Genomic DNA, 110,003 nt, shown 5'->3' on the forward strand with positions numbered 1-110,003 from the left:
ACGCCGCCTTGAGCGCGGCCTCCTCCATCACCCGCTCCCCCGCCTTGTCCCAGATGACGGCGTCGCGCGCGTTCGTCACCTCCGGCGCTGAGTACTCCGGGTGCGCGTGGTCGACGTACAGCCGCGCGCCGTTGGTCAGGATGACGTTCGCCGCGCCGAGGTCCTCGACGTCCGGGTCGTGCCCCGGCCCGCCGGGCCCGGTCAGGTCGAACCCGCGCGCGTCGCGCAGCGGCGACTCCACCTCGTAGTCCCACCGCGCCCGCCGGGCGCGCGGGATGTCGGCCGCGGCCGCGTAGGCCAGCACGACCTGGGTCGAGGTGAGTACCGGGTTCGCCGTCGCGTCGCCCGGCACGGAGATGCCGTACTCGACTTCGGTTCCCATGATCCGCCGCATGTCCACCACCCTACGGGGTCGTCCTAGTGGAACGATGCACCCATGCCAGGCAGTGACGAACTCGTTGCGCTCTATGACCAGGCCGGCTCGGTCGTCGGCACGACCACCCGCTCGCGGGTCCGCGCGGAGGCGCTGTGGCACGCCGCCGGCGTCGTGCTGGTCCGTTCGGGTGACGGAAAGGCCGTCTACGTGCACCTGCGCACCGCGGTGAAGGACGTGTGGCCCTCGACCTGGGACTGCTGGGCCGGCGGCGTGGTCGCCGCGGGCGAAACCCCGGCCGAGTGCGCCAGTCGCGAACTGGCCGAAGAGCTCGGCGTCCAGGGGGTGGAACCCGTCCCGCTGTTCACCAAGGTCTACGACGACGGCCGCAACCGCTGCCACAACTTCGCGTTCGAAGTCCGCTGGGACGGCCCGATCCGCCACCAGGCCGAAGAGATCGTCGAAGGCCGTTGGATCCCGCTGGAGGACCTCCGCGCCTGGGTCGAGGACCCGGCACCCGAGCTGCCCTTCATCCCCGACGGCCGCGAAGGCGTCCAGGAGTGGTTCCGCCGCTACGGCTGAGCGGTCAGCTTCGCCGCCATCGCGGGCAGCAGGCGCTTGGCCGCGTCCACCGCGCGGGCCCCGGTGCTCGCCGCGACCGTCAGCTCGGACACGAGCATCCCCTTGGCCAGCAGCACCGTGCAGGTCTTGCCGTCGCTCCAGGCCTGCTGCCGCTCGACGCCGGGCTGGACGGGGACGCTCACCGTCTTGCCCGCGCACTCGTTTTCCGCGACGGCCCGGGCGGCAGACCGGTCCGGGAACACCACGACGCGGTGGCTCAGCTCCGACCCGCTGGGGTAGCGCCAGGACGCGGTCCAGCTGCCCGCTGACGGCCCGTCCGCCAGGCAGCCCGAAGCCTCACCCGGGCCCGGCTGCACGCCTTCCCCGGCCACGTCCGCGTCGGAAAGCAGCGCCCGCTGCGCGAGCCCGCCGAGATCGGGCTGCGCCGGGGTCGCCTTGGCCGGGCTCACCGGGACTTCCGACGTCTTCGGTGCCGCGGGTGCGGCCGAGGACGTGGGGACCGGATCGTCGTAGTACGTCTCCAGGTTGTTCGGATCGGGCCCGTCGCAGCCCGTGAGACCCACCAACGCCACCGCGGTCAACGCGATCGCCTGCCGATGACGCACCTGCTCCGGCCTCCTGTCGTCCGTGGCGTGCCAGCGAAGGGTAGTGCAGCCGTTCAGTCCCACGCCAAGGAGGACCGGTGTCGCCAGTAGGCACCGGGGTCCTCGGCGAGCCCGGCCAGCGCGTCCCGGTCGGCGGCGCCCAGCTCCAGCGTCGTGGCGCGCAGGTTCGCTTCCAGCTGACCCGGGCTGGCGGGGCCGATGACGGCGGTGTCCACCCAGTCCTGGGCGAGCACCGCGGCGACCGCGACGGCGTCCGGGCCGCTCCCGTGCGCGGACGCGATGTCGAGCACGGTCTTCGGCGCCTGCACGGCGAGCCTGCCGTTGGCGAGGGTTTCCTTGACCAGCACGCGTTTTCCGGCCGCGTGCGCCGCGGCGAGGGCCGGGCCGGCCGACTGCTCGAGGACGTTCCACGTCGACTGCACCGCGGAAAACACCGGCCGCCCGGCCACTTCCAGCGCGAACGCCCGCTCGATCGCGGCCGCCTGCGCCGGCCCGGACGTCGAGAACCCGACCGCGACGCCGTTCGCGGAAAGCTCGGCCAGCGCCTCGATCAGCGGCTCGTCGGTGAACAGCGGACTGTCCACAGTGAGCGAATGGACCTGGTAGAGACCGACCCGATCCCCCAGCAGCGTCAGGGTTTCCGCCCACTGCGTCGCGAACCGCGCCGCCGAGTGCTCCTTGACCTCGTGCACGTCGGCGTCGAGCCGCCAGTCCCCGACGTAGGCGTAGCCCCACTTGCTGGACACCTCGACGTCGGCGTGCCCGCGTTCGGCGAGCCAGCCGGCCAGGAACTCCTCCGAGCGCCCGTACGACCGGGCGACGTCGACGTGCCGCACGCCCGCGGCGTAGGCGTCGTCGAGGACCGCGAACGTCGCGGCCCGCATGGAATCCACGTCCCGCACCGGCGGGAGGGCGCCGTCGCGGCCGAGGTTGATGTAGGCGGGACGGCCCAGCGCCGCCAGGCCGAGCGCGATGCGGTCCACGGGTGCCCTCACGCCGTCTGCTTGTGCCGGAGGATGGCCAGCCACTGGTCGGAGTTCTGCGCCTGCCGGTGCAGCTTCTCCAGGCGCGCGGCCGGGGCCCGGACGTAGCCCTTGCCGAAGACCGGCGCGATCTGGCGCAGGCTCGCGCCGCCCTCGCGCGCGGCGAGCAGTGCCCAGTCGGAGGCGTCGGCGCAGGCCGCCGAGGCGCGGCGGAGCTCGCCGAGGATGTCGATGAGCTCCTGGGCACCCACCTCCCCCGCCTGGACGGCGGCCGCCGTCGTCTCCAGCCAGGCCAGGACGTCGGACTCGGTGATGGGCGCGCGGGGCCGGTGCGTTTCTTCGCTCACGGCCAGTGAGTATAGGTCGTTATACGCGAACCTGGCCGCGGCGACACGCCTCCACCCCTGACCGGGTTGACTCAAATCGTTGTTCTGCGATACTTCGATCCATGACCACCATCGAGGGGATGCGGCTCGGCCGCTACGGGATCTGGACGTTCGACTTCGAGAGCCGGCCGGCGAGCCTGATCCGGGAATCCGCACGGGAACTGGAAGAACTCGGCTGGCCGGCGCTCTGGATCCCGGAGACCGACGGCCGCGAAGCGCTCACCCACGCCGGTTTCCTGCTGGCGGCCACGGAGAACCTGACCGTCGTCAACGGCATCGCGCAGATCGGGTCGCGGGAGCCGCGCTGGACGCGGGGCGCGGCCCTGCTGCTCGCCGACGCCTACCCGGACCGCCACCTGCTCGGCCTCGGCTTCGGCGGGGTCCCCGGCCCGAAGCCCCGGCAAGCGGTGCGCGACTACCTCGACGCCATGGACGCCGTCACGAACGCCAACCCCGCGCCGCGGTCCCCCATGCGGCGGCTGCTGGCCGCGTACGGCCCCAAGATGCTGGAACTGGCCCGCGACCACGCGGCGGGCGCGCACACCTACCACGTCACGCCCGAGCACACGGCCCAGGCGCGGGAGATCCTCGGCGACGGCCCGTTCCTCGGCGTCGAGCACGCGGTGCTGTTCGAGACCGACCCGGCCAAGGCGCGCGAGACCGCCCGCGAGCACCTGCACCCGTACCTCACGCAGCCGTACAACATCGCGAAGTTCCGGCGGCTCGGCTACACCCAGGAGGAGATCGACGGCGCGGCCGACCGGATCGTCGACGACCTGGTGTTCTGGGGCGACCTCGAGACGATCACCGCGAAGCTGGGCGCGCACCTCGACGCGGGCGCCGACCACGTGGGCATCCAGGTCATCGGCATCGAGCCGGGCGGGTCGGCGATGCCGCACTGGCGCCGGCTGGCCGAGGCACTGCTACCGGTCGCCGCGTAGGCCGAACCGGGCGGTGCAGTGCCAGACGCGCTTGAGCACCTGCGGATCGTGCCGGCCGGCGCGGACGGCGTCGCCGATGACCCGGGCGTCGAGGAGGCCGTCTTCGGCGATCTCCTTGCCCGCCCGCACGACGTCCTCGCCGCGGTAGTCCGCGTGCTCGGCCAGCACCTCGACGGGCAGGCTGAACCCGTGGTGCCAGCGGGTGGGAAACGGCAGCCCGGCGGCCGCAGCCTCGACGTCGGTGCCGCGGAACGCCGGGTCCAGGACGAGCGCCTCGACGTCGGCCGCCAGCCGGAGCGGGCCGTGGACGTGGGCCTCGATGTGGTCGTCGAGCTCGTCCTGGACGTCCGCTTCGGCCAGGCGCAGCAACGGCATGTGCGCCGCGGTGCCGAAGTCCTCCGGCTCGCCGAAGCTGTCCGGGTAGCAGAACGTCGTCCGCGCCAGCACTTCCCGCTTCAGCACCAGGTGGGACGAGCCGAACCGGACCGAACCGCCCGCCGGGCGGCGGCGGTAGTTGAGCGAGCCGTACTTGGGCCGGGCGGCCGGCGGCAGGTCGTCGTAGACACCGCCGAACATGCGGCTCTCCCAGCGCCGGCGGTCTCCCCCGGCGTGCGCGGTGAGGCCGCCGTTGCTCGTGCCCGTCTCGAACTGCGACCGGTAGACGCCGTCCGTGCCGAAGTGCCGCAGCAACGGCACCTCCCCCACCAGGCGGTCCGGGTGGAAGTGGACGGTGACGTCCAGGTCTTCGGGCAGCGGCGGCCCGGTCACGCGGCTCGCGATGTGCGCGACCGCTCGCTGCCATCCGTCGTCCCCCAGCGCCATGAGCGGCATCCTACCCCGGTGCGTATAGGTCGTTATACGGATTGAGACGTCCGAAAACCGCTGGCCCCACCGCGGTCGTCCCGGCTTGACTGCGCCCATGCGGTTCGGTGCGGCGGGTTTCGGGGTCACGGTGCGGTTCGCGCTGCTGGCCGTCGTGTGGGGTGCGAGTTTCCTGTTCATCAAGGTGGGCCTGGCCGGGCTCTCCCCCGCGCAGATCGCGCTCGCGCGGGTCGCGCTGGGCGCGCTCGCGCTGGCCGTCGTGCTGGTCGCGCGCCGGCGGCCGCTCCCCCGGGATCCCGGGCTGTGGGGTCACCTCGCGGTCGTTTCGGTGCTGCTGTGCGTGGTGCCGTTCCTGCTGTTCTCGTGGGCGGAACAGTACATTTCGTCCGGTCTGGCCAGCATCTTCAACGCGACGACGCCGCTCGTCACGATGCTGCTGGCCGCCGCGGCCCTGCCCGAAGAGCGGTTCACGCCGCCGCGGGTGCTCGGCCTGTCGCTCGGGTTCCTCGGCGTGCTCACGATCGTCGGGGTGTGGCACGGCGTCGACGTCTCGCACCAGCTGACGGCGCAGCTCGCGTGCTTGGGCGCTACCACGTGTTACGGCGCGTGCTTCGTCTACATGCGCCGGTTCGTCTCTCCGCGTGGCGTGGACCCGGTCGTCGTCGCGTTCGGTCAGACCGGGTCGGCGACGGTCCTGCTCGCCCTGCTGGCGCCCGCGATCGCCACCACGCCGGTGCACCTGAACCTCGCGGTGGTGGCGAGCATGGTGGCGCTCGGCGTCTTCGGCACGGGGATCGCCTACGTCTGGAACGTCCGGATCATCGCGGCCTGGGGTGCGGCCAACGCCTCGGCGGTGACCTACCTCACACCGGTGGTCGGGGTGCTGCTCGGCGTGCTGGTCCTCGGCGAGCCGGTGAGCTGGAACCAGCCGGCCGGCGCGGTCCTCATCGTGGTCGGCATCCTCGCCGCCCACGGACGCCTGCGGCGACGCAAGCCCGAACCCGCGCTCGTGAGCCGTTAGACACGCCGATGGGGCGGCCGCCGAAGCGACCGCCCCATCGCGCGCCGGGACTACAGGTACTGACCGGTGTTCGTGGCGGTGTCGATCGCCCGCCCCGAGTCCTGGTTCTTGCCGGTGACGAGCGTGCGGATGTAGACGATCCGCTCGCCCTTCTTGCCGGAGATCCGGGCCCAGTCGTCCGGGTTGGTGGTGTTCGGGAGGTCCTCGTTCTCCGCGAACTCGTCGACGATCGCGTCGAGCAGGTGCTGCACGCGGAGACCCGGCTGCTTGGTCTCCAGCACCGACTTGATCGCCGACTTCTTCGCCCGGTCCACGATGTTCTGGATCATCGCGCCCGAGTTGAAGTCGCGGAAGTACAGGACTTCCTTGTCCCCGTTGGCGTAGGTCACCTCGAGGAACCGGTTCTCGTCGCTCTCCTCGTACATCCGCTCGACGGTGTGCTGGATCATCGCGTCGAACGTCGCCTTGGCGTCGCCGCCGAACTCGGCGAGGTCGTCCGCGTGGATCGGCAGGCCTTCGGCCAGGTACTTGGAGAAGATGTCCTTCGCGCCTTCGGCGTCCGGACGCTCGATCTTGATCTTGACGTCGAGCCGGCCCGGCCGCAGGATCGCCGGGTCGATCATGTCCTCGCGGTTGGAGGCGCCGATGACGATGACGTTCTCCAGGCCTTCGACACCGTCGATCTCCGACAGCAGCTGCGGCACGATCGTGGTCTCGACGTCGGACGAAACGCCCGACCCACGGGTCCGGAAGATCGAGTCCATCTCGTCGAAGAACACGATCACCGGGGTGCCTTCGGAGGCCTTCTCCCGCGCCCGCTGGAAGATCAGGCGGATGTGCCGCTCGGTCTCCCCGACGAACTTGTTGAGCAGCTCGGGACCCTTGATGTTCAGGAAGTAGGACTTCCCGTCCGCCGCGTCGCCCCGGGCTTCGGCCACCTTCTTGGCCAGCGAGTTCGCGACCGCCTTCGCGATGAGCGTCTTGCCGCAGCCCGGCGGGCCGTAGAGCAGGACGCCCTTGGGCGGGCGCAGCTGGTACTCCTGGTACAGGTCGGCGTGCAGGAACGGCAGTTCCACCGCGTCGCGGATCTGCTCGATCTGCCGGGTGAGGCCACCGATGTCCTCGTAGCGGACGTCGGGCACCTCCTCCAGCACCAGGTCCTCGACCTCCGCCTTCGGCACGCGCTCGTACGCGTAACCGGCCTTGGAGTCGACCAGCAGCGAGTCGCCCGGCTTGAGCGGCTGCTCGGCCAGCAGGTCGGAGAGCAGGACCACCCGCTCCTCGTCCGCGTGCCCGACCACCAGCGCGCGAAGGCTGCCGCCCTCGACGTCGGCGGCGAGCACCTCACGCAACGCGCACACCTCGCCGGTGCGTTCGAAGCCGCCGGCCTCGACCACGGTGAGCGCCTCGTTGAGCCGCAGCGCCTGGCCGCGTCGCAACGAAGAGAGCTCGACCGCGGGCGACACCGACACCCGCATCTTGCGGCCCGCCGTGAAGACGTCCACGGTGTTGTCCTCGTACGCCTCGACGAAGACGCCGTAGCCGGACGGCGGCTGGGCCAGCCGGTCGACCTCCTCACGCAGCGCGAGGAGCTGTCCTCGCGCTTCACGCAGGGTTTCGACCAGTTTGGTGTTGCGTTCGGTGAGCTGGCTCACCCTTTCCGAGGCCTCGGCGAGCCGCTGTTCGAGAACGCGGTTCTGCCGTGGCGAGTCGGTCAGTTTGCGGCGCAGCAGCGCCACTTCCTCTTCGAGAAAACGGATCTGCCGAGCCTGCTCGTCCGCCGTCGTCCCAGCTCCGGATGTTGCTGAAGGGTCGGCCTCCTCGCGCCGACCTCCGGGAAGGTCATGATGCATCGGGCACCTCCTCGGAGTGCTTTTCATTCCACGGTACCGGCGATCACCGACAAGAAAAGGCCTTTCCGGATCACAAGATCGGCGCGTCGCGGTTTCCTCACCTGGTCCAGCACGGACATTCCCGCAGCGCAAGAGGCCATTTCGGTGCCGTGGCCCCGGCGCGTCGCGGGTCTGTCCGGGCCTGGACGAACCAAGCACGTCGGGAGTACCCGGGCCCGGGACGGCCCAACCCCGCCCGGAGATGACGATTCGGGCCAGTTCCGCCCTAACCGCGCGGCGGTGTCGCGCGATGGCTAGCATCGGGCCGACGTCGGCCGCCTCGAAGGCCGGATCACCGTCGAAGGAACGCTAGGGGGCACCACCCATGACCTACCCGCCGCAGCAACCGGGCGGCTACGGGCAGCAGCCCGGCGGCTACGGGCAGCAGCCCGGGCCGTACGGCCAGCAGCCCGGCGGCTACCCCCAGAGCGGACCGCAGCCCCAGCCGGGCTACGGCGGCACCCAGCAGTTCGGCCGGCCCGATCCGTACGGGCAGCCGCAGCAGGGCGGTTACCCGCCCCAGACGGGCCCTCAGCCCCAGCAGGGCTACCCCCAGTACGGGCAGCAGCCCCAGCAGGACCAGTGGGGCCAGCCGACGCAGCAGCAGCCGGGCTTCGGCGGTTACGACCCGTACGGAGGCGGCGGCTTCGGTGACGCACCGCCGCCCAAGAAGAAGAAAACCGGACTCATCGTCGGCATCGCGGCCGCCGCGGTGGTCCTCGTCGCCGGCGGGGTGACGTGGGCCGTCCTGGCCAACGGGGACGACGGCAACACCGCGGCGCCGCCCGCCAGCAGCAGCTCCGCGGCCCCGACGTCCGCGCCGAAGACGTCCGCGTCGAAGCCCCGGGCCACGTCGCCGACCAGCCCCTCGACGAAGAGCACCAAGCCCGCGAGCGGCCCCGCGCCGTCCGGGAAGGGCAGCTCGCAGGAGCTGTTCGACACGACGATCGCCGCCTACAACGCGGGTGACGAGAAGGCGCTGGCCGACACGATCTGCCGGAGCGTGTTCGAAGGCACCACGGGCGACATCCCGAAGGTGACGGTCAAGCTGACCGGCTCGCCGCAGGACACCGGGGACAGGTCCACCGTGCGCTACTCGGCCACGGACGGCACCAAGACGAAGGTCGGCACGATGTCGGCCCAGAAGGAATCCGGCTTGTGGTGCCTGTCCAACGTGAAGGCGGACGGCTCGTGAGCCCGCGCCTTCGGTGAACCGCGCGCTCGCCGCCGGGCTCGTGCTGCTCGGCGTGGCCGGGGCGGGCGTGGTGCTCGGACTGCTGCTCGTCGCGCCGTCCGGCGCCCCGCCCGCGCCGTCCAGCCCGCCCCCGGCGCCCCGGACCACGGCCTCGGCGGCGCCGAGCGCGGTCGACACCGCCGCGGTGAACGTGCTGGCCCGCGCGATCGTGGACGCGATCAAGGCCCACGACTCGGCGGCGTTCGGCAAGCTGACGTGCCGTCCGCAGACCGCGGACGCGCTCGGGAGACTGCAGCGGATGTGGGACGCGGCCGGCCCGCTGACGGCGACCTTGAAGGAGCCACCGGAGGTCCGCGGCGAGTCAGCGACGGCAAAGGTGCACGTCGAGGCCCCGGGCGGCACGAAGGACACGCCCTTCCCGCTGCACAAGGAGTCCGGCCGCTGGTGCGTTCCTGGCTAAGAGGGCGGGGTGAACCCGGCGGGCCAGCGGGTGGTGCCGTCCGCCGTGACCCCGGTGAGGTCCGCGCCGGCCAGGTCCGCCCCGTGAGGTCGGCGCCGCGCAGATCCGCGGCCCTCAGGATCGTGCCGGTCAGCGTCGCGCCGGTGAGGTTCGCTTTCCGCAGCACCGCGCCCGCCAGGTTCGCCCCGGCGAAACAGACTTTCGGTATCGCCAAGCCGGACAGGTCGGCGTTCCGCAGGTCGACCCGCTCGAGTTCGGAAGCCGCGTCCGGCTCGATCATCCCGCCGCGGTCCAGCGCCGCGATCGCGGCCGAGACATCGTCCGCCGGACCGCCTTCGCGGTCCGCTGCCTCGGGTTCCCACGGTGCCCGGGCGCAGATGAAGGACGTCAGCAGCGCGTGGATGTGCCCGCGATAGCGGGGATCGAGGCCGGCCAGCTGCTCCAGCGCGTCGACCGCGCCTTGCCGCGTCGGCCCCTGCTCGGCCGCGCCGGCAGCTGCCGGGACGTGAGGAGCGCACCCAGGCCGACACCCGCCAGGGCGAGCAGGCCGCCCAGCGCCTGCAGCAGCGTCGCACGAACGTCGTTGACGGCCCTTCAGCCGATCCGCCGGCCCCAGCCCCGGCGAAGCGCCGACGAGCCAGGCCGGCGCGAAGAACACGCACAGCACCACCAGGACGGTCACGACGGCCGCTGCCGCCGCGAACCCGGCCTTCCGGCTCGGCGACACCCTCGCTCGCTAGCCCTTGCCCTTCGAGGGCCGCCGGGAGACGCGGGGTGAAACCGTCCCGTCCGCGAGCCGGCGGGCGGTGAGCAGGAACGCCGTGTGCGCGACCATCCGGTGGTCCGGGCGCACCGCGAGGCCCACCACGTGCCACGGCCGCATCAGCGTTTCCCACGATTCGGGCTCGGTCCAGCACTGCTGCTCGCGCAGCGACTCCGTGACGCGGGAAAGCTGCGTCACCGTCGCCACGTAGACCGTCAGCACGCCGCCCGGCACCAGGTGCGCGGCGACGTTCGGCAGCTGGTCCCACGGGGCCAGCATGTCCAGCACGACCCGGTCGACCTCGCCTTCGTGGGTCGCCAGGTCCGCCACGGTGAGCGACCAGTTCGCCGGCTTCTCGCCGAAGAACTTCACGACGTTGTGCTCGGCGTGCACGGCGTGGTCGTCGCGGATCTCGTACGAGCTCACGTGCCCTTCGGAGCCGACCGCGCGCAGCAGCGAGCACGTCAGCGCGCCCGAGCCGGCGCCGGCTTCGAGGACGCGGGCGCCCGGGAAGATGTCGCCCCACATCACGATCTGCGCGGCGTCCTTCGGGTAGATCACTTGCGCGCCGCGGGGCATCGACAGGATGTAGTCCGGCAGCAGCGGGCGCAGGGCCAGGTACGTCGACCCGCCCGCGGACACCACCACCGAGCCCTCGGGACGGCCGATGAGGTCGTCGTGGGCGAGCGCGCCGCGATGGGTGTGGTACTCCCCGCCGTCGGCCAGCGTCAAGGTGTAGTGCCGCCCCTTCGAGTCGGTCAACTGCACCCGATCACCCGCGCGAAACGGTCCGCTGACCGACAACACTTCCTCCTGTACCCCGAATGGCCGACGACAGATCTTCGCAGGCCGTCCGGGGCGCGGCCTCAGCGGGTACGGCGGTTCAGCGCGGCGCGCAGGTCGTCCCGGCGCAGCACGCCCGCCGGGCGGCCCTCGTCGTCGACGACGAGGAACTGCCACGCCGCGGTCTCGCGGACCCGCTCGACGACGTCCTCCCCCGGTTCCGAGGCCAGCAGGACGGTTTCGGCGCGGATCGGCTCCGCCGCGAGCTCGGCGGGCGCGTGCGGCGAGGTGCCCGCGAGCCGCTCCGCCGCGCCGGTGTCGAGCAGGCCGGCCGCGACGCCGTCCGCGCGGACGAGCACCACGCCCCGGCCCGCCGACGCCGCGAGCGCGTCCGACACCGGGCTTTCGGCGGGCAGCTGCAGCACCGGCCGCACCAGCTCGGCGAGGTCCAGACCTTCCGGCCAGGTACGGCGCGCCTCGGCGGTGAGCTCGGAACGCGCGCCGAGGATGACGAACCACGCCGTGACGACGCAGACGCCCAGGCGCAGCCACCGGTCCGGGCTGCCGGTCGCCAGGCCCCACAGGGCCCACACGAGCAGTCCCGCGGCCACGACCCCGCCGCCGGCGACCGCGGCGCGCGTGCCCTTGGCGCGGATCCCGGTGGCCGCCCAGACACCGGCGCGGACCAGCCGCCCGCCGTCGAGGGGCAGGCCGGGCAGCAGGTTGAACACGCCGACCGCGAGGTTCGCGACCGCGCATTCGGCCACGAGCATCCAGACCGCGCCGTCCGGCGGGACGGCGAACATCAGCAGGCCGCAGAACCCGCCCAGCAGCAGCGACACCGCCGGGCCCGCCGCGGCGACCAGGCCTTCGTGGATCGGCCGCTTCGGCGTGCGGGCCACTTCGGACAGCCCGCCGAGCAGGAACAGGCGCACCCGCCGGACCGGGATCCCCAGCCGCAGCGCGGCGACGCAGTGCCCGAGCTCGTGCGCGAGCACCGATAGGCCCAGCAGCAGCGCGAACGCGCCGGCCAGCAGCCACGACGTCAAGGTCGACGCGTCCGGGAGCAGCCGGCCGACCAGCGGTGCGTAGAGCACGACGACGATCAGCGATCCGATCCACCAGGACGGCGCCAGCAGCACGGGGACGCCGGCGACCCGGAACAGCTGGAGACCGCCGTCCGGGAGGACGGCCTGCCGGGTGCCCCCGGTGCCCTGTTCACTGGTCGCGGCCATGCCGGAGAGCCTAGAGCCCCAGGTGTGGGAAGCGGGTGATCCGGTCCCGGTGGTGTCGCGCACGGACGTGTGCCGTCCGGACGGGTCCGGGCGCCGGGCGTTGCGGTCGCCGGAACTGTCGGACCCCGGCGTTACGCTCTGCCCATGCCCGACGCCGACACCGTCACCACGGATCCCCCAGCAGCCACCGCCGTCGCCACCGAGGTGCGGCGGCGGCCCGCGCTGTCGCCGTCCCGGGCCAGCGACTTCAAGCAGTGCCCGCTGCTCTACCGATTCCGCGCGGTCGACCGGCTGCCGGAGGTCCCGACCAAGGCCCAGCTGCGCGGCACGCTCGTCCACTCGGTGCTGGAGCGGCTGTTCGCGCTGCCGGCCGCCGAGCGCGTCCCGCCGAAGGCGCGGGAGCTGCTCGGCCCGGCGTGGACGGACCTGTCCGCGGACCGTCCGGAGTGGACCGAGCTGTTCGACGGCGAGAAGCCCGACGACCACGCGGACTGGCTGCGGTCGGCGGAAAAGCTGCTGGACGCCTACTTCGACTTGGAGGACCCGCGGCGGCTCGAACCCGAGGCGTGCGAGCTGCACGTCGAGATCGAGCTCGGCTCCGGTGTTCTGCTGCGCGGCTACATCGACCGCGTCGACGTCGCGCCGACCGGCGAAATCCGGGTCGTCGACTACAAGACCGGCGCCGCCCCGCGCGAAATCGGCGAGGCGAAGGCGATGTTCCAGATGAAGTTCTACGCCGTCGTGCTGTGGCGGCTGCGTGGCGTCGTCCCGCGCCAGCTCAAGCTCATGTACCTCACCGACGGCCAGTCCCTCGCCTACACCCCGGACGAGGCCGAGCTCGTGCGCTTCGAACGCACCCTCGAAGCCATCTGGCAGGCCATCCTCAAGGCCGGCAAGACCGGCGACTTCCGGGCCAACAAGAGCAAGCTGTGCAACTGGTGCGACCACCAGGCGCACTGCCCGGAGTACGGCGGCACGCCGCCCGACTACCCCGGCTGGCCGGAGCCCGACGCGGGCGACGAGACGCCGCTGGACCGGGCCGACTGATGGCCGACGCGTTCTACGTCCCCCTCGGCGACGGCCGCTACGCCGCGACCGGGCACACGGCCGGGCCGTGGTCTTCGGACTCGCAGCACTTCGGGCCGCCGTCGGCGTTGCTGGTGCGGGCTCTCGAAAACGTCGAACCGGCGCACCCGGCCGAGCTGGCGCGGGTGACCGTCGAGATCCTCGGCCCGGCACCGGTCGCCGAGCTCATGGTGCGGGCCCGGATCGAGCGGCCGGGCCGGTCGGTCGAGCTGCTGCAGGCCGAGCTGGCGAGCGCGGACCGCGTCGTGGCGCGGGCTTCGGCCTGGCGCATCGCGACGGCCGACACGGCCGAGGCCGCCACCGACGCCGGGCCGCTGCTGCCGGCACCGGACACCGTGACCGAGTCGCCGTGGCCGGAGGGCTGGCAGGCCGGCTACCTCGATGCGGTGGAGTGGCGGGCGGTGCGCGGCGGCATGGACGTGCCCGGCCCGGCGGCCGTCTGGGCCCGCCAGCGCGTCCCGCTGGTCGACGGCGAGGAGCCGAGCGGGCTGCAGCGCCTGTTCACCGTCGCCGACTCCGGCAACGGCGTGTCGAACTTCCTCGACCCGCGCAAGTGGTGGTTCATCAACTCCGAGCTGACCGTCCACGTGCGGCGGGTGCCGGAGGGCGAGTGGATCGGCCTCGACGCGGTCACGCTGGTCGGCAAGCACGGCATCGGCACCGCGACCAGCATCCTGCACGACTCGGGCGGCCCGGTGGCCACCGGCGCGCAGGCGCTCATGGTGCGACCGCGACAGGCCGGGGGCGGATAGCCACCCACAACGGCCCCGCATCCAATAACCTTCGCGGAACGACCGACTTGAGGAGCGCTCCGGCATGCAGATCACCTCGGTGGTCAACCAGAAAGGCGGGGTCGGCAAGACCTCACTGAGCGTCGGCACCGCGGCCGCGCTGGCCGAGCGGGGCCGGCGGGTGCTGCTGGTCGACCTCGACCCGCAGGGCCACGCGACGACCGAGATGCTCGGCCTGTCCGAGGTCCGCGGGGACGCGCCGACCTTGGCGAAAGCGCTGGCCAAGACGTGGAAGGGCCCGATCGAGGAGCTCGTCGTCCCGCACCCGCGCAGCAACCTCGGCAAGGGCGGCGCGCTGGACGTCGTGCCGACGTCACCGGGGATGTTCGACCTGATCCGGCGGCTCGACTCGTTCCGCGTGCCCGGCTGGCAGCTGGCCCGGGTCATCCAGTTCGCCAACTACGACCACTGCGTCATCGACTGCCCGCCCGCGCTGGACGTGCTGACCAACAACGCGCTGGCGGCGTCGCACGGGATCCTGGTCCCGGTCCAGCCGGACAAGACGAGCATCCGCGCGCTGCGGCTGCTGGCCGACCAGGTCCGGTACGTCGAGCAGACGGTCGGGCGGCAGCCGCTGTCGTGGTTCGGCCTGGTGCCGAGCCTCTACCGGCGCCCGATCTCGCACTACGCGGCGGCGGCGCTGCAGGAGATGTACGAGTTCGGCATCCCGATGCTCTCGCACCTGCCGCTGGGCGTGGTGATGAACGAGGCGGCGGCGCACGGCGTCCCGGTGACGACCTACGCGCCGGAGACGCTGCAAGCGCTGTCATTCCGCGAGATCGCGGGCACGCTGGACAGCTACCTGGAGCAGAACCAGGCCCCCGCGGTTGTCCCGGCCGACGAGGAGTTCGTCTTCGAGGACTTCATCTCGGAGGTCGCGGTCGCCCGCAACGTCAACGACAACGGCGTGCGCAAGGGCCTCTACGACCTGCTGCCGAAGAAGCCCAACCGGCCGCGCTGAGGTTCGCGCGGCCGGCCGGGCGCCGGGTCAGAGGCGGCAGGAGCGGATGTCCGACGCCAGGATCGCCTTCGCGCCCACCTCGGCGAGCTCGTCCATGATGACGTTGACCTTCTTGCGCGGCACCATCGCGCGCACGGCCACCCAGTCTTCGTCCGCGAGCGGTGCCACCGTCGGCGACTCGAGACCCGGCGTGATGGCGATCGCGCGCTCGACCAGCGTCCGCGGGCAGTCGTAGTCCAGCATCATGTACTGCTGCGCGAACACGACCCCGCGCAGGCGCGCCGCCAGCTGGGACTTCGCCTTGTTTTCCGGAGTTCCGCGACGCTGCAGCAGCACCGCTTCCGACACGCAGATCGGGTCGCCGAACGCGACCAGGTTGTTCTGCCGCAGCGACCGGCCGGACTCGACGACGTCCGCGATCGCGTCCGCCACGCCCAGCTGGATCGAGATCTCGACTGCGCCGTCGAGGCGGATCACCTCGGCCTCGACGCCGTGGCGGGCGAGGTCGTCGCGGACCAGCCGCGGGTACGACGTCGCCAGGCGCTTGCCGTGCAGGTCGGCCGGCTTCCAGTCGCGGCCGGCCGGGGCGGCGTAGCGGAACGTCGAACCGCCGAAGCCGAGCGCCTGGACCTCGTCCACCGGCGCGCCGGAGTCGAGCGCCAGGTCCCGGCCGGTGATGCCGAGGTCGAGGTCGCCGGAGCCGACGTAGATCGCGATGTCCTTGGGGCGCAGGAAGAAGAACTCGACCTCGTTGACGTGGTCGAGCACGGTCAGGTCGCGCTGCTCATGCCGCTTCCGGTAGCCCGCCTCGCCGAGCATCTCCGTCGCCGCGGCGGCGAGGGCTCCCTTGTTCGGCACGGCAACACGCAGCATTTCGCTCTTCTCCTCGTTCTTCGGGTTCTTCGGGCGACCCGTCACAGGTAGCGGTAGATGTCCTCGGTCGACAGGCCGCGCCCGAGCATCAGCACCTGCACCCGGTACAGCAGCTGGGAGATCTCCTCGGCGAGGCGGTCGTCGGACTCGTGCTCGGCCGCGATCCACACCTCGCCGGCTTCCTCGAGCACCTTCTTGCCCTGGGCGTGCACCCCGGCGTCGAGGGCGACGACGGTGCCGGACCCGTCGGGACGGGTACGCGCGCGCTCGGCAAGCTCCGCGAACAGCTCATCGAAGGTCTTCACGGTCTGCAGATCCTTCCACCCCGCCCCCGGCGCCGCCGCCCCGCCCCGCCGCGGATGCCGCCGATCTCACACCGAAGTGGACATTGCCTCCCGAGGACTGGGACGGCGTTCGAAGTCGAGGAGGTACTGCTTCCGCTCGAGGCCGCCGCCGTACCCGGTCAGCGAACCCGTCGAACCGATGACCCGGTGGCACGGCACGATGATCGAAACCGGGTTCTTGCCGTTGGCCAAGCCCACGGCCCGCGCGGCCGCCGGCTTGCCGAGCAGCTGCGCGAGCTCGCCGTAGGACGCGGTTTCGCCGTACGGGATGTCGAGCAGCGCCGCCCACACCGACCGCTGGAACGGCGTGCCGTGGAAGGCCAGCGGGACGTCGAACTCCCGGCGTCGCCCGGCGAAGTACTCCGTCAGCTGGGTCTCGGTGCGGGCGAAGACCTCGACCGAGCCGGGCGAGCCGAACGTCGCTTCGGCGGGCCGGTGGCGCTGTTCGTGCATGTACAGCCCGCAGAGCGCGTCGCCCTCGGCGACGAGGGTCAGCGGGCCGCAGGGGCTGTCGATGACCTTGTGGGAACGCATGGGATCTCCTAGGCGGCGGGCATCCGGTTGATCGCGTGGTCACCGGTGGCCCACAGGTGCTGGGTGGCGTAGGCGCGCCACGGGCGCCACGCCTCCGACCGGGCGACGACGGCGGCCTGGCCGCCGAGGCCGAGGGTCTCGGCGGCGTACTTGATGCCGAGGTCGGTGGGCAGGAACGCGTCGGGGTCGCCGAGGGCACGCATGGCGATGCTCTCGACCGTCCACGGCCCGAAGCCGGGCAACGCGGTCAGCGCCGCCCGGGTGGCGCCCCAGTCGCTGCCCGCGCCGAGGTCGAGGCCGTCCGTCAGCGCCTCGACCAGCGCGAGCAGCGTCCGACGGCGGGACCGCGGCATCGCCAGGGTCTCCGGGTCCAGGGACGCGAGCGCGTCCGGCGACGGGAACAGATGGGTGAGGCCGCCCTCGGGGTCCTCGATCGGCTCGCCGTGGGCCACGACGAGCCGGGCCGCGTGGGTGCGCGCCGCCGCCGTCGAGACCTGCTGCCCGAGCACGGCCCGCACGGCGAACTCGGCGCCGTCGACCGTGCGCGGCACGCGGCGGCCCGGCGCGGCTTCGACCAGCGGCGCGAGCAGCGGGTCGGTGGCGAGCTGGTCGTCGACGGCGACCGGGTCCGCGTCGAGGTCCAGCAGGCGGCGGCAGCGGCTGGTCGCCGTCGGCAGGTCCCGCAGGTCGGTCAGGGTGAGCCGGCACGCGATGTGCCCATCCTCGGGGCGCAGTGCGGCGACGCCATGACCGTGCGGCAGCCGCAGGGTCCGGCGGTAGGCGCCGTCCCGCCACTCCTCGACGCCCGGTACGCCGGTGGCGACGAGGTGGCCGAACAGGTTGTCCGGGCAGAGCGGCTTCCGGTAGGGCAGCCGCAGCGGGATCGCGCCCGCGGTCGCGGACGGTTTGCCCTTCGCCCGCTGCCGCAGTTCGGTCGGCGAGAGGGCGAACACCTCGCGGACGGTGTCGTTGAACGCCCGGATGCTGCCGAACCCGGCGGCCAGGGCCAGCTCGGCCATCGGCAGGGTGGTGGTCTCGATCAGCGTCCGCGCGGTCTGCGCGCGCTGGGCCCTGGCCAGCGCCAGGGGGCCGGCGCCGACCTCGGCGAACACCTGGCGCTGGACCTGCCGGACGCTGTAGCCGAGCCGGTCGGCGAGGCCCTGGACGCCGTCGGTGTCGACGACGCCGTCGGCGATCAGCCGCATGGCGCGCGCGACCAGGTCGGCGCGCTCGTTCCACAGCGGCGACCCCGGGCTCGCGTCCGGGCGGCAGCGCTTGCAGGCGCGGAAGCCGGCCTGCTGCGCGGCCGCCGCGCTCGGGTAGAAGCTCATGTTCCGCGGCTTCGGCGGCACCACCGGGCAGCTGGGCCGGCAGTAGATCTTCGTCGTCAGGACGGCGGTGTAGAACCACCCGTCGAACCGGGCGTCCTTCGCCTGCACGGCCCGCACGCACCGCTCGAAATCTTCGTGCACGCGACCCAGCATCGCCGAGCGCGCCGGCGAGGGCTAGCGGAAATGCGACATGGGCGTGCTCAGCCCAGCAGGGCCGCCAGCGCCGGCACGTCGATGCCGACGAGGGAGTCGCGGAACACGCGCCGCTCCCCCGGCTCGACCGGGACGTCGTTCGGGATGACCAGGACCGTGCAGCCCGCCGCGACCGCCGACGCCGTGCCCGGCGGGGAGTCTTCCACCGCGACGCATCGCGCCGGGTCGACGCCGAGCAGCTCCGCGCCCTTGAGGTACGGCCGCGGGTGCGGCTTGTTGAAGCCCCCGACCTCGTCCCCGCAGACCGTGGCGTCGAAGAAGTCCCGGCCGATCGTGTTCAGCGCCAGCTCGGTCAGGTCGCGCTCGGTCGAGGTGACCAGCGCCGAGGGCAGCCCGGCCTCGCGGACCGCGATCAACGCTTCGCGGGCGCCCGGGCGCCACGGCAGCTCGTCGTCGAAGAGCCCGGCCGTGCGGCGGCGGATCTCCGCGCCCGTCGACGCGATCGCCTCGGGGTTCACGGGAAGGCCGACGACCTCGAGCAGGTACGCCGAGGTGTCGTCCATGTTGGACCCGACGAGCGTCATCCGCTGCTCTTCGGAAAGCCTGCCGCCGAGCCATTCCGCCGTCTCGTAGAGGGCGATGTCCCACAGCTTCTCGGAATCGACCAGCGTGCCGTCCATGTCCCACAGCACGGCGACGAGTCCGTCCACAGTGGATCTCCCTCAGGTGTTGAAGTACTTGGCTTCCGGGTGGTGGCAGACGATCGCGTCGGTCGACTGCTCGGGGTGCAGCTGGTACTCCTCGGACAGCTTGACGCCGATCCGGCCCGGCTCGAGCAGCGCGACGATCTTCGCCCGGTCCTCGAGATCGGGACAGGCGCCGTAGCCCAGTGAGAACCTCGCTCCACGGTAGCCGAGCTTGAAGAACTCCTCGACGTCGTCCGGGTCCTCTGAGGCGACCGCCACACCGCCAGGCAAGGTCAGCTCCTGCCGGATGCGGCAGTGCCAGTACTCGGCGAGCGCTTCGGTGAGCTGGACGCCGAGGCCGTGGACTTCCAGGTAGTCGCGGTAGGCGTCGGCGGCGAACAGGTCGTTCGCGTAGTCGGCGATGGGCTGGCCCATGGTGACGACGGTGAACGGCACGACGTCGACCTCGCCCGACTCGCGGGGCCGGTAGAAGTCGGCCAGGCAGAGCCGCCGGTCGCGGCGCTGGCGCGGGAAGGTGAAGCGCAGCCGCTCCGGCGCGTCCGGCGCTGGCTCGGTGAGCACGACGAGGTCGTCGCCCTCGGCGACGCACGGGAAGTAGCCGTAGACGACGGCCGCGTGGGCGAGGACGCCGTCGGCCGTCAGCCGGTCGAGCCAGTAGCGCAGCCGCGGACGGCCTTCGGACTCGACGAGCTCGTCGTACGTCGGCCCGGCGCCGCCGCGGGCGCCCTTGAGGCCCCACTGCCCCATGAAGGTCGCGCGCTCGTCGAGCATCGCGGCGTAGTCGGCGAGCGGGACGCCCTTCACCACGCGCGAACCCCAGAACGGCGGGGACGGCAGCGGGACGTCGGTGGCGACGTCCGAGCGCGCAGGCGGCGGCCCTTCGTGAGCTTCCTCTTCGGCTTTGCGGGCTTTCCGCGCCTCGGCGATCCGCAGCGACCGTTCGCGGCGTTCCTTGCGCTCCAGGCGCTTCTGCTCCGCGTCGGCGTCGACCAGCGGTGACTCCCCGCGCTTGGCGGCCATGATCGCGTCCATCAGCCGCAGTCCTTCGAACGCGTCGCGGGCGTACCGGACGTCGCCGAAGTACAGCTCCGTGAGATCGTTCTCCACGTAGGACCGGGTCAGCGCGGCACCGCCGAGCAGCACCGGCCAGCGCGCGGCGACGCCCCGGGAGTTCATCTCCTGGAGGTTCTCCTTCATGATCACCGTCGACTTGACCAGCAGCCCGGACATCCCGATCGCGTCGGCGCCGTGTTCCTCGGCGGCGTCGAGGATGGTGGTGATCGGCTGCTTGATGCCGAGGTTGACGACCTCGTAGCCGTTGTTGGACAGGATGATGTCGACGAGGTTCTTGCCGATGTCGTGGACGTCGCCGCGGACGGTGGCCAGCACGATCCGGCCTTTGCCGGAGTCGTCGTCCTTCTCCATGTGCGGTTCGAGGTGCGCGACGGCGGCCTTCATCACCTCGGCGGACTGCAGGACGAACGGCAGCTGCATCTGCCCGGAGCCGAACAGCTCGCCGACGGTCTTCATGCCGGAAAGCAGCGTGTCGTTGATGATCTGCAGGGCGGGCCGCTGCTCCAGGGCCGCGTCGAGGTCGCCGGTGAGGCCGTTGCGCTCGCCGTCGACGATCCGCCGTTCCAGGCGTTCGAACAGCGGCAGCGCGGCCAGCTCCTCGGCCCGCGAAGCCTTCGACGACGCCGCGCTGACGCCCTCGAACACGGCCATCAGCTCCTGCAGCGGGTCGTAGCCTTCGCGACGGCGGTCGTAGACGAGGTCCAACGCGATCGCGCGCTGGTCGTCCGGGATGCGCGCCATCGGCAGGATCTTCGACGCGTGCACGATCGCGGTGTCCAGGCCGGCCTGGACGCACTCGTGCAGGAACACGGAGTTCAGCACCTGCCGCGCGGCCGGGTTGAGGCCGAAGGAGATGTTGGACAGGCCGAGCGTGGTCTGGACCTCGGGGTGGCGGCGCTTGATCTCGCGGATCGCCTCGATCGTCTCGATGCCGTCGCGGCGCGACTCCTCCTGGCCGGTGGCGATGGTGAAGGTCAGGGCGTCGATGATGACGTCGGAGGTGCGCAGCCCCCAGTTCCCGGTGATGTCCTCGATGAGCCGGGTCGCGATGTCGGCCTTCTTCTGCGCCGTGCGCGCCTGGCCCTCTTCGTCGATGGTCAGGGCGACGACGGCGGCGCCGTACTCGCTGACCAGCTCCATGACCTGGGTGAACCGGGAGTCGGGGCCGTCGCCGTCCTCGTAGTTGACGGAGTTGACCGCGCAGCGCCCGCCGAGGCGTTGCAGGCCGGCCTTCAGGACGGCGACCTCGGTCGAGTCGAGCATGATCGGCAGGGTGGACGCGGTGGCCAGGCGCCCGGCCAGCTCTGCCATGTCGGCGGTGCCGTCGCGGCCGACGTAGTCGACGCACAGATCGAGCAGGTGGGCGCCGTCGCGGGTCTGCTCGCGGGCGATCTCGACGCAGTCGTCCCAGCGGCCCTCGAGCATCGCGGTGCGGAACGCCTTCGAGCCGTTGGCGTTGGTCCGCTCGCCGATCATCAGCACGCTGGCGTCCTGCTTGAACGGCACCGCCTGGTACAGCGACGACACGCCGGGCTCGGGCCGCGGCCGCCGGGCCACCGGCGCGGTGTCGGCCACGGCGGCGGCGAGCTGCCGGATGTGCTCGTCGGTGGTGCCGCAGCAGCCGCCGACCAGGCCGACGCCGAACTCGCGGACGAACCCGGTCAGCGCCTCGACCAGGGCTTCCGGGCCGAGCGGGTAGACCGCGCCGTTCGGGCCCAGCTCCGGCAGGCCGGCGTTCGGCATCACCGACAGCGGCACCCGGGCGTGCTTGGCCAGCTGCCGCAGGTGCTCGCTCATCTCGGCCGGGCCGGTGGCGCAGTTGAGCCCGATGACGTCGACGCCGAGCGGCTCCAGGGCGGCCAGCGCGGCGCCGACCTCGGTGCCGAGCAGCATCGTGCCGGTCGTTTCGACGGTGATCGAAGCGAGGATCGGCACCTGCCGGCCCTCGGCGGCCATCGCCCGCTTGGCGCCGATGATCGTCGCCTTCGTCTGGAGGATGTCCTGGGTGGTCTCGACGATCACGGCGTCGACGCCGCCGGCCAGCAGGCCGCGAACCTCTTCGCGGTAGGCGTCACGCAGCGTGGTGAACGGCGCGTGGCCGAGCGTCGGCAGCTTGGTGCCCGGGCCGGCCGACCCGAGCACGAACCGCGGGCGGTCCGGCGTCGCGAACTCGTCGGCGGTCTCGCGGGCCAGCCGCGCGCCGGCTTCGGCGAGCTCGAAGATCCGCTCGGTGATGTCGTACTCGGCGAAGTTGGCGAAATTGGCCCCGAAAGTGTTCGTTTCGACGGCGTCCGCGCCCGCCTCCAGGTAGCCCCGGTGCACCGAGCGGACCACGTCCGGCCGGGTGACGTTGAGGATCTCGTTGCAGCCTTCGAGGCCGGCGAAATCGTCCAGGCTCAGGTCGTGGGCCTGCAGCGCGGTGCCCATCGCCCCGTCGGCCACCAGGACGCGGGAGCGCAGGGCCTCGAGCAACGGTGACGACATGCGATCGGACATGCTGAACAGCGTAAGGCCGGTGGTCGTAGGCTGGTCCGGTGAGTGAGCCCGTCGACGAGACCCCGCGGCCGCCCGGCGACCGCACCGAACCCACCCGGCCGCTGATGGTCGTCGCCTTCGAAGGCTGGAACGACGCGGGTGACGCGGCCAGCCGGGCGGTCGAGCACCTGCAGCTGAACTGGGACGCCACGCCCCTGGCCGAACTGGAGCCCGACGACTACTACGACTTCCAGGTCAGCCGCCCGACCGTCCGGATGGTGGACGGCGTCACTCGACGGGTGGACTGGCCGACGACGACGCTGTCGGTGTGCCGCCCCGACGGGTTCGACCGCGACGTGGTCCTGGTGCAGGGCCCCGAGCCGAACATGCGCTGGCGCGCCTTCTGCGCCGAGCTGCTGGAGCACATCCAGCAGCTCGACGTCGCGACCGTGGTGACGCTGGGCGCGCTGCTCGCCGACACCGCGCACACGCGGCCCGTCCCGGTCACCGGGACGGCCTACGACAAGGACACCGCGTCGCTCTACGGGCTCGACCTGAACAACTACCAGGGCCCGACCGGCATCGTGGGCATCCTGCAGGACTACTGCGTGCAGGCCGGCATCCCGGCCGTGTCGATCTGGGCCGCGGTGCCGCACTACGTGTCGCACCCGCCGTCCCCGAAGGCGACGCTGGCGCTGCTGCACAAGCTGGAGGACATCCTCGACGTCGAGATCCCGCTGGGCGCGCTGCCGGAGCAGTCCGAGGAGTGGCAGCGCACGGTCAGCGAGATGGCCGACGAGGACGAGGAGATCAGCGAGTACGTCCGCAGCCTCGAGGAGCGCGGGGACGCGCAGAGCGAGGTCGCCGAGCAGGACGTCAGCGGCGACAAGATCGCCGCCGAGTTCGAGCGCTACCTGCGCCGCCGCGGCCGGGGCGGCGGGCAGGAAGGCTTCGGCCTGCGCTGAGGGCTACTTCAGCCAGCTGGTGGCGAAAGCCCGGCCGGGGTTCGCCACCAGCATGGCGGTGACGACGTCGCCGCCCAGCCGTTTCGCCAGCCGCGGTGCCAGCGTCGTGAGCAGGTAGGGCGCGCCCGGCTGGTACCGCGCGGCGGCGGTGGTCGTGTCGCCGCCGAGCAGGATCCGGCCGCCGTGCCCGGCCTCGACCAGGGCTTCCAGGCCGTCGAAGAGCCGCCAGTCGGAGGCGTGGTTGGCCCGCGACGGGCCGTCGAAGCCGAGGAACACGCCGGTCTCGGCGATCTCCCGCTGGATCCGCGGGTCCGGGTTCCGGTTGAGGTGCCCGAGAATCACCTTTTCCGGTGACACGTCGAGCTTGTCGCACAGCAGCTCGACCGTCTCCAGGGCCGCGGTGCCGAGTTCGAGGTGCACGGCGATCGGCGCGCCGGTCTCCTGGTGGGCGACCGCGGCGGCGGTCATCGTCAGCCGCGCGTGGGAGTCGATCGTGTGGAACGCGCCGGCCACCTTGACCAGCCCGGCGCGCGGGCCGGTGCGGGGCTCGTCGGGCAGGTCGGCGGGCTGCGTTCCCTCGGTCAGGTCGGCGACGAACTCCTTGACCAGGCCGTCGATGACGCGGTCGACGATCACCGGCGCGTAGTGCTCGGCGCGGTGCAGCCCGGTGGCCGCGACGACGTGCACGCCGATCTCGTTCGACATCCACGCCAGCTCGCGCGTCCGGCGGCAGAGCCCGTACGGCGTCCACTGCACGAGCGCCGAGCCGCCGGCCATCTTGAAGGCCAGGAGCAGCTCGGTCGCCGCCGTCGGGTCGTCCAGCTCCTGGCCGGGCAGCAGTTTCGAGGCGAAGAACAGGTGGTCGTGCGCGTTCGTCACGCCCAGCTCGGCCGGATCGATGTCGCCCAGCACCGTCCGCACCCGCGGGTCCCCAGTCACGACGCCGAGTGTAACGCCCCAACCGTTACGATGGCGAGGTGTCCGAAGAATTCCGCCTCGACATGGGGGCGCCCTGGCTGAACCTGCTGGCCACGCGCGGCCGGCACTTCGGGGCGCAGCCGGTCGAGCGCATCCCGACGCCCGAGCACCTGCGCGACTGGCTGGCGCAGGTCGAGCTGACGCCGCTCGCGCCGGTCACGGACGCCGACCTGCGCGCGGCGCACCGGCTGCGTGAGGCCCTCCGCGAACTCGCGCTGGGCGCGGTGGACGGCGTCGCGCCGAGAGCCGACCAGGTGAGCCCGCTGGCGGAGTTCCTCAAGCCCGAGCCGGTGCACCTGGCCGCCCTCGACCGGCTGCACCGCAGTGCCCCGCCAACCGCGGACGCCGCGTTCGCCCGGCTCGCGCACCAGGCGGCCGACTGGCTCACCGGGCCGCTCCGGCACGATCTGCGCGCGTGTCCCGAGCAGGACTGCCGCGGGGTGTTCGCCGACCCGGGCGGCCGGCGACGCTGGTGCCCGTCCCCCGCCTGCGCCAGCCGAGGCCGGGTGCGCGCGCTCAGGGAGCGGCGGCGCGGGGGTTCATGACGGCCGAGGTACTCCCCGGCCGGTGCCGCACACCCGCCCAGCGGCGGCGCGCGGACTCATGACAGCCGAGGAGCTCCCCCACGCCGATGCCGCGTCCGCCCGCTCACCGAGCGGCGGCGCGGGAACTCACGACGGCCAGAGGATCCGGCGCATCGGCACCGCGCCCCGCGCCCGCTTCCGCCACTCGCGCGGGTAACCGAGCGAAACCTCCTCGAAGCGCACCCCGTCGGCCTCCGTCGTGCGCGGGATGTGCAGGTGGCCGTACACCGCGATCTCCGCGCGGTAGCGCAGGTGCCAGTCCTCGGTCTTCGTGGTGCCGCACCACAGCGCGAACTCCGGCCAGTACAGCGGCGCCGTCGGGTGGCGGTGCAGCGGCCAGTGCGACATCAGGATGGTGCCGTGGTCGTCCGGGATCGCGTCCAGGCGCTCGGTGCTGAGCTTGAGCCGGTCCTCGCACCACGCCTGGCGGCTCGGGTACGGGTCCGGGTGGAGGAAGTACTCGTCGGTGCAGACGACGCCGGCGGCCCGGGCCTGGGTCAGCGCCTCCTCCAGGGACTTGCCCTCGGCCTCGGGGGTCCGCCAGCTGTAGTCGTAGAGCAGGAACAGCGGCGCGATGATCAGCGGCCGGTCGGCGTGGGGCCAGACCGGGTAGTCGTCCTCCGGCGTCAGGACCCCGATTTTCCGGCACTCCTCGACGAGGTGCTCGTACCGGGCCTGCCCGCGCAGCTGGCACGGGTCGCCGTTCGTCGTCCACAGCTCGTGGTTGCCCGGCACCCAGACGACCTTCGCGAACCGCTCGCTGAGGGTCTTCAGGGTCCCGATGGTGGCTTCGGCCCGCTCGGCGACGTCCCCGGCCACGAGCAGCCAGTCTTCGGGCGTCTCCGGGACGACCGAGTCGAGGATCGGGCCGTTGCCCTCATGGGTCACGTGGAGGTCGCTGGTCGCGAAGAGGTGCGGCACCCCTCCACCGTAGCCACCGCGGTGGCGGGTTCTTCGCGAAACCTGCGGATTGCGGGTGGTTTCCGCGCCAGCGCGAGGATCCCGGCCAGGACGTAGATCCCGGCCTGCACGTTGAGCAGCACCGCCGGCCCGGTCGTCGCGACCAGCGTCCCGGCCAGCAGGGCCCCGGCCGTCGTGCCCAGGGCGATCACCGCGAACGTCGTGCTCAGCACGCGCCCGGCCCGCTCCGGCGCGACCGCGCTCTGGATCTCCGAGAGCACCCCCGCGCCGACGACCACTCCCGGGGCGCCGACCAGGACGAACAGCCCGACGTACACCCCCAGCGCCGTCGTCAGCCCGGCCAGGTTCCAGATCACCGCCGACAGCAGGCCCAGCGCGACCGAACCCCAGCCGAGCAGCGCCGCCGGCGCCACGCGCCGGGCCACCGTGGCCAGCGCGAACCCGGCGGCCAGGCCGCCGATCGCCTGCACGCCCCGCAGCAGGCCCGCGTCGGCTTCGCTGCCGCCCAGCAAGTCGAGGACGTACACCACGAACAGCACGAGGAACATCCCCTGCGCCAGCGACGTGAACACCAGCGTGAGCCCGGTGCGCCGCAAGCGGCGGTTGTGGGTGAGCTCGCGCAGGCCGTCCAGCCAGGCGCGCACCACGGGTTCGGGCGCGGCCGCCGGCGCGGGCGCGCTCACCCGGCGGAACGGCTTGGCCAGCAAGGCGGCCGCGACCACCAGCACCGCGAGGTAGCCGGTGATGACGTCGGCGAGCCCGCCAAAACCAAGCAGCGCGCCACCCGCCCAGCCGCCGGCGAGCCGCGCGACGCTGCCGTTCACGCTCATCAGGCCGTTCGCGCCGGTGACCTCCTCGACGCCGACCAGCTCCGGTACCAGCGCGTTGCGCGCGGGCTCGAACACCGACGCCAGTGCCGCCTGCGCGGCCATCACGGCGTACACGACGGCCACGCCCGGCGACGCGAGCAGCGGCAGCGCGACCACGGCCAGCCCGCAGCAGACGCCGAACAGCACCGCCCGTCGGTTCCACCGGTCGGCCACGACGCCGGCGACCGGGCTCAGCAGCACCGCGGGCAGCAGGCCGAGCACGATGCTCAGCGCGGTCGTCGCGGCCGAACCGGTGCGCTGGAAGACGTAGACCGGCAACGCCACCTGCAGCATCCACTCGGCCGTCTCGCCGAAGAACGCGGCCACCCACAGCCGGGCGAACGCGGGCACCCCCAGCAGCTGTCTCATTCCTCCGCCTTCCCCGAGTGTTCGATGCGCGGGAACGCCCGCAGGCCGACGTGCACCGACCGGGCGGTTGCCGGCGCGTCGGTCCGGATGGCTCCGACGTAGGGCCGGACCAGGGCGTCGATCGCGTCGGTCAGCCGGGTCAGCTCCTCCGGCGTGACGCGCAGCGCGTACGTGATCAGCCCGGCCGCCGCGCGCCAGGCGGGGTCGAGGTCGTCGAGCGAGTCCAGGTACCGCTGGGTCAGCTCCTGCTCGTGGCCCAGGGTCGCACCCACCATGCCGAGCTGGGCCGCGCGGTGGGCGGGGTCGTCGGCCAGCTCCCCCATCTCCAGCCCGACCTGCCGGGCCCGCCACGGCCGTTCCCGGCCGTCTTCGGCGTCCGCCCGCTCGACCAGGCCGTACTGCGCGAGCTGCCGCAGGTGCCAGCTGCAGTTGGACGCGGTCGAGCCGACCGCCTCCGCGCACTCGCTCGCGGTGCGCGGGCCGACGGCGGTGAGGTGGTTCAGCAGCGCCGACCGCAGCGGGTGCGACAGCGCGCGCAGCAGCTCGACGTCCTCGATCCGCTTGCGCGGCGGCAGCTCGGCCATCGGCCATCCCTATCTGAAAGATTTGTTTCGAAAGTGCTCTTTCAGATTGGGTGCCGCCTGCGGGTTTGTCAACCCGCTCCGCTATCGTTCGCCGGGCAGCCACTGCGCAGGGCAGTGACTGCACGATTACCCGACCTTGGATGGACGTTGCCCGACCAGCGCGAACTCGCCACCGCCGCCGCTCTCGCCCTCCCCCGGTTCGTGGGCTCGACCGCGCTCTTCCACGCCGCGGTCGCCGAGCGGATGGCCGTCACCCCCACCGAGCTGCACTGCCTGCACCTGCTCCACGGCGGCGTCAGCGACTCCCCGACCGAGCTCGCGCGGCTGCTCGGGATCTCGACCGGCGCGTTCACCCGCCTGCTCGACCGGATGGAGCAGCACCGGCTCGCCGAGCGCGCCCCGGATCCCGCGGACCGCCGCCGGCTCGTCGTCCGGCCGCTGCCCGACCGGATGGCCGAGCTCGCCGAGCTGTACGCGCCGATGGCCCGGTTCGTCGGCGAACGGCTCGCACGCCTGGACCGGCGCCAGCTGACGGCGTTGGTCGGGTTCCTCACCGACGGCACCGCGGCCGCGGAAGCAGCGGCGGGGAACCTGCCGGATGTGACCCAGGCCATAACCAGTTGACTAACTCTACGGATGTTGCGTTAACCTGGCTCCACTATGAGGAACTGAACCGCGCCCATCCCGCTTCCGAGGCGGCACCCGGTCGAGCCTGACGCTCCCGCGTGCCACGACGCCCGGCGGGATTTCCGCTTCTTCCCACCCGGGCTCGGTGATCGCACATGTCTACCCTCTTTCCCTTGCAGGCCAAGGACGTCGTCTTCGGCTACGGCACCCGCGTCGTCCTCGACGGCGTCACGCTGACCGCGTCGGCCGGGCAGCGGCTCGGCCTGGTCGGCGAGAACGGCACCGGCAAGTCCACGCTGCTGCGGCTGCTCGCCGGGCTCGAGGAACCGCGCTCCGGCGAGGTCCTGCGCGGCCCGGACGTCGGGTTCCTGCTCCAGGAGCTGCCGTTCGGCATGGACTCGACCTTCAGCGACGTCCTCGACGACGCGCTCGCCGAGATCCGCGTCGCCGCCGCCCGGCTCGACGAGCTGACCACGGCGATGACCGACCGGCCCGACGACTCGTCGGTGCTGGACGAGTACGGCCGCGTCCTGGAATGGGCCCAGGCCCACGACCTCTGGGACGCCGACCGGCGCGCGAAGCTCGTCTGCGACGGGCTGGGCCTCGGCGGCGTCGAACCGGACCGGCGGCTGGGCACGCTGTCCGGCGGCCAGCGGTCGCGGCTCGGCCTGGCGGCGTTGCTGATCCGGCAGCCGGAGACGCTGCTGCTGGACGAGCCGACCAACCACCTCGACGACGCCGCGATGGCGTTCCTGGAACGCCACCTCACCGAGCTGACCGGGATCGTGGTGCTGTCGTCGCACGACCGGGTGTTCCTCGACGCCGTCTGCACCGACATCGTCGACCTCGACCCGGCCGCGGCCGACCGCCAGGCCGGCGGCGCGGTCCGCTACGGCGGCAGCTACACCGACTACCTCGGCCACAAGAAGGCCGAGCGGGCGCGGTGGGAGCAGCGCTTCGCCGAAGAGCAGGAGGAGCTGAAGGAGCTGCGGGAGACCGTCGCGGTCACCGCGCGCAACGTCGCCTACGGCCGCGGCCCGCGCGACAACGACAAGTTCATCCACCACTTCAAGGGCGCCCGCGTCCAGAAGACGATCTCGCGGCGGGTGCGCGACGCCGAGCAGCGGCTCGAGAACCTCGAACGCGACCAGGTGCGCAAACCCCCGGCGCCACTGCGGTTCCGGGCGGAGCTGACCGGGCACGCGACCGGCGACGGACCGGCGATTTCGGTGCGCGCACTGGAGGTTCCGGGACGGCTGAGCCTGCCCCGGCTGGACGTCGACGGCTCGGCCCGGCTGCTCGTCACGGGCGGGAACGGCGCCGGCAAGTCGACGCTGCTCTCGGTGCTGGCTGGCCGGCTGGCTCCCGCGAGCGGCACCGTCCACTTCGGACACGGCGTGCGCGTCGGCTTGCTGGAGCAGGACGTCGCGTTCGCGTCGCCCGAACGGACGGCCGCGCGCGTCTACCGGGACACCCTCGGCGAGGACGCTCCCCCGCTGAGCCACCTCGGCCTGCTGGCGTCCCGGGACCTCCGGCAGCCGGTCGGTGCGCTCTCGGTCGGTCAGCGGCGCCGGCTGGCGCTGGCGATCCTGCTCGCCGAGCCGCCGGACGTGCTCCTGCTGGACGAGCCGACGAACCACATTTCGCTGACCCTGGCGGAAGAACTGTTCGCGGCGCTGGAAACGGCGCCGGGCGCGGTCGTCATCGCGTCCCACGACCGGTGGCTGCGCCGGGACTGGCGGGGCGACCACCTCGAACTGGCCGACGGCCGGCCCGCCGCAGTATAGGCCGTTATACACAAGCAGGGCCCGGCAGCGGCCGGGCCCTGCTTGTGGTCGTCAGAGCGTGATGCCGAGCAGAGCGTCGACGGCGATGCGGATCAGGCCCGGCGCCGTCGCGTCCGTGCCGTCGCGACGCAGGGCTTCGTTCGCCCACGCGTCGATCGCCGCGAGGGCCTTCGGTGTGTCGAGGTCGTCGGAGAGGTGGTCGCGCAGCCGCGTGACCGTGTCCTCCGCCGACGGGCCGGCCGGCAGCGCGACGGCTTCGCGCCAGCGCGCCAGCCGAGCCTCGGCCTCGGTCAGCAGCGAGGACGTCCAGGCGCGGTCCTCGCGGTAGTGACCGGCGAACAGCGCGAGCCGGATCGCGCCGGGGTCGACCTGGTCGGCCCGCAGCCGCGAGACGAACACCAGGTTCCCGCGCGACTTCGACATCTTCTCGCCGTCGAGGCCGATCATCCCGGCGTGCACGTAGTGGCGGGCGAACGGCCCGTCCTTGGCGACGGCCTCCGCGTGCGCCGCGCTGTACTCGTGGTGCGGGAAGATCAGGTCCGAGCCGCCGCCCTGGAGGTCGAACCCGAGACCCAGCCGGTTGACCGCGATCGCGCTGCACTCGATGTGCCAGCCCGGGCGGCCCGGGCCCAGCTCGGACTCCCACGACGGCTCGCCCTCGCGCGCGACCCGCCACAGCAGCGCGTCCAGCGGGTGGCGCTTGCCGGCGCGGTCGGGGTCGCCGCCGCGCTCGGCGAAGAACTTCCGCATGGTGGCTTCGTCGTAGTTCGACTCGTAGCCGAACTTGCCGGTCGCCGAGTGGTCGAAGTAGACGTCCGGGAACTCCGGGTCGTCGGCCCGGTAGGCGGCACCGTTGGCCACCAGCTTCGCGATGACCTCGACGATCTCCGGGATGCTCTCCACCGCGCCGACGAACTGCTTCGGCGGCAATACGCGCAGGGCGGTCATGTCCTCGCGGAACAGCGCCGTCTCGCGCATGCCCAGCACGACCCAGTCGTCCTGGTCGCGCTCCGCGCGCTCGAGCAGCGGTTCGTCGATGTCCGTCACGTTCTGCACGTAGTGGACGTCGTGCCCGTTGTCCCGCCACACGCGGTTCACCAGGTCGAAGGCCAGGTACGTCGCGGCGTGCCCCAGATGCGTCGCGTCGTAGGGCGTGATGCCGCAGACGTACATCCGGGCGGTGGCGCCGGGCGCGGTCGGGCGGATCTGCCCGGTGGCCGTGTCGTGGAGCCGCAGCGGGCGGGGGGTGCCGGGGATGCGGGGCACGTCGACCGATGACCAAGTCTGCATACCCCCGACTGTAAGCGTTCGCTCGTCAGGTCTTCCCGACCGGTGGGACGAGTCTCTCACGGGCGTAGGCCTCGATGGCCCGGGCCAGCCACGCCGGGAGCTCCGGATCGGCGCGCGCGGCGAGGTCCCGCTGCCGGGGGTCGCGCTCGTACAGCCCGCCCATCGCCGCGTAGGCCGCCGCGGTCGGCTGCCAGAAGTGGCTGACCGACGCGTAGTGCTCGGCGACGACGTCCAGTGCGGCCGGATCGCTTGGCGCGGCCCCGGAGCGCATGACGCTCGCCAGGCGGCGGAACAGGGCCGCGCCCTGGGCCGCGGCGTGCTCGTAGTCCGCGGCCGTCAGCCCCTCCTGGGCCGCTTCGGCGACGTCGAAGGCCTTCCCGGCGCCTTCGCCGAACGTCTCGCGGTAGGCCTGCCGCATCTCGGCGGCGTCCTCGCGCAGCCCGGCGAAGAACCGGCCGGGGTCGTCGATCCGGGCGGCGTCGAGGTCGGCGACCGTCTCCTCGACCGTGGTGATCACCCTGTCCAGGCGCCGCCGTTCCTCCTCCAGCTGCGCCAGGTGCCCGCGCAACGCGGCCGCCTCACCGGCCCGCTCCCCCAGCACGGCCCCGATCTCGGCCAAGCCGAGCCCGAACCGCCGCAGGAGCAGGATGCGCTGCAGCCGCAGCAGTTCGCCGCGGCCGTACCAGCGGTAGCCGTTGGTACCCACGGAAGACGGCTTGAGCAGGCCGATCGCGTCGTAGTGGCGCAGCATCCGGGCCGACACCCCGGACGCCTTGGCCACCTGGCTGATCGAGTACCGCACCGCGTCAGCTTAGGAGTTGACCTTCACACGATGTCAACTTTTATCGTCGCCGCCGTGACCACGACCATCACCGGCGCCCGCGTCTTCGACGGCGAGCGCCTCACCGAGCACACCGCCGTGCGGCTCGACGGCGGCCGCGTCGAAGCCGTCGGCGACGACACCCTGCTGCGGCCCGGCGACGAGCACGTCGACGCCCGGGGCGGCACGCTGCTGCCCGGGCTCATCGACGCGCACGTCCACCTCCTGCCCGGCGCGCTCCGGCAGGCGCTCGCGTTCGGCGTCACGACCGTGCTCGACATGTTCAGCAAGCCGGACACCGTCCGGGACGCCCTGGTCCAGGGCGCTCGCCCGGACGCCGCCGACGTGCGGTCCTCCAGCGTCGGGGCGACGGCACCCGGCGGCCACCCGAGCATGATGTACGCGCCCTTCCCGTACGTGACCGGCCCGGCGGACGCCGAGCGGTTCGTCGCCGACCGCGTCGCCGAAGGGGCCGCCCACCTCAAGGTGCTCTACGACGACGGGACCGGCGGCCCGCTGCCGATGCCGTCCCTGGACGTGCCGACGATCGCCGCCCTGACCGCGGCCGCGCACCGGGCCGGACTGCTCGTCGCGGCCCACGTCTCGACCGCCCGCGGGGCCGTCGACCTGCTGTCCACCGGCGTCGACGTGCTCGCGCACGTGCCGTTCGACGCCATGACCGGCCGCCAGGCCGAAGCGGTCGCGCGTGCCGGCGTCGCGGTCGTCACGACGTTGTCGATCGCCGACGGCTTCCCGCGCGACGGCGCGATGCCGCTCCTCACCTCGGCCTTGGCGCCGCGACTCGGACCGGCCTGGCGCGCGGTCCTGGAGCGGCAGGGGCGGCGTTGGCTGCCGCCGCGGCTGCCGGACTTCGCGGTGGCGCGCGACAACGCGCGGCTGCTGCGCGAGGCCGGCGTGCCGCTGCTGGCCGGCACGGACGCGCCCAACCCGGGCACGGTCCACGGCGCGAGCCTGCACCGCGAGCTGGAGCACCTGGTCGCCGCGGGCCTGCCGCCGGCGGAGGCACTCGCGGCGGCGACCGCGCGTCCGGCCGCGGTGTTCGGCCTGGCCGACCGCGGCCGGCTCCACCCCGGGCTGCGCGCGGACGTCGTGCTGGTGGACGGGCACCCCGACCGGGACATCGCGCGGACGCAGCACTTGACGGCCGTGTGGAAGGAAGGAGTCCGCGCCGACCTGGACGCCTACGTCGGCTCGGCCGACGAGCGGGACGGCCTGACCGCCTTGCGGGCCCAGACGGAGAAGGTCATCGCGGCCGTCCGCGAGCTGCTGCCCACGTTCGGAGCCGGGGAATGACCACGATCGAAGTCCGCCGCGAAGAGGACGGCGAGCTGCTCGGCCACCTCCGTCCGGCCGACGCGGGGTGGGAGCCGTTGACGGTGTTCCACGCGGCGCTGGCCGAGCCGTCCGGCCGCGAGGACGCCGAAGACGTCGTCCGCCGCGACGGCCTCTCGTGCCTGGGCGACCTGTGGTGGGTCGAGGTGGAACCGGGCCGCTGGACGGAGGCCCGCATCCAGGAGGCGTACCCGGACCGTGTCCGCGTCCGGTGGGCCGACCCGCTGCTCGAGCAACCGGCCCACGGTCAGTGGATCGACCCGCGGGCCGTGCCGGTCCGGCGCCGTCACCCCTGACCGGGCGTCACTCTTCCGCAGCGGGTTTCCGGCGGCGAGCGCGGTTAGCCTGGCCGGATGGGCACCATGATCGTCTTGGGCGGTGCGGTCGCCGTGATCGCGCTGGTCACGGCGGTCGTCCTGCTGCTGCGGCGGCGCCGGGTCCGGCCCCGGCCGGTGCTCGGCCCGGTCCCCCGCGAACCCCTCGCGGCGGTGCGCCGCGACGAGCTCCTGGCGAAGATCGACGAGACGTTCCGTGCCGGCCGTTCCTGCGTCCTGCTGGGCCGCGGCGGGGTGGGCAAGACCCACCTCGCCGCCGCGTTCGTCCGCGAGGCCCGCTCACCGGTGCTCTGGATCGCGGCCGCGGACCCGGCGAACACCGCCCGCGCCTACGCGGAGCTGGCCCGGCGGCAGGGCTTGGCCGGTCCCGACGCGGGGCTGGCGTGGCTCGACGGACGCGACGGCGCCATCGTCGTGTTCGACGGCCCGACCGACCCGGACGCGCTCACCCGGTGGCTGCCCGCCCGCGCCCGCGTCCTGGTGACCACGACGGTGCCGGACTTCGAGATCCTGGGCGCCACGGTGCCGGTGACCGGCTTCGACCCGGCCACGGCCGCCGGCTTCGTCCGCACGCGATCGGGCCGGGACGCCGACGCGGCCGACGTCGCCCGGGAGCTCGGCTACCTGCCGCTGGCCCTCGCCCAGGCCGGTGGGGTGATCCGGGCCGCGGGCCACCTCGATCGGCTGCCGGGCACCCTCGTGCTCGAGCGCGACCCGGGTGAGGACCATTCGCCCCGGGTCGAGGACACCACGCTCGCCGCCCTGCGCACGGTGGCCGCGCGGGACGGCCGGGCCCTGGTCGTCGCCGAGCTCCTGGCCGTACTGGCCCCACGGGGTGTGCGGCGAGCCCTGATGCACCACGCCGGGCCGGACCCGGTGGCGGTGGACGCGGCGTTGACCGGTCTCGAAGGCGCGTCGCTCGCGGAGTTCGACGTCAGCGGCGAAGTCGTGACGATGCACCGCCTGACCCGGCTCGCGGTGCTGGGCCGGCTGCACGCCGAGGACCGCCTGGCCGAGGTGCTGGACCGGGCGTTCGCCGTGCTGGACACCGAGGACACCGCCGATCTGGCCGACCACGCCGCCGCGCTGTGGCGGCACTTCCGGGCGCTGCCGTCGGTCTCCGCGGGCCCGCGGCTCGGCCCGATCCTGCGGCTGCGGCGCCGGTCGGTCGACCTGCTGGTGGCCGAAGGCGCGTTCGCGCAGGCTCGCGCGCTCGGCCGGGAGGTGCTCGCCGACCACGACGCCTACCTGCCCGCCGGCCACGACGACACCGTGCTCGCCGCCCGGTCGCTGGACCGGGCGGCGAGGCCGCCGGCGCCGCCTCAGCGCCGCCGGGTGCGCAGGTAGTCGCCGACCACCGCGGCGCCGAGGCCGTCGAGGTCCGGTGCGACCACCCGGCCGCCCGAACGCCGCGCGATGACGTCGACGAACGCCGTCAGGCGCGGGTCGTCGCCGAGGCGGAACACCGTCACCGACGCGCCCAGCTTGGCCAGCCGGTCCACTTCGGACAGTGTCTTGTGGAGGGTCCGCGGCTGGGGCGGGTAGTCGAAGACCGCTTCGCCGTCCGGTTCCAGGTGCGCGGTCGGCTCGCCGTCGGTGACCATCAGCACCACCGGCTGGGCGTCCGGGTGCCGCCGCAGGTGCTGGCCGGCCAGCAGCAGGCCGTGGTGGGCGTTGGTGCCCTGCTCCCACGCGCCCTCGAGCCCGATCAGCTCCGGCAGCTCCACCGACTGGGCGTAGCGGCCGAACGTGATCAGCTGCAGCGCGTCGTTGCGGAAGCGCGTGCTGATCAGCTGGTGCAGCGCGAGCGCGGTGCGCTTCATCGGCAGCCAGCGGCCTTCCTGCACCATCGACCAGGACGTGTCGACGAGCAGCGCGACCGCCGCGCGGGAGCGGTGTTCGGTCTCGACCACTTCGACGTCCTCGACGTCGAGCCGGACCGACCGCTCCCCGACCGAAACCGACCGCAGGACGGCGTTGCGGATGGTCCGCGGCACGTCCCAGGGCTGCATGTCCCCGAACCGCCACGGCCGCGACGCCCCCGTCGGCTCGCCCGCCGCACCCGCCGACTCGGTCTCGCGGTCGCCGGTTTTGCCGCGCAACGCGTTCACGATGTCGGCCAGCGCCGTCTCGCCGAGGCGCCGCAACGCCTTGGGCGACAACCGGAGCGACCCGTCGGCGGCCCGTTCGAACAGGCCCTGGCGGCGCAGCTCACGCTCCAGTTCGGACAGTCGCCGGGCGTCGACGCCGGCGTCCTTGCCGAGCTGGCGTTCGAGCGACTCCAGGTCGATGTCCTCCAGGCTCGCGCCCGGGTAGGACTGGCTCAGCTGCTCGGCCAGCGCGTCCAGCTCGGCGAGGTCGGCCATCGCCTGCGCGCCTTCGCCCATGCCGAGCGGGTTGTTGCCGCGGAAGCGTTCCGAACCGGTCCAGTCCTCGCCCGGCCGCGCGGCCCGCAGCTGACTGTCCAGCTGGGACAGCTGCTGCGCGAGCCGCGGGTCGCCGAACGCCTGCTGCGTCAGCTCGGCCAGCTCCGCGCGCTGCTCGGCCGACATCGAGTTGAGCATCCGCTGCGCCGCGGCGGACCGCTCGGCGAGCGCGTCGATCAGCTCTTCGACGTTGCGCGGGTTCTCCGGGAAGAACTCGCCGTGCTTGGCCATGAAGTCGTCGAAGCGCTCCTGGATGTCCTCGGCGCCTCGGGCGTGGGCCGCGAGGAGGTCGTTGAGGTCGGAGAGCATCTCGTTGATCCGCTCGACGTCCTCGGGACCGGCGTTCTGCAGGGCCTGCTTCATGCCCTGGAACCGCGACTCCATCAGCTCCTGGCCGAGCAGGTCGCGGATCTGCTGGTAGTTCTCGCGGCCTTGCTCGGACCGCCAGTCGTAGTTCGCCAGTTCGTTGACGGCCGCGGCGGTGCCCGACGGGAGCGCGTCGACCTGGGCCTCCCGGAACCGGGCTTCGTCGTCCGGGTCCGGGAACAGCTCCCGCCGTTCGGCGTCGAGGGCCTCCTGCAGCAGGCGCTGGACCTCCTGCAGGGTGCCGTTCAGGTTGTTGCGGCGCTGGATCTGCGACCGGCGCTGCCACAGGCGCCGGGTCAGCTCGTCCAGGCCCGACGTGCGCTCGGTGCCGCGCCGGAGCAGCTCCTCCAGCGCGGACCGCGGCGACGCCCCGGCCATGACCTCGCGGCCGATCTCGTCGAGCGCGTCCCGCAGGTCGGCCGGGGGCGCGAGCGGGTCCGGCCCGTCGTGCCACGGGCCGTAGGAGTAGCCGTCGGGAAGCGGGACCGCGGTCATCGGCCGTAGACGGTCGTCGCGTCGTCGGAGTCCTTGGCCAGGCGCCGGGCCAGGAACAGCGATTCGAGGGCGAGTTCGACGGCGGCCGCGATCCGGCCGGCGGGCTCGTCGGCGGACACGCCGGCGCGCTGGGCGACCTCGTGCAGCACCGGCAGCTCCGGCAGGGCCGCGAGGACGTCCTTGGCGGGGACGCGCTCGCCGGTGGCGACCAGGTGGCCTTCCTCGACGGCGTCGGCCAGCGGGCGCAGGTCCAGCCCGGCGAAGCGGCCTCGGGCGGTCTCGGCGATCGCCCGGCGCATCAGGTGCACGAGGTGCTCGATCTCGCGGCCCTCTTCGCCGGGTTCGAACTCGATCTTGCCCCGCAGCACGGACGGGACGGCGTCGAGGTCGACCGGCCGCGCGACAGCCGGCTCCTCACCGGTCAGCGCCGCGCGCCGCAGGGCCGCGGCCGCCACGGTCTCCGCCGCCGCGACGGCGAACCGGGCGGACACGCCGGAGCGCTGGTCGATGACCGTGGATTCGCGGAGGTTCCGGACGAACCGGGCGAGGACCTCCAGCAGCGGCTCGCCGACCTCGGCCACGAGGTGGGCTTCCTGTTTGACGACCGCCACTTCCGCTTCCACATCCAGGGGGTAGTGGGTGCGGATCTCGGCGCCGAAGCGGTCCTTCAGCGGGGTGATGATCCGGCCGCGGTTGGTGTAGTCCTCGGGGTTCGCGGTCGCGACGAGCAGGACGTCCAGGGGCAGCCGCAGCGTGTAGCCGCGGACCTGGATGTCGCGCTCCTCCATGACGTTGAGCAGCGCGACCTGGATGCGCTCGGCGAGGTCGGGCAGCTCGTTGATGGCGACGATGCCGCGGTGGGCGCGCGGGACGAGGCCGAAGTGGATGGTCTCGGGGTCGCCCAGGCTGCGGCCTTCGGCGACCTTCACCGGGTCGACGTCGCCGATCAGGTCGCCGACCGAGGTGTCCGGCGTGGCGAGCTTCTCGGTGTAGCGCTCGGAGCGGTGGCGCCACGCCACGGGCAGGTCGTCGCCGAGTTCGGCGGCGCGCCGGATCGACGCGGGCGTGATCGGCTGCAGCGGGTGTTCGCCCAGCTCCGAGCCCTGGATGACGGGCGTCCACTCGTCGAGGAGGCCGGCGAGGGTGCGCAGCAGGCGGGTCTTGCCCTGGCCGCGTTCGCCGAGCAGGACGACGTCGTGGCCGGCCAGCAGCGCGCGTTCGAGCTGCGGCAGCACGGTGCGGGAGAAGCCGACGATGCCGGGCCAGGCGTCTTCGCCGGTCTTGAGGGCGGTCAGCAGGTTGTCGTGGATCTCTTGCGCGATCGGGCGCGGCTCGTACCCGGCCGCGCGCAGGGCCCCGGCGGTCCGGGGAAGAGCGTCTGGAACAGCGTTCACCCGTTCGACGCTACTGCCGGATCGCCGGTGCGTCGATGTGGAGCGACTCCAGCGTGGGCGCGCTCGGCCGGTGCGGCGCGGACCGGTAAAATAGGGCGTCGTGTGCCGTCCCAGTGCGACTTTCGCCGTCTGGTCCTCAGCGTGGCTCAACGGAGCCGCCGCATCCGACGATGTCCTCGATGCCCTGCTCGCGTGGGGTGAGGCCCACGACGTGGTCGCCGCCGACGCCACCGCGGCGGAGGCGTTCGCGCTGCCGCTGGCGTTCAACCGCGCGGCCACCCCGGTCCAGCTCCTGATGGCGTTGCGTTCGCAGGGAGCGAAAAGCATGCGCCTGGTCCTCCCGGTCCCGGGCGACGTCCGCGGCCTCGGCGGCGGCGGTCCGTTCACCGAAGCGGCGCTGCGCGCGGGTGACGCGGTGGTGCTCGCGGACCTCGGGTTCGGGCTGGTGCCGGAGCCGATCGCCGAGGGGCTCGTCCGGTGGACGGTGTACTCGATTTCGCCGACGCCGCCGGAGTACGTGGGTCTGGCCGAAGCCGAGCACGGGTTGACGGACGCGATCCGCAACAGCGCGGGGGCGCTGCAGGCGCTGGACGTGGCTTCCGACCGGCCGGGGGTGCGGGCGGAGCTGTCGGCGCACTTGCGGTCGCGGCCTGACGTGGACTGGCCGGCGGGCACGCCGGGGCGGGCGTTGCGGGTGTTGCAGCGGGCGGAGGAGATCGCGGCGATCTTGGCGATCGCGTCGTCGGATGACCCGGGTGGAGCGATTTCGGCGTCGGCATCGACGTTGCGAGCCCAGGCTTTGCGGCCGTTGTCGGAAGCGGTGCGAACGGCCCGGTGCGCGGCGGTCAACGAGGCGGTGCGGGTGTTCGCGGAATCCACGGCCCGCGAGGGCTGAGGTTGTCAGCGAGCCGGGCGCAGCCATCGGGCCAGACGGTCGGCGTCGTCGACCCGTGCACCGTCCAGCGTCGCCCCGGTGAGGTCCGGGTTCGACAGGTCGGCACCGCGGAGGTCAGCGCCGGTCAGGTCCGAACCGGCGAGCATGGCCCGGCCGAGGAACGCCCCACGTAATTCAGCGTGCCCGAGGTAGCAGGCCCTCAGGTCGGCACTCTGGAGTTCGACCGCCCCGCCCGGCGACCGAAGTGCGAGCTATCTGCTCCAGCGCGAAGATCGCGCCGACCCGGACTCCGGCCCGGTCGTGGCCGAGCTGCCCGATCGACCTGCTGAGCTGCTCGTTCACCTGCGTCCGGGTGCCGAGCTGCAGCTGCGCCACCGCCGAATCCAGGCTGTGCCGCAGCCGGCCGCGGCTGATCTGAAGCTGACGCCAGGTGTCGTCCGGAATTCGTTCTGCAGCCGCAACCGGGTGGCAGCGTCACCCGACTCCAGGATCCGGCACCGGACGTGCCGAGCGGAAGACCCCGTACGCGGGGTTACCGCCGTCAGCGAGCCTGACGCTTGGCCGGCTCGCAACACCCCACCGCGCACGGCGCACCATTCACCGTGCACCCAGCCATCGGGAACGTCGACAGCTTCCGCGGCTCCACCCCGTGCGTGTGCTCGCGCACCAGCTCCACCACCAGCTCCGCGAACCTCGGGTCGGACCCCGCAGTCGCCGCGCGGGCGAACTTCATGCCGTGCTCGGCCGCTCGCTCGGCTGCCTCGTTGTCCAGGTCCCAGATCACCTCGAGGTGGTCCGATACGAACCCGATCGGCGAGACGACCACGCCGGGGACGCCCGACTCGTGCAGCGCGTCGATGTGGTCGACGATGTCCGGCTCCAGCCACGGCACCTGCGGCGGCCCCGAGCGCGACTGCCACACGACGTCGTACTCCGGAATCCCCGCTTCGGCCGCCACGAGCCGCGCGGCCTCCGCGATCTGGCGCGAGTAGCGGTGGCCGCCCTCGGACGGCGGGCCTGACGCGCGGTCCGCGCTCGACGGGACCGAGTGCGCCGTGAACACCGTGCGGATGCCCGGCTCGTCGCCCAGTGACGCGTGCGCCGCGCGGACGCCGTCCGCCACCGCCGACACGAACAGCGGGTGGTCGAAGAACTGGCGGATTTTCACCAGTTCGGGTGCCTCGGAGCCGACCGCCGCACGGGCGCGCTCGATGTCTTCGTCGTACTGGCGGCACGCCGAGTAGCCGCCGTACGCGCTCGTGGGGAACACCAGCACCCGCGAGGCGCCGGACGACGTCAGCTCGGAAAGGGTGTCCTCGACCATCGGGTGCCAGTTGCGGTTGCCGAAGTGCACCGGCAGGTCGATGCCGGCCGCCGCGAGCTGCTTCTCGACCGCCGCCATCGCGTCGCGGTTCAGCCGGTTGATCGGCGACACCCCGCCGAAGTGCTGGTAGTGCTCCGCGACTTCGAGCAGCCGCTCCCGCGGCACGCCCCGGCCCTTGGTGACGTTCTCGAGGAACGGCATGACGTCGTCAGGCCCTTCCGGACCGCCGAACGAAAGCCACAGCAACGCGTCGTATCCCACCCCGTCATCTTGCCGATGTGGCGGCCCGCACGCTGACGCGGGCCCGTTGTGAATCGCTCAGTCCAAAACTCTGCTAAGCTCCCACCCATGGCCAGGCCACGCGAGTTCGACGAAACCGCCGCTGTCGAGAAGGCGATGCACGCCTTCTGGGAACACGGCTACGAAGCGACGTCCACGCAGGACCTGTGCGAGGCCACCGGACTCGGCCGCAGCAGCGTCTACAACACCTTCACCAGCAAGCGAACGCTCTTCCAGCGTTCGCTCGCCCACTACACGACCACCCAGCTCGGCAAGCGGCAAGCACTCCTCGACGGCCCCGGCACCGCGGCCGAGCGGCTCGCCGCGGTCCTCGACCAGGCCATCGAAGACGACGTCGACGAGCGCCGCCGCGGCTGTCTCGTGGTCAACACCCTGGCCGAACTCGGCCTGCCCGACGACGAAGTGGGCGCGGCACTGCGGGACGACACCGACCGGAACCTGGTGATGTTCGCCGAGTGCGTCCGCGAAGGCGTGCTCGACGGCAGCCTCCGGGACGGCCTCGACCCCGCCGACGTGGCGGAGTTCCTGCTCAGCACCACCTCGGGCCTGCGCGTGATGGCCCGCCGGGGCACCAGCCGCGAGAGCATGCACGCGGTCGCGGACCTCGCCCTGGCCGCCATCACACGCTGAGCGCCGCACATCCCGGACTATGCACGCCCTGGTTTTGAACTGAACGATACAGAATTGGGAGGGACCCCATGCCCCTGGCCGTCTTCGTCCTCGGGCTCAGCGTGTTCGCGCTGGGCACGTCCGAGTTCATGATCACCGGCCTGCTCCCCGGGATGGCCGCCGACCTCACCGTGAGCATTCCCGACGCGGGCCTGCTGATCTCCGCGTTCGCGATCGGCATGGTCGTCGGGGCGCCGCTGCTGGCGATCGGCACCCTGCGCCTCCCCCGCCGCCGGACGCTCCTCGCGCTGCTCGCGGTCTTCTTCGGGGCGCACGTCGTCGGCGCCCTCGCCGAGGGGTACGCCCTCCTCTTCGCGACGCGGGTCGTCGCCGCCCTCGCCTGCGCCGGGTTCTGGGCCGTCGCCCTGGCGACCACGATCGCGCTTGTGCCCGTCGAGCGGCGCGGGCGTGCGATGGCGGTGCTGGTCAGCGGCCTGACCGTCGCGAACATCGCCGGCGTGCCGGCCGGCACGTTCCTCGGCCAGCACGCGGGCTGGCGGACGGCTTTCTGGGCGGTGGCGGCGGTGACGCTGCTCGCGGCGGCCGGCGTGGCGCTGCTGGTGCCGGAGACCACCGGTGGCGCGGTGAGCGTCCGCGGTGAGCTGCGGCTCTACCGTCGCGGACGGGTCTGGCTCGCGCTCGGCGTGATCGCCTTGTGCCAGGCCATGATCTTCGCCGCGTTCAGCTACCTGGCGCCGTTGCTGACCGAGACCGACGGCCTGCCCGGCGAGTGGGTGCCGGGGGTGCTGGCGCTGTTCGGCGTCGGTGCGCTGATCGGGATCAGCGTCGGCGGCCGGCTGGCCGACCGGCGGCCGTTCGCGACGCTCTACGGCTGCCTCGCCCTCGCGCTGACCGCGTTGCTCGTGCTCGCCCTCACCACCGACGCGCTCGTCGCCGTCGCGGCCGTGCTCGCCTTCGGCGCGGCCGCGTTCGGCGCCAACCCGGCCCTGAACCTGCGCGCCTACCAGGCCGCCGGGGACGCGCCGACGCTCGTCGGCGCCAGCACCACCTCGGCGTTCAACGTCGGCAACACGATCGGCCCGTGGCTGGGCGGCGTCGCGATCGACGCCGGGCTCGGATTCCCGAGCGTGGCCTGGACCGGCATCGCCCTCGGCGCGGCGACGCTGGTCGCGCTCACGGTCGCGGTCGCCGTCCAGCGGAGCGACGACCGCGAACCGGTGCTCGTGTGAGGCTCAGATGCCGAGGAAGTGGACCCCGCCGTCGACCATGATCATCGAACCGGTCGTGGCCGGGAGCCAGTCCGATAGGACCGCGCAGACGCTCTTCGCCACCGGGTCCGGGTCGGTGCTGTCCCAGCCGAGCGGCGCGCGCTCGCCCCAGCCGTCCTCCAGGTCGACGAAGCCCGGGATGGACTTGGCCGCCATCGTCTTCATCGGGCCCGCGCTGACCAGGTTGACGCGGATGCCCTGCGGCCCCAGCTCCTTGGCCAGGTACCGGTTGACCGACTCGAGCCCGGCCTTCGCGACGCCCATCCAGTTGTAGACCGGCCACGCGACCCGCGCGTCGAAGTCCATGCCGACGTACGACGCGCCGCGCCCCATCAGCGGCAGGCACGCCTTCGCCAGCGACATGTACGAGTACGTCGAGATCTCGATCGCGGTCTTGACGTCCTCGGCGGGCGCGTCGAGGAACGGCGCGCCGAGGCAGGTCTGCGGGGCGAAGCCGATCGAGTGCAGCACGCCGTCGAGGCCGTCGACGTGCTCGCGGACCTTGTCGGCGAGGCCGTCGAGGTGCTCCTGGTTGGTGACGTCCAGTTCGATCACGGGCGCCTCTTCGGGCAGCCGCTTCGCGATGCGCTCGACGAGCGACATGCGGCCGAAGCCGGTCAGCACCACCTTCGCACCCTCCTGCTGCGCGATCTTGGCCGCGTGGAAGGCGAGCGAAGCGTCGGTGATGATGCCGGTGATCAGCAGGCGCTTGCCTTCGAGCAGTCCGGGCACGGGTCCTCCAGGTCTTGGTTCGGTGAACGGGAACGAAAAGCGTCAGTGACCGATGCCGAGGCCGCCGTCGACCGGCAGCACCGCGCCGTTGACGTAGCCGGCTTCCTCGGAGGCCAGGTAGCGGACCGCGGCGGCGATCTCCGACGGCTCGGCGTACCGGCCGGAAGGCACCTGCGCGAGGATCTCCTTCTTGCGCGCCTCGGGCAGCTCGTCGGTCATGTCGGTGTGCACGAAGCCGGGGGCGATGACGTTCGAGGTGATGTTGCGGGAGCCGAGCTCGCGCGCCAGCGAACGCGCGAAGCCGACCAGGCCGGCCTTCGACGCGGCGTAGTTGGCCTGGCCCGCCGAGCCGGAGAGGCCGACCACCGAGGAGATGAAGACGAACCGGCCCCACTTGCCGCGCAGCATGCCGCGCGAAGCCCGCTTCGCGACGCGGAAGGCACCGGTGAGGTTCGCGTTGATGACGCGCTCGAACTGCTCGTCGCTCATCCGCATCAGCAGCGTGTCGTCGGTCAGCCCGGCGTTGGACACCAGCACCTCGACCGGGCCCTGGTGCTCCTCGACGAGCTTGAACGCCGCGTCGACCTGCTCGGTGTCGGTGACGTCCGCTTGGACCCCGAAGAGACCTTCGGGCGCGCCCGAGCCACGGTGCGTGACGGCGACCCGGTGACCCTGCTCCGCCAGGTCCCGGGCGATCGCCAGACCGATGCCCCGGTTGCCCCCGGTGACCAGAACCGACCGTCCCACGGTGTTCTCCCTCTTCGTCGACGTGCGCTGATGCCGGGCACGAGGTTATCGGCAGCTCCGCCGGGCCGCGCACCCGCGCCCGGCGGTGCCCGCGACCGCCCTAAGCGGGTGTTAGGAACTGCCTCCCGACCTTGCTGGTTACCCGCTGGTTGGTCACCGTGAGTCGCAACACAGGAGGTCGACGATGACAACCCGGATCAGCTCCGCGACCGCGGGGACCGTGAGCGAAAAGCGCGTGATCGGCAACGTGCTGCGCGGCTCCATCGGCAATCTGGTCGAGTGGTACGACTGGTACGCCTACGCGGCGTTCACCACGTACTTCGCCAAGTCCTTCTTCCCGACGACCGACACGACGGCGGCCTTCCTCGGCACGGCCGCGGTGTTCGCGGTCGGGTTCCTCATGCGCCCGCTCGGCGGCTGGATGCTCGGCCGGTTCGCCGACCGCTTCGGCCGCCGCAGCGCCCTGGTGCTTTCGGTCACGCTGATGGCCGGTGGCTCACTGCTCATCGCCGTCACGCCGAGCTACGGCACGATCGGCCTGGCGGCTCCGATCCTGCTGCTCGTCGCCCGGCTCATCCAGGGTCTGTCCGTCGGCGGCGAGTACTCCACCTCGGCGACCTACCTGTCCGAAGTGGCCACTCCCGGCAAGCGCGGCTTCTACTCGAGTTTCCAGTACGTGACGCTCTACGGCGGCCAGCTGCTGGCGCTGGGCCTCCAGCTGATCCTGCAGGGCCTGCTCACCGAACAGCAGCTGACGGCGTGGGGCTGGCGGATCGCATTCGGCGTCGGCACGGTGGCCGCGCTCAGCGTCATGTGGCTGCGCCGCGGGATGGACGAGTCCGAGAGCTACACCCGCGAAGCGGACGAGGCCAAGACGACCGGCGAACGCGGCACTCTGCGCGCGCTCGCCAAGTACCCCAAGGAGATCGCGCTCGTCGTGGGGCTGACGCTCGGCGGCACGGTGGCGTTCTACACCTTCGCCACCTACAGCCAGAAGTTCCTCGAGAACACCGCGCACATCCCGCGGCGGACGGTCACGATCATCCTGTTCTCGGCGATCCTCCTCGCGGCGATCCTGCAGCCGCTGGCGGGCAAGCTGTCCGACCGGATCGGCCGCCGCCCGCTGCTGCTGTTCTTCGGCATCGCGGGCACCTTGCTCACCGTCCCGATCATGACCGTGATGGGCTCGACCCGGAACCCGGTCGGCGCGTTCCTGCTCGTCCTGGCCGGGCTCGTGGTCGTGGCGGGTTACACGTCGATCAACGCGATCGTGAAGGCCGAGCTGTTCCCGACGAAGATCCGCGCCATCGGCGTCGGCCTGCCCTACGCGCTCACCGTCGCGATCTTCGGCGGCACCGCGGAGCTCATCGCGCAGGCGCTGAAGAGCGCCGGCCACGAGTCGGTCTTCTTCTGGTACGTCGCCGGCTGCGTCCTCGTTTCCCTGATCGTCTACGGCACAATGCGGGAGACCTCCAAGACCTCGGAGCTGGAAGAACGCTGACAAGGGGATGGCCGTGCGCGTGCTCCTCGTCGAAGACGACGCGGGTGTCGCCGGCGCGCTCGCCGAGTCGCTGCACGCGCGCGGTCATCCCGTCACCAGCGTCGGCCGCGGGGCGGACGCCCTCCACCGCCACCGCGACGCCGACCTGGTCCTGCTCGACCTCGGGCTCCCCGACCTCGACGGCCTGGACGTGCTCCGCAAGATCCGCGCGGTGTCGACGGTCCCGGTCATCGTGCTGACCGCGCGCGGCGACGAACGCTCGGTGGTCCGCGGCCTGCGCCTCGGCGCGGACGACTACCTCACCAAGCCCGTCCGGCTGGCCGAACTGCTGGCCCGGATGGACGCCGTGGTGCGCCGCGCGGTGGCCCGTGACGCTCCCGCCGGGGACGTCGTGCGGATCGAAGACGTCGAGATCGACCTCGGTGCCCGCCGGGTGCTCGTCGCCGGGCACGACATCGGGCTCACCACCAAGGAGTTCGAGATCCTGGCCGTGCTCGCGGTCCGCCCCGGCACCGCGGTCAGCCGCCAGCAGCTGATGGACGAGGTCTGGGGCGACGCCTACCTCGCCGTCTCGCGTTCGCTCGACGTCCACCTGACCGGGTTGCGCGCGAAGCTGGACCGGCCGGGCCTGCTCACGACGATCCGCGGCTTCGGCTACCGGCTCGGCCGGGACTGACCCCGTGCGCACCCGGCTGCTGGTCGTGCTGGTCGCCCTCGCGCTCGCCGTGGTCGCCGCGTTCGCCGTGCCGCTGCTGGCATCGACTGCCGAACAGCGCACCCAGCAGCTGGTCATCTCCCGCACCGCCGACGTCGACCGGTTCGTCGTGCTGGCTCAGCAAGCCGTCGACACGCGCGACCCGGCGGCGCTCGTGGCCGACGCGGCCCGCTACGCCGAGCTGTACGGCGAAGGCGTCGTCATCGTCGACGCGCGCCGCGATCCGCTGGTCCAAGCCGGCGGGCTGACCGCGGCCGACCCGGCGGTGCACGCGCTGGTGGAAGCGACCATGCGCAACCAACCGGCGCCGCAGGTCGGCCGGCTCGGCCCGTGGTCGGCCGGGCCCGCGTACTTCGCGCGGCCGGTCGGCACCGGCACCCGCGTGTCCGGCGTGGTCGTGCTGCGGGCGTCGGTGACGACGGCGGCCGCGGACGTCGCGACCCGCTGGGGCACCATCGGCGCCGGCGCGCTGCTCGTCGCGGTGGTGTTCGTGCTCCTCGCCGTCGTGCTGGCCCGGTGGATGGTCCGGCCGCTGCACGAGCTGGAGACCGGCGTCCTGGCGGTCGCCGCCGGGCACCGCGCGCACGTCCCGGAGCGCGCCGGGCCGCGGGAGCTGCGGGTGCTGGCCGGCGAGGTCAACCGCATGTCGGAGGCCGTGCTCGAAGCGGCCGAGCAGCAACACCGGCTGGTCGCCGACGCCTCCCACCAGCTGCGCAACCCCATGGCTGCGCTGCGGCTGCGCGTCGACTCGCTCGCCGGGCGGGTCGAGGGCGACGACACGACGTACCGGGCGACCGTCGCCGAAGTCGAACGCCTGGAGAAGCTCCTCGACGGGCTGCTGGCCCTCGCGCTGGCCGAGAGCACGGCGACGCGGGTCGCCGCCGGAGGTGCCGACGAGTCGTGCGACCTCGCGTCGGTGCTCGCCGAGCGCGTCGACGCCTGGCGCCCGGCCGCCGAAGACGCCGGTGCGACGCTCCTCCCGCCGCCGGGGCACGACGAGCCGGTCACCGTGCGCTGCCCCGAAGGCGAACTCGCGCAGATCCTCGATGTGCTGCTGGACAACGCCGTCCACTACGCCGGGCGCGGCGCGAAGATCACGACCGGCTGGGAAGCCGGCGCGGACACGGCGACGCTCGTCGTCGCCGACGACGGACCCGGACTGTCCACTGAGGACCGGGCGCGGGCGACCGAGCGGTTCTGGCGCGCCGGCGGCGAAGGCGCGCCGCGCGGTACCGGGCTCGGCCTGGCCATCGCGCACCAGCAGGTGCGCACCCGCGGCGGCGTCCTCGAACTGCGCCAAGCACTCCCGCGCGGGCTCGAAGTCCGCGTCACGCTGCCGTTGGCGGAGGCGCCATGACGATCACGCGGCGCACCGCCGTGCTCGGCGGCCTCGGACTGGCGCTGGCCGGCTGCTCGACGTCCGGCTACGGCGGTCCCGAACGGACGGTCACCATCGCGGCCGGCGAGCGCGGTGGTTTCTACCTCGCCTTCGCCGAACTGCTCGCCGCCCAGTTGAGCCGCGCCGAGCCGAAGCTGCACGCCACCGCCGTGCCGACCGAGGCGAGCGTCGCCAACGTCGACCTCGTGCGCCGCGGGCAGGCCGACCTCGGGCTCGTGCTGGCCGACGTCGCCCAGACGGCGTTGACCGGCGGCGCGCCGTTCGCCGGGAAGGTGCCGCTGCTCGCGCTCGGCCGCGTCTACGAGAACTACCTGCAGCTCGTGGTGCGCGCGGACGGGCCGGTGCGCCGGCTCGCCGACCTGACCGGCCGCCCGGTGTCGCTCGGCGCGGGCGGCTCCGGCGCGGCCCAGCTCGGCGAGCGCCTCTTCGCGAAGGCCGGGGTCACGGTCGACGCCCGGCACCTGCTCTTCGACGACGCCGTCCGCGCGCTGGCCGGCCGCCGGATCGACGCGATGCTGTGGTCCGGCGGCGTGCCGACGCCGAAGCTCGCCGACCTCACCCGCACGACCCCGATCGCCCTGCTGCCCCTGGACGCGGTCGTGCCCGCGCTGCGCGCCGCGTACGGGCCGGTGTACGACCAGGTCCAGGTGCCCGACGGCGCGTACCGCGGGGTCGGCGCGCTGGGCACGATCGGCGTCGCGAACCTGCTGGTCTGCTCCCCCGCCCTGCCCGACGACGTCGCCGCGGCGGTCGTCCGGCTGCTCGTCGAGCGGGCGACCGACCTGGTGCCCGCCGAAGCCGTCGGGACGCAGTTCCTCGACGTGCGGACGCTCATCGGCACGCAGCCGGTGCCGCTGCAGCCGGGCGCGGCGGCCGCGTACCGGGCGCTGCACGGCTGAGCGCTAGATTGGGCCGGTGACCGAACCCCGCCGCAGAGTCGTCGAGATGCCGCTGCGCGTGCGCTACCACGAGTGCGACGGCCAGGGCATCGTCTTCAACGCCCACTACCTGGCCTATGTGGACATGTGCTCCTTCGAGGCGGAGAAGGCGCTCTTCGGTTCGCACGAGGAGTTCCTGGCCCACCGCACGGACGTCGTCGTGGCGGAGGCCAACCTGAAGTTCCGCGCGCCGGCCCGGTACGACGACGAACTCGTGGTCTCGCAGTACCTGACCCACCTCGGCACGACGTCGCTGATCTTCGACTTCGAGATCCACCGCGTCGAGACCCTGATCGCGGCGGCGACCCTCCGGTACGTGTTCATCGACCCGGAGACGCTGCGCCCGCAAGCGCCGCCGGACGCGGTCCGCAAGGCCTACGCGGCCCTGCTCGAGGACTGAGCCCGTGTTCCGCGTTCTCTTCTACCAGCCGGAAATCCCGCCGAACACGGGCAACGCGATCCGGCTCGCCGCGAACACCGGCTGCGAGCTGCACCTGGTCGAGCCGCTCGGGTTCACGCTGGAGGACAAGCAGCTGCGCCGCGCCGGGCTCGACTACCACGACCTGGCCCGCGTGCACGTCCACGCGTCGCTGGCCGCGGCTTGGGAAGTGTTGCTGCCGGCCAAGGTCTACGCGTTCAGCGCGTCGGCGACCCGGCTGTACACGGATGTCGCGTACGGACCGGGAGACGTGCTGATGTTCGGACCGGAATCGGTGGGGCTGCCGGCATCGGTGCAGGAGGCGCCGGAGGTGACCGACCGCGTGCGGCTGCCGATGCTGCCGACGAGCCGCTCGCTGAACGTCGCCAACACGGCGGCCATCACGGTTTACGAAGCCTGGCGGCAGAACGGCTTCGCGGGCGCGTGATCACCGTCCGGTAGGTTCGCCGGATGCGACAGCAGTTCCTGGGGGCGCTCATCGGCGCCGCGTTCGGCACCGTGTTCGTCCTGGTCAACTCCGGCGACCCGCTCCCCGCGGCGATCGGCTGGGTGCTGCGCGCCCTCGCCGTGCTCGCGCTCGCGGCCGTGGTGGTCCTCGGCGTCCGCGCCGGCGGTCGGCCCACGCTGGAGGACCGGCCGATGTTCGGCCCCAGCTACCGGGTGATCGTCATCGGCGAAGTCGTCCTGCTGATCGCCGGGTTCTTCGTGCTGAGCCTGCTCGACGCGCCGGTGCAGGCGAACGTCGCGTGGATCGCCACCATCGTCGGCCTCCACTTCGTCGCGCTGGCGTCGGCGTGGAAGACCCGCTCGATCCTCGTGGTCGGCGTGGTTCTGACGGTGCTCGGTGTGGTCGGTCTCGCTCTGCTGGGGACCGCCGCCGCGTGGGTGCCGTTCGTCAGCGGCGTGCTCTCCGGGGTGACCCTGCTCGGCGGAAGCCTCTACGGCGTCCGCCGAGCCTGAGTCACGGCAGTCTCTGCCCGAAGAACAAGCTCGCCGCCGCGCCGAGCATGAGGAACAGCGTCCCCACGACCACCCACGGCTTGCTCGCGTCGGCGTCCTTCAGCTCGTAGCCGATCTGCTCCCCCAGGTCCGCGTAGACCTTCTTCAGCTCCTCGGCGCTGGCCGCCTTGTAGAACTCGCCGCCCGACAGCCTCGCGATCTCGCGCAGGGACTCGTCGTCCACGCTCACCGGCTGGGCCTTGCCGTCGATGTCGACCGAGCCGTGCGTCGTGCCGAACGAGATCGACGAGATCGGCACCCCGGCCTGCTTCGCCGCCTGCGCCGCCGTGTAGCCGCCTCGCGCCGCGTACAGGTCTTCCGGCACCGTCTGCTTTCCGTCGGACATCAGCACGATCCGGGCCGGCGGGGGCCCGTCCGCGCCACCCACGACGCTGGAGAAGCTCTCCACCGACTGCAGGGCCGCGAAGATGCCTTCGCCGGTCGCCGTCGACTGGGCCAGCTTGAGGTTCTCGATCGCCTTGATCACGCCGTTGCGGTCGGTGGTCGGGTTGACCAGCACCGTCGCCGTGCCCGCGAACGAGATCAGGCCCAGGTTGATCCCGGGGGTCATGTTCCGCGCGAACTGCGTCGCCGCGTCCTGGGCCGCCTTCAGCCGCGTCGGCGCGACGTCGGTGGCCTCCATCGACAGCGACACGTCGATCACCAGCATCACGGTCGCCCGGTTGCGCGGCACCTTCTGCTCGGCGGTCGGGCCGGCCAGCGCCACGGTGAGGATCAGCAGCGACAGCACGATCAGCACCGCCGGCAGGTGCCGCACCCAGCCCTGGCTCTTCGGCGCGACCTTCTCCAGCAGCGCCAGGTTGGCGAACCGCATGGTCCGCTTCCGCCGCGCGCGCTGCGCCAGGACGTACCCGATCGCGACCGCCGCGACGGCGAGCAGCAGCAGGAACCACCACGGCGCGGCGAAACCCGTCAAACTCACGCCACACCCCCCGACCAGCGACGCTTGCGGGCGACGACGAACCGCACCATGTCGGCGATCCAGTCGGCGTCGGTGCGCAGCGTCAGGTGGGCCGCGCCCGCGCGCCGCAGGCCGGCCGCCACCTGCTGCCGGTGGGCGTGGGCCGCGGCCCCGAACTCCTTGCGCAGCAAGGCCGACGCATGCACTTCGCGCTGCTTCCCTGTCTCCGGGTCGGCCAGCACGACGGTGCCCACCTCGGGCAGGTCGACGTCGCGCGGGTCGAGGACTTCGATCGCGATCAGTTCGTGCCGCCCGCCCAGCGCCCGCAGCGGCCGCTCCCAGGACGTGTCGCCCAGGAAGTCGGAGATCACCACGGCCAGGCCACGCCGCCGCGGCGGCCGGCGCAACGCCTCGAGGGCCTGCGCGAAGTCGCCGCGGGTGCCTTCGGCCGCCCGGGGCGTCTCGGCCAGCTTCCGCACGATGCTGCGGGCGTGCGCGAGGCCACCGCGCGCCGGGATGCGGGTCATCTCGGCGCCGGTGGAGACCAGCGCGCCGATCCGGTTGCCGCCGCCCCCGGTCAGGTGCGCGACCGCCGCGACCGCGCAGACCACCAGGTCGCGCTTCTCGCACAACGCCGTTCCGAAGTCGAGGCTCGCCGACAGGTCGGCGACCACCCACGTCTCCAGCTCGCGGTCGGCCACGGTCTCGCGGATGTGCGGGGTCGTGGTGCGGGCGGTGACCGCCCAGTCCATCCGGCGGACGTCGTCGCCGGGCTGGTACGGGCGGGCCTCGCCGGGCTCGGACCCCGGCCCCGGCACGAGGCCGAGGTGGTTGCCCTGCAGCAGCCCGTCGAGCCTGCGGCGGACATCGAGCTCCAGCGTCCGGAGCCCGGCTTCCAGCCGGTCGCCCCGCAGCACCGGGGGCGCCCACGAAGGGCGTTCGCCCTTCTCGTTCTTCGCCATCGCCGGGTTACCTGACCGGCGCGCCCGCCGGGACCGGGCCGCCCTGGCCGGCCCCGCCCTGCGGCCGGGCCGAGACCTGCGGCAGCGGCACGGTCTGCAGCACGCGCGTGATGATGTGGTCGATGGGCACGCCGTCGGCCAGCGCGTCGTAGGACAGCACGAGCCGGTGGCGCAGCACGTCCGGCACGACGTCGACGACGTCCTGCGGCAGCACGTAGTCGCGGCCGCGGACCAGCGCCAGCGCGCGGGCGGCGGCGATGATGCCGAGGCTCGCACGCGGCGAAGCGCCGTAGGACACCCAGCCGGCGACGTCGGCGAGGCCGTGCTCGTTCGGCGTCCGGGTGGTCAGCACCAGCCGCACGACGTAGTCGACCAGCGCGTGGTGCACGAACACCTGCGACGCGACGCCCTGCAGCCGGACCAGCTCGGCCGGGCTGAGCACCTCGTGCGGGGTGGGCGGGGCGACGCCCATCCGGTAGATGATCTCGCGCTCCTCCTCGGCGGAGGGGTACTCGACGACGATCTTGAACAGGAAGCGGTCGCGCTGCGCCTCGGGCAGCGGGTACACGCCCTCGTTCTCGATCGGGTTCTGGGTGGCCAGCACGAGGAACGGGTCGGGCATCGGGAACGTCTGCCCGCCGATCGACACGTGCCGCTCGGCCATCACCTCGAGCATCGCCGACTGGACCTTGGCGGGCGCGCGGTTGATCTCGTCGGCGAGCACGAAGTTCGCCACGACCGGGCCGAGCTCGACGTCGAACCGCTCGGCGCCCTGGCGGTAGATGCGGGTGCCGAGGATGTCGGCGGGCACCAGGTCCGGCGTGAACTGGACGCGCGAGAACGAGCCGCCGACGACCCGGGCGAACGTCTCGACGGCGAGGGTCTTCGCCACGCCGGGCACGCCTTCGAGCAGCAGGTGGCCCTTGGCCAGCAGGCCGACCAGCATCCGCTCGACCAGGCGGTCCTGGCCGACGATGATCCGCTTGACCTCGAACACGGTCCGCTCCAGCAACTGGGCGTCCCGCGCCGGTGTCGCCTGCTGGCCGTTCCCGCCCTCGGCGTAGCCGGGCTCGGTCACTCTGCCTCCTCGAAAGTTCGTGCGCCGCCCCCGCGACGGTGATCACGCGGTGCGACCGTACTGCGTCCCCCGGTCGTCCGTCCGTCCGGCACGCGGACGCACGGGTTCGCCCGTGTGTAGCCAACACCTCCCCCGGTGTGACATCTGTGAAGCTGATCCGGTTCCCGGGGTCAGCGGTGGCGCTCGAGGTCCTCGGGGGTGTCGATGTCGTCCGCTTCGCCCCGCTCCGCCTGGACCTCGGTGACGCTGAGTCCCCCCAGCACCCGCCGCAGCGCCGCGTTCTCCACCCGCTCGGGCAACGCGGCCCGCAGCGCCGCGGCCCGCCAGGCGCCCAGCAGCCACTGCCGGGACCCGGTGGCGTCGACGAGGACCGCGCCGTCGCCGCCGCCGAGCGCGGCGACCAGGCGGTCCACTGTGGACCGCCGGACGCCCGGCAGGTCGGCGGCCAGCACGACGACCGCCTCGACGTCGTCCGGGACGAACGCGAGGCCGGCGGCCAGCGCCGCGACGGGCCCGGTGCCGGGCACCGGTTCGCGCGTCCACACGACGTCGAAACCGGGCCGCCGCGGCCCGACGGCGATCACGCGTTCGGCGCCGGAGAGGGCGTGGATCGCACGGGCCAGCAAGGGCTTGCCACCCACCGACAGCGCCGGCTTGTCCACACCGGACAGCCTGCGGGCCGAACCCCCGGCCACCACGATCCCCGCGTAGCGCATCCGGCGAGGCTAGCGGCCCGGGACGCGGAAGGTGAAGCCCGCGCCCGGGTATCGGCATCGAGTCCGTGCGGATGGACGCCTGCCGCCGCAACGAGCCGGCTCAGCGTCGAGCAGGTGAGCCCGCGCCGGACCCGACCGCCGTGCCGGACAACCGGGCGAGCCCGGCCGTCAGCGGGTCAGCACGAGGTACGCGAGGCCCAGCACGCCCCGGTAGTCCCGGACGTACTCGCGCAGCCGCCGGTCGAGCCACTCCCGCACCTCCTCCGCCCGCGGGTCGGCCGGGTGCGCCGCCAGCCACTCCGCCCAGCCCGCGCGCGAGGTCGACTCGAAGTCGTCCCACTCGAGCTGGTCGGCGGTGCTGAGGTGCAGCACGCGCCAGCCGGCGGCACCGGCGGCCTCGACCAGCTCCGGCAGCGTCAGCGTGTCCGGGCCGAAGATCTCCACCGCCGCCGGGTCCGGCTGGGCCGACCAGAAGCCGTCGCCGTAGAGCAGCCGCCCGCCCGCCCGCACCACCCGGGCGAGCCCCTCCAGCGCCGCCTTGGTGGAGCCGAAGATGTGGGCGGCGCCGATGCAGAAGGCCCGCTCGACGGGAACGTCCCAGCTCGCGGCGTCCGCCTCGGTGAACTCCACCGCCAGTCCGCGCTCCGCGGCCGCCGCCCGCCCGCGCTCGAGGCCGGTCGCGTCGGTGTCGACGCCCGTCGCCCGCAGGCCCGGCGCCCGCTCGACAGCCCGCAGCAGCAGCTCGCCCCAGCCGCAGCCGAGGTCGACGAGGTGTCCGTCGCTCAAGGCCATCCGGTCGAGCAGCAGCGAAGCGTGCGCCTCGGACAGGGGTGTGTTCCAGCGCATCCGCGATCGCCGCAGCGCGTTCAGTTCGTCGTCCACGTGCCCGATCCTGTCGGCGGGACGCCACCGCCGTCGAGCGAGTTTCAGCCGATCAGGCGGGTCGCGTACGGCATGATCCCGCCGTAGCGCACCGGCGCGACCCGGACCCGCAGGCCGGACTGCGGCGCTTCGACCATCTGGCCGCCGCCGAGGTAGAGCGCGACGTGGTGGATGCCGCCCGGGCCGCCGTAGAACAGCATGTCGCCGCGGCGCATCTGCGACAGCGGGACCTGCCGCCCGGACGTGTACTGGTAGCCGCTGTAGTGCGGCAGCGAAATCACCCCGGCGAAGGCGTAGATCATCAGGCCGGAGCAGTCGAAGCCGATCTTGTTGTAGTCGCCGTAGCGGTCGGCGACGCCGCCGTCGCGGATGCCGCGGGTCGGGCCGCTCGCGTTGCCGCCGCCCCACGCGTACGGCAGGCCGATCTTCGACAGCGCCCGCGCGATGACCGCCTCGATCGACGAGCCGGCCGGGCCCGACGCCGGCTTGCTCGCTGGCCGGCCGCCGCCACCACCGGACGAGCCCAGCGCGGCCTGGCGGGCGCGTTCGTCGTCCTCACGCTGCTTCTCGGCGAGCCAGTCCTGGTAGCGCTGCCGCTGGCCCTGCAGGCCGTTGACCTTGGCCTGGGCCGCGTAGAGCTGCTGCTCGACGTCGGACTTGTTCTTCTCGAGCTGCGTGTTCTGCGTGGCCTGGCTGTCCTGCGCGCTGATCGCCCTGGCCTGCGCGGAGTCCGCGCTGGTCTTCGCCTGGCGCGCGGCGTCCTGCTTCTGCTGGGCGATCTCGGCGGCCTTGCGGGCCGCGGCGTCCTTGTTCGACTTCTCGGTCTGCGCCTGCTGGAGCCGGTCGAGGGCGTTGAGCCGGTCGCCGCCGACGGCGTCGAGCAGCTGCGCGCGGGCCAGCATGTCCTTGGGGCTGTCGGCGCTGAGGTACGCCGAGAGCGAGCCGACCGTGCTGCCCTGCTGGAAGCTCGCGGCGGCGAACGTCTTGAGGTCGTTGCGGGCCTTCTCGATCGCCGCGGCCGCCGCGTCCGCCTCGGTGCGGGCGGCCTTGGCGTCGTTCTCCGCCTGCGCCGCCGCGTCCTGCGCGGACTGCAGGTCGACCAGGGCCTTGTTGGCCTCTTCCTGCTTGAGCTCGACGTCGTCCTGCAGCTGCGACAGCTTCTGCTCGGCCTGGGCCAGCTGGTTGGTCAGCCGGCCGACCTCGCCGGCCTTCGCGTTGGCGTCGGCCTTGCTCGAGCTGAGGTCGGAGTCGCTGGGGTTGGGCGGCGGCGGGGGCGCCGCGAGGCCCGTGCCGCCGGCGCCGAACAAGATCACCAGCGTGAGCGCGCTCACGGTGAGTCCACGGCGGGCCCGCGGCACCTCCGGACCCCCACGCCGTCCCGCCACGACCGCCCACCTCCGCTCACCTGCGCACATCGCGCGTCACTGCAGTCACACCACTATCACAAGCATCACCGGAAACTTACACACCGTAGGCACCAATTCCCCTTATTGAGGGACCCTCGGCGCGGATGGCGCAGCCCACACCGCGTGTCGTCTTGTCCGGTAAACAGGACACGCGTACTGTTTGAGGCACCGCGAGGTGTGGCATCCCGAATCCGGTCCTACGGTGGGGGTGCGCAAGACTCGCCACCACCGAACCCGACCGAACTGACCCGGGACTCGACCGCCGCACCGGCGCGGAAGTCCACGCCACTGGAGTTAGACGTGACCGCACCTGCCAGCAAGGACAGCTTCGGCGCCAAAGACACGCTGAAGGTCGGCGACGCCTCGTACGAGGTGTTCCGCCTGAACAAGGTCGAGGGCGCCGAGCGGCTGCCCTACAGCCTGAAGATCCTGCTCGAGAACCTGCTGCGCACCGAGGACGGCGCGAACATCACCGCCGACCACATCACCGCGCTCGGCTCGTGGGACCCGAACGCCGACCCGTCGATCGAGATCCAGTTCACGCCCGCCCGCGTGATCATGCAGGACTTCACCGGCGTGCCGTGCGTCGTCGACCTCGCCACCATGCGCGAGGCGGTCACCGACCTCGGCGGCGACCCCGACAAGGTCAACCCGCTCGCGCCGGCCGAGCTGGTCATCGACCACTCGGTCATCATCGACGTCTTCGGCCGCCCCGACGCCTTCGAGCGCAACGTCGAGATCGAGTACGAGCGCAACCGCGAGCGCTACCAGTTCCTGCGCTGGGGCCAGGGCGCCTTCGACGAGTTCAAGGTCGTCCCGCCGGGCACCGGCATCGTGCACCAGGTCAACATCGAGCACCTCGCCCGCACGGTGATGGCCCGCAACGGGCAGGCCTACCCCGACTCCTGCGTCGGCACCGACTCGCACACCACCATGGTCAACGGCCTGGGCGTGCTGGGCTGGGGCGTCGGCGGCATCGAGGCCGAGGCCGCCATGCTGGGCCAGCCGGTGTCGATGCTGATCCCGCGCGTCGTCGGCTTCAAGCTGACCGGCGAGATCCCGGCCGGCGTCACCGCCACCGACGTCGTGCTCACGATCACCGAGATGCTGCGCCGCCACGGCGTGGTCGGCAAGTTCGTCGAGTTCTACGGCGAGAGCGTGTCCGCGGTGCCGCTGGCCAACCGCGCCACCATCGGCAACATGAGCCCCGAGTTCGGCTCCACCGCGGCGATCTTCCCGATCGACGAGGAGACCGTCCGCTACCTCAAGCTGACCGGCCGCTCGGCCGAGCAGGTCGCGCTGGTCGAGGCGTACGCCAAGGAGCAGGGCCTCTGGCACGACCCGTCGCGCGAGGCCTCCTATTCCGAGTACCTCGAGCTGGACCTCTCGACGGTCGTCCCGTCGATCGCCGGCCCGAAGCGCCCGCAGGACCGCATCGAGCTGTCGGACGCGAAGTCGTCGTTCCGCAAGTCGATCCACGACTACGTGGACGGCGAGGACGTCACCCCGCACACCAAGATGGACGAGGCCTCCGAGGAGTCCTTCCCGGCCAGCGACTCCCCGTCGCTGTCGTTCGCCGAGGACGACGCCGCGCCGGTCACCTCCTCCGCCGCGAACGGCGCGTCGGGCCGTCCGAGCAAGCCGGTCAAGGTCTCCACGCCGGACCGCGGCGAGTTCGTCCTCGACCACGGCGCCGTGGTGATCGCCTCGATCACCTCGTGCACCAACACCTCGAACCCGTCGGTCATGCTCGGCGCCGCGCTGCTCGCGCGCAACGCCGTGGACAAGGGCCTCGCGGTCAAGCCGTGGGTCAAGACGTCGATGGCGCCGGGCTCGCAGGTCGTCACCGACTACTACACCAAGGCCAACCTGTGGCCGTACCTGGAGAAGCTGGGCTACCACCTGGTCGGCTACGGCTGCACCACGTGCATCGGCAACTCCGGCCCGCTCTCGGACGAGATCTCCGCGGCCATCCAGGAGAACGACCTCACCGCGGTCTCGGTGCTCTCGGGCAACCGGAACTTCGAAGGCCGGATCAACCCCGACGTGAAGATGAACTACCTCGCGTCGCCGCCGCTGGTCATCGCCTACGCGCTGGCCGGCACGATGGACTTCGACTTCGCGAACCAGCCCCTGGGCCAGGACACCGACGGCAACGACGTCTTCCTCAAAGACATCTGGCCGACGGCGCAGGAGATCCAGGAGACCATCGACTACGCGATCACGCAGGAGATGTTCACCAAGGACTACGCCGACGTCTTCGACGGCGGCGAGCGCTGGAAGTCGCTGCCCACCCCGGAGGGCAAGACCTTCGAGTGGGACGCCGAGTCCACCTACGTGCGGAAGCCCCCGTACTTCGAGGGCATGACGCCGGAGCCGGCAGCGGTCACCGACATCACCGGCGCGCGCGTGCTGGCGAAGCTGGGCGACTCGGTCACCACCGACCACATCTCCCCCGCCGGCGCGATCAAGCCGGGCACCCCGGCCGCGCAGTACCTGACCGAGCACGGCGTGGAGAAGAAGGACTTCAACTCCTACGGCTCGCGGCGCGGCAACCACGAGGTGATGATCCGCGGCACGTTCGCGAACATCCGGCTGCGCAACCAGCTCCTCGACGACGTGCAGGGCGGCTACACCCGCGACTTCACGCAGGAGGGCGCCCCGCAGGCGTTCATCTACGACGCGGCCCAGAACTACGCGGCGGCCGGCACCCCGCTGGTCGTGCTGGGCGGCAAGGAGTACGGCTCCGGTTCGTCGCGCGACTGGGCGGCCAAGGGCACCTCGCTGCTGGGCGTGCGCGCGGTCATCACCGAGTCGTTCGAGCGCATCCACCGGTCGAACCTGATCGGCATGGGCGTCATCCCGCTGCAGTTCCCGCAGGGCGAGTCGGCCTCGTCGCTCGGCCTGGACGGCACCGAGACGTTCGACATCTCGGGCATCACCAAGCTGAACGACGGCGAGACCCCGCGCACGGTGCACGTCACCGCCACCAAGGCGGACGGCACCAAGGTGGAGTTCGAGGCGGACGTCCGCATCGACACCCCGGGTGAGGCGGACTACTACCGCAACGGCGGCATCCTGCAGTACGTGCTGCGGAAGATGACGCAGGCGTAAGGCTCCTGCCCGAAAGGCCTCCCCGTCGCTCGCGGCGGGGAGGCCTTCGTTTTCGGTACCGTCGTGCCATGGGGGACTTTCTCGAGCTCGGTGACGGCAGGCTGTCCTGCGAAGTCCGCGGCCACGGCCGGCCGGTGGTGTTCCTGCACCCGGGTGCCTTCCACAGCGCGGCCTGGGACGAGCAGGTCGCCCGGTTCGCCGCGGACCACCGGGTCGTCCGCTACGACGCCCGCGGCCACGGCGAATCGTCGGAGCAGCTACCCGGGTTCTCCCACCACGAAGACCTCCGGCGGCTGCTCGACGCCCTCACGATCGACCGCGCGGTGCTGGTGGGCTGTTCGATGGGCAGCCGTACGGCGATCGACTTCGCGCTGCTGCACTCGGACCGCGTCGACGGGCTGCTGCTGAGCTCACCGGGTATCAGCGGCATGGTCGAACGCGACCCGTTCACCCTGGAGCAATGGCGGTTGTTCGCCGAGGCGATCGCCGCGCAGGACAACGCGCTGGCCCTCAAGTGCGTGCTTCGCATGCTCGTCGACGGCCCACACCGGATGCCGGACCAGGTCGACCCGGACGTCCGGGCGCGTTACGCGGCCATGCTGATCGACAACGCGCGAAAAGGCCACCGCAGCTTCGGCACCGGCGCGGAACTGCACGCGATCACGCGGACCGCCGAGCTCCGGGCGCGGATCCTGGTCGTCACGGGTTCCCTGGACACCACCGACATCCACGCCGTCGCGGACCTGATCGCCCGCGAGGCACCGAACGCGCGCCAGGTCGTGATCGACGGCGCGGGCCACCAGGTCAACGCCGAGCAGCCCGCCCGGTTCGGCGAGCTGCTCGAGGAGTTCCTCGGTTAAGCGGGCACGGCTTCCCAGCGCACGCTGGACACCGACGGCTCCAGTGAAAGCCGCGAGACAGCCGCTTCCATCTGGGCGTCGTCGCGCTGGTCGCCGACCAGCTCGGCGCGGACCTCGACCGTGCGGTCCTCGCGATCGGTGCTCAGCACCGACAGCAGCCGGAAGTCCGTGCGGGTCAGCGACTGCACGAGCAGCGCCCGCACGTGCGCCTCGGTCGCGTCGCGCGTGACGGCCTGGAACGCGTACCTCGTCGGCGTCTCGTCGCCCGCCTCCGGCCGGCGGTCGACGACCCGGCCCAGCGGCCGCAGCACGACGTTCACGCCGACGACGACGGCGGTCCCGGCCGCCGCGACCGCGTACAGCCCGGCCCCGGCCAGCGCGCCGACCGCGGCCGAGCACCACAGCGTCGCCGCGGTGTTGAGGCCGCGGACGTTCAGGCCGTCACGCATGATGACGCCGGCGCCCAGAAACCCGATGCCCGAGACGATCTGGGCCGCGACCCGCGTCGGGTCGGCGTCGCCGCTCGTAGTCAGGCCGCCGAAGCCGTGTGCGGACAGCAGCACGAACAGCGTCGCGCCGACCGCGACCAGGGCGTTGGTGCGCAGCCCGGCCATCCGGGCGCGAAACTGGCGCTCGACCCCGATGACGGCACCCAGGCCGACGCCCGTGCCGACACGCAGCAGCATTTCGAAGACGGTCATGATCTCGCTCATTTCCGGCGTGCGCGCACTGCCGGACAGGGGAGACCGGACGAGATCAGCCCGCCCGGAAGCCTCCGGTGAGCGCACGCCCGGTCGTCCCGTGACTGTCCGCTGGCATGTGCCGCTCACCTCGCTTCCGTCGCTCGTGGTTGATCAACTCCCCCACTGTAGCGCTACCTCCAGTGCCGGCGCAGGTGCGGGACGAGGTCTTCGGGACGCTCGTCGGGGAAGAACAGCTTGGCTTCGGACACCTCGACGACCTCGGCGACGCCGGGGACCGCGTCGCGGAACCGGTAGGCCCACTCGACACCGAAGTTCGGGTCGCCGGTCCCCCAGACGAGCAAAGTCGGCACGCGGAACTCCTTGAGCAGCGGCTCGATCGCGTCCAGTTCCTCGCCGCGGACCGACGTCAGCAGGCGCTCGAACTGCCGCGCCGCCTCGAGCGTGGCGCCGACCGGCCGCACGAAGGCGGCCAGGACCTCGTCGGACAGCTGTTCGGGGTGCTCGTAGCCCCCGCCGAGCGCACCGGCTCGCGCCCGCTCGGGGTCCGCGGCGAGCCGGACCAGCAGCGGCGCGAGCTTCCCGCGTTCGGCCAGCTCGACGACCGGGCGGAACGCCTGGGGCGGCAGGTTGCCCTGCGTGTCGCAGTTGGTCAGGGTGAGCGTCCGGACCCGGTCGGGGTGGTGCGCGGCGAAGACCTGCGCCACCGCGCCGCCGGTGTCGTTGGCGACCAGGTCGACCGCACCGAGTTCCAGCGACTCGCAGAAGTCTTCGAGCAGCCGGGCGAGGCCGGTCAGGCTGAGGTCCTGCTCGGGCGTCGCCGGCGAAGCGCCGTGCCCCGGCAGGTCCGGCGCGACGCACCGGCGCTCCCCCGCCAGCTCGGTCATCACCTTGCGCCACAACAGGTTGTTCGTGCCGACGCCGTGCACGAAGAGCGCCACCGGCCCTTCGCCGACGTCGGTGTAGCTCACGTCGCCGGACGCCGCCGACACGCGTCCGCGCTGGTCCTCCCAGGTTCGCAGGTCCATCGGTAGAGTCCCTCCAGAAGTAAACCGACTGACGGTCTAGTATCAACAGACCGACAGTCGGTTTGTCAACGACGGAGGCAGCCGACCCGCATGAACAAGAAGATCGACCGGGGTCAGGCGACCCGCGAGCACCTCGTCGCGGTCGCGACCGGCCTGTTCACCGAGCACGGCTACGACGGCACGTCGATCGAGGCCGTCCTGCGGGCCGCCGACGTGAGCCGCGGCGCGCTCTACCACCACTTCCCCGGCAAGGACGCGCTCTTCGCGGCGGTCTTGGACACCGTCTACGAGCGGGTCGGCGCGGAGGGCGCGCGAGCCGTCGAAGGCATGACCGACCCGATGACGGCCTTGCGCGCCGCGTGTCTCGCCTGGATCCGGAGCACCCGCGATCCCGTGGTGCGGCAGGTGATGCTCATCGACGCGCCGGCGGTACTGGGCTGGCAGCGGTGGAGGGAGATCGACGAGGAACGCACGCTCGGCAAGATCAAGGCGGCGCTGCGGCGCGACGGCCGGATCCCGGCGGCGCGCGTCGACCTCTTCGCGCACGTGCTGCTCGCCGGGATGAACGAAATCGCGATGCTGGTCGCCCGCGCCGACGACCACGCCAGCACCGTCACCGAAGCGGAAGCGGCCGCCGGGGACCTGCTGGATCGCTTGCTGGGGACGTGAAAACGGGCCGGGGCGACAGTGTCACCCCGGCCCGTTTTCCTTGCTGCTAAGCGGTTTCGAACGGCTGGACGTTCGGCTGGAACACCTGGCCGTTCGCCGGCACCTTGAGGTCGGTCAGGTAGTCCGCCACGGCCTTGTCGACGCCGAGCGCGTCGCCGAGGATGCAGTGGCCGAACGCGTCGACCGACAGCAGCCGCGAGTTGCCGAGCTCGGCCGCCATGCGCTGGCCGAACTGGTACCGCGTCGCCGGGTCGTAGTAGTTGCTCACCACGACCACCGGGACGTCGGTCTTGGCCCGCCACGGACCGCGGTAGGCGTCCGGCTTCTTCGCCGGCCACACCGGGCAGCCCGCCGTGTCGGCGAACGCCTGGTAGCGGCCGAAGGTGGGCGACTCGCGCTCCCACTTCGCGGCGATGTCCGGCACCTGCTCCTGCCTGATCTTGAACGGCTTGTCGGAGCAGTTGACGGCGAAGTACGAGTCGTCGCTGGCGTAGGGGCTGTCCGGGTTCTGGTCGGCCAGGCCCTGCTTGCCGCCGGTGAGCACCTTCAGCTGCTTGGCCTGCAGCGTCTGCGCCTGCGCGCCCGCCGGGTGGATCGCGGTGTAGAGCGCCTGCAGGTCCTCGGCCAGGCCGGGGAACGCCGACGGCGAGTACAGGACGCTCGAGACGCCGCCGGTGAACGCGTTGATGTCCACCGTGCCGCCACCGGGGATGGTGATCGGCTGCTTGCGGAGGTACTCGCGCAGTTCGTCGAACTTCGCGCGCGGCGTGCCGTCGCTGAACGCGCACTTGGCGCCGGCCTGGTCACACCGCTTCAGGAAGCCGTCGAGCGAGATCTCGAAGCCCTGGGCGCGTTCCCGGTCGTACTCGACGCCGTCGCTGGTGCGCAGCGCCGGGTCGACGTTGCCGTCGATGACGATCGCCCGGGACTGCTTGGGGAACATCGACGTGTAGGTCGAGCCGATCAGCGTCCCGTAGGAGAAGCCGACGTAGGTCAGCTTCTGGTCGCCGACCGCCGCGCGCAGCGTGTCGAGGTCGCGCACGACGTCCTTGGTGGACATGTGGTTCAGCAGCGATCCCGCGTTGTTCTTGCAGAACCGGCCGTAGTCGCGGTAGCTGGCGAGGGTGCCGGAGATCTCGGCGCGGGTCAGCGGCACCGGGATCTGGGCGCCGAAGACCTCGTCGGCGTCCTCCTGGGTGGTGAAGCAGCGCAGCGGGTTGCTCTGCCCGACGCCGCGCGGGTCGAACCCGACGAGGTCGAACCGGTCGAGCACCTGCGGCTGGAAGTAGTACTGCCCGCTGATCGGCATCCGCAGGCCCGAGCCGCCAGGGCCGCCGGGGTTGAGGAACAGCGAGCCGACGCGCTTGTCGGGCGTGCGGGCGGCGCGCTTGAGCAGCGCGATGTCGATGGTGCCCAGCGCGGCGTTGTCGTGGTCGATCGGCACGCGGTAGCGCGCGCAGCTGTAGAACTTGACCTGGTCCGCGGGCACGCCGGCGAGGGTGTCGGTCGAACAGGTACCCCAGGCGACCGCGGCGGTCGCCCCGACGACGGCGGGTTTGGCGACGGTGTCTTCGGCCGCCACGGCGGTGCCGGCCGGCCCGGCCAGTCCCACGCCGGCCACGAGCGCCCCCACCAGTGCGAACGACCGCACCCGGCCCTGTGTGGATCTCGGCAAGACGTCTCCTCCCTTGGTGACGCATGAGCCGCGCGGTCGAGCCGTCACGGCGCGTTACCCCGGAGAGACTGGCACAAACCGGTGAAAGCCGTCACCGGCCAAAAGGATGGTGGGCACCTACCCGTCGACGCGGGTGAGTACGAAAACCGGTAACGGCCGGCCCGCCTCGCGTTGCTCCATCCGGTACCCCGGCCAGAACGCGAGCAGCTCCTGCCACATGGCGTCGTACTCCTCGCCGTGCAGCTCGCGGGCCACCACCTCGCCGGGCCGCCCCTTCAGCGCGACCTGCGCCTTCGGGTTCGCGCGCAGGTTCAGCGCCCACGCCGGGTCGTTCGGGCGGCCCCAGTTCGAGGCGGTCAGGACGATGTCGTCGCCGTGGGGGAAGTACAGGAGGTTCGTGCTGCGGGGCTGCCCGCTCTTGCGGCCGGTCGTCGTGAGGCGCAGCGACGGCAGCCCGGCGAGCGCCACGAGGCTCACCCGGCCGCCGAACGCGCGGTGCAGTTTCTTGTCCGCCCACACGACGAACCCGGCCGTGCGCATCAACCACGGCCGGGTTCCGAGGGCCCGGGCCAGTGCCCGGAGAGGATTAGCCACGCACAGATCTTGCCAGGCTCACCCCGAACCGCTGCTGGGAGTCGGTCCACCATCGGTCCAGCGCGAACCCGGCCGCGGCCAGCTCCGCCTCGACGCCGGCGGGCCGGAACTTGGCCGAGATCTCCGTGCGGATGTGCTCACCCTCGGCGAAGCCGACCGTCAGGTCCGCGCCGGGGATCTCGACGGTCAGCGCCCGGCGGGCCCGCAAGCGCATCTCGATCCACTCGTTGCCGGCGTCCCAGTGCGACACGTGCTCGAACTCGTCGAGGTCGAAGTTCGCGCCGAGGCGCGCGTTGATCACCCGGAGCACGTTCTTGTTGAACTCCGCCGTGACCCCGGCGGCGTCGTCGTAGGCGCGTTCGAGGATGCCCGGGTCCTTGACGAGGTCGGTGCCGAGCAGCAGCCACTCCCCTTCGTCGAGCACCTCGCGCACCGAGCGCAGGAAGGCCGCGCGCTCGGCGGGCAGGAAGTTGCCGATCGTGCCGCCGAGGAACGCCACCACTCGCGGCTGACCACCGGGCAGCAGGTCGAGGTGCTGGGTGAAGTCGCCGACGACCCCGCGCACGGTCAGGCCCGGGTAGTCCTTCGAGATCGCCTCGGCGGCCTCGGCCAGCGCGGACTCGGACACGTCGAGCGGGACGAACGCCTCCAGCGTGCCGTGCCCGGTGAGCGCGTCGAGCAGCAGGCGGGTCTTCTCGCTCGACCCGGAGCCGAGCTCGACGAGCGTGTGCGCGCCGGACAGCTCTGCGACGTCGCCGGCGTGCGCGGCCAGCACCTCGCGCTCGCTGCGGGTGGGGTAGTACTCCGGCAGCTGGGTGATCTTCTCGAACAGCTCGCTGCCCTCGGCGTCGTAGAACCACTTGGGCGGCAGCCACTTGCGCTCGGCGGTGAGCCCGGCGACGACGTCCGCGCGCAGTTCCGCGGTGACGGTGTCGCCGGAGCGGTGGTGGTCGAGGTCGATCTCGGTCATGAACGCTCCTGGGTCAGGGGAAGCAGGTCGACGCCGGCGGCGGTGGCGCGCACGGCGTGGTGGTCGGGGACGGGCCGCCAGCGCGGGTCGCCGTCGAGGGGTTCGGACGCGAGCCACACGTTGCTTCCGGGGGTTCCGGGTGGCGGAGCCCCCGGCCCGGGGCGAAGCCCCAGCACAACACTGCCGGCCGGGGTCTCCAGCACGGACAGCGCGTGCGTCCAGGCGGTACCGATCAGCGTTTCGCCGTCGGTGAGCAGGAAGTTGAGCCGGGAACCGGGCGCGGCCGCTTCGACGGCGGTGGTCAGCTCCGCCACCGCCGTCAGCGGGTCCGCCCCGGTGGCGAGCCGGGCGCGCAGGAGCGCCCAGAGCACCACCGAGTCCGTCGGCGCCTCCAGCGTCAGCAGCTCGGTGACCGGCAGGGTCTTGGCCAGTTCGGCCAGCGAGTCCGGGTAGCCGCGGACGACGCCGTTGTGGCTGAACAGCCACCGCCCGGCGATGAACGGCGCCGCGGCCGCTTCGGTCACCGGCAGGCCGGTGGTGCCGTTGCGGACCGCGGCGACGAACGCGCCAGAGGTCACCGCCGCGGCCAGCGGCGGCAGTGTCTCGTCCGTCCACAGTGGAGTCGAACGGCGGTGGCGCAGCGGGGCCGAGCCCGGGCCGGGGTACCACCCCAGCCCGAACCCGTCGGCGTTGACCGAACCGCCGCCGCGCATGTCCGCCGGCGCGTAGGACTGCACCAGCAACGCGTGCGGCGCGCGGAAAACCGCCTCGGCGGGCGAAACCGGCTCGCCGAGGTAGGCGAGGTGCCTGCACATGACGCCTAGCCCACCTCGCCGGGTGCCGCGTCGCGGGCCGTCCGGAACCCGGCGAAGATCTGCCGCCGGATCGGGTAGTCCCAGTTGCGGAACGTGCCCCGGATCGCCGCCGAGTCGGTGCCGAACGAGCCGCCGCGCAGCACCTTGTACTCGGGTCCGAAGAAGACCTCCGAGTACTCCCGGTACGGGAAGGCCGAGAAGCCCGGATAGCCGTGGAAGTCGGTGCTCGTCCATTCCCAGACGTCGCCGATCAGCTGGTGCACGCCGGTCGGCGACGCGCCGGCCGGGTACGCCCCCGCCGGCGCGGGGCGCAGGTGCCGCTGGCCGAGGTTGGCGTGCTCGGCCGTCGGTTCCCCGTCACCCCACGGGAACCGCCGCGAGCGGCCGGTCACCGGGTCGAACCGCGCGGCCTTCTCCCACTCCGCCTCGGTCGGCAGCCGCCGCCCGGCCCAGGCCGCGTACGCCTCGGCTTCGTAGTAGGAGACGTGCACGACCGGCTCGTCGGCGGGGACGCGCTCGTAGACGCCGAACGCGGTCCGCCACCAGCCGTCCTGCTCCCGCTTCCAGAACCGCGGCGCGGTGATGCCGTGCTCCGTCCGGTAGGCCCAGCCCGCCGGGCTCCACCAGCGCTCGTCGTCGTAGCCGCCGCCGTCGAGGAACCGCGCGTAGGCGCCGCCCGTCACCGGGACGGTGTCCATCCAGAACGCCTCGACGGCGATCTCGTGCGCCGGGCGCTCGTTGTCCAGCGCCCACGGCTCGGCCGACGTGCCCATCGTGAACGCGCCCCCCGGCACCAGCACCTCGGCGGGCAGCGAGCCCGACCGGGCGGGCGGCGGCTGCGGCGCGTGCAGCACCGGATCGCCCTGGCGCAGCTGGTGGGTGGCCAGCATGGTCTCGTCGTGCTGCTGCTCGTGCTGGGTGATCATGCCGAACGCGAAGGCCTGTTCGGTCAGCCGCCGCCCCTCCATCGGCGCGTGCTCCAGCACGTCGAACGCCTTCTCGCGGACCTGCTTGACGTACGCGCGCGCCTCGGCCGGGCCGAGCAGCGGCAGCTCCGGCCGGTCGGCGCGGGCGTGCTGGAACGCGTCGTAGATGTCGTCGATGTCCGGCCGCAGCGGCTCGCGGCCGCCGACGTCGCGGACCAGCCAGAGCTCCTCCTGGACACCGATGTGCGCGAGGTCCCAGACCAGCGGCGACATCAGCTTGGAGTGCTGGCGGACCAGGTCCTCGTCGTCCACGGCGTCGGTCAGCGCCACGCTGCGCGCCCGCGCCCGGGTCAGTGCTTCGGCGGCCCGGGCACGCAGGTCCTGCGCGCTCAGGTCACCCAGTGCTTCCGTGCTCATGCTTCGCTCCTCGATCGGTACGCGCGCCCCTGCACGCTCTCGCTGATCTCGGTGATCGACTCCGCCGCCAGCCCGGTGACGCCCAGCTCGGCGCAGCCGAGGTCGGCCAGCGCCGCCGCGACGGCCGCCAGGTCCGCATCGGCCAGGCCCCGCCGCGCCGCGTCGGTCCACCGGTCCACGACCGGCGCGCAGATCGCCCGCACCTTGTCCACTGTGGACGGCCGGGCGAGCAGCGCCGAGACCAGCGCCACCGGCGCCAGCCACTCGTCCGGCGGTTGCGCGTCGAGGTACCGGATCTCCAGGTAGCCCTGGGGCCGGACCGGGGTGAACATCGTGGTGAGGTGGTAGTCGAGGTCCGCCGCCGTCGGCTTCGGCAGCAGCGCGGCCGCGCCCTTGCCGTCGATCCAGTCGGCGAAGGTCAGCCCCTCCGGCGCGTCCCACGGCCGGTCGCCGCGGGGCAGCACCATCAGCGGGGTGTCCATCAGGCGCTCGGCCCACCAGCCGGCGGGGTCGTCGTCCGCGACGCCGGACGTGCGCGTGCGGACCGCCTCCGTGTCGTGCACCGCGAGCCAGCGGGCGGAGGCGTGTCCCGTGTCCCGTCCGGCGTGGACGCGGGAGTTGGCGAAGAGGGCGAGCAGCGGCGGGCCCATCGCGTGGGCCGCCGCCCAGCGGGCCGCGTAGTGCTCGGGCTCCCCCGCGTCGACGCAGACCTGCAGGCCGGCCGTGCTGCACATCATCGTGATGCCCCCGGGACCGATCGGCGCGAACCGCCGTTCCATCGCCGCGTAGCGCGGTGTGCGCAGGAGCCGGCGTGGCGCGCGGTGGGCGTCGATGCCCGTCTCGCCCAGCACGAGGCCGTGCCGGGAGAGGCGGTCACGCAGGTGGTGGAGGTCGGCCGTGACGGCTGCGGCGAGATCGCGCAGGGAGGCCTGGGGAAGAGCGGAGATTTCGACCTGGCACCCGGGTTCGAGGCTCACTGGTGAACCGGCCGGGAGCGGTGAAGCGGGGCTGTCGGGGCGGAGCGTCCGTGGCGTGTGCGGACCCAGCGCCGCGGCGAGGACGTCGGGATCGAGGGGTCTGGCCGGGTCGTCGGCGTGGTGCACGGTGAACTCCAGCTCCACGCCGGTCAGGCGGGGCGGTCCGTGCTTGAAACACACCGATGCGACGTACGCCTCCCCGGCCGCGCGGTCCGCCAGGACCCGCGCGGTACGGTTCGACGCACTCCCCGACTTCTCGGGAAAATGGTGCACCGCTGTCATGTCCGTTCCTGTTCCGTGTGGTGGAACTTCTTGACTTCGGACGCTACACGCGGGGTACGACAAAATCAGGCCGGATCTTGCGGTGCAGGACGGGTTCACCACTCCGTAAGAAGTCCCGGATCAGGGCAAAGCGGACTCCGTGCCGAGGCCCAGCGAAGCCGCCGACGCCCGCACGGCCTCGATCACCAGGTGCAACGCGGGCAGCCGGAACGCGGTGCGCCGGTAGGCGATCGACACCGTCCGCAGCAGCGGCGTGGTGAGCGCGACGACGTCGATCCCGGGTGGCCGCAGCAGCCGCAGGCCCAGGTCCGAGACGAGCGTGACGCCCAGCCCGGCACCCACCATCGCCATCGCCGTGGACTGCTCTTCGACCTCGTGGTTGATCTTCGGCGCGAAGCCGTGCCGCTGGCAGGCCGTGCGCATCGCCCGGCCGAAGTGCGACTTCGGGCTGGCCAGGATCCACGGGTGCTCGGCGAGGTCGTCGAGGGAGGCCGAACCGGACGGCACCGCGCCCCGCGGCACCGCCGCGTGCAGCCGCTCGACGGCCACGACGGCCCGTTCCAGCCCGGCGTCCCACGGCGTCGGCGCGTCCGAGTAGTCGATGACGAACGACAGGTCGAGCGTGCCGTCGCGGACCGCCTCGGCGGTGTCCTCGGGCGCCAGTTCGCGCGTGCGCACCTCGATGCCGGGGTGTTCGTCGGCCAGCGCGGTCAGCGCCGTCGGCAGCAGCCCGGAGGCCACCGACGCCCAGACGCCGGCGGTCAGCCGGACCGTGCGGGCTTCCTGGGCCTCCTCCAGGGCGAGCGTCGCCCGTTCGACGGAGCCGAGGATCTCCTCGGCGTGCTCCGTCAGGAGGTTGCCCAGCTCGGTCAGCTGGACGCGCCGGCCGAGCCGCTCGAACAGCTTCGCGCCGACGTCGCGTTCGAGCTGCGCGAGCTGCTGCGATACCGCCGAAGCGGTGTAGTGCAGCGAAGCGGCGGCCGCTGTCACCGTGCCCCGGCGGTGCAGCTCGCGCAGCATCCGCAAGCGGTGCAACGAAAGCTCCATACACCAAACCTAAACGAGATCGTGCAGGTTCGTTAAATGGACGCGTGGGCGGTCCGGGGCGCACGCTCGGGGAAGGCGGTCACGACGGGCCGCCCCCGGACTTCCCTGGAGGTGAGTGGCCTGATGACCCCGCGCAACGCCGAGCCGCTGATGCGACTGACCTGGACCGATCCCATCACCGGCGCGCACGGCTACCTGGTGGTGCACAGCCTGGTCTCGGGCGTCGCCACCGGCGGCACCCGGATGCGGGCGGGCTGCACGATGAGCGAGGTCGAGGACCTCGCCCGGGGCATGGCCAACAAGACCGCGACGTTCAACCTGCCGGTCGGCGGGGCGAAGGGCGGCATCGACTTCGACCCGAAGGACCCGCGGGCGTTCGGCGTGCTGAAGCGGTTCTGCGCGTTCCTGCGGCCGTGGCTGGATGCGCACTGGGTGACCGCCGAGGACCTCGGCGTGCCCCAGCACCTGATCGACGAGGTGTTCGCCGAGCTCGGGCTGGAGCAGTCGTACCACGCGGCGATCGGCCGTTCGGCGGATCCGGCTCGTACCCTGCGCCGGGTGCAGGCCGGCCTCAACGCGCCGGTGCCCGGCGGGTTGCTGCTCGGCGACGTCGTCGGCGGCTACGGCGTGGCGCAGGCGTGCCTCGGCGTCGCGGCGGCGTGGGACTGGGACGTGCGCGAGACGACCGTGGCGATCCAGGGCATCGGGACCATGGGCGGCGGCGCGGCCTGGTACCTGCACGAAGCCGGGATGAAGGTGGTCGCGGTGGCCGACGCCGCGGGCACGCTCTACGACCCGGTCGGGCTCGACGTCCCGGCGCTGCTGGAGCTGCGCGACCGCTTCGGCGAGGTGGACCGGTCCCGGCTGCCCGCAGGCGTGCGCTCGCTGCCCCGCGAGACGGTCGTCGGCGTCGACGCGGACATCTTCGTGCCGGCCGCGATCTCCTACGCGCTGCGGCCGGACAACGAGAACCTGGTCAAGGCGGCCGTGGTCGTCGAGGCGGCCAACGCGGCGACGACGCCGGAAGCCGAGGCCGCGTTGTCGGCCCGGGGCGTCGCGGTCGTGCCGGACTTCGTCGCCAACGCGGGCGCGGCCGCGTGGGCGTGGTGGCTGCTGCTCGGCGAGGTCGGCGCGGACCCGGCCGACTCGTTCCTGCGGCTGCGCACGGAAATGCAGTCGAAGGTGGCGCTGCTGCTGGCCGAGTGGAACATGGACCGGCTGCCGCTGCGCATCACCGGGCTGAAGCTGGCCGAGGCCAACCGGGCCCAGCGGGCCGAGGCGGCGCTCGCGCCGGAAGGTGAGCCGGCGCTGCTCATCCCGTGAGCCGGGGGTTCCGCGCGGCGCCTCGGGTGGGGGCGCCGCGCGGTTCCATCACCGCGCGAAGCGGTCGGTCGCGCCGACGAGCACGTCCTGCATCGGGGCGTCCTGCGTCGAGTGCCCGATGTTCTCCAGCATCACCAGCTCGCTGCCCGGCCAAGCGTGGTGCATCAGCCAAGGCGTGCCGACCATGTTGCTCGTGTCGAGCACACCTTGGGCCAGCACGGCGGGGATGCCGGCGAGCTTGCCGAGGTTGCGCAGGATTTCGCCGTCGGGCAGGAAGGCCCGGTTGCTGAAGTAGTGCGTGACCAGCCGGGCGAAGCAGAGCTGGAAGGCCGGGTCCTCGAAGGACTTGTACGCGGGTACGCCCGGGAGCATCGCGTCTTCCCAGGCGCACCAGTCGTCGGCCGCCTTGCGGTGGACGGCCGGGTCGGGATCCATCAGCAACCGGTGGTAGGCGGCGGACAGATCGCCGTCCCGCTCGCTCTCCGGCACGCCCTGGCGGAACTTCTCGAAGGCCTCGGGGAAGTACGCTCCCAGGCCGCGGATGAGCATTTCGATCTCGATGAAGCGGTCGGTCGCCAGTCCCATGAGGACCATCTCGCTGACCCGCCCGGTGTGCCGCAGCGCGTACGTCAGGCTGAGCACCGAACCCCAGGAACCGCCGAACAGCAGCCACTTCTCGATGCCAAGCCGCGTCCGGAGGAGCTCGAAGTCCGCGACGAGGTGGTCGGTGGTGTTGGCGGACAGGTCGGCGACCGGGGCGCCGGCGTGCGGGGTGCTGCGGCCGCAGCCGCGCTGGTCGACGAGCACGACCCGGTAGCGCTCCGGGTCGAAGTAGCGGCGCAGGTTCGCCGAGCAGCCCGTGCCCGGGCCGCCGTGCACGACGAGCGCCGGTTTCCCGTCCGGGTTCCCGCAGGTCTCCCAGTAGATCTCGTGCCCGTCGCCGACGTCGAGCAGGCCGTGCTCGTAGGGCTCGATCTCGGGGTACAGCATCAGCGCGTCCTTCCGCCCGGAATACAACAGCGCTGTCACATTAGCGTCCGACTTGGCCCGACGCGCGGGCTTTATCCGCTCAGACCAGGGCGCCGGCCAGCTCCATGAGCGTGTCGGCCAGCTCGCGCGGGCCCGCCGGGCCGATGTGGATAACGGCGTCGTCGCCCGCGCCGGAGGTGTAGCTGAGGTAGCGGCCCCAGTCCGTGTCGGCGTAGTGCAGCGGCTGCTGCAGGCAGGTGTGCCGGCCGACCTCGTCGCGGCGGCCGACGTAGAGCTCGCCGCTGCCCGAGACCGGCCGCTGCACCAGGCTGACGACGTCGGCGATCGCCGGGTCGAGCGGGTAGGCGTCCTGACCGCGGCGGGCCGCCTCGGCCAGGTCCGCCACCCGGACGGTGCGCGGGTGGCCGCCACCGGCCCCCACCGGCGGCAGCTGCTCGACGAGCGACTCGGCGAGCCGGTTCCGGTCGATCTCCTGGACGCCGACGTGCGTGCCGTCGGAGACGGCCAAGACGGCTTGGAGACCCTTCGCGGCGGCGAGCACGCCGTAGGTCTGGCCTTCGACGCCGACCCAGCCGTAGCACTCCCGCGCCGGGTTGACCAGCAGCGGGAGCCAGTCGAGGAAGTCGACGCCGGCCCGGCCGCGCGAGTCGACCAGGCCGGCCTCGGCCAGCGCGGCGTCGACCCGCTTGTCCGCCTCGGCGCGCTCCTCGTCCGAGAGCCACAGCGGCTCCGGACGGAGGGTGAGGTGCAGCTGACCGACCTGCTCGCGCTCCGCCAGTGCGGCCAGCGCCTCGACCGGAACGTCCACCCGGCCTGTTGCCACGTCCACCCGCCTGTTCGCTTCTACTCGCCGATGACCGGCGGACTGGTCCGCTGGTCGGTGCCGAAGATCGCGTCCGGGTCCGCTTCGATCAGGAAGTCCGGCCGCTGGTGCTCATCATCTTCCTCGCCCTCGCCCCGCCGGCCCCCGGGGCCCATCGGCCCCATCTGCCCGGAGCGCCCCGCGGCCGACCGCGCCGCGGCCGCCTCCGCGGCGGCCGCGTTGCCCAGACCGCCCATGCCGGACCCGCGGCCGCTGCCGAGGCCCCGCTCCCCCGCGGCGCCGCTTCCACTGCCTCCGCTGCCTCCGGCGCCGCCGCTCCCGCTGATCGGCCGGCCGTTGGAGTCCAGGAGCCGGCTGCCGGCGTTCCCACTGGCCGGCCCGCGTCCGCCGGTGCCCGACTCGGGGTCGTTGCCGAAGGTGGTCGAGTAGTTCTGACCACCGCCCCCACCGGTGTTGGTGGGGTAGAAGTTGACCGGGTCGATATTGGGCGGCGTCTTGCCGGGCCGGTCGGTGACCGTCTGCGTCGGCAGGGTCGTCGTGGTCGGGCGGCCGGTGCTGGTCGTGTGGGTCTCGTCCGTCGGCCGGTCCGTGCTGCCCGGGCGGTCCGTGCTGCCGGGCCGGTCCGTGCTGCCCGGGCGATCGGTGCTGCCGGGACGGTCGGTGCCGCCGGGCTGGTCGGGACCACCGGTCCGCCCCGGGTCGACGCTGCTCGTCGTGGTGTGGTCGTTGTACCCGGGGTCGCCGCCCGGGTTCTCCGGCAGCCACCTGCTCCGGTCGGTACCCACGTTGATCTTGCCGGGTCCGGTCGGCTCGTTCACGGCGATCGCGGCACCGTCGGACTCGAGGACGCCGTAGTTGGCGGGCAACGAGGCGCTCGTGCCGTTCGTGACGACGTTGTACTGGTCCATCACGCGCACGTTGGTCTCGTTCGCCGCGTTGTACTTGGCGATCCCCGCCTGGTACGAGTCGATGTCGTCCTTGGCCATGAACGGCCCGGCGATCGGAATGGCGGCCTTGAGCCCGGTCGTCCACGGGTTCGGCTTGTCGGGCTTGGGCGGCACCTGCACGACGGTGTTGCTGGAGTGGTCGAAGACCTCGGTCTGGGTGTCGACCGAGGCCTTGGTCTCGTCGAGCGGCAGCGCGGTCTCGGCGAAGGCCAGTTCGAGCGGACCCGCGCCCGCGTTGGCCGCGTCGGCAGCGGACCCGGTCCAGGCCTGCGTCATCCGGTCCTGCAGCGCCTTGATGCCCTCCGCGCGGGCCTGGTAGGCCTCCGAGAGCTTGTTCACCGACTCGGACATCTGCCGGAGTCCTTGGGTGTCCCCCTGTTTGAAGTTGTCGTAGATCTGCTTGCCGTCCACTCGTCAAGCCCCCTTGAGTGTTTTGACTATCGCGGCCGCGGCGCCCTGTGCGGCATCGCAGGAATCCTGTTGCCCCTCATAGCCTTCCGAGAAGACCGAAACCGCCAGGTCGTCGGCGACGCCGATCGCCATGCTGCAGTTCCCGATCGCGCGACGGTCGCGGATGTCGAAATAGACCGCGGGGTAGCCTTCGACATCAGGCGCGGGCTCGAAGAACTTGTAGGGCCCGTTCGGCCGTTCGTAGGCAGCCTTGATGCCGGCCAACCCACCGGCCCCGGCGTCGCGGTTCCCGGTCCCGAGGATGACCAGCAAGCTGAGTCCCTCCCCGCGGATCTTCCAGCCGCAGCTGGGACCCGACAGGTTCTCGGGATTGCTGTCCCGAGGGCGCGGTTCGCCGGGGTCGGTGAACTTCAGCCTGGTCAGCTCGTCGTCGGGGACTAGCTTGCACGTGTCGTTTTCGTACTTCGTCACGTCCAACGGCGTGGTCACCTTCGGAACGCTTCCGGTCGGCCCTGCGGCCGACGACGACGTTCCTGGCGAAGAGTCGGGGGTCACCGCGTTGGCCGTGCCACCGGTCTCGGAGGTGCAACCGGCCGCGAGCGCGCAGGCAACGACAAGAGCCCCGCTGAGAACACTCGCGCGAGCGGGGCTGCCCAGGCTCACGTCGCCTGCCCGAACGTTTCGGACATGCTCAGGTCGGTCGCGACGGTCTTGGTCTGCGCTTCCTTGAGCTTCTTGATGTAGCCCTGCACGTACTTGCGCATGGAGTCGTTCTGAGCCTGCAACGAAGCAATCGAATTACTACTGGCCGACGCGAAGCTCCCGCTCGCCGGGTCCTGTCCTGGCGCCACACGCCCGGCCGAGAGCGATTCGATCGTGTGACCGTCTTCGATGATCTTGTCCAGCTCGTCTTCCCAGAGACCGATCACCGAGGCGAGCTCCTCGGGGTCCATCTGGAACTTGCCGCCCCCGCCGCCACCGCCGCCGTAGACCCGGCCGCTCTGGCCGAGGATGTCGCCACCCCAGACCGCCTGGACCGCCTGCCCGGCTTCGCCGATGATCACGCCGCGCACCTTCCCCTCAGTTCACCCACCGTGATGGTGCAAAGATTAGCCAACTGTCTCACGCCGTGTCAGCGAATCGCCGCAACGTTCCGACGATGGGGGCTTCGGTTCGGTTCCCGGGCACTCCGGGTCACAGTACGTACGTACGGATTGCGAAGTCCGGGCTCTCGGTGCCAGGATTTCAGGATGCCACGCGTAAGCCAGGATCACCTCGACGCACGCCGGCGCCAGATCCTCGACGGCTCGCGCGTCTGCTTCGCGCGCTACGGCTACGAAGGTGCCACAGTCCGGCGCCTGGAGGAAGCCACCGGCCTGTCGCGCGGGGCCATCTTCCACCACTTCCGCGACAAGGAGTCGCTCTTCCTCGCCCTCGCCGAGGACGACGCCATCCGGATGGCCGACGTCGTCGCCGAACAGGGGCTCGTCCAGGTCATGCGCGACCTGCTCGCCGGCGGCGACCACCCCGCCGACTGGCTCGGGACGCGGCTGGAGGTCAGCCGGCGGCTGCGCACCGACCCCGAGTTCCGCGCGCGGTGGGCCGAACGGTCCGAACAGCTCACCACCGCCACCCGGCTGCGGCTGCTGCGCCAGCGGGAGGCCGGGAACCTGCGCGACGACGTCGACGTCGACGTGCTCACCGCGTTCCTCGAGCTCGTCCTCGAAGGACTCGTCTCGCACCTCGCGATGGGCCTGCCCGCCGCCGGCCTGGGGCCGGTGCTCGACCTCGTCGAGGAGACCGTGCGGCGGCACCGGCCGGGCACCGCCTGATCACCCGTGGTCCAATGGCCGGCGTGGATCTCCTCGAGGCGCACGGCCAGGCGTTGCGGGCCTTCGGCGACGCGGTGCACGCGGCGGGCGCCGACGGCTGGGACCGCCGGACGCCGTGTACCGAGTGGACGGTCCGCGACCTCGTGAACCACCTCGTCGCCGAGCAGCTGTGGGCACCCTCGCTGCTCGCCGGGGCCACTTTGGACGACGTCGGCGACCGCTTCGACGGCGACGTCCTCGGCGCCGACCCGGTGCGCGCCTGGGACGCGGCCGCCGAAGCCGCCCGCGAAGCGTTCCTCGACGACGGCGTGCTCGAACGCGCGGTGCACGTGTCGGCGGGGCTGCTCCCGGCCCGCGAGTACGGCTGGCAGATGACGATCGACGCGGCGGTCCACGCGTGGGACCTGGCGACGGCGCTCGGCCTCCCCTGCCCGGTGACCGAGGCGCTCGCCGAAAGCCTCCTCGACATCGTGCGGCCGTGGGTGGACGAGTGGCAGGGGCTCGGGATCTTCGACCCGCCCGTCCCGGTCCCCCGCGGCGCGGGGGCCACCGCACGGCTCGTCGCCCTGCTCGGGCGGCAGCCGCGCTGAATCACCCGCCGAGGTGAGCGCGCCGACACACCGATATCCCGGCGACACCGGGCACCGACACGTTAAACTTGTCCGCATCGTCGCAGTACACGCATATTTCCTCCTAGGAGTGACCGTTTCGTGCGCGCAGCGCAGTCACCTGGTGACAGTACCGAGCCGGGTGACCGACCCGGCTGTCCGATAGGTTCATCCCCCGCCGCCCGGGCGGGTGCGGAATGATCCAAATCCTCTTCGCCGTGCTCGGCGTCCTGCTCTTCGTGCTGCTCACGGTCGGCACCGGGCTCGCGGTCGCCGCCGAGTTCTCGCTGACCGCGCTCGAACGCAGCACCGTCGAGGCCAACGTGCGGCAGGTCGGCGACCGCCGGGCGCTGACCGTCCAGAAGGCCCACCGGACGCTGTCCTTCCAGCTCTCCGGCGCCCAGGTCGCGATCACCCTGACCACGCTGATCACCGGTTACCTGGCCGAGCCGCTGATCGGCGAGCTCGTCCGGCCGCTGCTCACCGGCATCGGGCTCCCGGAGGGGTTCGCCGCCGGCGCGTCGGTCGTGCTCGCCCTGGTCATCGCCACCTCGATGTCGATGATCCTCGGCGAAATGGTGCCGAAGAACCTCGCCATCGCGCGGCCGCTGCCGACCGCGCGGGCCGTCGCCGGGTACCACTCGCGGTTCTCCGCCCTCTTCCGCTGGCTCATCACGCTCATGAACAACAGCGCGAACTTCCTCGTGCGCAAGTTCGGCGTCGAGCCCCAGGAAGAGCTGCGGTCCGCGCGCTCGCCGCAGGAGCTCGGCTCGATCGTGCGGTCCAGCGCCGAAAGCGGGACGCTCGACACCTCGACCGCCGAGCTGCTCGACCGCTCGCTGCGGTTCGGCGAGCGCACCGCCGAGGAACTGATGACCCCGCGCGTGCAGCTCGAATCGCTCGCGATCGACGACACCATCGAGGACCTCATCGACATCTCGCGCCGCACCGGGTTCTCGCGGTTCCCGGTGCAGGCCGAGGACCTCGACGACGTCCGCGGCGCCGTGCACGTCAAGCAGGCCTTCGCCGTGCCCGCCGCCGACCGGGCGGCCGTGCCGATCGGCTCGGTCATGCGGCCGGTGCCGACCGTGCCCGAGTCGCTGCCCGGGGACGACCTGCTCAACCGCCTGCGCGACTCCCGGTTCCAGCTCGCGATCGTTGTCGACGAGTACGGCGGCACCGCCGGGCTGGTGACTCTGGAGGACGTCGTCGAGGAGATCATCGGCGACGTCCGCGACGAGCACGACGACCGCGAAGCGCCGGCGTCGAAGCAGGTCGGCACCGACAGCTGGCTCGTGTCCGGGCAGCTGCGCGCCGACGAGGTCACCGACGTCACCGGGTTCCGGATGCCGGACGGCGACTACGAGACCATCGCCGGGCTGATCCTCGAGCGGCTGGGCAAGATCCCGGACGAGGGTGACGCCGTCGAGGTCGACGGCTGGCGGCTCACCGTGACCACGATGGACAAACGCCGGATCGCCGAGGTCGAAGTCGCACCCGTCCGCACCGGAGAACCGGCGGAGGTGGCCTCGTGAGCGACTGGCTGAACATCGCCCTCGTCGTGCTCCTGCTGCTGACCAACGCCTTCTTCGTCGGCGCCGAGTTCACGCTGATCTCCTCCCGGCGGGACCGGCTAGAAGCGCTCCTGGAGCAGGGCAACGCGCGCGCGAAGATCGTCATCAACGCGAGCAAGCACGTGTCGCTGATGCTCGCCGGCGCGCAGCTGGGCATCACCATCTGCTCGCTGCTGCTCGGCCGGCTCGGCGAGCCCGCCGTGGCGCACCGGCTCTCGGCGTTCTTCGACCTGCTGGGCCTGCCCGAAGCGCTGCTGCACCCGATCTCGTTCGCCATCGCGCTGGCGTTCATCACCGTGCTGCACGTCCTGATCGGCGAGATGGTGCCGAAGAACCTCGCCATCGCCGAGCCCGAGCGGCTCGCGCTGTGGCTGGTGCCGGTGCACGTCGGGTGGGTCAAGATCGCCAGGCCGTTCATCTGGCTGCTGAACTTCGTCGCCAACTCGCTGCTGCGCGCGGTGAAGGTCGAGCCGAAGGACGAGCTGGAGACGGCGTACACCTCCGACGAGCTGGCCGAGCTGCTGAGCGAGTCGCGCCGCGAGGGCCTGCTGGACCAGTCCGAGCACCGGCGGCTCGCCCAGACGCTGTCCTCGGTCGAAAAGACGGTGGCCGACGTGCTGGTGCCGACGGCCGAGCTGACCACGCTGCCGTGCGGGCCGACCCTCGGCGACGTCGAGCGGGCGGTCTCCTCGACCGGCTTCTCGCGGTTCCCGGTGTGCACCGACGACGGGCGGCTGACCGGCTACATCCACGTGAAGGACGTCCTCGACCTGGCCGGGCAGGACCCGGCGACGATCGTGCCCGACTCGAAGACTCGCCCGCTCACCGAGCTGCGCGCCGACGCGCGGCTCGACGTCGCGCTTTCGGCCATGCGCAAGGAAGGCAGCCACCTGGCCCGGGCGCTCGACACGGGCGGCAACGCCGTCGGCGTCGTGGCGCTGGAGGACCTCGTCGAGGAGTACGTGGGCACCGTGCGCGACGGAACCCACGTCGGCGCATGACCGGCGTCGAAGTGCTCGCCGAACCGGACTGGCTGGCCCGGGAGGCGGCGCACGTCGAGCGGATGCGGCGGTGGACCGGCCCGCACCAGGAGCGGCGCTCGCGCGGCGAGAAGCACCCGGTGCTGGACTTCCTGTTCACCTACTACTCGTACCGGCCGTCACACCTGGAGCGGTGGCAGCCCGGGCCCGGCGTCGCGCTCGCCGGGCCCGCGGCGCGGCGCTTCCTGGACCGCAAGGGGTACGTCTCGACGCCCGACGGCGTCATGCTCGATCCCGCGGGCTTCACCGAGGGCAAGGCGCGGACGGCCGACTTCGTCCTCGGCCTGCTGAGCGCGACGGCGTCGCGCGCGCCGCGGCTGAGCTGCTTCGGGCTGCACGAGTGGGCCATGGTCTACCGCGAGCCGGCGGACTCGGTCCGGCACAACCAGGTGCCGCTGCGGCTCGGGTCCGCGGGCACCGACGCCGTCGTGGAGGCGCTGGACGTCCGGTGCGGGCACTTCGACGCCTTCCGGTTCTTCACCGCGGACGCGCGGCCGCGCAACGAGCTGACGCCGTCGCGGGAGACGCAGGTCGCACTCGAGCAGCCGGGGTGCCTGCACGCGAACATGGACCTGTTCAAATGGGCGTACAAGCTCGATCCGTTCGTGCCCGCCGAGCTGGTGGCGGACTGCTTCGAGCTGGCTGTGGAGATCCGGACGCTGGACATGCGGGCGAGCCCGTACGACCTGGCCGCGCTCGGCTACCCGCCGGTGCGGATCGAAACGGCCGAAGGACGAGCCGAATACGCCCGGGCGCAGGGTGGGTTCGCCCGGCGGGCGGCACCGCTGCGTGCTCGGCTGATAGCGCACTGCCATCGCCTGGTCAGAGCAGCACCCTGAGCGCGCCCCACTGTGAGTCAGATTATTCTCTCTCCGATACTCACCTGTTAGGGTGATAACGGTTTCATTGCATCGCAGCGCGTACTTGACATGCGCTCACCGCGAAAGGACGACGATGGGGCGACACACCCGGGACGACGAGCCCGTGCCGCACCCTCAGGACCGTGCCGAGGCGCCCCCCACCGGGGGACGGCCGCCCGTCACGCGCCGCCCGCACCCCGGCGAAGCCCGCCGCGGTGAGGCGTCCGGTGCCTACCCGGTCGCGGGCCAGGGCCCGGCACCGTCGAAGAAGAAGCGCAGCTCCATCTCGGACGCCTTCGGGATCGCCGGCCGCGGTACGCCCCGCGGCGAGACGTCCGGCTACTTCGTCTCCGGCGGCGGTGAAGCTTCCGGCAACTACCCCGTCGCGGGACGCGGGGAAACCACCGGCCCGCACCCCGCCGCTCGTCGCGGCGAGGTGTCCGGCTCCCACCCCGTCGCCGGGCGCGGCGAACCGCCCGCCCGTCGTGGCGAGGCCTCCGGCGCGTTCCCCGTCACCGGCCGCCGTGGGGCGGCCTCCGCCCCCTTCCCGGTCGCGCGGCGGGACGAGACCGCCGCCGAGCGGACCGAGGTCATCACCCGGCACGGCGAAGCCTCCGGCAACTACCCGATCACGGCCCGCGGCGAGACGTCCGGGGCCTTCCGGACCGCCGGCCAGGGCGAGAACACCGGCTCCCACCGCACCCTCGACCGCCCCGAACCCGCCGCCGGTGCCGAAAGCACTCCGCGCCGGCGCCGCCGCGACGACGCCGGCGAGCCGGCCACCCGCCGTTCGCCCCGGCGCGGCGAGACGACGGGCCCGCATCGCACCGAAGGCAAGAGCGAGACCACCGGTCCGCACCGCACCGAGGGCAAGAGCGAGACCACCGGGCCGCACCGCGCCGAAGGCAAGAGCGAGACGACCGGGTCGCACCGGGTCGCCGGCAAGGGCGAGGCCACCGGGTCGCACCGGATCGTCGGCAAGAAGGCCCCGCGGCGCCGGATCGCCACCTGGCCGATCGCCTGCGCCGTGCTCGCCGCCCTCATCGGGCTCGGCGTGATCGGCTGGAACTGGGCCGACAGCGAGCTCAACAGCCGCGCCGAGGCGCAGGCCGCCAGCTGCTCCGGCGGCACGTCCCAGATGCGGATCGTCGTCACGCCGAGCGTGCAGAAGCCGATGACCGCGGCCGCCGACCGCTGGAACCAGGCCGCGACCGTCGTCCACGGCCAGTGCGTGCACGTGACGATCGACGCCAAGCCGTCCTCGCAGGTCCTCGACGCGCTGGTCGGCCGGACCAACCTCGACGCCATCGGCGGGCTCCCGGCCGCCTGGCTGCCCGAGTCGTCGTACTGGGTCAGCGAGCTGACCACCAAGAAGCCCGAGATGATCGGCTCGCCCGCCCAGTCGGTGGCGAACGCCCGCTCCGCGGACTACCCGTTCATCGGCCTCACCGGGCAGGGCATCGACGACACCGTGCTGCGCGCGGCCCAGACGTTCCGCGAGTACCTCGAGCAGCCGGCCCAGCAGGCCGACTTCACGGCCGCCGGGATCAAGACCGCCTAGACGCGCGTGCCGTTGTCGAGCTCGGCCACCACGGCGAGGTCGTCGTCGGCCAGCTCGAAGTCGAAGATCCCGAAGTTCTCGCGGGTGCGGGTCGTGGTGGCCGAGGCCGCCACGGCGACCGTGCCGGCCTGCAGGTGCCACCGCAGCACGATCTGCGCCGGGGTCTTGCCGTACTTCGCCGCGAGGGCGGTGACGGTCTCGTCGGCGAGCAGCCCCGCGTTCGCGGCCGGGCTCGCCGCCGCCGTCACCATCCCGTGCCGGGTGTGGAACTCGCGCAGCGGGAGCTGCTGCAGCCACGGGTGCAGCTCGACCTGGTTCAGCACCGGGACCGCGCCGGTGGCGTCGATCAGCCGGCGCAGTTCCGCGACGCCGAACCCGGCGACGCCGACCGCGCGGACGCGGCCGTCAGCGCGCAGCCGGCTCAAGGCGCGCCAGGTGTCGGTGAACGCGCCTTTCGTGCCGTCGAGCAGGCACAGGTCGGCCCGCTCGACCTGGAGCGCGGCCAGCGCCTGGTCGGCGGCGCGGCGGGCGGTGTCGTAGCCCTGCGCGGGCACCTTGAAGCTGACGAACACTTCGTCCCGGGGCACCTCGAGGAGCGCGGTGCCCACCGCCGCCTCGGTGCCCGGCGTGGTGTCGAAGCCGCGGTAGCCGATGTCGAGGGCGATGCGGACGGCCCGGCCGGTTTCGGCCGCGGTCAGTCCCGCTACGCCGAACAGCAGCTGGGGGATGCGGACTCCGTCGGACAGGGCGAGCGAAGGCGGGACGGCCATCTGCCGGTGATCCTCACGTCGGATGCTGCGCGGGTGTTCCCCATCATTCCACCGCGGCGCCCCGCTCGCGCAGGTACTCGGCCGTCGCCGCGTCGGCGGGGAAGAACGCCTCGATCACCAGCTCCGCGACCGTGACGTCCAAGGGCGTGCCGAACGTGGCCACGGTGCTGAAGAACGTGAGGTCGGTGCCCTCGTGGCGGAACTTCAGCGGGACGAAGATGTCACCCGGTCCGGGGACCTCCACCTCGGGCACGGGCTGGTCGCACGGGTAGCCGCGCAGCTCGGCGAGGAGCTCGGCCAGGCCGGGGTCGCCGGTCTGGCCGACCTGGCGGCGCAGCCGGCCGAGGAGGTGGGCGCGCCACTCCCCCAGGTTGAGCACGTGCGGGGCCATGCCGTCGGGGTGCAGGGTCGCGCGCAGGACGTTGGTGGTCAGCTCGGCCGGGATCCCGGCGACGAACAGGCCGATGGCCGCGTTGGCGTCGACGAGGTCCCAGTTCCGGTCGACGACGGCGGCCGGGTAGGGCTCGTGGCTCGCGAGCAGCTGCCGCACGGCCTGCCGGACGGCGGTCATGTCCGGGTCCCCCAGCGCGTTCTCGGTGTAGGCGGGCGCGTACCCGGCGGCGAGCAGGAGCCGGTTGCGCTCGCGCAGCGGGACGTCGAGGTGCTCGCCGAGGCGCAGCACCATGTCCCGGCTCGGCTGCGAGCGCCCGGTTTCGACGAAGCTGAGGTGGCGGGTGGAGATGTCCGCGGAGATCGCGAGGTCGAGCTGGCTGATCCGGCGCCGGTCGCGCCATTCCCGCAGCAGCTGCCCGACCGGCCGCTGCCGCGCGGCCGCCCGCGCGGTGGTCGCCTGCACTGTGGTCGTCACGCGAGCGACGCTACGGCGATCACGGGGCCGCTGCCATTACTTCGGGGGTAATGCCGGTGACCGCCTCGACCACCGCCGCGGCATTACCTCGCGCGTAATCGACGGGCCGCCGCTCGTCCGCCAAAGTCGGTCCCAGCACCGGACGACGACGAAACCGTTGTCCCCCAACCGAAGGAGCACCTCATGACCGACGTCCGCACCCTCGTCGAGCAGTACATCGCCGTCTGGAACGAGACCGACGGCGACAAGCGGCGGGCCCTCATCGCCGACGTCTTCACCGCCGGCGCCGGCTACACCGACCCGCTCGGGGCCGTCACCGGGCACGACGGGATCGACCAGTTCATCGGCGGCGCGCAGCAGCAGTTCGCCGGTCTCACCTTCAGCCTGCCCGCCGACCCGGACGCGCACCACGACCTCGCGCGGTTCCAGTGGTACCTCGGCGCGCCCGGGGCCGACGAGCCCATCGCCATCGGGTTCGACGTCGTCGAGGTCGAAGACGGCAAGATCGCCCGGGTGCACGGCTTCCTGGACAAGCTGCCCGGCTGAAAACGACGTGCGGGCTCCCGGGCAGGGGAGCCCGCACGCCACCCGCACCCGCTAGCCCTTCAGCGCGCCCCGCCAGCGCACCGTGGGGCGCAGCTTCTCCGGGTTCACCCGGTGCTTGTTGGCCCCGACGATGTCGAACATCGACTCGATCAGCGTGTCCGACAGCAGGTGCGGCTCCAGCCCCAGCCCGACCAGCCCGGTGTGCTTCACGTTGTAGTAGTGCTCCGGCGCCTCGGTGCGCGGGTTCTCCAGCTGCTCGATCTGCACCGGCCCGGGGAACCGGTCGGCGACGAGGTCGGCGATCGCGGCCACCGACATGCTCTCGGTCATCTGGTTGAACACGCGGAACTCCCCCGTCTCCGCCGGGTTCTCCACGGCGAGCCGGATGCATTCGACGGTGTCGCGGATGTCGATCAGGCCGCGCGTCTGGGAGCCCTTGCCGTACACCGTCAGCGGCTGCCCCAGCACCGCCTGGATGACGAACCGGTTCAGCACCGTGCCGAACACCGCGTCGTAGTCGAAGCGGGTCGCCAGCCGCGGGTCGGCCGCGGTCTGCGGCGTCTGCTGGCCGTACACGATGCCCTGGTTGAGGTCCGTGGCCCGCAGCCCCCACGCGCGGCACGTGAATTCGATGTTGTGCGAATCGTGCACCTTGGTCAGGTGGTAGAACGACCCGGGCCGCTTCGGGAACAGCACCCGGTCGGACCGCCCGTTGTGCTCGAGGTCCAGCCAGCCTTCTTCGATGTCGACGTTCGGCGTGCCGTATTCGCCCATCGTCCCCAGTTTGACCAGGTGGATCGCCGGATCGATCTCCGCGATCGCGTAGAGCAGGTTCAAGGTGCCGATCACGTTGTTGTGCTGGGTGTACACCGCGTGCTCGCGGTCGATCATCGAGTACGGCGCCGAACGCTGCTCCGCGTAGTGCACCACCGCGTCGGGCCCGAAGCCGCGGACCGTGCCGAACAGGAACTCCGCGTCCAGCAGGTCGCCTTCGTAGCTGGTGATCGTGCGTCCCGAGACCTCTTCCCACGCGGCGATCCGGTCGGCGAGCGATTCGATCGGGACGAGGCTTTCGACGCCGAGTTCGGCGTCGTAACCGCGGCGGGCGAAATTGTCGAGAACGGCTACCTCATGGCCTTTGTCCGATAGGTGAAGCGCGGTCGGCCAGCCCAGATATCCGTCGCCGCCGAGAACCAGCACTCGCATTGTGCCGCCTTTCCTGCTCGTTTACGCCCCCCGACGCTATCGATCAAGTGCTGATGAAGACCTGGCAATAGGCTGTGAATCTCCTATGCGTGAGGGGGTCGGACGGCGGCGCGACCGGCCCGCGGGGAGGATGGGGGCATGACGACCGTAACCAACGGCGTGCGGCCGCGCACAACGGAGAAGACCCGCCGCCGCGGCTGGGCCCGCCTCGCGCGCGCCGCCGCGACGTCCGTCGCCGCCACGGTCCTCAGCCAGGTCGTGCTGCTCGCCGTGCTCGCCACCGGCGGCGCCGCGGCCCTCGCGAGCACGCTCGCCTGGGCGGCCGGCGCGGTGCTGAACTTCCTGGTCACCCGCCGCTGGGTGTGGGGCCGCACCGGACGCCCGCGCATGCGCCGCGAACTGCTCCCCTACCTGGTCGTCATCGGGCTCGGCGGGCTCGCCTCGATCGGCCTGACGACCCTCGCCGGCTCGCTCCTGACGCCGCTGAACCTGCCGCACGTCTGGTGGGTCGTGCTCGTCGACGGCGCTTACGTGGCCAGTTACGCGCTGGTGTTCGTCGTGAAGTTCACGCTGCTCGACCGGCTCGTGTTCGGCCGCGGCGCAGCACGTACCCCCGCCACCACGTCCCCGTCATGACGCGGGCGTAGTTCGCGCCGTAGACGAGACTGCCGCCCTTCTTGCTCTTGCCGGCCTTGCGCAGCCGCATGCTCATCGGCAGCTCGAGGACCCGGGCACCGCGCGCGGTCACGCCGAGCATGAGCTCCGACGACTGGTACTGCGGCTCGTTGAGCGGGACCGAGCAGGCCAGCTCCGCCCGCATCGCGCGGAAGCCGAACGACGTGTCGGTGATCCGCCGCGCGGTCAGCACCGACGCCAGCACGGCGAACACGCGCACGCCCAGCCACCGGACGCGGCTGTCGGCCTCTTCGTGCCCGAGCCGCCGGGACCCGGTGACGAAGTCCGCGGTGCCCTGGACGACCGGGCTGACCAGGGCCTCCAGCTCGCTGTTGTCGTACTGGCCGTCGGCGTCGGTCGTCACGACGTACTCGGCTCCTGCCTCCGCCGCGAGGTGGTAGCCCAGGCGCAACGCGGCGCCCTGGCCGCGGTTGCGGGGCGCGACGCAGACGTAGGCGCCGTGCTCCTCGGCGATCGCCGCGGTGTCGTCGGTGCCGCCGTCGACGACGACGAGCACGTCCACGCGCATGCCCAGGCACTCGTCGGGCATCTTCTCCAGGACTTCGCCGATGCCGCCGGCCTCGTTGTAGGCGGCGATGACGACGGTCAGCGGCGCCAGCTTCAGGTCGGGGTGGCGGCCGCGGAAGTCGTCCAGGGCGCCGGTGTCGACGTCGTCGGGGAACGCGGCGAGCCGTTTCCGGCTGGCCGAGGTCAGGGTGGTGAAGCCGAGCGCGCCGGCCACGGGCAGCAGCACCAGGGCGGGGATCTGGTAGCGCCAGGAGAACTGGAACACGGCCGAGGCGAAGAGCAGGACCAGCCCGCTCGACACCGCCAGCAGCGCGCCCGCGCGGGCCCGGTCCAGGGGCTTCTTGCGGCGGAACACCGTGAGCAGGCCCAGGATCGCGCCGATGCCGAGCACCCCGCCGGAGACGTACCCGCCGCCGAGCTGGTAGTCGCGGAGGATCTTGGCGAGCGGTTGGTCGACGCTCGCGTTCACGCCGTCGTTCTGCTGCGTGACCAGGTCGATCAGCGACTGGTCGGCCCACTGCGGGTAGGTGAGCTGGAACTGCCACCGGTCCAGCGGGACGTCGGTCGGGTCCTGCTCACGCGTCCAGGCGAAACTCTTCGCGAAGTCCTTCAAGATCGCGTCGGCGACGTCGCCGGGCTGCTGCTTCAGGACGTCGACGGCGAATTCGTGCGCCAGCGCGGCTTTGTCGGCGCCCGGCGGAAGCGGGCCCGGCCAGTTCGGGTCGAGGTCGGCGTGGGTGTAGTTGTCCACCAGCCGCGTCTCGCGCGGCTCGGCCGGGCAGAACACCCGCAGCTCGGGCGAGAGGTGCAGGTTCGCGCAGTCGGCGATGGCGGCGGTGCGGCCGTAGAGCATGTTCCCGGACGGCCCGGTCAGCCCCCACTTGCCGGTCTCCGAGTGCACCCGCGCCGAGTACGGCACGAGCACGACGAGCAGGCCCAGCACGCCGGCCCCCGCCCGGCGCCAGCCCGCCCAGTGCCGCCACGATCCCCCGGCGACGACCAGGAAAACCAGCAGCGGCACCGCCAAGGAGATCCCGACGAGCCGCGTCAGCACGCCGAAGCCGAGCAGCAGACCCGCGACACCAGCGCGTTTCCAGCCCGGCGTGCCCCAGCCCAGCAGCAGCCACAGGAGCCCGAGCAGCACCGCCTCGAAGACGACCTCGGACATGAGGTTCTGCTCGATCTGCAGCTGGTAGGCGTCGAGCAGCACGGGCACGGCGGCGAGCGCGCCGACCCACGGGCGGCCGCCGAGGCGCAGGACCAGCGCGTACAGGCCGATCGCGACGAGGAGCCCGCCGACGTGCTGGACGGCCGTGACCCACGCGAGGCCGCCGACGGCGAGCAGCGGGCGCAGCACGAGGTCGTAGCCGATCGGGTCGAGCTGGTCGGCGCGCAGCGCGTGCAGGTTGTCGATGTAGCGGAACGAATCGATGTACAGCAGCGCGGGTTTGTACGCCAGCCAGGTCAGCACCCGGAGCACGATCGCCGGGACGAGGAGCAGGAGCAGCAGCCAGTGGCGCTTGAGGAATGCCGTCACGGTGTCGCGTTCGGACGGTCGAGGCCGGAGAAGTACTTCCACGCCGTGGCCAGGCCGTCGGTGAGCGAGACCTCCGGCCGGTAGCCGATGGTCTCGGCGCTCGCCGAAACGTCGACGACCACCGCGGGCATCTCGCCCGCCGGCGCGTCGACGTGTTCGACCGGCAGCTCGGCGCCGGTCACCTCGCGCACGGCGTCGACCATCTCCAGCACGGAGACCGACCGCCCGGCGCCGACGATCGCCCGGCCCGAGTAGCCGCTGTCGAGAGCCAGCAGGATCGCGCGGACGACGTCGTCGACGTGCACGAGGTCGCGGCGCTGGCGGCCGTCGCCGTAGACCTTGACGCCGGTGCCGGTCAGCGCGGCGCGCATCATGCGCGGCACGAAACTGTCCTTGTGGGACATTCCCGGACCGTAGACGTTGGTGAACCGCAACGCACACGTGGTCATGCCGTACGCGCCGGCGTAGCCCGAGAGCAGCATTTCGCACGCCGCTTTGGTGGCGCCGTAGGGCGTCAGCGGCCGCGGCGGCAGGTCCGGGGTGATCGTCGCCGAGCCGACGTTGCCGATCACCGCGTTGGTCGAGGCGAGCAGGAACTTCGGCACTCCGTGGCGGCGGGCGAGTTCGAGCAGTTCCTGGGTGACCAGGACGTTGTCGGCGAAGGTGTCCTCGGGCAGCTCGACCGACTTCAGCACCGAGGTCAGCGCGGCGAGGTGCACGATCCCGGCGGTCTCCGGCGTCACGGCCTCCTCCCGGACAGCGGCCTCGCGCAGGTCGCCGGTCACGACGCGGACGCCATCGAGGTCCTCGGGGAACGGCACGCGGTCGACGACGGTGACCGGGACGCCCCGGTCGCGGAGGGCGCGCACGGCGGCCCGGCCGATGAAGCCGCTGCCACCGGTCACGACCACGGACGTCCGATCAGGACCGTGCGCATTCGCCATGGCGTCAACCTACCTCCCGTTCCTGTGCGGTCGCCGTGCGCGTACGCGGAGGTGCGGATGGCCGCGGCCCCCGGCTGGATCGGTGTGCTGGCTCGTATCTCCCTCGGTTCGCCTGGGTCTTTCTCCCCCGGGGGCGAACCGAGGGGGATCGGCAGCGAGCGGGGCACTGACGGCGCGGCACCCGCGCCGCACGCTCGAAGTCGTGCGCAAGCTCCGGGCCGCGGGTCCGGCGGCGAGCGGCTGCCTCCGGGGAGGTCGGCGGCGCTGACCGACCTGCGCACGCTGCCGGCATTACCGCTGTACTTCCACCGCCCGCGCAGGACGGTGGACCAGCCGGACCGGGAGATCGTCCACCGGCGGGGCATCAGCCGCGGACGGTCCAGATGCACCTGCTGCAGGCCTACCGCAAGCCGGACCTGACGAACCGGACCGAGCCGATGGTCCACCTCGCCGCTCGCGCCCCGGGGTCGTGAGTCAGGCGAAGGCTTCCGGGGGCGGGCAGGAGCAGATCAGGTTGCGGTCGCCGGCCGCGCCGTCGATGCGGCGGACCGGGGGCCAGATCTTCGCCGCCGCCGGGCCCGCCGGGAACACCGCTGCCTCCCGGCTGTACGGCCGGTCCCACTCGCCCGCGACGCAGCGGGCCGTGTGCGGGGCCTGGCGCAGCGGGGACTCCGCCAGCGCCCACTCCCCCGCCGCGACCCGGTCGATCTCCGCGCGGATCGCGATCATCGCGTCGCAGAAGCGGTCCAGCTCGGCCAGGTCTTCGCTCTCGGTCGGCTCCACCATCAGCGTGCCCGCCACCGGGAACGACATCGTCGGCGCGTGGAGGCCGTAGTCCGCGAGGCGCTTGGCCACGTCGTCGACCGTCACGCCGGTCGCCTTCGTCAGCGGCCGCAGGTCGAGGATGCACTCGTGCGCGACGAGCCCGCCGTGGCCCGCGTACAGCACCGGGAAGTGGTCCCCCAGGCGGCGAGCGACGTAGTTGGCGTTCGCAACCGCCGCGAGTGTCGCGCGACGCAGGCCTTCCGCGCCCATCATCCGGACGTACGCCCACGAGATCGGCAGGATCGACGCGCTCCCCCACGGCGCCGCGCTGACCGGCCCGACCCCGGTCACCGGGCCGGCCGCCGGCTGCAGCGGGTGGTTCGGCAGGAACGGCGCCAGGTGCGCGCGGACCCCGATCGGCCCGACGCCGGGTCCGCCGCCGCCGTGCGGGATGCAGAACGTCTTGTGCAGGTTGAGGTGCGAGACGTCGGCGCCGAAGCGGCCGTACTGGGCCACGCCGATCAGCGCGTTGAGGTTGGCGCCGTCGACGTACACCTGCCCGCCCGCGTCGTGCACCAGCGCGCACACCTCGCCGACGGTGTCCTCGTAGACCCCGTGCGTCGACGGGTAGGTGATCATGATGGCCGCCAGGTCCGCGCGGTGGTCGTCCACAGTGGACCGCAGGTGGCCGAGGTCGATGTTGCCGTCGTCGTCGCAGCGGACGACGACCACCCGCATGCCGGCCATCACCGCGCTCGCCGCGTTCGTGCCGTGCGCGCTCGCCGGGATCAGGCAGACGTCCCGCTCGCCCTCACCGCGCGACCGGTGGTAGGCGCGGATGGCCAGCAGCCCGGCGAACTCGCCTTGGCTGCCCGCGTTGGGCTGCAGGGAAACCGTGTCGTAGCCGGTGATCCGCGCGAGCCACGCGCCCAGGTCGGCGACCACCTCCAGGAGGCCGGCGGCGTCCTCGGCGGGGGCGAACGGGTGCAGCCCGGCGAACTCCGGCCAGGTGATCGGCTCCATCTCCGCGGTGGCGTTGAGCTTCATGGTGCACGAGCCGAGCGGGATCATGCTCCGGTCGAGCGCGACGTCCTTGTCGGCCAGCTGCCGCAGGTAGCGCAGCAGCGCGGTTTCCGAGCGGTGGGCGTGGAACACCGGGTGGGTGAGGAAGTCGCTCGTGCGCCGCAGCGGCGCCGGGAGCGCGTGCGCGGTATCCGCGTCGAGACCGTCCACATCGGACACCGAGACGCCGAACGCCTTCCACACGCGGGAAAGCCGGTCCCGGGTCGTCGTCTCGTCGCAGGCGACGCCGACGTGGTCGTCGTCGACGCGCCGGAGGTTGACGCCGAGGTCGCGGGCCGCCTCGACGACCGTGTCGGCGCGCCCGGGCACCGCCGCGGTCACGGTGTCGAAGAATTCGCCGTGCACGACGTCGACGCCGCCCTCGGCGAGGCCGGCGGCGAGCACGGTGGCCATCCGGTGGGCGCGCAGCGCGATCCCGCGCAGCCCGTCGGGGCCGTGGTACACGGCGTACATCGACGCCATCACCGCGAGCAGGACCTGGGCGGTGCAGATGTTCGACGTCGCCTTCTCGCGGCGGATGTGCTGCTCGCGGGTCTGCAGGGCGAGCCGGTACGCGGGTGCGCCGTCGGCGTCCTTCGAGACGCCGACCAGCCGGCCCGGCAGCTGCCGCTCGAGGCCCTTGCGGACGGCGAGGTAGGCGGCGTGCGGGCCGCCGAAGCCGAGCGGGACGCCGAAGCGCTGCGTCGACCCGACGGCGACGTCTGCGCCGAGCTCGCCGGGCGGCCGCAGCAGGGTCAGGGCGAGCGGGTCGGCGGCGACGATGACGGCGGCGCCGTGCTTCTTCGCGTCGGCGATCGTCAGGTCGAGCTCGCGCACCGCGCCGGACGCGCCGGGGTACGCCAGCAGGATGCCGAAGAAGTCGCCGCCGAGCCCGAGGCCGGTCAGCCCCTGGGAAAGATCTTCGACGACCAGGTCGATGCCGAGCGGTTCGGCGCGGGTCCGGAGCACGGCGAGGGTCTGCGGGAGGGTGTCCTGGTCGACGACGAACCGGTTCGAGGACGCCTTGCCCGCCCGGCGCACGAGCGTCATGGCCTCGGCGGCCGCGGTGGCTTCGTCGAGCATCGAGGCGTTGGCGACCGGCAGGCCGGTCAGGTCCGAGACCATGGTCTGGAAGTTGAGCAGCGCTTCGAGCCGGCCTTGGGAGATTTCCGGCTGGTAGGGCGTGTAGGCGGTGTACCAGGCGGGGTTCTCGAGCACGTTCCGCCGGATGACGGGCGGGGTGACGGTGTCGTGGTAGCCGAGGCCGATCATCTGCGCCATGGGCCGGTTGCGGCCGGCGAGCGCGCGGAGCTCGGCGAGTGCCTGGGCCTCGGTGGCGGCGGGCGGCAGTTCGAGCGGCTGCGCGGACCGCCGGAGCGACTCGGGAACGGCACGCTCGGAGAGCTCGTCGAGAGAAGCGACGCCGATGACGTCGAGGATCCGGCGGAGTTCGGCGGGCCCGGGCCCGATGTGCCGGTCGGCGAAGGGAAGTCCCTGTTCCAGGGAGGCGAGTGACGGTTCCACGGAGGCCTCCTGGGGACGGCGGGGTTGGGCCCGGACTTCGCTGTCCTGGCCCTCCCCACTCTGTCCGTACCCCGAGGGGCGCCTGAGAGTTTCGCCCGAGGTTGAGCCGGGCTTGCACCGTCGGCGGGGCCATCAGGTTGTGTCCTGACGACCCGCTTTCCAGAGGCGTCTCGTCCGCGCGGTCCAGGGTGCCTGAGAGGTTCCGGGGAGGACTTGCTCCTTCGGCGCCGAGCTCAATATGAGGCTCGGACTCTCCCGCGCGGATTCGTCGACCGCACGGATGACCTTACTCCGTCCGCCGCAGCGGTGATCACCCGGTCCGGCGGGCGTTGCGGCGCTGGGTCAGCTCGTCCGGCTGGTGGGTCTCGACGACGCCGCCGTCGGCGCGTTCGGCCGGGAACTCGTGGATGGTGCCGCTGATTTCCTGCATGGCGCCGCTGACCGCGATGCCGAAGACGCCCTGGCCGCCCTGGAGCAGATCGACGATCTCCTCCGGCGAGGTGCACTCGTAGACGGTGGTGCCGTCGGAGAACAGCGTCACGCGCGCGAGGTCGCGGACCCCGCGGACGCGCAGGTGGTCGACGGCGACGCGGATGTTCTGCAGGGAGACCCCGGTGTCCAGCAGCCGCTTGACGACCTTGAGGACCAGGATGTCCTTGAACGAGTACAGCCGCTGCGAGCCGGAGCCGTGAGCGGTGCGGATGCTGGGTGCGACCAGCTTCGTCCGGGCCCAGTAGTCGAGCTGGCGGTAGGTGATCCCGGCGATCTGGCACGCGGCCGGGCCGCGGTAGCCCACCAGCTCGTCCGGCAGCGAGTCGTCGGGGAACAGTTCACCCTGCTCGCCAGCCGCGACCTCAACAGGCTGCTTCTCGGAACCAGCCTCGACCACGCAAGCCTCCCCTCGCCCGACCTGGTGGCCGGCGAATGACAGCCGGACGGTCCCAGGAGCGGGACCCGCCGGAGATCAACCGCCACGGTCCGGCCCCAGACCGTGAATCACACCGTGGCGATTTACCTCCTTCGACGGTAAGCGCCCGGACAGTGCCGGTCAACGCGACGCGCGGCAAGCCTCAACGGTCGGCTGAGCCTTTGCACCGTTCGCCGTACCCCGGGAGCCGTGGTTCAAACCTCTTGCGCCGTTTTACTCAGCCGAGTAACTTTTTACTCATGCAAGTAAACACCGACCTCATGGCGGAGCTGGGGCTCAGCGGCACCGAGGCGGCCCGCCGCGCCCAGATCATCGGGGCGACCATCGGCGTCCTCGCCGACCTCGGGTACCGCAAGACGACGTTCGCCAAGATCAAGGAACGCGCCGGGCTCAGCAGCACCCGGCTGATCTCCTACCACTTCACGAACAAGGCCGGCCTGATGCAGGCCGTGCTCAGCACGGTGGTCGAGACGAAGAACGAGTTCCTCAAGGAGCGCACCGGCGGCGGGCTCGACCCGGCCGACCGGGCCGGCTACCTGCGGGCCCACATCGAGACGTCGATCGCGTTCCTGCGCGCGTACCCCGAGTGCGTCCGCGTGCTGACCGAGCTGTCGGCCAACGCGGACGACGCCGACGGCTGGTCGATGACGAAGGTGCTGGTCGACGACATGCGCGTGCACGGCCTCGCCCGGCAGCTGAAGCAAGGGCAAGCCGAAGGGGTGTTCGGGCCGTTCACGCCCGAGGTGATGGCGATGTCCGTCGCGCAGGCGATCGACGGGGTGGCCGCGGCGTACGCGGCCGACCCGGCGCTCGACCTGGAGAACTACGGCCGCGAGGTGGCGGACACCTTCGTCAAAGCGACGGCGCCGTGAGCGCCCGGTCGAGGCGGTCTTCGATGCGGGCCTTGGGGAACGCGCCGACGATCGTCTCGACCGGCTCGCCGCCGCGGAAGAGGATCATCGTCGGCAGGGACATGACCTGGTAGGAGCGGGTGGTCTCGGGGTTCTCGTCGGCGTTGATCTTGCGGACGGCAAGCTTCCCGGCCCGCTCGGTGGCCAGCTGCTCCAGCACCGGCCCGACCATCCGGCAGGGGCCGCACCAGGTGGCCCAGAACTCGACCAACACGGGGACGTCGCTGCCGACGACCTCCGCGAACGTGGCGTCGGTGACTTCGCTGACTGTGGTGTTTTCGGACATGACGGGCTCCTTCACGGGCGCGGGGACGTGGGCACGACACACGGATCGGGCGCCTGCCGGGCGAGCGCGCCGGCGAGCTTCGCGGCCAGTTCGCCGCGGATGCCGCCGAGCCGCGCGAGAAGCGCGTCGGCTTCTTCGAGCTTGCGGCGGTAGACCTCGATGGAGCTCAGGCAGGAGTCGCCGGTTTCGTGGCCGCTGCGCAGGCACTCGACGAACGGGCGGGTCTCCTCGAGGGTCAGGCCGACCGTCTGCAAGGTCTGGATCTCCTTGACCAGCTGCAGGTCTTCCTCGTCGTACTCGCGATAGCCGTTGGCCGCGCGACGGGCCGCCAGGAGACCCTGGGCCTCGTAAAAACGCAGCGCACGGGTGGTGACACCCGTGCGCTGCGCAAGCTCTCCGATCCGCATGCCCCCGACGCTAGACGTTGACGTCCGCGTCAAGGCAAGTGCTCACGTGTCCGCACCCCGGAAGTCTTCGGGCGACACGGAGTCGAGGAACTCGCGGAACTTCTCGACCTCGTCCTCCTGCTCGTCCGGGATGATCAGGCCCGCCTCTTCCAGCACCGCGTCCACGGCGTGGATGGGGACGCCGATCCGCAGGGCCAGCGCGACCGAGTCGCTCGGCCGGGCGGACACCCGGATGTCGCCGTCGAAGACCAGTTCCGCGAAGAACGTGCCTTCCTTGAGGTCGGTGATGACGACCTGCTCCAGCTCCCGGCCGAGCGCCCCGATGACCTCTTTCAGCAGGTCATGCGTGAGCGGACGAGCCGGCCGGACTCCCTGTTGCTCCAAGGCGATGGCGGTCGCTTCGACCGAGCCGATCCAGATCGGCAGGTACCGTTCACCCTCGGTCTCCCGCAGCAACAAGATCGGCTGATTCGCGGGCAGCTCGACCCGCACACCGACGACGCGCATTTCGCTCATCGGGCTTCGCCTCCCTCTCGTGCACGCGGGCGCAGGCGCTGGTTCGGCCGGGCGCCGTCACTGCCGACGCTACCCGTCATCCCCGCACTGTGCTCGCTGTCGAGACTATCTCGGTTCGCCTGCCGCAAACCCTTGCCTTCACGGTACGGCATGCGGCACCGAACATTCAGTCATTGACATGGGACCGCAAAGAGGATCTCACCGCCCCGTTACGGATCAACACCCCGTGACGCCGCGGATTCCCGCCTTGACGAGGAGCGTGTGGAGGGTCACGGACAGTGCCGCGACCTCCCGGACCACCTCGTCGGCCCTGGACTTCGCTTCCGGGTCACGGTGCCGATACACCGGGGTCACGATCTGCTCCAGCAACCCGACCTCGCGGTCGGCCGCGGCGCGGAAGGCACGCAGGTGTCTCGGCTCGATACCGAATTCGGTCATCGCCTTCACCGTCCGCGCGACCAGCACCGCGTCCGGGTCGAAGAACCCGGCGGTGCCCGGCCGGACCAAGCCGTACTGCTGCAGCTCGGTCAGCGTGGCGGCGTCGATGCCGGACTGCTCCAGGAGCTCCTCCTGGGTCAGGCGCAGCTCCTTGCCGGTGGCGAAGTCCTCCGCCACGGGCAGGCCGACGTTCTCCGCCGGGGCGTCGATCGGCACCAGCCGGCGCGGCGGGCGGGGCAGGGCCGCGGCGGGCTCGGCTCCCGAGTCCGCCGCGTCCAGCTGCTCCTTGATGACCTTCAACGGGAGGTAGTGGTCCCGCTGGGCGGCCAGGACGAACCGCAGGCGCTCCACGTCCGCCGCGGCGAACTGCCGGTAGCCCGAAGGCGTCCGGCCCGGGGTGACCAGGCCTTCCGCTTCGAGGAACCGGATCTTGGAGATGGTGACATCGGGGAAGTCCCCGCGCAGCTGCGCGAGGACCGCCCCGATGCTCAACCCGTGGTTCTGTGGCCGCCCGGCCGCCGTCACTGCGCCCCCTGGCCCCCGTGACCCGGGCCGGTCAGGAAGACCAGGCGGAACTTGCCGATCTGCACCTCGTCGCCACCCGCGAGGACGGCCTGGTCGACCGGCTCGCGGTTGACGTAGGTGCCGTTGAGGCTGCCGACGTCGATGACGACGAACTCGCCGCCCTCACGCCGGAATTCGGCGTGCCGGCGGGAGACCGTGACGTCGTCCAGGAAGATGTCGCTGTCCGGGTGCCGTCCGGCGCTGGTGGTGTCGCGGTCGAGCAAGAAGCGCGAACCCGCGTTGGGCCCGCGCTTCACGACCAGCAGGGCGGAACCCGGCGGCAGGGCGTCGACGCCCTGGACCGGTGCTTCCGCGGCCGGGGCGGACTCGTGGCCTTCGGCTTCGGCCAGGAAGTCGGCCCGGAAGACAGAGGTCCGCTCCGGAGACTGCTCCGGGGGAACGCCGCCGGGCCCGTCGTTCGTGCTCACCTGAGCTCTCCTCCACACATGCTGTGTTGCCTAGTACTCAAGAACGTGTAGCTGCCAACGTACCGTGCCTGATCGATTCTCCGAGCCCCGGCTCCCCGAACCGGCGCAGTGCTGGTCCGACCGGGTGGGAGCGGGCTTCAGCCCTTGGTCAGGGCGTCGTACGCCTCGGCTTCGAGCAGGGCTTCCAGGCCCGCCGGGTCGTCGAGCCGGATCTCGATCAGCCAGCCCTCGCCGTAGGGGTCGCTGTTGATCAGCTCCGGCGAGTCGGCGACGGCGTCGTTCACGGCCACGACCTCGCCGTCGACCGGCGCGAACAGCTCGGAAACGCTCTTGGTCGACTCGACCTCGCCGAAGACGTCGCCCGCGCTCACCTGGCGGCCGACCTCGGGCAGGTCGACGAAGACGACGTCGCCGAGCTGGTCCTGCGCGTACTCGGTGATGCCGATGCGGACGAGGGTGTCCTCGCCGCGGGTGGCGACCCACTCGTGTTCCTCGGTGTAGCGAAGCTCTTCAGGAGCGGACACCGCCGGTCCCCTTTCATGCCCTCACTGGCGAAACGTGCTGCGCGAAGTCTTACACCCACACGGCGCAGCCGCCCGGCACGGGCCGGGAAAACGTCGCGCTCAGTCGTGGGATCGGCCGGCGGGGATGGGCGGCGCCCCGGGGAGATCGCCGCGCCGGCAGGCCGGCACCGGGGCGCCGGGGGCGGGCCCGGGCGATCGAGGCACGGGCCCACCCGGCCACACGACAACCGGCCGAGCCGGCGGAACGAGCCGCCGCGCCCGGGAAGCCCGTCCACAGCAGGCCGGAACCAGACCGCCCGGCAGCGCGCGGGCGGGCGGTCGGGCCGTGGCGTGGCGCGGGATGAGCCGGCGCGGGCGGGCGGGCCGTGGCGCGGGGACGAGCCGGCGTGCGCGGGATGCGGTGGCGCTCAGCCCTCCGGAGACGCGGCGCCGCGCAGGGCGTTGCGCGCCTGGACCACGTAAAGGACACCGGACCACACGTACAGGACCGCGCCCCAGATGGTGAACGCGTAGCCGACCGGCCGCGCCACCGCCGCGATGTCCGAGCCGCCCTGGGCGAGCAGCAGGCACGGGAACGCGTACATCAGCACGAACGTCGCGCCCTTGCCGATGTAGGTCACCTCCGGCGGGGCGAAGCCGCGGCGGCGCAGCACCACCACGCACACCCCCAGCACCGCTTCGCGCAGCACCAGCGGCACCACGACCCACCAGGGGATGATGCCGCGGACCAGGAACGCGATCAGCGTCGCGAGGATGTAGAGCCGGTCGGCCGCCGGGTCGAGGAGCTGGCCCAGCCGGGACATCTGGTTGAGCCAGCGGGCCAGCTTGCCGTCGAGCCAGTCGGTCAGCGCGCTGAACACCAGCAGCGCGAGCGCCCAGCCGTCCTCCTCCGGCCCCAGCAGCAGCCACAGGAACACCGGGACGCCGGCGAGCCGCAGCAGCGACAGCATGTTGGGGACGTTGAACGCCTGCTTCAGCAGGGACGGCTCGGCGGCGCTCGCCTGAGCGGCGGGTTCGGGTGCGGCGGTGCTCACCCGGCCAGCGTAGTCAGCACGCGCGGCGGTGGCTCCAGCCGCGCCGCTGCAGTTCGGCGCTGCTCAGCGCCTCGGGGCGGCCCCGGTAGTCGGTGCCCATCCAGCGGGCGCGGCCGGGGCGCGCCTCCAGGACGTACGGGCGGCCGCAGCACCAGACGACGCTGCTGGGGACGGTGGGCGGGCCAGCCGGGCCGGTGGTCTCGTCGGTGCTGGGTTCGGGGCTGGTCACAGCGTCGGCGTTCATCGCTCTCACGGGCTCGGGACGGGCGTCGGGGACGGGAAGCTCTTCGGCCTCCACCAAGATCTTCGGCGCGCGGGGCCGGATTGTTAACCGACGCGGCCGGAATTAGACCGATCGATTCTTGATGGCAGCGTGAGGTTTCGGAGCGTGAACGGAATGTTAACCGTCCATTGTGGACATTCTTCCGGCGGCCACCGGACCGCGCCGCCACCCGGCTGGAGTAATCTGCCGCACACCTGTGGGCGAGTCGGCCCACGATGCCCCGGCCCGGTGGGCCAGAATGACCGGGCCAGCCTGACCGGGGAGGAACGATCGCGGTGCCCCACCCGACCACCACGAGGACGTGGCGGCCGTTGCTCGCCGCCTGCCTCGCCGTGCCCGCGCTCGCGGCCTGCTCCGCCGAGCCCGCCGCGCCGGCGCCGCCGTCGTCCGCGGCCGTCACGACTTCGGCGGCTCCGTCGTCCTCGACGACCGCTCCCCCGCCACCACCCGCCGACGGCAGCTCGTCCGCGCCCGCACCGGTGACGAAGCCGGCCGGCGCGCCGCCGTCGGTGCCCGGGTCCTGCGGCACGGTGACCGCCGCCAGCGGGCTGACGCTCTACGTGTTCGACAGCGGCTCGGCCGGCGTCAGCTGCGCCGCCGCGACGAAGCTCGTCGGCGACTTCCACCGCAAGATCGCCGGGCGCCAGGGCGCCGGGTCGAACGACGCGGTGAACGAGACCGTCGACGGCTGGCTGTGCACGTCCGGGCCGCCGGCCGCCCAAGGCGGCACCACCTGCACCAAGGGCGAGCAGACGGTGTTCGCCGCCGTCGTGCCCTCCGAGTGACCCCTGTCGACCGTTCCCGCTCCTGAAGGGCCCATGAAGACACTCGCCTACCCCCTGCTGCTCGTCGCCGCGACCGCCGTCCTGGCCGGCTGCGGCGGCGGTGACCCGGCGCCCGCCGCGCCGTCCTCCGGCGAGCCCGCGCCGGTCCCCGCCGCGGCCGCGGCGGCCGGGTCGACGGCCCCCGGCGTGCCTTGCGGCGACGTCACCGGCACGGGCGGCGCGAAGACGACCGTCGTCGCGCACGGCAAGGTCGACTGCGCCGCGGCGACCCAGCTGCTCAAGGACTACTTCGCGAAGCTGACCCCGGCCGAGGCGGCCTCCGCCGACGGCCCGGGTCCGGTCGTCCTCGACGAGTGGACGTGCGGCAGCGGCCCGAACGACCCGGTGACCGTCTGCTCCACCGAAGACGGCCGCCAGGTCGAGGGCACCCGCGCCTGACGAGCGGCTCAGCCTTTGAGGTCCGGGAAGTCCTCTTCGCGGAACTCGGTGCCCGCGGCGCGCTTCGGGTCGTTCTCGCGGCCCCGCAGCTCGACGCGGCGGATCTTGCCCGAGATCGTCTTCGGCAGCTCCGCGAACTCGAGCCGCCGGATGCGCTTGTAGGGCGCCAGGTGCTCGCGGCAGTACGCGAGGATCGCCCTCGCCGTCTCCGCGGTCGGTTCGTGCCCCGAAGCCAGCACGACGTAGGCCTTGGGCACCGCGAGCCGGATCGGGTCGGGAGCCGGGACCACCGCGGCCTCCGCCACGGCCTCGTGCTCGATCAGCACGCTCTCCAGCTCGAACGGCGAGATCCGGTAGTCCGACGCCTTGAACACGTCGTCCGTGCGCCCGACGTAGGTGATGTAGCCGCGTTCGTCGATCGAACCGACGTCACCGGTGTGGTAGAAGCCGTTCGCGAAGGCCGCCGCCGTGCGCTCGTCGTCGTCGGCGTAGCCGGTCATCAGGCCGACCGGCCGGTGCTGCAGGTCGAGGCAGATCTCGCCCTCGGACGCGCGTTCGCCGCTGACCGGGTCGACCAGCGCCACCACGAACCCGGGCAGCGGGCGGCCCATCGAGCCGGGCACGACGTCCTGGCCCGGCGTGTTCGCGATCTGGACGCTGCTCTCGGTCTGGCCGAAGCCGTCGCGGATGGTGACGCCCCACGACTTCCGGACCTGTTCGATCACTTCGGGGTTGAGCGGCTCCCCCGCGCCGACGACCTTCTTCGGCGGCGTCTTCAGCGCGGTCAGGTCGGCTTGGATGAGCATCCGCCACACCGTGGGCGGCGCGCAGAAGCTGCTGACGCCGCAGCGGTCCATCTGGGCCATCAGCGCACCCGCGTCGAAGCGGTTGTAGTTGTAGAGGAACACCGTCGCTTCGGCGTTGAAGGGAGCGAAGAAGTTGCTCCACGCGTGCTTCGCCCAGCCGGGCGAGGAGATGTTCAGGTGGACGTCGCCCGGTTCCAGCCCGATCCAGTACATCGTGGACAGGTGGCCGACCGGGTACGACACGTGCGTGTGCTGCACCAGCTTCGGCTTCGCCGTCGTGCCGGAGGTGAAGTACAGCAACAGCGGGTCGCCGGCCTGCGTCGGGCCGTCCGGGGTGAACTCCGGGGACTCCGCGAAGGCGGCCGAGTACTGCTGCCAGCCCTCGACGGGCTCCCCGACGGCGATCCGCGTGTAGTCGCCTCCGACGTCCGCGAACTTCGGCGCGTCCACCGACCGGACCACGACGTGCTTGGCCGCGCCGCGCTCCACGCGGTCGGTCAGGTCGGCCGGCCCGAGCAGCGTCGACGCCGGGATGATCACCGCGCCGAGCTTGATCGCGGCGAGGATGGTCTCCCACAGCTCACCCTGGTTGCCCAGCATGAGGATCAGCCGGTCGCCGCGGCGGACGCCGAGACCCCGCAGCCAGTTGGCGACCTGGTTGGACCGGCCGGACATCTCCGGGTAGGTCCAGCGGTTCTCGGTGCCGTCCTCTTCGACGATCCACAGCGCGTACCGCTCGGCGTTGTCCGGGTCGTGGGCGACGACGTCGAACCAGTCGATCGCCCAGTTGAACTCGTCGAGCGACGGCCAGGCGAAGTCGCGGTAGGCGGTCTCGTAGTCCTCGCGGTGGGTCAGCAGGTAGTCCCGCGCGACGCGGAACGCGTGGTGGACTTCCGAAGCGGTCACAGTGCCTCCTCCGTCATTCGCCCGTGAACTCCGGCGCGCGACGCTCCATGAACGCCTGGACCGCCTCGCCGAGGTCCTTGCTGGGCAGGAACGCCGAGTTCCACGCCGCGACGTACCGGAGGCCGTCGGCGACCTGGCGCTCGGTGTTCGTCGCCAGTACCTGCTTCGTACCCTGCACCACGAGCGGCGGGTTCGCAGCGATCGCCCCGGCGAGTTCCCGCGCCGCCTCGAGCAGCGCCTCCTGGTCGGGGTGGACGTCGTTGACGAGGCCGATCTTCTCGGCGCGTGCGGCGTCGATGTCCTTGCCGGTCAGCGCGAGCTCCCGCAGGTGCCCCTCGCCGACGATCGAGGCGAGCCGCTGGAGGCTGCCGAGGTCGGCCACGATGGCGACGCGCACCTCGCGGACGCTGAACTTGGCGTCCGCGCTGGCCAGGCGGATGTCCGCGGCCGCGACGACGTCGACCCCGCCGCCGATGCACCAGCCCGAAACGGCCGCTACGACCGGTTTGCGGCATTCCGCGATCGAGCTGACCGCCGCCTGCAGCGACCGGACCTGGTCGAGGAAGGCCGTCCGCGGGCCGGCGAGGTTGTCGCCGCCGAGCATCGGCGCCCAGTCGCCCATCATCGCGGGCAGGTCGAGGCCGTAGGAGAAATTCTTGCCGCTGCCCGTCAGCACGACGGCCCTGACCTGCGGGTCCGCGTCCAGCGCGCGGAACACCAGGGGCAGCTCGCGCCAGAAGTCCGGGCCCATCGCGTTGCCCTTCGACGGGCCGAGGAGCGTCACTTCGGCCACGGGGCCGGCGACGTCGACCTTCAGCGAGACGAGGTCGGGCAAGCTGTCAGCAGTAGCGGTCATGGGGTCATCTTGACCCATGCCCGCGACGACCCGCCATTGGCACGCTGTCAATTGACGCGAGTGTCACCGTGCCAACGTGGTCAGGGGATGCTTTCCTGAACAGAGGTGCACCAGGACCCGGGGAGGACGGTGGGACATGAGCCCGGCCAGCAGCGCGACCGCGATCGAACCCGAACCCCCTTCCACGCCCGTCCGGCGGGCGTCCCGCCCGATCGAGCTGACCGGCTCGTTCGAGCACGAGGGGCACCGGCTCTGGTACACGGAGTTCGGCAGCGGCGACCGCGTCGTCGTGCTCACCCACGGCATCATGCTGACCCGCCGGATGCACGCGCCCCTCGCGCGCCGGCTGGCCCGCGCCGGGTTCCGGGTGGTCACGCTCGACCTCCTCGGCCACGGCGACTCCGACCGGCCGACCGAGTCGTGGCTCTACTCGATGCCGTCGTTCGCGGAGCAGACCCTGGCGCTGCTGGACCACCTCGAGGTCTCGTCGGCGGTCATCGGCGGGACGTCCCTGGGTGCGAACGTCTCGCTGGAGGTCGCGGTGCAGGATGCGTCGCGGGTGCGCGGGCTGATCGTCGAGATGCCGGTGCTGGACAACGCGATCGTGGCGGGGCTGATCACGTTCGCGCCGCTGCTGATGGCGGCCCGGTTCCTGCCGGTGACGGTCCAGGCGGTGGCGCTGGTGGCGTCCCTGGTCCCGCACGGCAACCAGTGGGTCGACGTCGTGACGGACACGCTCTCGCAGCGCCCCGCCCCGATGGCGGCGTTGCTGCACGGGGTGCTCTTCGGCCGGATCGCGCCGCCGAAGTCGGTGCGCCGCAAGATCACGACGCGGGCGCTGGTGATCGGCCACCAGGGCGACCCGATCCACCCCTTCGGCGACGCGGACACGTTGGCCGTGGACATGCCGGAGGCGGAGTTCGTCCAGGCGCGCAGCCCGGTCGAGCTGAGGCTGGACCCGACCCGCCTGTCCGACGCGATCCGCGACTTCGCCGCGAGCTGCTACGAGGACTGAACCGGCGCCAGGCCCGCCACCGGGCCGATCACGATGATCGCCGGGGGCCGCACCCCCGAGGCCGCCGCGTCCGTGACCACCGTGTCCAATGTGGACCGCAGCGTCCGCTGGGTGCGCATCGTGCCGTCCTCGATGATCGCCACCGGGGTGTCCGCCGGGCGGCCGCCGTCCAGCAGGGCCTTCGCGAACTGCGGCAGCCGCTCCACGCCCATCATCAGCACGATCGTGCCGCGCATGCGGGCCAGCAGCTCCCAGTCCACCAGGGACCGGTCGTCGCCCGGGGCGACGTGGCCGGAGACCACCACCACCTCGTGCGCCACGCCGCGGTGGGTCACCGGGACGTCCGCCACCGCCGGGACCGCGAACGCGCTCGTGATGCCCGGGACCATCGTCACCGGGACGCCCGCCTCGGCGCAGGCCAGCACCTCTTCGAAGCCGCGGCCGAACAGGTACGGGTCGCCGCCCTTGAGGCGGACCACGAACTTGCCCTCCTTGGCCTTCTCGATCAGCGTCTGGTTGATGACGTCCTGGCTGGCCGCGCGGCCGTAGGGGATCTTGGCCGCGTCCACGACCTCGACCTCTGGCGCGAGCTCGTCGAGCAGCTCGCGCGGCCCCAGCCGGTCGACCACGACGACGTCGGCGCGCGAGAGCAGCCGGCGGCCGCGGACCGTGATCAGCTCCGGGTCGCCCGGGCCGCCGCCGACCAGGGCCACCCCGGGCAGGGTGCCCTCGGGGTGCGGCTGCCGGCCGTCTTCGATCGTGCCGTTGTGCAGGCCGTCGAGCATCGAGTCGCGCACCGCCGCCGACCGCAGCGGCTCGCCGCCGGACAGGACCCCGAACAGGAGACCACCGTGCCGCCCGGACGCCGGGGTCACCGCGGAGCCGGACTCACCCTCGTCGGCGCGGACGCAGAACACGCGCTCGCGCTCGGCCTCGGCGCAGATCGCCGCGTTGACGCCGGGGTCGTTCGTGCAGGCCAGGGCGTACCAAGCGTCCTTCAGGTCACCCTCGGCGTAACCGCGCTCGTGCCAGACGAGCTCGCCCGCGTCCACCATCCCCTGCACCGACGGCGTCGTGTGCGGAGACACCAGCTCGATGCGCGCCCCCGCGCTGATCAGCCGGGGCAGCCGCCGCTGGGCCACGCTGCCGCCGCCGAACATGACAACGCGGCGGCCGGTGAGCTGGAGGCCGGAAAGGTAGTGCGGGTCGTCCATGGGCGGGAGTTTATTGACGGTTCACCCACGCGCCAGCCCAGCGTGGGTCACGCCACCCGGAGAACCTCCGGGTGGCGTGACGCCGTCAGCTCGTGCGCCCCGACGCCGGGTACGGCAGCAGGGCCATCTCGCGGGCGTTCTTGATCGCCGTCGCGACCTGCTTCTGCTGCTGCGGGGTCAACCCCGTCACGCGGCGGGCGCGGATCTTGCCCCGGTCGGAGATGAACTTCCGCAGCAGCTCGACGTCCTTCCAGTCGACGTGGGTGACCTTGTTGGCGCGCAACAGGTTCACCTTGCGCTTGGCCGGGCGGTCCCGGTTCGGCTTCGGCACCCGGCTCACCAGCTCGACTTCGTGACGCCGGGCAGCTCGCCCCGGTGCGCGGCCTGGCGCACCTTGACCCGCGACAACCCGAACTTCCGCAGGTACCCGCGCGGACGCCCGTCGGCGGCGTCGCGGTTGCGGATGCGGGTCGGGCTCGCGTCGCGCGGCAGCTTCTGCAGCGCGACGACCGCCTCGGCCTTCTCACCCGGCGACGACGCCGGCGACGCGATGACGGCCTTGAGCTCGCGGCGCCGGGCGACGTACCGCGCCGCGACCACCTTCCGCTGCTCGTTCTTCGCGATCTTGGACTTCTTGGCCATCAGCGCTCTTCCTTGAACTCGACGTGCTCGCGCGCGACCGGGTCGTACTTGCGCAGGACCATCCGGTCGGGATCGTTCCGCCGGTTCTTCTTCGTGACGTATGTGTAGCCGGTGCCCGCGGTGGACCGCAGCTTGATGACCGGGCGGACGTCGGTGCTCTTCGCCATTACAGCTTCACTCCCCTTGCCTTCAGTTCGGCCACGACGGCCTCGATGCCCCGCTTGTCGATCGTCTTCATGCCCTTGGCGGAGACGCGCAGGCGTACCCAGCGCCCCTCGCCCGGCACGAAGTACCGGCGGTTCTGCAGGTTCGGCTCCCAGCGCCGGGACGTGCGGCGGTGCGAGTGCGAGACCTGCTTGCCGTAGCCCGGCTTGCGGCCGGTGACCTGGCACACGGCGGACACGAGACCTCCTGAGTTGATAGTGGTTGTCGTTTTCATCTACTCTACGCACCGTACCCCGCCCGTATTCCTGGAGCTCTCGTGACCCCTGACCCCCGCGTCCCGCTCGTCCTCGTGAGCGGCCTCGCCCCGGGCCCGAACGCCGAACTGGCCGAGCTGCTGCGCGGCGCCGCGCCCGGCACCGCCGTCGTCCACCACGACCTGCGCGAGATCCACTCCGGCGTCGTCCGCCGCCGGCTCCGGCTCGAGCAGCGCGACCAGCTGACCGTGCTCGAACTGGCGCACGGCTGCGTGTCCTGCACGCTGCGCGAAGACCTGCTCCCCCTGCTTCGGCACCTGGCCCGGCTGCCGCAAGTCCGCCGGATCGTCGTCCGGCTCGACGAGGCCATGGAGCCGGAGCCGGTGAGCTGGGCGATCCGCTCCGTCCTGGTCGGCGACCACCCGGTGAGCGACGACGTCGACCTGCGCGCGGTGCTCACCGTCGTCGACTGCGCGGCCTTCCTCGCCGACGCGACCGGCGACGACGTCCTCGCCGAGCGGAACCTGCAGGCCAGCCCGGAGGACGAACGCACGGTCGCGCAGGTCGCGCTCTCGCAGGTCGAGTTCGCCGACGTCCTGGTGCTGGCCGGGGCGGCGCCCGACGCGTGGACCGCGGCGAAGGCGTCGGCAGTCCTCGACCGGGTCGCGCCGTCGGTGCCCCGGGTCGAGCTGGGCCGGATCGACGGGCACAGCGTGCTCGACGCCGTACCGCCGGACGCCCGCCGCGGCGAGGTCACCGACATGCACGGCGCTCTCCTGCGCGGCGAGCCGCCGGTGCACGTCGACTGCGGCATCGGGCTGGTCACCTTCACCGCGCAGCGGCCGTTCCACCCCGAGCGCCTGCACGACGCCCTGGACGTCCTGCTCGACGGCGTCGTCCGGACCCGCGGCCGCGCTTGGGTGGCGAGCCAGCCCGACGTCGCGTTCTGGATCGAGTCGGCCGGCGGCGGCCTCGGCATCGGCCACGCCGGGCCGTGGCTCGCCGCGCCGGACGGTCCGGAGTGGACGGACGTCTCGCCCGAGCGCCGCACGCTGGCGTCGCTGCGCTGGCACCCGCTGCACGGCGACCGCGCGCAGGAGCTCGTCGTGGTGACGGACCAGACAACGCCCGACGAGATCGACTCGGCCCTGCGCGGCGCTCTACTGACCGAAGAGGAACTCGCGGCAGGACCCGAAGCGTGGGCGCGCTACCCCGACCCGTTCGGCGACTGGCACGAAGAACCGTGCGAGGACACCGAGCCCGACCCGGCGCGGCACGACGCGACCGCGGCGAACCGAAAGGAAGACCAGTGAAGACCGGAATCCACCCCGATTACCACCCCGTGGTGTTCAAGGACTCGTCGACCGGCGACGCGTTCCTGACCCGCTCCACCATCACCTCCGACAAGACGATCGAGTGGTCCGACGGCGTGACCTACCCGCTCGTGCAGGTCGACATCAGCTCGTGGTCGCACCCGTTCTGGACGGGCACCCAGCGGATCATGGACAGCGCCGGCCAGGTCGAGAAGTTCCACCGCCGCTACGGGAAGCGGGGGACGCGCTGATGGCCGTCCCCAAGCGGAAGAAGTCGCGCAGCAACACGCGGTCCCGGCGGGCGCAGTGGAAGGCGGCGGTGCCGGACCTGGTGCCGATCAAGGTCGACGGCGAGGTCCAGCTGGTTCCGCGCCGGCTGATGCGGCACTTCCACTCGTGACCGTCCCGGTCACGGTGCTGTCCGGCTTCCTCGGCGCGGGCAAGACGACGCTGCTCAACCACATCCTCGCCAACCGGGTGGGCCTGCGGGTCGCGGTGATCGTCAACGACATGAGCGAGGTCAACATCGACGCGGCGCTCGTGCGCTCGCAGGAGCGCCTCGTCGAGCTGACCAACGGGTGCATCTGCTGCACCCTGCGGGAGGACCTCCTCGAAGAGGTGGCCGCGCTCTGCTCGGACGGCCGCTTCGACCACGTGCTGATCGAGTCGAGCGGGATCTCCGAGCCGATGCCGGTGGCGGCGACGTTCACCTTCCTGGACGCCGTCGCCCACCTCGACACGATGGTCACGGTGGTGGACGCGGCGAACTTCACCCGCGAGCTGGCGGCCGGCGACTCCCTCGTGGAGCGCCGGCTCGACCAGTACGAGGGTGACGAACGGACGGTCAGCGACCTGCTGGTCGACCAGGTCGAGTTCGCCGACGTCCTGCTGCTCAACAAGACCGACCTCGTCCCGGACGTCGACCGCCTGGTGGCGACGCTGCGGCGGCTCAACCCCGCCGCGGACGTCGTCACCGGCAGCTTCGGGAAGGTGCCGCTCGACCGGGTCTTCCGCACCGGCCGCTACGACGCCGAGCGGGCCCAGGAGGCGCCGGGGTGGGTGGCCGAGCTGAACGGCGACCACGTGCCGGAGACCGAGGAGTACGGGATCTCCAGCGTCGTCTTCCGAGCGTCACGGGCGTTCGACCCGGTGGCGCTGTGGGACTTCGTGACGCGGCGGCTGGACTCGGGCGAGTTCGGGACCGTGTTGCGGTCCAAGGGGTTCTTCGCGCTGGCGTCCCGGCCCGGGGTGACCGGGCTGTGGTCGCAGGCCGGCGCGGTGGCCCGGTTCGAGCCGCACGGGGTGGCCGCGCAACCGCGGCAGGAGCTGGTGTTCATCGGCGTCGATCTGGCGGGGGAAGCACTCCTGAAGGCCCTGGACGGCTGCCTGGGTGAGGCGACCGGGCCGGACCTGTTTCCCGAGTGGGAGCCGGTGCACGTCCACTGAGCGAAAGCTCCCCGCTCACCCGATAGCGGCCGGTCCGTCCGAGTTGATCAACCCAGGTTTATCAGTCTAGGTTGACGATCGTGACGGACGAGGACCTCCTCCAGGCGAGCGCGGACCTGCGCGTCGCGCTGGGCCGGGTGATCCGGCGGCTGCGGCAGGGGTACGTCGTCGGGGAGCTGACGCTGCCCGAACGGTCGGTGCTCTCCCGGCTCGACCGGGAGGGCCCGGCCACGCCCGGGTGTCTGGCCGACCTCGAACGCGTCAAGCCGCAGGCCATGGGCGTGACGCTGGCCGGGCTCGTCGACCGCGGGCTCGTCGAGCGGCGCAAGGACGACTCCGACGGCCGCAAGGTGCTGATGTCGGTCACCGAAACCGGCGTCAAGCTGCTCACCGACCGCCGTTCGCGGACGACGGAGAAGATGGCGACCGCGCTGGCCGAGAAGTTCACCGCGGCCGAGCAGCGCGAGCTGATCGCGGCCATCCCGCTCATCGAGCGGCTGGCGGACGAGCTGTGACCGTCACCGAAACCCCGAGCCGCTACAAGTGGGTCGCGCTCTCGAACACCACGCTCGGCGTGCTGATGTCCGCGCTCGACGGCTCGATCGTGATCATCTCGCTGCCGGCGATCTTCCGCGGCATCGGGCTCGACCCCCTCGCGCCCGGCAACATCGGCTACCTGCTCTGGATGATCCTCGGCTACCTGCTGGTGCAGGCCGTGCTGGTGGTGACGCTCGGGCGGCTCGGCGACATGTTCGGCCGGGTCAAGATGTACAACCTCGGCTTCGTCGTCTTCAGCGTCGCGTCGGTGGCCTTGTCGTTCGACCCGTTCCACGCCGGTGGTGGCGCGTTGTGGCTGATCGGCTGGCGGATCGTCCAGGCCGTCGGCGGGTCGATGCTGACGGCGAACTCGGCCGCGATCCTGACCGACGCCTTCCCGGCGGAACAACGCGGGATGGCGCTCGGCGTCAACCAGATCACCGCGCTGGCCG

115 protein-coding genes, 1 pseudogene and 1 riboswitch (2 of these 117 cut by a window edge) are annotated in these 110,003 nt (G+C 72.3%); of the genes and pseudogenes, 47 read left to right on the plus strand and 69 right to left on the minus strand.

Annotated elements, in window-relative coordinates; translation table 11 throughout:
• Positions 1 to 394: the 5' portion of a depupylase/deamidase Dop gene (gene dop, locus ACIRSS_RS45605; protein WP_400907321.1), read on the minus strand. Its footprint begins 1,109 nt before the window's first position; 394 of the gene's 1,503 nt are visible here — the first part of the coding sequence; the start codon lies at positions 392 to 394; its stop codon lies beyond the left edge, outside the window.
• A 42-nt stretch (positions 395 to 436) separates the two neighbouring features.
• Here dop and ACIRSS_RS45610 point away from each other — a divergent pair, with 42 nt between their 5' ends.
• Positions 437 to 955, plus strand: coding sequence for an NUDIX domain-containing protein (locus ACIRSS_RS45610; RefSeq protein WP_400907324.1), 519 nt, complete (start codon positions 437 to 439; stop codon positions 953 to 955).
• Here the strand turns inward: ACIRSS_RS45610 and ACIRSS_RS45615 are convergent.
• From ACIRSS_RS45615 to ACIRSS_RS45625, 3 genes are read right to left on the minus strand one after another with little or no spacing between them, the layout of a single operon-like run.
• Complete coding sequence (locus ACIRSS_RS45615; RefSeq protein ID WP_400907327.1) at positions 946 to 1,560, minus strand: hypothetical protein; 615 nt, start codon at positions 1,558 to 1,560, stop codon at positions 946 to 948. The genes ACIRSS_RS45610 and ACIRSS_RS45615 overlap by 10 nt on opposite strands.
• A 53-nt stretch (positions 1,561 to 1,613) precedes the next feature.
• The gene (locus ACIRSS_RS45620) at positions 1,614 to 2,555 is read right to left on the minus strand and encodes an aldo/keto reductase (protein WP_400907329.1); all 942 of its coding nucleotides are present in this window, start codon (positions 2,553 to 2,555) and stop codon (positions 1,614 to 1,616) included.
• Positions 2,552 to 2,890: a hypothetical protein gene (locus ACIRSS_RS45625; RefSeq protein ID WP_400873441.1), complete on the minus strand. Its 339-nt coding sequence runs from the start codon at positions 2,888 to 2,890 to the stop codon at positions 2,552 to 2,554. Before ACIRSS_RS45625 ends, ACIRSS_RS45620 begins: the two co-directional genes overlap by 4 nt.
• 101 nt (positions 2,891 to 2,991) lie before the next feature.
• On the opposite strand from ACIRSS_RS45625, the gene ACIRSS_RS45630 reads away from it, so the two are divergent.
• Positions 2,992 to 3,870, plus strand: coding sequence for a TIGR03620 family F420-dependent LLM class oxidoreductase (locus ACIRSS_RS45630; RefSeq protein ID WP_400907332.1), 879 nt, complete (start codon positions 2,992 to 2,994; stop codon positions 3,868 to 3,870).
• On the opposite strand, the gene ACIRSS_RS45635 is transcribed toward ACIRSS_RS45630, so the two are convergent.
• On the minus strand, positions 3,853 to 4,692 hold the full coding sequence (locus ACIRSS_RS45635) for a DUF3626 domain-containing protein (RefSeq protein WP_400907335.1): 840 nt from the start codon (positions 4,690 to 4,692) through the stop codon (positions 3,853 to 3,855). The genes ACIRSS_RS45630 and ACIRSS_RS45635 overlap by 18 nt on opposite strands.
• 97 nt (positions 4,693 to 4,789) lie before the next feature.
• On the opposite strand from ACIRSS_RS45635, the gene ACIRSS_RS45640 reads away from it, so the two are divergent.
• Positions 4,790 to 5,713 carry a DMT family transporter gene (locus ACIRSS_RS45640; protein ID WP_400907338.1) on the plus strand — a complete coding sequence of 308 codons (924 nt, stop codon included), beginning with the start codon at positions 4,790 to 4,792 and terminating at the stop codon, positions 5,711 to 5,713.
• 50 nt (positions 5,714 to 5,763) lie between these two features.
• On the opposite strand, the gene arc is transcribed toward ACIRSS_RS45640, so the two are convergent.
• A complete protein-coding gene (gene arc, locus ACIRSS_RS45645) occupies positions 5,764 to 7,566 on the minus strand; it encodes a proteasome ATPase (protein WP_093946816.1) in 1,803 nt (600 codons plus the stop codon).
• Positions 7,567 to 7,930: 364 nt separating this feature from the next.
• Between arc and ACIRSS_RS45650 the strand changes: the two genes are divergently transcribed.
• Both ACIRSS_RS45650 and ACIRSS_RS45655 read left to right on the plus strand, forming a co-directional pair.
• Complete coding sequence (locus ACIRSS_RS45650) at positions 7,931 to 8,800, plus strand: hypothetical protein (protein ID WP_400907341.1); 870 nt, start codon at positions 7,931 to 7,933, stop codon at positions 8,798 to 8,800.
• A 13-nt stretch (positions 8,801 to 8,813) separates the two neighbouring features.
• A complete protein-coding gene (locus tag ACIRSS_RS45655; RefSeq protein WP_400907344.1) occupies positions 8,814 to 9,260 on the plus strand; it encodes a hypothetical protein in 447 nt (148 codons plus the stop codon).
• A 133-nt stretch (positions 9,261 to 9,393) separates the two neighbouring features.
• On the opposite strand, the pseudogene ACIRSS_RS45660 reads toward ACIRSS_RS45655, so the two are convergent.
• The 3 genes and pseudogenes from ACIRSS_RS45660 to ACIRSS_RS45670 form a co-directional block, all read right to left on the minus strand.
• Positions 9,394 to 9,540, minus strand: a pseudogene (locus tag ACIRSS_RS45660) (pentapeptide repeat-containing protein); the annotation flags it as partial.
• A gap of 456 nt (positions 9,541 to 9,996) precedes the next feature.
• Positions 9,997 to 10,827 carry a tRNA (adenine-N1)-methyltransferase gene (locus ACIRSS_RS45665; RefSeq protein ID WP_400907346.1) on the minus strand — a complete coding sequence of 277 codons (831 nt, stop codon included), beginning with the start codon at positions 10,825 to 10,827 and terminating at the stop codon, positions 9,997 to 9,999.
• Positions 10,828 to 10,889: 62 nt separating this feature from the next.
• Positions 10,890 to 12,041: a site-2 protease family protein gene (locus tag ACIRSS_RS45670; protein ID WP_400907349.1), complete on the minus strand. Its 1,152-nt coding sequence runs from the start codon at positions 12,039 to 12,041 to the stop codon at positions 10,890 to 10,892.
• Between the two features lie 144 nt (positions 12,042 to 12,185).
• On the opposite strand from ACIRSS_RS45670, the gene ACIRSS_RS45675 reads away from it, so the two are divergent.
• The 3 genes from ACIRSS_RS45675 to ACIRSS_RS45685 all read left to right on the plus strand — a co-directional run bounded on the left by ACIRSS_RS45675 (position 12,186) and on the right by ACIRSS_RS45685 (position 14,879).
• On the plus strand, positions 12,186 to 13,088 hold the full coding sequence (locus ACIRSS_RS45675; RefSeq protein WP_400907352.1) for a RecB family exonuclease: 903 nt from the start codon (positions 12,186 to 12,188) through the stop codon (positions 13,086 to 13,088).
• Entirely contained in the window at positions 13,088 to 13,879 is a 792-nt protein-coding gene (locus ACIRSS_RS45680) for a thioesterase family protein (protein WP_400907355.1), read from the plus strand. The genes ACIRSS_RS45675 and ACIRSS_RS45680 overlap by 1 nt, the downstream gene beginning before the upstream one ends.
• Before the next feature lie 64 nt (positions 13,880 to 13,943).
• Positions 13,944 to 14,879, plus strand: coding sequence for a ParA family protein (locus ACIRSS_RS45685; protein WP_400907358.1), 936 nt, complete (start codon positions 13,944 to 13,946; stop codon positions 14,877 to 14,879).
• A gap of 27 nt (positions 14,880 to 14,906) precedes the next feature.
• Here the strand turns inward: ACIRSS_RS45685 and hisG are convergent, their stop codons facing one another.
• The 6 genes from hisG to metH all read right to left on the minus strand — a co-directional run bounded on the left by hisG (position 14,907) and on the right by metH (position 22,391).
• Positions 14,907 to 15,752: an ATP phosphoribosyltransferase gene (gene hisG, locus ACIRSS_RS45690; RefSeq protein WP_400907360.1), complete on the minus strand. Its 846-nt coding sequence runs from the start codon at positions 15,750 to 15,752 to the stop codon at positions 14,907 to 14,909.
• Positions 15,753 to 15,793: 41 nt separating this feature from the next.
• On the minus strand, positions 15,794 to 16,057 hold the full coding sequence (locus ACIRSS_RS45695; protein ID WP_400907362.1) for a phosphoribosyl-ATP diphosphatase: 264 nt from the start codon (positions 16,055 to 16,057) through the stop codon (positions 15,794 to 15,796).
• Between the two features lie 66 nt (positions 16,058 to 16,123).
• Complete coding sequence (locus ACIRSS_RS45700) at positions 16,124 to 16,630, minus strand: methylated-DNA--[protein]-cysteine S-methyltransferase (RefSeq protein WP_400907365.1); 507 nt, start codon at positions 16,628 to 16,630, stop codon at positions 16,124 to 16,126.
• A gap of 8 nt (positions 16,631 to 16,638) precedes the next feature.
• Positions 16,639 to 18,102 carry a DNA-3-methyladenine glycosylase 2 family protein gene (locus ACIRSS_RS45705; RefSeq protein ID WP_400907368.1) on the minus strand — a complete coding sequence of 488 codons (1,464 nt, stop codon included), beginning with the start codon at positions 18,100 to 18,102 and terminating at the stop codon, positions 16,639 to 16,641.
• A gap of 59 nt (positions 18,103 to 18,161) precedes the next feature.
• Entirely contained in the window at positions 18,162 to 18,824 is a 663-nt protein-coding gene (locus tag ACIRSS_RS45710) for an HAD family hydrolase (protein WP_400907371.1), read from the minus strand.
• A gap of 12 nt (positions 18,825 to 18,836) precedes the next feature.
• Positions 18,837 to 22,391: a methionine synthase gene (gene metH / locus ACIRSS_RS45715; RefSeq protein WP_400907374.1), complete on the minus strand. Its 3,555-nt coding sequence runs from the start codon at positions 22,389 to 22,391 to the stop codon at positions 18,837 to 18,839.
• A 38-nt stretch (positions 22,392 to 22,429) separates the two neighbouring features.
• On the opposite strand from metH, the gene ACIRSS_RS45720 reads away from it, so the two are divergent.
• Positions 22,430 to 23,335 carry a PAC2 family protein gene (locus ACIRSS_RS45720; protein WP_400907377.1) on the plus strand — a complete coding sequence of 302 codons (906 nt, stop codon included), beginning with the start codon at positions 22,430 to 22,432 and terminating at the stop codon, positions 23,333 to 23,335.
• A 3-nt stretch (positions 23,336 to 23,338) separates the two neighbouring features.
• Here ACIRSS_RS45720 and ACIRSS_RS45725 read toward each other — a convergent pair whose 3' ends face one another.
• A complete protein-coding gene (locus tag ACIRSS_RS45725) occupies positions 23,339 to 24,274 on the minus strand; it encodes a phosphotriesterase (RefSeq protein ID WP_400907380.1) in 936 nt (311 codons plus the stop codon).
• A gap of 38 nt (positions 24,275 to 24,312) precedes the next feature.
• Between ACIRSS_RS45725 and ACIRSS_RS45730 the strand changes: the two genes are divergently transcribed.
• Complete coding sequence (locus tag ACIRSS_RS45730; protein ID WP_400907383.1) at positions 24,313 to 24,858, plus strand: CGNR zinc finger domain-containing protein; 546 nt, start codon at positions 24,313 to 24,315, stop codon at positions 24,856 to 24,858.
• A gap of 126 nt (positions 24,859 to 24,984) precedes the next feature.
• Here the strand turns inward: ACIRSS_RS45730 and ACIRSS_RS45735 are convergent, their stop codons facing one another.
• Genes ACIRSS_RS45735 through ACIRSS_RS45745 form a run of 3 tightly spaced genes read right to left on the minus strand, consistent with a single transcriptional unit; the run spans position 24,985 to position 27,640 of the window.
• Entirely contained in the window at positions 24,985 to 25,818 is an 834-nt protein-coding gene (locus tag ACIRSS_RS45735) for a metallophosphoesterase family protein (protein ID WP_400907386.1), read from the minus strand.
• The gene (locus ACIRSS_RS45740; protein ID WP_400907389.1) at positions 25,782 to 27,056 is read right to left on the minus strand and encodes an MFS transporter; all 1,275 of its coding nucleotides are present in this window, start codon (positions 27,054 to 27,056) and stop codon (positions 25,782 to 25,784) included. The genes ACIRSS_RS45735 and ACIRSS_RS45740 overlap by 37 nt, the downstream gene beginning before the upstream one ends.
• The gene (locus ACIRSS_RS45745) at positions 27,053 to 27,640 is read right to left on the minus strand and encodes an ArsR/SmtB family transcription factor (protein WP_400907392.1); all 588 of its coding nucleotides are present in this window, start codon (positions 27,638 to 27,640) and stop codon (positions 27,053 to 27,055) included. The genes ACIRSS_RS45740 and ACIRSS_RS45745 overlap by 4 nt, the downstream gene beginning before the upstream one ends.
• 147 nt (positions 27,641 to 27,787) lie before the next feature.
• Between ACIRSS_RS45745 and ACIRSS_RS45750 the strand changes: the two genes are divergently transcribed.
• Together ACIRSS_RS45750 and ACIRSS_RS45755 are read left to right on the plus strand one after the other, a co-directional pair.
• Positions 27,788 to 28,264, plus strand: coding sequence for a MarR family transcriptional regulator (locus ACIRSS_RS45750; RefSeq protein ID WP_400907395.1), 477 nt, complete (start codon positions 27,788 to 27,790; stop codon positions 28,262 to 28,264).
• 158 nt (positions 28,265 to 28,422) lie between these two features.
• Positions 28,423 to 30,054, plus strand: a complete 1,632-nt coding sequence (locus tag ACIRSS_RS45755) for an ABC-F family ATP-binding cassette domain-containing protein (protein ID WP_400907398.1) — start codon at positions 28,423 to 28,425, stop codon at positions 30,052 to 30,054.
• Between the two features lie 51 nt (positions 30,055 to 30,105).
• Here ACIRSS_RS45755 and mshC read toward each other — a convergent pair whose 3' ends face one another.
• Both mshC and ACIRSS_RS45765 read right to left on the minus strand, forming a co-directional pair.
• Entirely contained in the window at positions 30,106 to 31,344 is a 1,239-nt protein-coding gene (gene mshC / locus ACIRSS_RS45760) for a cysteine--1-D-myo-inosityl 2-amino-2-deoxy-alpha-D-glucopyranoside ligase (protein WP_400907401.1), read from the minus strand.
• Between the two features lie 25 nt (positions 31,345 to 31,369).
• Entirely contained in the window at positions 31,370 to 32,146 is a 777-nt protein-coding gene (locus tag ACIRSS_RS45765; RefSeq protein WP_400907404.1) for a MerR family transcriptional regulator, read from the minus strand.
• Positions 32,147 to 32,200: 54 nt separating this feature from the next.
• Here ACIRSS_RS45765 and ACIRSS_RS45770 point away from each other — a divergent pair, with 54 nt between their 5' ends.
• Genes ACIRSS_RS45770 through ACIRSS_RS45780 form a run of 3 tightly spaced genes read left to right on the plus strand, consistent with a single transcriptional unit; the run spans position 32,201 to position 35,199 of the window.
• Positions 32,201 to 33,478: an amidohydrolase family protein gene (locus ACIRSS_RS45770; RefSeq protein WP_400907407.1), complete on the plus strand. Its 1,278-nt coding sequence runs from the start codon at positions 32,201 to 32,203 to the stop codon at positions 33,476 to 33,478.
• On the plus strand, positions 33,475 to 33,813 hold the full coding sequence (locus ACIRSS_RS45775; RefSeq protein WP_400907410.1) for a hypothetical protein: 339 nt from the start codon (positions 33,475 to 33,477) through the stop codon (positions 33,811 to 33,813). Before ACIRSS_RS45770 ends, ACIRSS_RS45775 begins: the two co-directional genes overlap by 4 nt.
• 57 nt (positions 33,814 to 33,870) lie before the next feature.
• Entirely contained in the window at positions 33,871 to 35,199 is a 1,329-nt protein-coding gene (locus ACIRSS_RS45780) for a hypothetical protein (protein ID WP_400907413.1), read from the plus strand.
• Here the strand turns inward: ACIRSS_RS45780 and ACIRSS_RS45785 are convergent.
• Positions 35,175 to 37,139, minus strand: coding sequence for a hypothetical protein (locus ACIRSS_RS45785; RefSeq protein WP_400907415.1), 1,965 nt, complete (start codon positions 37,137 to 37,139; stop codon positions 35,175 to 35,177). The two genes, ACIRSS_RS45780 and ACIRSS_RS45785, sit on opposite strands and share 25 nt — an antisense overlap.
• Positions 37,136 to 38,533 carry an ATP-binding protein gene (locus ACIRSS_RS45790; RefSeq protein WP_400907418.1) on the minus strand — a complete coding sequence of 466 codons (1,398 nt, stop codon included), beginning with the start codon at positions 38,531 to 38,533 and terminating at the stop codon, positions 37,136 to 37,138. Before ACIRSS_RS45790 ends, ACIRSS_RS45785 begins: the two co-directional genes overlap by 4 nt.
• Positions 38,534 to 38,633: 100 nt before the next feature.
• Between ACIRSS_RS45790 and ACIRSS_RS45795 the strand changes: the two genes are divergently transcribed.
• Positions 38,634 to 39,428, plus strand: a complete 795-nt coding sequence (locus ACIRSS_RS45795) for a hypothetical protein (RefSeq protein ID WP_400907421.1) — start codon at positions 38,634 to 38,636, stop codon at positions 39,426 to 39,428.
• A 5-nt stretch (positions 39,429 to 39,433) separates the two neighbouring features.
• Here the strand turns inward: ACIRSS_RS45795 and ACIRSS_RS45800 are convergent, their stop codons facing one another.
• Both ACIRSS_RS45800 and ACIRSS_RS45805 read right to left on the minus strand, forming a co-directional pair.
• Positions 39,434 to 39,631: a pentapeptide repeat-containing protein gene (locus tag ACIRSS_RS45800; protein ID WP_400907816.1), complete on the minus strand. Its 198-nt coding sequence runs from the start codon at positions 39,629 to 39,631 to the stop codon at positions 39,434 to 39,436.
• A gap of 338 nt (positions 39,632 to 39,969) precedes the next feature.
• Complete coding sequence (locus ACIRSS_RS45805; RefSeq protein ID WP_400907424.1) at positions 39,970 to 41,013, minus strand: ferrochelatase; 1,044 nt, start codon at positions 41,011 to 41,013, stop codon at positions 39,970 to 39,972.
• A gap of 87 nt (positions 41,014 to 41,100) precedes the next feature.
• On the opposite strand from ACIRSS_RS45805, the gene ACIRSS_RS45810 reads away from it, so the two are divergent.
• Both ACIRSS_RS45810 and ACIRSS_RS45815 read left to right on the plus strand, forming a co-directional pair.
• Entirely contained in the window at positions 41,101 to 41,682 is a 582-nt protein-coding gene (locus ACIRSS_RS45810) for a TetR/AcrR family transcriptional regulator (RefSeq protein WP_400907427.1), read from the plus strand.
• A 68-nt stretch (positions 41,683 to 41,750) separates the two neighbouring features.
• Complete coding sequence (locus ACIRSS_RS45815) at positions 41,751 to 42,911, plus strand: Cmx/CmrA family chloramphenicol efflux MFS transporter (protein ID WP_400907429.1); 1,161 nt, start codon at positions 41,751 to 41,753, stop codon at positions 42,909 to 42,911.
• A 3-nt stretch (positions 42,912 to 42,914) separates the two neighbouring features.
• Here ACIRSS_RS45815 and fabI read toward each other — a convergent pair whose 3' ends face one another.
• The gene (fabI, locus tag ACIRSS_RS45820; RefSeq protein WP_013226770.1) at positions 42,915 to 43,682 is read right to left on the minus strand and encodes an enoyl-ACP reductase FabI; all 768 of its coding nucleotides are present in this window, start codon (positions 43,680 to 43,682) and stop codon (positions 42,915 to 42,917) included.
• A 42-nt stretch (positions 43,683 to 43,724) separates the two neighbouring features.
• Positions 43,725 to 44,429 carry a 3-oxoacyl-ACP reductase FabG gene (gene fabG / locus ACIRSS_RS45825; RefSeq protein WP_400907434.1) on the minus strand — a complete coding sequence of 235 codons (705 nt, stop codon included), beginning with the start codon at positions 44,427 to 44,429 and terminating at the stop codon, positions 43,725 to 43,727.
• Between the two features lie 184 nt (positions 44,430 to 44,613).
• On the opposite strand from fabG, the gene ACIRSS_RS45830 reads away from it, so the two are divergent.
• From ACIRSS_RS45830 to ACIRSS_RS45860, 7 genes are read left to right on the plus strand one after another with little or no spacing between them, the layout of a single operon-like run.
• Positions 44,614 to 45,930 (plus strand): MFS transporter, encoded by a 1,317-nt coding sequence (locus ACIRSS_RS45830; RefSeq protein WP_400907437.1) that lies wholly within the window; start codon positions 44,614 to 44,616, stop codon positions 45,928 to 45,930.
• Positions 45,931 to 45,937: 7 nt separating this feature from the next.
• Positions 45,938 to 46,606 carry a response regulator transcription factor gene (locus ACIRSS_RS45835; RefSeq protein WP_400907440.1) on the plus strand — a complete coding sequence of 223 codons (669 nt, stop codon included), beginning with the start codon at positions 45,938 to 45,940 and terminating at the stop codon, positions 46,604 to 46,606.
• A gap of 4 nt (positions 46,607 to 46,610) precedes the next feature.
• Complete coding sequence (locus tag ACIRSS_RS45840) at positions 46,611 to 48,002, plus strand: sensor histidine kinase (RefSeq protein ID WP_400907443.1); 1,392 nt, start codon at positions 46,611 to 46,613, stop codon at positions 48,000 to 48,002.
• Entirely contained in the window at positions 47,999 to 48,943 is a 945-nt protein-coding gene (locus tag ACIRSS_RS45845; protein WP_400907446.1) for a TAXI family TRAP transporter solute-binding subunit, read from the plus strand. The genes ACIRSS_RS45840 and ACIRSS_RS45845 overlap by 4 nt, the downstream gene beginning before the upstream one ends.
• A 16-nt stretch (positions 48,944 to 48,959) precedes the next feature.
• The gene (locus ACIRSS_RS45850; RefSeq protein WP_400907449.1) at positions 48,960 to 49,382 is read left to right on the plus strand and encodes an acyl-CoA thioesterase; all 423 of its coding nucleotides are present in this window, start codon (positions 48,960 to 48,962) and stop codon (positions 49,380 to 49,382) included.
• A 4-nt stretch (positions 49,383 to 49,386) separates the two neighbouring features.
• Positions 49,387 to 49,848 (plus strand): tRNA (cytidine(34)-2'-O)-methyltransferase, encoded by a 462-nt coding sequence (locus tag ACIRSS_RS45855; protein WP_364457063.1) that lies wholly within the window; start codon positions 49,387 to 49,389, stop codon positions 49,846 to 49,848.
• Positions 49,849 to 49,871: 23 nt separating this feature from the next.
• Positions 49,872 to 50,381 (plus strand): hypothetical protein, encoded by a 510-nt coding sequence (locus ACIRSS_RS45860; RefSeq protein ID WP_400907452.1) that lies wholly within the window; start codon positions 49,872 to 49,874, stop codon positions 50,379 to 50,381.
• A 1-nt stretch (position 50,382) separates the two neighbouring features.
• Here the strand turns inward: ACIRSS_RS45860 and ACIRSS_RS45865 are convergent, their stop codons facing one another.
• The 6 genes from ACIRSS_RS45865 to ACIRSS_RS45890 all read right to left on the minus strand — a co-directional run bounded on the left by ACIRSS_RS45865 (position 50,383) and on the right by ACIRSS_RS45890 (position 56,338).
• On the minus strand, positions 50,383 to 51,363 hold the full coding sequence (locus ACIRSS_RS45865) for a VWA domain-containing protein (RefSeq protein WP_400907454.1): 981 nt from the start codon (positions 51,361 to 51,363) through the stop codon (positions 50,383 to 50,385).
• Positions 51,360 to 52,304, minus strand: a complete 945-nt coding sequence (locus ACIRSS_RS45870) for a DUF58 domain-containing protein (protein WP_400907457.1) — start codon at positions 52,302 to 52,304, stop codon at positions 51,360 to 51,362. The genes ACIRSS_RS45865 and ACIRSS_RS45870 overlap by 4 nt, the downstream gene beginning before the upstream one ends.
• 7 nt (positions 52,305 to 52,311) lie before the next feature.
• Positions 52,312 to 53,382: an AAA family ATPase gene (locus tag ACIRSS_RS45875; RefSeq protein ID WP_400907460.1), complete on the minus strand. Its 1,071-nt coding sequence runs from the start codon at positions 53,380 to 53,382 to the stop codon at positions 52,312 to 52,314.
• A gap of 170 nt (positions 53,383 to 53,552) precedes the next feature.
• Entirely contained in the window at positions 53,553 to 54,098 is a 546-nt protein-coding gene (locus ACIRSS_RS45880; protein WP_400907462.1) for a molybdenum cofactor guanylyltransferase, read from the minus strand.
• Between the two features lie 168 nt (positions 54,099 to 54,266).
• Entirely contained in the window at positions 54,267 to 54,980 is a 714-nt protein-coding gene (locus ACIRSS_RS45885; RefSeq protein ID WP_400907464.1) for an SAM-dependent methyltransferase, read from the minus strand.
• Positions 54,981 to 55,024: 44 nt separating this feature from the next.
• The gene (locus ACIRSS_RS45890) at positions 55,025 to 56,338 is read right to left on the minus strand and encodes an NlpC/P60 family protein (protein ID WP_400907818.1); all 1,314 of its coding nucleotides are present in this window, start codon (positions 56,336 to 56,338) and stop codon (positions 55,025 to 55,027) included.
• Between the two features lie 348 nt (positions 56,339 to 56,686).
• Between ACIRSS_RS45890 and ACIRSS_RS45895 the strand changes: the two genes are divergently transcribed.
• Both ACIRSS_RS45895 and ACIRSS_RS45900 read left to right on the plus strand, forming a co-directional pair.
• Positions 56,687 to 59,500, plus strand: a complete 2,814-nt coding sequence (locus ACIRSS_RS45895; protein ID WP_400907466.1) for an aconitate hydratase — start codon at positions 56,687 to 56,689, stop codon at positions 59,498 to 59,500.
• A gap of 68 nt (positions 59,501 to 59,568) precedes the next feature.
• Complete coding sequence (locus tag ACIRSS_RS45900) at positions 59,569 to 60,360, plus strand: alpha/beta fold hydrolase (RefSeq protein ID WP_400907468.1); 792 nt, start codon at positions 59,569 to 59,571, stop codon at positions 60,358 to 60,360.
• Here the strand turns inward: ACIRSS_RS45900 and ACIRSS_RS45905 are convergent.
• Entirely contained in the window at positions 60,357 to 61,061 is a 705-nt protein-coding gene (locus tag ACIRSS_RS45905; RefSeq protein ID WP_400907471.1) for an MgtC/SapB family protein, read from the minus strand. The two genes, ACIRSS_RS45900 and ACIRSS_RS45905, sit on opposite strands and share 4 nt — an antisense overlap.
• A 173-nt stretch (positions 61,062 to 61,234) precedes the next feature.
• Complete coding sequence (locus ACIRSS_RS45910; RefSeq protein WP_400907472.1) at positions 61,235 to 62,089, minus strand: alpha/beta fold hydrolase; 855 nt, start codon at positions 62,087 to 62,089, stop codon at positions 61,235 to 61,237.
• 90 nt (positions 62,090 to 62,179) lie between these two features.
• Between ACIRSS_RS45910 and ACIRSS_RS45915 the strand changes: the two genes are divergently transcribed.
• A complete protein-coding gene (locus ACIRSS_RS45915; protein ID WP_400907475.1) occupies positions 62,180 to 62,758 on the plus strand; it encodes a TetR/AcrR family transcriptional regulator in 579 nt (192 codons plus the stop codon).
• Positions 62,759 to 62,804: 46 nt separating this feature from the next.
• On the opposite strand, the gene ACIRSS_RS45920 is transcribed toward ACIRSS_RS45915, so the two are convergent.
• The 7 genes from ACIRSS_RS45920 to ACIRSS_RS45950 all read right to left on the minus strand — a co-directional run bounded on the left by ACIRSS_RS45920 (position 62,805) and on the right by ACIRSS_RS45950 (position 70,461).
• Positions 62,805 to 64,409, minus strand: coding sequence for an alpha/beta hydrolase (locus ACIRSS_RS45920; RefSeq protein WP_400907820.1), 1,605 nt, complete (start codon positions 64,407 to 64,409; stop codon positions 62,805 to 62,807).
• Between the two features lie 141 nt (positions 64,410 to 64,550).
• Positions 64,551 to 64,973, minus strand: coding sequence for a nitroreductase family deazaflavin-dependent oxidoreductase (locus ACIRSS_RS45925; protein WP_400907823.1), 423 nt, complete (start codon positions 64,971 to 64,973; stop codon positions 64,551 to 64,553).
• 46 nt (positions 64,974 to 65,019) lie between these two features.
• The gene (egtD, locus tag ACIRSS_RS45930; RefSeq protein ID WP_400907478.1) at positions 65,020 to 65,997 is read right to left on the minus strand and encodes an L-histidine N(alpha)-methyltransferase; all 978 of its coding nucleotides are present in this window, start codon (positions 65,995 to 65,997) and stop codon (positions 65,020 to 65,022) included.
• Complete coding sequence (gene egtC / locus ACIRSS_RS45935) at positions 65,994 to 66,812, minus strand: ergothioneine biosynthesis protein EgtC (protein ID WP_400907481.1); 819 nt, start codon at positions 66,810 to 66,812, stop codon at positions 65,994 to 65,996. The genes egtD and egtC overlap by 4 nt, the downstream gene beginning before the upstream one ends.
• 5 nt (positions 66,813 to 66,817) lie before the next feature.
• Positions 66,818 to 68,155 carry an ergothioneine biosynthesis protein EgtB gene (gene egtB, locus ACIRSS_RS45940; protein ID WP_400907483.1) on the minus strand — a complete coding sequence of 446 codons (1,338 nt, stop codon included), beginning with the start codon at positions 68,153 to 68,155 and terminating at the stop codon, positions 66,818 to 66,820.
• The gene (locus ACIRSS_RS45945; RefSeq protein ID WP_400907485.1) at positions 68,152 to 69,414 is read right to left on the minus strand and encodes a glutamate-cysteine ligase family protein; all 1,263 of its coding nucleotides are present in this window, start codon (positions 69,412 to 69,414) and stop codon (positions 68,152 to 68,154) included. The genes egtB and ACIRSS_RS45945 overlap by 4 nt, the downstream gene beginning before the upstream one ends.
• 120 nt (positions 69,415 to 69,534) lie before the next feature.
• Positions 69,535 to 70,461 carry a LysR substrate-binding domain-containing protein gene (locus tag ACIRSS_RS45950; protein ID WP_400907488.1) on the minus strand — a complete coding sequence of 309 codons (927 nt, stop codon included), beginning with the start codon at positions 70,459 to 70,461 and terminating at the stop codon, positions 69,535 to 69,537.
• 123 nt (positions 70,462 to 70,584) lie between these two features.
• Between ACIRSS_RS45950 and ACIRSS_RS45955 the strand changes: the two genes are divergently transcribed.
• Entirely contained in the window at positions 70,585 to 71,784 is a 1,200-nt protein-coding gene (locus tag ACIRSS_RS45955) for a Glu/Leu/Phe/Val dehydrogenase dimerization domain-containing protein (RefSeq protein WP_400907491.1), read from the plus strand.
• 48 nt (positions 71,785 to 71,832) lie between these two features.
• On the opposite strand, the gene pip is transcribed toward ACIRSS_RS45955, so the two are convergent.
• From pip to ACIRSS_RS45980, 5 genes are all read right to left on the minus strand, one after another.
• Positions 71,833 to 72,774 carry a prolyl aminopeptidase gene (gene pip, locus ACIRSS_RS45960; RefSeq protein WP_400907494.1) on the minus strand — a complete coding sequence of 314 codons (942 nt, stop codon included), beginning with the start codon at positions 72,772 to 72,774 and terminating at the stop codon, positions 71,833 to 71,835.
• Positions 72,775 to 72,853: 79 nt separating this feature from the next.
• Positions 72,854 to 73,582, minus strand: a complete 729-nt coding sequence (locus ACIRSS_RS45965; protein WP_400907497.1) for an ESX secretion-associated protein EspG — start codon at positions 73,580 to 73,582, stop codon at positions 72,854 to 72,856.
• A gap of 35 nt (positions 73,583 to 73,617) precedes the next feature.
• On the minus strand, positions 73,618 to 74,955 hold the full coding sequence (locus ACIRSS_RS45970; protein ID WP_400907500.1) for a hypothetical protein: 1,338 nt from the start codon (positions 74,953 to 74,955) through the stop codon (positions 73,618 to 73,620).
• Between the two features lie 3 nt (positions 74,956 to 74,958).
• Positions 74,959 to 75,618 carry a DUF3558 domain-containing protein gene (locus tag ACIRSS_RS45975; RefSeq protein WP_400907502.1) on the minus strand — a complete coding sequence of 220 codons (660 nt, stop codon included), beginning with the start codon at positions 75,616 to 75,618 and terminating at the stop codon, positions 74,959 to 74,961.
• A complete protein-coding gene (locus ACIRSS_RS45980) occupies positions 75,615 to 76,019 on the minus strand; it encodes a hypothetical protein (RefSeq protein ID WP_400907505.1) in 405 nt (134 codons plus the stop codon). Before ACIRSS_RS45980 ends, ACIRSS_RS45975 begins: the two co-directional genes overlap by 4 nt.
• A 186-nt stretch (positions 76,020 to 76,205) precedes the next feature.
• Here ACIRSS_RS45980 and ACIRSS_RS45985 point away from each other — a divergent pair, with 186 nt between their 5' ends.
• The 6 genes from ACIRSS_RS45985 (at position 76,206) to ACIRSS_RS46010 (ending at position 82,430) form a co-directional block, all read left to right on the plus strand.
• Positions 76,206 to 76,787 (plus strand): TetR/AcrR family transcriptional regulator, encoded by a 582-nt coding sequence (locus ACIRSS_RS45985; protein WP_257918778.1) that lies wholly within the window; start codon positions 76,206 to 76,208, stop codon positions 76,785 to 76,787.
• A gap of 23 nt (positions 76,788 to 76,810) precedes the next feature.
• Positions 76,811 to 77,377, plus strand: coding sequence for a TIGR03086 family metal-binding protein (locus ACIRSS_RS45990; RefSeq protein WP_400907508.1), 567 nt, complete (start codon positions 76,811 to 76,813; stop codon positions 77,375 to 77,377).
• Positions 77,378 to 77,592: 215 nt separating this feature from the next.
• A complete protein-coding gene (locus ACIRSS_RS45995) occupies positions 77,593 to 78,930 on the plus strand; it encodes a hemolysin family protein (protein WP_400907511.1) in 1,338 nt (445 codons plus the stop codon).
• The gene (locus ACIRSS_RS46000; RefSeq protein ID WP_400907513.1) at positions 78,927 to 79,970 is read left to right on the plus strand and encodes a hemolysin family protein; all 1,044 of its coding nucleotides are present in this window, start codon (positions 78,927 to 78,929) and stop codon (positions 79,968 to 79,970) included. The genes ACIRSS_RS45995 and ACIRSS_RS46000 overlap by 4 nt, the downstream gene beginning before the upstream one ends.
• Positions 79,967 to 80,848, plus strand: coding sequence for a 3-methyladenine DNA glycosylase (locus ACIRSS_RS46005; protein ID WP_400907515.1), 882 nt, complete (start codon positions 79,967 to 79,969; stop codon positions 80,846 to 80,848). Before ACIRSS_RS46000 ends, ACIRSS_RS46005 begins: the two co-directional genes overlap by 4 nt.
• A 115-nt stretch (positions 80,849 to 80,963) precedes the next feature.
• Entirely contained in the window at positions 80,964 to 82,430 is a 1,467-nt protein-coding gene (locus ACIRSS_RS46010) for a hypothetical protein (RefSeq protein ID WP_400907518.1), read from the plus strand.
• Here the strand turns inward: ACIRSS_RS46010 and ACIRSS_RS46015 are convergent.
• Together ACIRSS_RS46015 and ACIRSS_RS46020 are read right to left on the minus strand one after the other, a co-directional pair.
• On the minus strand, positions 82,427 to 83,200 hold the full coding sequence (locus ACIRSS_RS46015) for an aldo/keto reductase (protein ID WP_400907521.1): 774 nt from the start codon (positions 83,198 to 83,200) through the stop codon (positions 82,427 to 82,429). The two genes, ACIRSS_RS46010 and ACIRSS_RS46015, sit on opposite strands and share 4 nt — an antisense overlap.
• A 43-nt stretch (positions 83,201 to 83,243) precedes the next feature.
• Complete coding sequence (locus tag ACIRSS_RS46020; protein ID WP_400907524.1) at positions 83,244 to 84,068, minus strand: helix-turn-helix domain-containing protein; 825 nt, start codon at positions 84,066 to 84,068, stop codon at positions 83,244 to 83,246.
• A 183-nt stretch (positions 84,069 to 84,251) separates the two neighbouring features.
• On the opposite strand from ACIRSS_RS46020, the gene ACIRSS_RS46025 reads away from it, so the two are divergent.
• Positions 84,252 to 84,614: a nuclear transport factor 2 family protein gene (locus ACIRSS_RS46025; protein ID WP_400907527.1), complete on the plus strand. Its 363-nt coding sequence runs from the start codon at positions 84,252 to 84,254 to the stop codon at positions 84,612 to 84,614.
• Positions 84,615 to 84,665: 51 nt separating this feature from the next.
• Here the strand turns inward: ACIRSS_RS46025 and ACIRSS_RS46030 are convergent, their stop codons facing one another.
• A complete protein-coding gene (locus ACIRSS_RS46030; protein WP_400907529.1) occupies positions 84,666 to 85,820 on the minus strand; it encodes an NAD-dependent epimerase/dehydratase family protein in 1,155 nt (384 codons plus the stop codon).
• A gap of 138 nt (positions 85,821 to 85,958) precedes the next feature.
• Between ACIRSS_RS46030 and ACIRSS_RS46035 the strand changes: the two genes are divergently transcribed.
• Positions 85,959 to 86,456 (plus strand): GtrA family protein, encoded by a 498-nt coding sequence (locus ACIRSS_RS46035; protein WP_400907531.1) that lies wholly within the window; start codon positions 85,959 to 85,961, stop codon positions 86,454 to 86,456.
• Here ACIRSS_RS46035 and ACIRSS_RS46040 read toward each other — a convergent pair.
• From ACIRSS_RS46040 to ACIRSS_RS46055, 4 genes are all read right to left on the minus strand, one after another.
• A complete protein-coding gene (locus ACIRSS_RS46040; protein ID WP_400907533.1) occupies positions 86,386 to 88,560 on the minus strand; it encodes a glycosyltransferase family 2 protein in 2,175 nt (724 codons plus the stop codon). The two genes, ACIRSS_RS46035 and ACIRSS_RS46040, sit on opposite strands and share 71 nt — an antisense overlap.
• Positions 88,557 to 89,504, minus strand: coding sequence for an NAD-dependent epimerase/dehydratase family protein (locus tag ACIRSS_RS46045; RefSeq protein WP_400907535.1), 948 nt, complete (start codon positions 89,502 to 89,504; stop codon positions 88,557 to 88,559). Before ACIRSS_RS46045 ends, ACIRSS_RS46040 begins: the two co-directional genes overlap by 4 nt.
• A 474-nt stretch (positions 89,505 to 89,978) precedes the next feature.
• Positions 89,979 to 92,855 carry an aminomethyl-transferring glycine dehydrogenase gene (gcvP, locus tag ACIRSS_RS46050; protein ID WP_400907538.1) on the minus strand — a complete coding sequence of 959 codons (2,877 nt, stop codon included), beginning with the start codon at positions 92,853 to 92,855 and terminating at the stop codon, positions 89,979 to 89,981.
• Positions 92,856 to 93,024: 169 nt separating this feature from the next.
• A riboswitch (glycine riboswitch) is annotated at positions 93,025 to 93,123 on the minus strand.
• Positions 93,124 to 93,165: 42 nt separating this feature from the next.
• A complete protein-coding gene (locus ACIRSS_RS46055; protein ID WP_400907540.1) occupies positions 93,166 to 93,744 on the minus strand; it encodes a MerR family transcriptional regulator in 579 nt (192 codons plus the stop codon).
• 278 nt (positions 93,745 to 94,022) lie between these two features.
• Between ACIRSS_RS46055 and ACIRSS_RS46060 the strand changes: the two genes are divergently transcribed.
• Positions 94,023 to 94,655: a TetR/AcrR family transcriptional regulator gene (locus ACIRSS_RS46060; protein ID WP_400907543.1), complete on the plus strand. Its 633-nt coding sequence runs from the start codon at positions 94,023 to 94,025 to the stop codon at positions 94,653 to 94,655.
• Here ACIRSS_RS46060 and trxA read toward each other — a convergent pair.
• The 8 genes from trxA to ACIRSS_RS46100 all read right to left on the minus strand — a co-directional run bounded on the left by trxA (position 94,636) and on the right by ACIRSS_RS46100 (position 99,135).
• Positions 94,636 to 94,980, minus strand: a complete 345-nt coding sequence (gene trxA, locus ACIRSS_RS46065) for a thioredoxin (RefSeq protein WP_400907545.1) — start codon at positions 94,978 to 94,980, stop codon at positions 94,636 to 94,638. The genes ACIRSS_RS46060 and trxA overlap by 20 nt on opposite strands.
• Positions 94,981 to 94,991: 11 nt before the next feature.
• The gene (locus ACIRSS_RS46070; RefSeq protein WP_400907547.1) at positions 94,992 to 95,387 is read right to left on the minus strand and encodes a MerR family transcriptional regulator; all 396 of its coding nucleotides are present in this window, start codon (positions 95,385 to 95,387) and stop codon (positions 94,992 to 94,994) included.
• A gap of 42 nt (positions 95,388 to 95,429) precedes the next feature.
• Positions 95,430 to 95,903: a bifunctional nuclease family protein gene (locus ACIRSS_RS46075; protein WP_009078856.1), complete on the minus strand. Its 474-nt coding sequence runs from the start codon at positions 95,901 to 95,903 to the stop codon at positions 95,430 to 95,432.
• A 216-nt stretch (positions 95,904 to 96,119) separates the two neighbouring features.
• On the minus strand, positions 96,120 to 96,866 hold the full coding sequence (locus ACIRSS_RS46080) for a MerR family transcriptional regulator (RefSeq protein ID WP_400907550.1): 747 nt from the start codon (positions 96,864 to 96,866) through the stop codon (positions 96,120 to 96,122).
• Positions 96,863 to 97,333 carry a glycogen accumulation regulator GarA gene (garA, locus tag ACIRSS_RS46085; protein WP_072478754.1) on the minus strand — a complete coding sequence of 157 codons (471 nt, stop codon included), beginning with the start codon at positions 97,331 to 97,333 and terminating at the stop codon, positions 96,863 to 96,865. Before garA ends, ACIRSS_RS46080 begins: the two co-directional genes overlap by 4 nt.
• Positions 97,334 to 97,470: 137 nt before the next feature.
• Positions 97,471 to 97,857 carry a glycine cleavage system protein GcvH gene (gcvH, locus tag ACIRSS_RS46090; protein WP_086679382.1) on the minus strand — a complete coding sequence of 129 codons (387 nt, stop codon included), beginning with the start codon at positions 97,855 to 97,857 and terminating at the stop codon, positions 97,471 to 97,473.
• A gap of 407 nt (positions 97,858 to 98,264) precedes the next feature.
• The gene (locus ACIRSS_RS46095; RefSeq protein ID WP_400907554.1) at positions 98,265 to 98,891 is read right to left on the minus strand and encodes a CDP-alcohol phosphatidyltransferase family protein; all 627 of its coding nucleotides are present in this window, start codon (positions 98,889 to 98,891) and stop codon (positions 98,265 to 98,267) included.
• Between the two features lie 13 nt (positions 98,892 to 98,904).
• A complete protein-coding gene (locus tag ACIRSS_RS46100) occupies positions 98,905 to 99,135 on the minus strand; it encodes a hypothetical protein (protein ID WP_400907557.1) in 231 nt (76 codons plus the stop codon).
• 314 nt (positions 99,136 to 99,449) lie between these two features.
• On the opposite strand from ACIRSS_RS46100, the gene ACIRSS_RS46105 reads away from it, so the two are divergent.
• Together ACIRSS_RS46105 and ACIRSS_RS46110 are read left to right on the plus strand one after the other, a co-directional pair.
• Complete coding sequence (locus tag ACIRSS_RS46105) at positions 99,450 to 99,959, plus strand: hypothetical protein (RefSeq protein ID WP_400907560.1); 510 nt, start codon at positions 99,450 to 99,452, stop codon at positions 99,957 to 99,959.
• 33 nt (positions 99,960 to 99,992) lie between these two features.
• The gene (locus ACIRSS_RS46110) at positions 99,993 to 100,397 is read left to right on the plus strand and encodes a hypothetical protein (RefSeq protein ID WP_400907563.1); all 405 of its coding nucleotides are present in this window, start codon (positions 99,993 to 99,995) and stop codon (positions 100,395 to 100,397) included.
• 8 nt (positions 100,398 to 100,405) lie between these two features.
• Here the strand turns inward: ACIRSS_RS46110 and ACIRSS_RS46115 are convergent, their stop codons facing one another.
• Together ACIRSS_RS46115 and ACIRSS_RS46120 are read right to left on the minus strand one after the other, a co-directional pair.
• Positions 100,406 to 102,109, minus strand: coding sequence for an AMP-binding protein (locus tag ACIRSS_RS46115; protein WP_400907566.1), 1,704 nt, complete (start codon positions 102,107 to 102,109; stop codon positions 100,406 to 100,408).
• A 13-nt stretch (positions 102,110 to 102,122) separates the two neighbouring features.
• Positions 102,123 to 102,965, minus strand: coding sequence for a crotonase/enoyl-CoA hydratase family protein (locus ACIRSS_RS46120; RefSeq protein WP_400907569.1), 843 nt, complete (start codon positions 102,963 to 102,965; stop codon positions 102,123 to 102,125).
• Between the two features lie 136 nt (positions 102,966 to 103,101).
• Here ACIRSS_RS46120 and ACIRSS_RS46125 point away from each other — a divergent pair, with 136 nt between their 5' ends.
• The gene (locus tag ACIRSS_RS46125; protein ID WP_400907572.1) at positions 103,102 to 103,980 is read left to right on the plus strand and encodes an alpha/beta fold hydrolase; all 879 of its coding nucleotides are present in this window, start codon (positions 103,102 to 103,104) and stop codon (positions 103,978 to 103,980) included.
• Here the strand turns inward: ACIRSS_RS46125 and cobA are convergent.
• The 5 genes from cobA to rpmB all read right to left on the minus strand — a co-directional run bounded on the left by cobA (position 103,968) and on the right by rpmB (position 106,239).
• Positions 103,968 to 105,194: a uroporphyrinogen-III C-methyltransferase gene (gene cobA / locus ACIRSS_RS46130; protein WP_400907574.1), complete on the minus strand. Its 1,227-nt coding sequence runs from the start codon at positions 105,192 to 105,194 to the stop codon at positions 103,968 to 103,970. The genes ACIRSS_RS46125 and cobA overlap by 13 nt on opposite strands.
• A gap of 85 nt (positions 105,195 to 105,279) precedes the next feature.
• Positions 105,280 to 105,534, minus strand: coding sequence for a 30S ribosomal protein S18 (gene rpsR, locus ACIRSS_RS46135; RefSeq protein ID WP_400907577.1), 255 nt, complete (start codon positions 105,532 to 105,534; stop codon positions 105,280 to 105,282).
• A complete protein-coding gene (rpsN, locus tag ACIRSS_RS46140; protein ID WP_400907580.1) occupies positions 105,531 to 105,836 on the minus strand; it encodes a 30S ribosomal protein S14 in 306 nt (101 codons plus the stop codon). Before rpsN ends, rpsR begins: the two co-directional genes overlap by 4 nt.
• Complete coding sequence (gene rpmG, locus ACIRSS_RS46145; protein ID WP_285996476.1) at positions 105,836 to 106,003, minus strand: 50S ribosomal protein L33; 168 nt, start codon at positions 106,001 to 106,003, stop codon at positions 105,836 to 105,838. The genes rpsN and rpmG overlap by 1 nt, the downstream gene beginning before the upstream one ends.
• Positions 106,003 to 106,239 (minus strand): 50S ribosomal protein L28, encoded by a 237-nt coding sequence (gene rpmB / locus ACIRSS_RS46150; RefSeq protein WP_364379642.1) that lies wholly within the window; start codon positions 106,237 to 106,239, stop codon positions 106,003 to 106,005. Before rpmB ends, rpmG begins: the two co-directional genes overlap by 1 nt.
• A 78-nt stretch (positions 106,240 to 106,317) precedes the next feature.
• Here rpmB and mrf point away from each other — a divergent pair, with 78 nt between their 5' ends.
• From mrf to ACIRSS_RS46180, 6 genes are all read left to right on the plus strand, one after another.
• Positions 106,318 to 107,568: a ribosome hibernation factor-recruiting GTPase MRF gene (gene mrf / locus ACIRSS_RS46155; protein ID WP_400907583.1), complete on the plus strand. Its 1,251-nt coding sequence runs from the start codon at positions 106,318 to 106,320 to the stop codon at positions 107,566 to 107,568.
• Positions 107,565 to 107,819 (plus strand): type B 50S ribosomal protein L31, encoded by a 255-nt coding sequence (locus ACIRSS_RS46160; protein WP_400907584.1) that lies wholly within the window; start codon positions 107,565 to 107,567, stop codon positions 107,817 to 107,819. The genes mrf and ACIRSS_RS46160 overlap by 4 nt, the downstream gene beginning before the upstream one ends.
• Positions 107,819 to 107,968: a 50S ribosomal protein L32 gene (gene rpmF, locus ACIRSS_RS46165; RefSeq protein ID WP_400907586.1), complete on the plus strand. Its 150-nt coding sequence runs from the start codon at positions 107,819 to 107,821 to the stop codon at positions 107,966 to 107,968. The genes ACIRSS_RS46160 and rpmF overlap by 1 nt, the downstream gene beginning before the upstream one ends.
• Positions 107,965 to 109,014, plus strand: a complete 1,050-nt coding sequence (locus ACIRSS_RS46170; protein ID WP_400907589.1) for a GTP-binding protein — start codon at positions 107,965 to 107,967, stop codon at positions 109,012 to 109,014. Before rpmF ends, ACIRSS_RS46170 begins: the two co-directional genes overlap by 4 nt.
• Before the next feature lie 80 nt (positions 109,015 to 109,094).
• Positions 109,095 to 109,529, plus strand: a complete 435-nt coding sequence (locus tag ACIRSS_RS46175; RefSeq protein ID WP_230863148.1) for a MarR family winged helix-turn-helix transcriptional regulator — start codon at positions 109,095 to 109,097, stop codon at positions 109,527 to 109,529.
• Positions 109,526 to 110,003 carry the start of an MFS transporter gene (locus ACIRSS_RS46180; RefSeq protein ID WP_400907592.1) on the plus strand. 1,214 nt of this gene lie beyond the right edge of the window, so only the first 478 of its 1,692 coding nucleotides appear in the window; its start codon is at positions 109,526 to 109,528; the stop codon falls past the right edge of the window. Before ACIRSS_RS46175 ends, ACIRSS_RS46180 begins: the two co-directional genes overlap by 4 nt.

The sequence above is a fragment of the Amycolatopsis sp. NPDC101161 genome, from assembly GCF_044768185.1.
In the GTDB taxonomy this organism is placed as follows: Bacteria; Actinomycetota; Actinomycetes; order Mycobacteriales; family Pseudonocardiaceae; genus Amycolatopsis.

Excerpts from the sequence above, each read along its gene's own strand:
- ACIRSS_RS45610 (WP_400907324.1), top strand. The coding sequence starts at position 437 with ATGCCAGGCAGTGACGAACTCGTTGCGCTCTATGACCAGGCCGGCTCG.
- ACIRSS_RS45630 (WP_400907332.1), top strand. The coding sequence starts at position 2,992 with ATGACCACCATCGAGGGGATGCGGCTCGGCCGCTACGGGATCTGGACG.
- ACIRSS_RS45635 (WP_400907335.1), bottom strand. The coding sequence starts at position 4,692 with ATGGCGCTGGGGGACGACGGATGGCAGCGAGCGGTCGCGCACATCGCG.
- ACIRSS_RS45640 (WP_400907338.1), top strand. The coding sequence starts at position 4,790 with ATGCGGTTCGGTGCGGCGGGTTTCGGGGTCACGGTGCGGTTCGCGCTG.
- arc (WP_093946816.1), bottom strand. The coding sequence starts at position 7,566 with ATGCATCATGACCTTCCCGGAGGTCGGCGCGAGGAGGCCGACCCTTCA.
- ACIRSS_RS45650 (WP_400907341.1), top strand. The coding sequence starts at position 7,931 with ATGACCTACCCGCCGCAGCAACCGGGCGGCTACGGGCAGCAGCCCGGC.
- ACIRSS_RS45670 (WP_400907349.1), bottom strand. The coding sequence starts at position 12,041 with ATGGCCGCGACCAGTGAACAGGGCACCGGGGGCACCCGGCAGGCCGTC.
- ACIRSS_RS45675 (WP_400907352.1), top strand. The coding sequence starts at position 12,186 with ATGCCCGACGCCGACACCGTCACCACGGATCCCCCAGCAGCCACCGCC.
- ACIRSS_RS45680 (WP_400907355.1), top strand. The coding sequence starts at position 13,088 with ATGGCCGACGCGTTCTACGTCCCCCTCGGCGACGGCCGCTACGCCGCG.
- ACIRSS_RS45685 (WP_400907358.1), top strand. The coding sequence starts at position 13,944 with ATGCAGATCACCTCGGTGGTCAACCAGAAAGGCGGGGTCGGCAAGACC.
- hisG (WP_400907360.1), bottom strand. The coding sequence starts at position 15,752 with ATGCTGCGTGTTGCCGTGCCGAACAAGGGAGCCCTCGCCGCCGCGGCG.
- ACIRSS_RS45700 (WP_400907365.1), bottom strand. The coding sequence starts at position 16,630 with ATGCGTTCCCACAAGGTCATCGACAGCCCCTGCGGCCCGCTGACCCTC.
- metH (WP_400907374.1), bottom strand. The coding sequence starts at position 22,391 with ATGTCCGATCGCATGTCGTCACCGTTGCTCGAGGCCCTGCGCTCCCGC.
- ACIRSS_RS45740 (WP_400907389.1), bottom strand. The coding sequence starts at position 27,056 with ATGAGACAGCTGCTGGGGGTGCCCGCGTTCGCCCGGCTGTGGGTGGCC.
- ACIRSS_RS45745 (WP_400907392.1), bottom strand. The coding sequence starts at position 27,640 with ATGGCCGAGCTGCCGCCGCGCAAGCGGATCGAGGACGTCGAGCTGCTG.
- ACIRSS_RS45755 (WP_400907398.1), top strand. The coding sequence starts at position 28,423 with ATGTCTACCCTCTTTCCCTTGCAGGCCAAGGACGTCGTCTTCGGCTAC.
- mshC (WP_400907401.1), bottom strand. The coding sequence starts at position 31,344 with ATGCAGACTTGGTCATCGGTCGACGTGCCCCGCATCCCCGGCACCCCC.
- ACIRSS_RS45775 (WP_400907410.1), top strand. The coding sequence starts at position 33,475 with ATGACCACGATCGAAGTCCGCCGCGAAGAGGACGGCGAGCTGCTCGGC.
- ACIRSS_RS45780 (WP_400907413.1), top strand. The coding sequence starts at position 33,871 with ATGGGCACCATGATCGTCTTGGGCGGTGCGGTCGCCGTGATCGCGCTG.
- ACIRSS_RS45785 (WP_400907415.1), bottom strand. The coding sequence starts at position 37,139 with ATGACCGCGGTCCCGCTTCCCGACGGCTACTCCTACGGCCCGTGGCAC.
- ACIRSS_RS45810 (WP_400907427.1), top strand. The coding sequence starts at position 41,101 with ATGGCCAGGCCACGCGAGTTCGACGAAACCGCCGCTGTCGAGAAGGCG.
- ACIRSS_RS45815 (WP_400907429.1), top strand. The coding sequence starts at position 41,751 with ATGCCCCTGGCCGTCTTCGTCCTCGGGCTCAGCGTGTTCGCGCTGGGC.
- ACIRSS_RS45830 (WP_400907437.1), top strand. The coding sequence starts at position 44,614 with ATGACAACCCGGATCAGCTCCGCGACCGCGGGGACCGTGAGCGAAAAG.
- ACIRSS_RS45835 (WP_400907440.1), top strand. The coding sequence starts at position 45,938 with ATGGCCGTGCGCGTGCTCCTCGTCGAAGACGACGCGGGTGTCGCCGGC.
- ACIRSS_RS45845 (WP_400907446.1), top strand. The coding sequence starts at position 47,999 with ATGACGATCACGCGGCGCACCGCCGTGCTCGGCGGCCTCGGACTGGCG.
- ACIRSS_RS45860 (WP_400907452.1), top strand. The coding sequence starts at position 49,872 with ATGCGACAGCAGTTCCTGGGGGCGCTCATCGGCGCCGCGTTCGGCACC.
- ACIRSS_RS45870 (WP_400907457.1), bottom strand. The coding sequence starts at position 52,304 with ATGGCGAAGAACGAGAAGGGCGAACGCCCTTCGTGGGCGCCCCCGGTG.
- ACIRSS_RS45880 (WP_400907462.1), bottom strand. The coding sequence starts at position 54,098 with ATGCGCTACGCGGGGATCGTGGTGGCCGGGGGTTCGGCCCGCAGGCTG.
- ACIRSS_RS45900 (WP_400907468.1), top strand. The coding sequence starts at position 59,569 with ATGGGGGACTTTCTCGAGCTCGGTGACGGCAGGCTGTCCTGCGAAGTC.
- ACIRSS_RS45905 (WP_400907471.1), bottom strand. The coding sequence starts at position 61,061 with ATGACCGTCTTCGAAATGCTGCTGCGTGTCGGCACGGGCGTCGGCCTG.
- ACIRSS_RS45910 (WP_400907472.1), bottom strand. The coding sequence starts at position 62,089 with ATGGACCTGCGAACCTGGGAGGACCAGCGCGGACGCGTGTCGGCGGCG.
- ACIRSS_RS45915 (WP_400907475.1), top strand. The coding sequence starts at position 62,180 with ATGAACAAGAAGATCGACCGGGGTCAGGCGACCCGCGAGCACCTCGTC.
- ACIRSS_RS45925 (WP_400907823.1), bottom strand. The coding sequence starts at position 64,973 with ATGCGCACGGCCGGGTTCGTCGTGTGGGCGGACAAGAAACTGCACCGC.
- egtD (WP_400907478.1), bottom strand. The coding sequence starts at position 65,997 with ATGACCGAGATCGACCTCGACCACCACCGCTCCGGCGACACCGTCACC.
- egtC (WP_400907481.1), bottom strand. The coding sequence starts at position 66,812 with ATGTGCAGGCACCTCGCCTACCTCGGCGAGCCGGTTTCGCCCGCCGAG.
- egtB (WP_400907483.1), bottom strand. The coding sequence starts at position 68,155 with ATGAGCACGGAAGCACTGGGTGACCTGAGCGCGCAGGACCTGCGTGCC.
- ACIRSS_RS45945 (WP_400907485.1), bottom strand. The coding sequence starts at position 69,414 with ATGACAGCGGTGCACCATTTTCCCGAGAAGTCGGGGAGTGCGTCGAAC.
- ACIRSS_RS45950 (WP_400907488.1), bottom strand. The coding sequence starts at position 70,461 with ATGGAGCTTTCGTTGCACCGCTTGCGGATGCTGCGCGAGCTGCACCGC.
- ACIRSS_RS45955 (WP_400907491.1), top strand. The coding sequence starts at position 70,585 with ATGACCCCGCGCAACGCCGAGCCGCTGATGCGACTGACCTGGACCGAT.
- pip (WP_400907494.1), bottom strand. The coding sequence starts at position 72,774 with ATGCTGTACCCCGAGATCGAGCCCTACGAGCACGGCCTGCTCGACGTC.
- ACIRSS_RS45985 (WP_257918778.1), top strand. The coding sequence starts at position 76,206 with ATGCCACGCGTAAGCCAGGATCACCTCGACGCACGCCGGCGCCAGATC.
- ACIRSS_RS45995 (WP_400907511.1), top strand. The coding sequence starts at position 77,593 with ATGATCCAAATCCTCTTCGCCGTGCTCGGCGTCCTGCTCTTCGTGCTG.
- ACIRSS_RS46005 (WP_400907515.1), top strand. The coding sequence starts at position 79,967 with ATGACCGGCGTCGAAGTGCTCGCCGAACCGGACTGGCTGGCCCGGGAG.
- ACIRSS_RS46010 (WP_400907518.1), top strand. The coding sequence starts at position 80,964 with ATGGGGCGACACACCCGGGACGACGAGCCCGTGCCGCACCCTCAGGAC.
- ACIRSS_RS46015 (WP_400907521.1), bottom strand. The coding sequence starts at position 83,200 with ATGGCCGTCCCGCCTTCGCTCGCCCTGTCCGACGGAGTCCGCATCCCC.
- ACIRSS_RS46025 (WP_400907527.1), top strand. The coding sequence starts at position 84,252 with ATGACCGACGTCCGCACCCTCGTCGAGCAGTACATCGCCGTCTGGAAC.
- ACIRSS_RS46030 (WP_400907529.1), bottom strand. The coding sequence starts at position 85,820 with ATGCGAGTGCTGGTTCTCGGCGGCGACGGATATCTGGGCTGGCCGACC.
- ACIRSS_RS46035 (WP_400907531.1), top strand. The coding sequence starts at position 85,959 with ATGACGACCGTAACCAACGGCGTGCGGCCGCGCACAACGGAGAAGACC.
- ACIRSS_RS46045 (WP_400907535.1), bottom strand. The coding sequence starts at position 89,504 with ATGGCGAATGCGCACGGTCCTGATCGGACGTCCGTGGTCGTGACCGGT.
- ACIRSS_RS46060 (WP_400907543.1), top strand. The coding sequence starts at position 94,023 with ATGCAAGTAAACACCGACCTCATGGCGGAGCTGGGGCTCAGCGGCACC.
- trxA (WP_400907545.1), bottom strand. The coding sequence starts at position 94,980 with ATGTCCGAAAACACCACAGTCAGCGAAGTCACCGACGCCACGTTCGCG.
- ACIRSS_RS46070 (WP_400907547.1), bottom strand. The coding sequence starts at position 95,387 with ATGCGGATCGGAGAGCTTGCGCAGCGCACGGGTGTCACCACCCGTGCG.
- ACIRSS_RS46075 (WP_009078856.1), bottom strand. The coding sequence starts at position 95,903 with ATGAGCGAAATGCGCGTCGTCGGTGTGCGGGTCGAGCTGCCCGCGAAT.
- ACIRSS_RS46100 (WP_400907557.1), bottom strand. The coding sequence starts at position 99,135 with ATGAACGCCGACGCTGTGACCAGCCCCGAACCCAGCACCGACGAGACC.
- ACIRSS_RS46110 (WP_400907563.1), top strand. The coding sequence starts at position 99,993 with ATGAAGACACTCGCCTACCCCCTGCTGCTCGTCGCCGCGACCGCCGTC.
- ACIRSS_RS46120 (WP_400907569.1), bottom strand. The coding sequence starts at position 102,965 with ATGACCGCTACTGCTGACAGCTTGCCCGACCTCGTCTCGCTGAAGGTC.
- ACIRSS_RS46125 (WP_400907572.1), top strand. The coding sequence starts at position 103,102 with ATGAGCCCGGCCAGCAGCGCGACCGCGATCGAACCCGAACCCCCTTCC.
- cobA (WP_400907574.1), bottom strand. The coding sequence starts at position 105,194 with ATGGACGACCCGCACTACCTTTCCGGCCTCCAGCTCACCGGCCGCCGC.
- rpsN (WP_400907580.1), bottom strand. The coding sequence starts at position 105,836 with ATGGCCAAGAAGTCCAAGATCGCGAAGAACGAGCAGCGGAAGGTGGTC.
- rpmG (WP_285996476.1), bottom strand. The coding sequence starts at position 106,003 with ATGGCGAAGAGCACCGACGTCCGCCCGGTCATCAAGCTGCGGTCCACC.
- rpmF (WP_400907586.1), top strand. The coding sequence starts at position 107,819 with ATGGCCGTCCCCAAGCGGAAGAAGTCGCGCAGCAACACGCGGTCCCGG.